Source organism: Microbacterium sp. MM2322 (genome assembly GCF_964186585.1).
Classification (GTDB): Bacteria; Actinomycetota; Actinomycetes; order Actinomycetales; family Microbacteriaceae; genus Microbacterium.
Genome location: NZ_OZ075067.1, coordinates 281,913 through 394,800 on the forward strand (window position 1 = coordinate 281,913; position 112,888 = coordinate 394,800).

Annotated in this window: 108 protein-coding genes, 2 tRNA genes and 9 pseudogenes (2 of these 119 only partly in view); 81 read left to right on the plus strand and 38 right to left on the minus strand. The window is 70.1% G+C overall.

Annotated elements, in window-relative coordinates; genetic code table 11:
- The 5 genes from ABQ271_RS01365 to ABQ271_RS01385 form a co-directional block, all read left to right on the plus strand.
- Positions 1-1,165, plus strand: the 3' portion of a protein-coding gene (locus ABQ271_RS01365; RefSeq protein ID WP_349309776.1) for a PH domain-containing protein. 614 nt of this gene lie to the left of the window's left edge; 1,165 of the gene's 1,779 nt are visible here — the last part of the coding sequence; its start codon lies off the left edge, out of view; it ends in the stop codon at positions 1,163-1,165.
- Positions 1,162-1,869 carry a DUF2520 domain-containing protein gene (locus ABQ271_RS01370; protein WP_349309777.1) on the plus strand — a complete coding sequence of 236 codons (708 nt, stop codon included), beginning with the start codon at positions 1,162-1,164 and terminating at the stop codon, positions 1,867-1,869. Before ABQ271_RS01365 ends, ABQ271_RS01370 begins: the two co-directional genes overlap by 4 nt.
- Complete coding sequence (locus ABQ271_RS01375) at positions 1,866-2,609, plus strand: SUMF1/EgtB/PvdO family nonheme iron enzyme (RefSeq protein ID WP_349309778.1); 744 nt, start codon at positions 1,866-1,868, stop codon at positions 2,607-2,609. The genes ABQ271_RS01370 and ABQ271_RS01375 overlap by 4 nt, the downstream gene beginning before the upstream one ends.
- A gap of 199 nt (positions 2,610-2,808) precedes the next feature.
- On the plus strand, positions 2,809-4,344 hold the full coding sequence (gene lysS, locus ABQ271_RS01380; RefSeq protein ID WP_349309779.1) for a lysine--tRNA ligase: 1,536 nt from the start codon (positions 2,809-2,811) through the stop codon (positions 4,342-4,344).
- 26 nt (positions 4,345-4,370) lie between these two features.
- Entirely contained in the window at positions 4,371-6,062 is a 1,692-nt protein-coding gene (locus ABQ271_RS01385) for a carboxypeptidase-like regulatory domain-containing protein (RefSeq protein ID WP_349309780.1), read from the plus strand.
- Between the two features lie 9 nt (positions 6,063-6,071).
- Here ABQ271_RS01385 and ABQ271_RS01390 read toward each other — a convergent pair whose 3' ends face one another.
- From ABQ271_RS01390 to ABQ271_RS01400, 3 genes are all read right to left on the minus strand, one after another.
- Positions 6,072-6,827 (minus strand): ABC transporter permease, encoded by a 756-nt coding sequence (locus tag ABQ271_RS01390; protein WP_349309781.1) that lies wholly within the window; start codon positions 6,825-6,827, stop codon positions 6,072-6,074.
- Positions 6,814-7,746 (minus strand): ATP-binding cassette domain-containing protein, encoded by a 933-nt coding sequence (locus tag ABQ271_RS01395; protein WP_349309782.1) that lies wholly within the window; start codon positions 7,744-7,746, stop codon positions 6,814-6,816. Before ABQ271_RS01395 ends, ABQ271_RS01390 begins: the two co-directional genes overlap by 14 nt.
- Positions 7,747-7,883: 137 nt before the next feature.
- Positions 7,884-8,555, minus strand: a complete 672-nt coding sequence (locus tag ABQ271_RS01400) for a response regulator transcription factor (protein ID WP_349309783.1) — start codon at positions 8,553-8,555, stop codon at positions 7,884-7,886.
- A 96-nt stretch (positions 8,556-8,651) separates the two neighbouring features.
- Here ABQ271_RS01400 and ABQ271_RS01405 point away from each other — a divergent pair, with 96 nt between their 5' ends.
- The 7 genes from ABQ271_RS01405 (at position 8,652) to ABQ271_RS01435 (ending at position 17,299) form a co-directional block, all read left to right on the plus strand.
- Positions 8,652-9,860, plus strand: a complete 1,209-nt coding sequence (locus tag ABQ271_RS01405) for a histidine kinase (protein ID WP_349309784.1) — start codon at positions 8,652-8,654, stop codon at positions 9,858-9,860.
- A 96-nt stretch (positions 9,861-9,956) separates the two neighbouring features.
- A complete protein-coding gene (locus ABQ271_RS01410; RefSeq protein ID WP_349309785.1) occupies positions 9,957-10,988 on the plus strand; it encodes a LacI family DNA-binding transcriptional regulator in 1,032 nt (343 codons plus the stop codon).
- A gap of 28 nt (positions 10,989-11,016) precedes the next feature.
- Positions 11,017-12,306: an extracellular solute-binding protein gene (locus ABQ271_RS01415; RefSeq protein ID WP_349309786.1), complete on the plus strand. Its 1,290-nt coding sequence runs from the start codon at positions 11,017-11,019 to the stop codon at positions 12,304-12,306.
- A gap of 1 nt (position 12,307) precedes the next feature.
- Positions 12,308-13,285 (plus strand): sugar ABC transporter permease, encoded by a 978-nt coding sequence (locus ABQ271_RS01420; protein WP_349309787.1) that lies wholly within the window; start codon positions 12,308-12,310, stop codon positions 13,283-13,285.
- On the plus strand, positions 13,282-14,121 hold the full coding sequence (locus tag ABQ271_RS01425) for a carbohydrate ABC transporter permease (protein ID WP_349309788.1): 840 nt from the start codon (positions 13,282-13,284) through the stop codon (positions 14,119-14,121). Before ABQ271_RS01420 ends, ABQ271_RS01425 begins: the two co-directional genes overlap by 4 nt.
- 2 nt (positions 14,122-14,123) lie before the next feature.
- On the plus strand, positions 14,124-15,191 hold the full coding sequence (locus ABQ271_RS01430) for a glycosidase (RefSeq protein ID WP_349309789.1): 1,068 nt from the start codon (positions 14,124-14,126) through the stop codon (positions 15,189-15,191).
- A 101-nt stretch (positions 15,192-15,292) separates the two neighbouring features.
- Positions 15,293-17,299, plus strand: coding sequence for a hypothetical protein (locus ABQ271_RS01435; RefSeq protein WP_349309790.1), 2,007 nt, complete (start codon positions 15,293-15,295; stop codon positions 17,297-17,299).
- A 36-nt stretch (positions 17,300-17,335) separates the two neighbouring features.
- Here ABQ271_RS01435 and ABQ271_RS01440 read toward each other — a convergent pair whose 3' ends face one another.
- Entirely contained in the window at positions 17,336-18,430 is a 1,095-nt protein-coding gene (locus ABQ271_RS01440; protein ID WP_349309791.1) for a DUF4192 family protein, read from the minus strand.
- A 131-nt stretch (positions 18,431-18,561) separates the two neighbouring features.
- On the opposite strand from ABQ271_RS01440, the gene ABQ271_RS01445 reads away from it, so the two are divergent.
- The 4 genes from ABQ271_RS01445 (at position 18,562) to ABQ271_RS01460 (ending at position 22,140) form a co-directional block, all read left to right on the plus strand.
- Positions 18,562-18,762 carry a hypothetical protein gene (locus tag ABQ271_RS01445; RefSeq protein WP_349309792.1) on the plus strand — a complete coding sequence of 67 codons (201 nt, stop codon included), beginning with the start codon at positions 18,562-18,564 and terminating at the stop codon, positions 18,760-18,762.
- 27 nt (positions 18,763-18,789) lie between these two features.
- Positions 18,790-20,259, plus strand: coding sequence for a cardiolipin synthase (cls, locus tag ABQ271_RS01450; RefSeq protein WP_349309793.1), 1,470 nt, complete (start codon positions 18,790-18,792; stop codon positions 20,257-20,259).
- Between the two features lie 69 nt (positions 20,260-20,328).
- On the plus strand, positions 20,329-21,021 hold the full coding sequence (locus ABQ271_RS01455) for a hypothetical protein (protein ID WP_349309794.1): 693 nt from the start codon (positions 20,329-20,331) through the stop codon (positions 21,019-21,021).
- Between the two features lie 189 nt (positions 21,022-21,210).
- Entirely contained in the window at positions 21,211-22,140 is a 930-nt protein-coding gene (locus ABQ271_RS01460; RefSeq protein WP_349309795.1) for a DUF559 domain-containing protein, read from the plus strand.
- A gap of 151 nt (positions 22,141-22,291) precedes the next feature.
- Here the strand turns inward: ABQ271_RS01460 and ABQ271_RS01465 are convergent, their stop codons facing one another.
- The 3 genes from ABQ271_RS01465 to ABQ271_RS01475 are packed head-to-tail and all read right to left on the minus strand — an operon-like array spanning position 22,292 to position 23,867.
- Positions 22,292-22,522 (minus strand): helix-turn-helix transcriptional regulator, encoded by a 231-nt coding sequence (locus tag ABQ271_RS01465; protein ID WP_036310673.1) that lies wholly within the window; start codon positions 22,520-22,522, stop codon positions 22,292-22,294.
- Complete coding sequence (locus tag ABQ271_RS01470; protein ID WP_349309796.1) at positions 22,519-23,103, minus strand: hypothetical protein; 585 nt, start codon at positions 23,101-23,103, stop codon at positions 22,519-22,521. Before ABQ271_RS01470 ends, ABQ271_RS01465 begins: the two co-directional genes overlap by 4 nt.
- Positions 23,103-23,867, minus strand: coding sequence for a hypothetical protein (locus ABQ271_RS01475; RefSeq protein WP_349309797.1), 765 nt, complete (start codon positions 23,865-23,867; stop codon positions 23,103-23,105). The genes ABQ271_RS01470 and ABQ271_RS01475 overlap by 1 nt, the downstream gene beginning before the upstream one ends.
- A gap of 225 nt (positions 23,868-24,092) precedes the next feature.
- On the opposite strand from ABQ271_RS01475, the gene ABQ271_RS01480 reads away from it, so the two are divergent.
- The gene (locus tag ABQ271_RS01480; RefSeq protein ID WP_349309798.1) at positions 24,093-26,618 is read left to right on the plus strand and encodes an ATP-dependent Clp protease ATP-binding subunit; all 2,526 of its coding nucleotides are present in this window, start codon (positions 24,093-24,095) and stop codon (positions 26,616-26,618) included.
- Between the two features lie 51 nt (positions 26,619-26,669).
- Here ABQ271_RS01480 and ABQ271_RS01485 read toward each other — a convergent pair whose 3' ends face one another.
- Positions 26,670-27,098, minus strand: coding sequence for a GNAT family N-acetyltransferase (locus ABQ271_RS01485; RefSeq protein ID WP_349309799.1), 429 nt, complete (start codon positions 27,096-27,098; stop codon positions 26,670-26,672).
- Between the two features lie 51 nt (positions 27,099-27,149).
- Between ABQ271_RS01485 and ABQ271_RS01490 the strand changes: the two genes are divergently transcribed.
- Entirely contained in the window at positions 27,150-27,644 is a 495-nt protein-coding gene (locus tag ABQ271_RS01490) for a GNAT family N-acetyltransferase (RefSeq protein ID WP_349309800.1), read from the plus strand.
- A gap of 160 nt (positions 27,645-27,804) precedes the next feature.
- Here ABQ271_RS01490 and ABQ271_RS01495 read toward each other — a convergent pair whose 3' ends face one another.
- Positions 27,805-29,349 carry an amino acid permease gene (locus ABQ271_RS01495; protein ID WP_349309801.1) on the minus strand — a complete coding sequence of 515 codons (1,545 nt, stop codon included), beginning with the start codon at positions 29,347-29,349 and terminating at the stop codon, positions 27,805-27,807.
- 190 nt (positions 29,350-29,539) lie between these two features.
- Here ABQ271_RS01495 and ABQ271_RS01500 point away from each other — a divergent pair, with 190 nt between their 5' ends.
- The 7 genes from ABQ271_RS01500 to ABQ271_RS01530 all read left to right on the plus strand — a co-directional run bounded on the left by ABQ271_RS01500 (position 29,540) and on the right by ABQ271_RS01530 (position 36,672).
- On the plus strand, positions 29,540-30,895 hold the full coding sequence (locus ABQ271_RS01500; protein ID WP_349309802.1) for a glutamine synthetase family protein: 1,356 nt from the start codon (positions 29,540-29,542) through the stop codon (positions 30,893-30,895).
- Positions 30,876-31,646: a gamma-glutamyl-gamma-aminobutyrate hydrolase family protein gene (locus ABQ271_RS01505; protein ID WP_349309803.1), complete on the plus strand. Its 771-nt coding sequence runs from the start codon at positions 30,876-30,878 to the stop codon at positions 31,644-31,646. Before ABQ271_RS01500 ends, ABQ271_RS01505 begins: the two co-directional genes overlap by 20 nt.
- Complete coding sequence (locus ABQ271_RS01510; protein WP_349309804.1) at positions 31,643-32,998, plus strand: aldehyde dehydrogenase family protein; 1,356 nt, start codon at positions 31,643-31,645, stop codon at positions 32,996-32,998. The genes ABQ271_RS01505 and ABQ271_RS01510 overlap by 4 nt, the downstream gene beginning before the upstream one ends.
- A gap of 15 nt (positions 32,999-33,013) precedes the next feature.
- On the plus strand, positions 33,014-33,787 hold the full coding sequence (locus tag ABQ271_RS01515; RefSeq protein ID WP_349309805.1) for a 3-oxoacyl-ACP reductase: 774 nt from the start codon (positions 33,014-33,016) through the stop codon (positions 33,785-33,787).
- Positions 33,784-34,497: a GntR family transcriptional regulator gene (locus ABQ271_RS01520; protein ID WP_349309806.1), complete on the plus strand. Its 714-nt coding sequence runs from the start codon at positions 33,784-33,786 to the stop codon at positions 34,495-34,497. The genes ABQ271_RS01515 and ABQ271_RS01520 overlap by 4 nt, the downstream gene beginning before the upstream one ends.
- 140 nt (positions 34,498-34,637) lie before the next feature.
- The gene (locus ABQ271_RS01525) at positions 34,638-34,880 is read left to right on the plus strand and encodes a hypothetical protein (protein ID WP_349309807.1); all 243 of its coding nucleotides are present in this window, start codon (positions 34,638-34,640) and stop codon (positions 34,878-34,880) included.
- A 280-nt stretch (positions 34,881-35,160) separates the two neighbouring features.
- The gene (locus ABQ271_RS01530; RefSeq protein WP_349309808.1) at positions 35,161-36,672 is read left to right on the plus strand and encodes a hypothetical protein; all 1,512 of its coding nucleotides are present in this window, start codon (positions 35,161-35,163) and stop codon (positions 36,670-36,672) included.
- A 435-nt stretch (positions 36,673-37,107) separates the two neighbouring features.
- On the opposite strand, the gene ABQ271_RS01535 is transcribed toward ABQ271_RS01530, so the two are convergent.
- On the minus strand, positions 37,108-37,989 hold the full coding sequence (locus ABQ271_RS01535) for a transglutaminase family protein (protein ID WP_349309809.1): 882 nt from the start codon (positions 37,987-37,989) through the stop codon (positions 37,108-37,110).
- Entirely contained in the window at positions 37,986-40,496 is a 2,511-nt protein-coding gene (locus tag ABQ271_RS01540) for a circularly permuted type 2 ATP-grasp protein (RefSeq protein ID WP_349309810.1), read from the minus strand. Before ABQ271_RS01540 ends, ABQ271_RS01535 begins: the two co-directional genes overlap by 4 nt.
- Before the next feature lie 87 nt (positions 40,497-40,583).
- Between ABQ271_RS01540 and ABQ271_RS01545 the strand changes: the two genes are divergently transcribed.
- The 3 genes from ABQ271_RS01545 (at position 40,584) to ABQ271_RS01555 (ending at position 42,567) form a co-directional block, all read left to right on the plus strand.
- Positions 40,584-41,096: an amino-acid N-acetyltransferase gene (locus ABQ271_RS01545; RefSeq protein WP_349309811.1), complete on the plus strand. Its 513-nt coding sequence runs from the start codon at positions 40,584-40,586 to the stop codon at positions 41,094-41,096.
- A 45-nt stretch (positions 41,097-41,141) separates the two neighbouring features.
- The gene (locus ABQ271_RS01550; RefSeq protein ID WP_349309812.1) at positions 41,142-41,867 is read left to right on the plus strand and encodes a hypothetical protein; all 726 of its coding nucleotides are present in this window, start codon (positions 41,142-41,144) and stop codon (positions 41,865-41,867) included.
- Between the two features lie 298 nt (positions 41,868-42,165).
- Positions 42,166-42,567: a dehydrogenase gene (locus ABQ271_RS01555; RefSeq protein ID WP_349309813.1), complete on the plus strand. Its 402-nt coding sequence runs from the start codon at positions 42,166-42,168 to the stop codon at positions 42,565-42,567.
- Positions 42,568-42,575: 8 nt separating this feature from the next.
- Here the strand turns inward: ABQ271_RS01555 and radA are convergent, their stop codons facing one another.
- Positions 42,576-43,934 carry a DNA repair protein RadA gene (gene radA / locus ABQ271_RS01560; protein WP_349309814.1) on the minus strand — a complete coding sequence of 453 codons (1,359 nt, stop codon included), beginning with the start codon at positions 43,932-43,934 and terminating at the stop codon, positions 42,576-42,578.
- A gap of 150 nt (positions 43,935-44,084) precedes the next feature.
- Between radA and ABQ271_RS01565 the strand changes: the two genes are divergently transcribed.
- Positions 44,085-44,777 (plus strand): alpha/beta hydrolase, encoded by a 693-nt coding sequence (locus tag ABQ271_RS01565; protein WP_349309815.1) that lies wholly within the window; start codon positions 44,085-44,087, stop codon positions 44,775-44,777.
- A 29-nt stretch (positions 44,778-44,806) separates the two neighbouring features.
- Complete coding sequence (locus tag ABQ271_RS01570; RefSeq protein ID WP_349309816.1) at positions 44,807-45,457, plus strand: TRIC cation channel family protein; 651 nt, start codon at positions 44,807-44,809, stop codon at positions 45,455-45,457.
- 10 nt (positions 45,458-45,467) lie between these two features.
- Here the strand turns inward: ABQ271_RS01570 and ABQ271_RS01575 are convergent, their stop codons facing one another.
- The 3 genes from ABQ271_RS01575 to ABQ271_RS01585 are packed head-to-tail and all read right to left on the minus strand — an operon-like array spanning position 45,468 to position 48,684.
- Complete coding sequence (locus ABQ271_RS01575; protein WP_349309817.1) at positions 45,468-46,421, minus strand: L-lactate dehydrogenase; 954 nt, start codon at positions 46,419-46,421, stop codon at positions 45,468-45,470.
- 53 nt (positions 46,422-46,474) lie between these two features.
- Positions 46,475-47,854 (minus strand): MFS transporter, encoded by a 1,380-nt coding sequence (locus ABQ271_RS01580; protein ID WP_349309818.1) that lies wholly within the window; start codon positions 47,852-47,854, stop codon positions 46,475-46,477.
- 59 nt (positions 47,855-47,913) lie between these two features.
- A complete protein-coding gene (locus ABQ271_RS01585) occupies positions 47,914-48,684 on the minus strand; it encodes a DUF429 domain-containing protein (protein WP_349309819.1) in 771 nt (256 codons plus the stop codon).
- A 144-nt stretch (positions 48,685-48,828) separates the two neighbouring features.
- Here ABQ271_RS01585 and ABQ271_RS01590 point away from each other — a divergent pair.
- Positions 48,829-48,919 (plus strand) — tRNA-Ser (locus ABQ271_RS01590).
- A gap of 47 nt (positions 48,920-48,966) precedes the next feature.
- Here ABQ271_RS01590 and ABQ271_RS01595 read toward each other — a convergent pair.
- Complete coding sequence (locus ABQ271_RS01595) at positions 48,967-49,347, minus strand: hypothetical protein (RefSeq protein WP_020097820.1); 381 nt, start codon at positions 49,345-49,347, stop codon at positions 48,967-48,969.
- Between the two features lie 151 nt (positions 49,348-49,498).
- Here ABQ271_RS01595 and ABQ271_RS01600 point away from each other — a divergent pair, with 151 nt between their 5' ends.
- The 4 genes from ABQ271_RS01600 to ABQ271_RS01615 all read left to right on the plus strand — a co-directional run bounded on the left by ABQ271_RS01600 (position 49,499) and on the right by ABQ271_RS01615 (position 56,167).
- Positions 49,499-50,857, plus strand: coding sequence for a 3' terminal RNA ribose 2'-O-methyltransferase Hen1 (locus tag ABQ271_RS01600; protein ID WP_349309820.1), 1,359 nt, complete (start codon positions 49,499-49,501; stop codon positions 50,855-50,857).
- The gene (locus tag ABQ271_RS01605) at positions 50,854-53,373 is read left to right on the plus strand and encodes a polynucleotide kinase-phosphatase (protein ID WP_349309821.1); all 2,520 of its coding nucleotides are present in this window, start codon (positions 50,854-50,856) and stop codon (positions 53,371-53,373) included. The genes ABQ271_RS01600 and ABQ271_RS01605 overlap by 4 nt, the downstream gene beginning before the upstream one ends.
- Before the next feature lie 166 nt (positions 53,374-53,539).
- Positions 53,540-55,828 carry a maltose alpha-D-glucosyltransferase gene (gene treS / locus ABQ271_RS01610; protein WP_349309822.1) on the plus strand — a complete coding sequence of 763 codons (2,289 nt, stop codon included), beginning with the start codon at positions 53,540-53,542 and terminating at the stop codon, positions 55,826-55,828.
- A 63-nt stretch (positions 55,829-55,891) separates the two neighbouring features.
- The gene (locus tag ABQ271_RS01615) at positions 55,892-56,167 is read left to right on the plus strand and encodes a DUF3072 domain-containing protein (RefSeq protein WP_349309823.1); all 276 of its coding nucleotides are present in this window, start codon (positions 55,892-55,894) and stop codon (positions 56,165-56,167) included.
- 25 nt (positions 56,168-56,192) lie between these two features.
- On the opposite strand, the gene ABQ271_RS01620 is transcribed toward ABQ271_RS01615, so the two are convergent.
- Entirely contained in the window at positions 56,193-57,437 is a 1,245-nt protein-coding gene (locus ABQ271_RS01620; protein WP_349309824.1) for a maltokinase N-terminal cap-like domain-containing protein, read from the minus strand.
- A 291-nt stretch (positions 57,438-57,728) separates the two neighbouring features.
- Here ABQ271_RS01620 and ABQ271_RS01625 point away from each other — a divergent pair, with 291 nt between their 5' ends.
- From ABQ271_RS01625 to ABQ271_RS01635, 3 genes and pseudogenes are all read left to right on the plus strand, one after another.
- Positions 57,729-58,019: a GNAT family N-acetyltransferase gene (locus ABQ271_RS01625; RefSeq protein ID WP_349309825.1), complete on the plus strand. Its 291-nt coding sequence runs from the start codon at positions 57,729-57,731 to the stop codon at positions 58,017-58,019.
- Between the two features lie 62 nt (positions 58,020-58,081).
- Positions 58,082-58,417, plus strand: coding sequence for a hypothetical protein (locus ABQ271_RS01630; RefSeq protein WP_349309826.1), 336 nt, complete (start codon positions 58,082-58,084; stop codon positions 58,415-58,417).
- A gap of 38 nt (positions 58,418-58,455) precedes the next feature.
- Positions 58,456-59,000 (plus strand): annotated as a pseudogene (locus tag ABQ271_RS01635) (dihydrofolate reductase family protein).
- Positions 59,001-59,042: 42 nt separating this feature from the next.
- On the opposite strand, the gene ABQ271_RS01640 reads toward ABQ271_RS01635, so the two are convergent.
- Positions 59,043-59,165 (minus strand): hypothetical protein, encoded by a 123-nt coding sequence (locus ABQ271_RS01640; protein WP_349309827.1) that lies wholly within the window; start codon positions 59,163-59,165, stop codon positions 59,043-59,045.
- On the minus strand, positions 59,141-59,539 hold the full coding sequence (locus ABQ271_RS01645) for a hypothetical protein (RefSeq protein ID WP_349309828.1): 399 nt from the start codon (positions 59,537-59,539) through the stop codon (positions 59,141-59,143). Before ABQ271_RS01645 ends, ABQ271_RS01640 begins: the two co-directional genes overlap by 25 nt.
- A gap of 337 nt (positions 59,540-59,876) precedes the next feature.
- Between ABQ271_RS01645 and ABQ271_RS01650 the strand changes: the two genes are divergently transcribed.
- Positions 59,877-60,365 carry a TraR/DksA family transcriptional regulator gene (locus ABQ271_RS01650; protein WP_349309829.1) on the plus strand — a complete coding sequence of 163 codons (489 nt, stop codon included), beginning with the start codon at positions 59,877-59,879 and terminating at the stop codon, positions 60,363-60,365.
- 86 nt (positions 60,366-60,451) lie between these two features.
- Here ABQ271_RS01650 and ABQ271_RS01655 read toward each other — a convergent pair whose 3' ends face one another.
- On the minus strand, positions 60,452-60,601 hold the full coding sequence (locus ABQ271_RS01655; protein ID WP_349309830.1) for a hypothetical protein: 150 nt from the start codon (positions 60,599-60,601) through the stop codon (positions 60,452-60,454).
- Positions 60,602-61,647: 1,046 nt separating this feature from the next.
- On the opposite strand from ABQ271_RS01655, the pseudogene ABQ271_RS01660 reads away from it, so the two are divergent.
- Positions 61,648-61,752: pseudogene (locus ABQ271_RS01660) on the plus strand (gfo/Idh/MocA family oxidoreductase); the annotation flags it as partial.
- Between the two features lie 112 nt (positions 61,753-61,864).
- On the plus strand, positions 61,865-62,071 hold the full coding sequence (locus tag ABQ271_RS01665; RefSeq protein WP_349310935.1) for a hypothetical protein: 207 nt from the start codon (positions 61,865-61,867) through the stop codon (positions 62,069-62,071).
- Positions 62,072-62,384: 313 nt separating this feature from the next.
- Here the strand turns inward: ABQ271_RS01665 and ABQ271_RS01670 are convergent, their stop codons facing one another.
- Entirely contained in the window at positions 62,385-63,185 is an 801-nt protein-coding gene (locus ABQ271_RS01670; protein ID WP_349309831.1) for a WecB/TagA/CpsF family glycosyltransferase, read from the minus strand.
- 1,559 nt (positions 63,186-64,744) lie between these two features.
- On the opposite strand from ABQ271_RS01670, the gene ABQ271_RS01675 reads away from it, so the two are divergent.
- Positions 64,745-65,650 carry a hypothetical protein gene (locus ABQ271_RS01675; protein ID WP_349309832.1) on the plus strand — a complete coding sequence of 302 codons (906 nt, stop codon included), beginning with the start codon at positions 64,745-64,747 and terminating at the stop codon, positions 65,648-65,650.
- Entirely contained in the window at positions 65,577-65,924 is a 348-nt protein-coding gene (locus tag ABQ271_RS01680) for a DUF4012 domain-containing protein (protein ID WP_349309833.1), read from the plus strand. The genes ABQ271_RS01675 and ABQ271_RS01680 overlap by 74 nt, the downstream gene beginning before the upstream one ends.
- An 853-nt stretch (positions 65,925-66,777) precedes the next feature.
- On the opposite strand, the gene ABQ271_RS01685 is transcribed toward ABQ271_RS01680, so the two are convergent.
- Positions 66,778-66,987, minus strand: a complete 210-nt coding sequence (locus tag ABQ271_RS01685; protein ID WP_349309834.1) for a helix-turn-helix transcriptional regulator — start codon at positions 66,985-66,987, stop codon at positions 66,778-66,780.
- Positions 66,988-67,298: 311 nt separating this feature from the next.
- Between ABQ271_RS01685 and ABQ271_RS01690 the strand changes: the two genes are divergently transcribed.
- Positions 67,299-67,517 (plus strand): hypothetical protein, encoded by a 219-nt coding sequence (locus tag ABQ271_RS01690; RefSeq protein ID WP_349309835.1) that lies wholly within the window; start codon positions 67,299-67,301, stop codon positions 67,515-67,517.
- A 307-nt stretch (positions 67,518-67,824) separates the two neighbouring features.
- Here ABQ271_RS01690 and ABQ271_RS01695 read toward each other — a convergent pair whose 3' ends face one another.
- Together ABQ271_RS01695 and ABQ271_RS01700 are read right to left on the minus strand one after the other, a co-directional pair.
- The gene (locus ABQ271_RS01695; RefSeq protein ID WP_349309836.1) at positions 67,825-67,968 is read right to left on the minus strand and encodes a hypothetical protein; all 144 of its coding nucleotides are present in this window, start codon (positions 67,966-67,968) and stop codon (positions 67,825-67,827) included.
- Between the two features lie 604 nt (positions 67,969-68,572).
- Complete coding sequence (locus ABQ271_RS01700) at positions 68,573-68,941, minus strand: hypothetical protein (protein WP_349309837.1); 369 nt, start codon at positions 68,939-68,941, stop codon at positions 68,573-68,575.
- A gap of 76 nt (positions 68,942-69,017) precedes the next feature.
- On the opposite strand from ABQ271_RS01700, the gene ABQ271_RS01705 reads away from it, so the two are divergent.
- On the plus strand, positions 69,018-69,362 hold the full coding sequence (locus ABQ271_RS01705) for a TRIC cation channel family protein (RefSeq protein WP_349309838.1): 345 nt from the start codon (positions 69,018-69,020) through the stop codon (positions 69,360-69,362).
- Between the two features lie 344 nt (positions 69,363-69,706).
- Here the strand turns inward: ABQ271_RS01705 and ABQ271_RS01710 are convergent, their stop codons facing one another.
- The 4 genes and pseudogenes from ABQ271_RS01710 to ABQ271_RS01725 all read right to left on the minus strand — a co-directional run bounded on the left by ABQ271_RS01710 (position 69,707) and on the right by ABQ271_RS01725 (position 72,417).
- A complete protein-coding gene (locus tag ABQ271_RS01710) occupies positions 69,707-70,342 on the minus strand; it encodes a hypothetical protein (protein WP_349309839.1) in 636 nt (211 codons plus the stop codon).
- Positions 70,339-70,518, minus strand: a complete 180-nt coding sequence (locus tag ABQ271_RS01715) for a lactate/malate family dehydrogenase (protein WP_349310923.1) — start codon at positions 70,516-70,518, stop codon at positions 70,339-70,341. Before ABQ271_RS01715 ends, ABQ271_RS01710 begins: the two co-directional genes overlap by 4 nt.
- Before the next feature lie 168 nt (positions 70,519-70,686).
- Positions 70,687-72,067: pseudogene (locus tag ABQ271_RS01720) on the minus strand (MFS transporter).
- Positions 72,068-72,126: 59 nt separating this feature from the next.
- Positions 72,127-72,417: a DUF429 domain-containing protein gene (locus tag ABQ271_RS01725; RefSeq protein WP_349309840.1), complete on the minus strand. Its 291-nt coding sequence runs from the start codon at positions 72,415-72,417 to the stop codon at positions 72,127-72,129.
- Between the two features lie 631 nt (positions 72,418-73,048).
- Between ABQ271_RS01725 and ABQ271_RS01730 the strand changes: the two genes are divergently transcribed.
- A tRNA-Ser gene (locus tag ABQ271_RS01730) sits at positions 73,049-73,136 on the plus strand.
- On the opposite strand, the gene ABQ271_RS01735 is transcribed toward ABQ271_RS01730, so the two are convergent.
- Complete coding sequence (locus tag ABQ271_RS01735; protein ID WP_349309841.1) at positions 73,115-73,498, minus strand: hypothetical protein; 384 nt, start codon at positions 73,496-73,498, stop codon at positions 73,115-73,117. The genes ABQ271_RS01730 and ABQ271_RS01735 overlap by 22 nt on opposite strands.
- Positions 73,499-73,782: 284 nt before the next feature.
- On the opposite strand from ABQ271_RS01735, the pseudogene ABQ271_RS01740 reads away from it, so the two are divergent.
- The 11 genes and pseudogenes from ABQ271_RS01740 to ABQ271_RS01790 all read left to right on the plus strand — a co-directional run bounded on the left by ABQ271_RS01740 (position 73,783) and on the right by ABQ271_RS01790 (position 80,401).
- Positions 73,783-74,321, plus strand: a pseudogene (locus tag ABQ271_RS01740) (hypothetical protein).
- Positions 74,236-75,075 carry a methyltransferase domain-containing protein gene (locus tag ABQ271_RS01745; RefSeq protein ID WP_349309842.1) on the plus strand — a complete coding sequence of 280 codons (840 nt, stop codon included), beginning with the start codon at positions 74,236-74,238 and terminating at the stop codon, positions 75,073-75,075. Before ABQ271_RS01740 ends, ABQ271_RS01745 begins: the two are co-directional and overlap by 86 nt.
- Before the next feature lie 102 nt (positions 75,076-75,177).
- A pseudogene (locus tag ABQ271_RS01750) lies at positions 75,178-75,477 on the plus strand (hypothetical protein); the annotation flags it as partial.
- Positions 75,478-75,902: 425 nt separating this feature from the next.
- Complete coding sequence (locus ABQ271_RS01755; RefSeq protein ID WP_349309843.1) at positions 75,903-76,199, plus strand: hypothetical protein; 297 nt, start codon at positions 75,903-75,905, stop codon at positions 76,197-76,199.
- A 60-nt stretch (positions 76,200-76,259) separates the two neighbouring features.
- Positions 76,260-76,394 (plus strand): hypothetical protein, encoded by a 135-nt coding sequence (locus ABQ271_RS01760; protein WP_349309844.1) that lies wholly within the window; start codon positions 76,260-76,262, stop codon positions 76,392-76,394.
- A 120-nt stretch (positions 76,395-76,514) separates the two neighbouring features.
- Positions 76,515-76,610, plus strand: a pseudogene (locus tag ABQ271_RS01765) (hypothetical protein); the annotation flags it as partial.
- A 58-nt stretch (positions 76,611-76,668) separates the two neighbouring features.
- Complete coding sequence (locus tag ABQ271_RS01770) at positions 76,669-77,181, plus strand: hypothetical protein (protein WP_349309845.1); 513 nt, start codon at positions 76,669-76,671, stop codon at positions 77,179-77,181.
- A gap of 118 nt (positions 77,182-77,299) precedes the next feature.
- A pseudogene (locus ABQ271_RS01775) lies at positions 77,300-77,368 on the plus strand (hypothetical protein); the annotation flags it as partial.
- A gap of 127 nt (positions 77,369-77,495) precedes the next feature.
- Complete coding sequence (locus tag ABQ271_RS01780) at positions 77,496-77,762, plus strand: hypothetical protein (RefSeq protein ID WP_349310924.1); 267 nt, start codon at positions 77,496-77,498, stop codon at positions 77,760-77,762.
- 10 nt (positions 77,763-77,772) lie between these two features.
- Positions 77,773-80,063: pseudogene (treS, locus tag ABQ271_RS01785) on the plus strand (maltose alpha-D-glucosyltransferase).
- 129 nt (positions 80,064-80,192) lie between these two features.
- Positions 80,193-80,401, plus strand: a pseudogene (locus tag ABQ271_RS01790) (DUF3072 domain-containing protein).
- Positions 80,402-80,426: 25 nt separating this feature from the next.
- On the opposite strand, the gene ABQ271_RS01795 reads toward ABQ271_RS01790, so the two are convergent.
- Complete coding sequence (locus ABQ271_RS01795) at positions 80,427-81,671, minus strand: maltokinase N-terminal cap-like domain-containing protein (RefSeq protein ID WP_349309824.1); 1,245 nt, start codon at positions 81,669-81,671, stop codon at positions 80,427-80,429.
- Positions 81,672-81,793: 122 nt separating this feature from the next.
- On the opposite strand from ABQ271_RS01795, the gene ABQ271_RS01800 reads away from it, so the two are divergent.
- The 3 genes from ABQ271_RS01800 (at position 81,794) to ABQ271_RS01810 (ending at position 83,234) form a co-directional block, all read left to right on the plus strand.
- On the plus strand, positions 81,794-82,252 hold the full coding sequence (locus ABQ271_RS01800; protein WP_349309846.1) for a GNAT family N-acetyltransferase: 459 nt from the start codon (positions 81,794-81,796) through the stop codon (positions 82,250-82,252).
- 62 nt (positions 82,253-82,314) lie between these two features.
- A complete protein-coding gene (locus ABQ271_RS01805; protein ID WP_349309826.1) occupies positions 82,315-82,650 on the plus strand; it encodes a hypothetical protein in 336 nt (111 codons plus the stop codon).
- 38 nt (positions 82,651-82,688) lie between these two features.
- Complete coding sequence (locus tag ABQ271_RS01810; RefSeq protein WP_349309847.1) at positions 82,689-83,234, plus strand: dihydrofolate reductase family protein; 546 nt, start codon at positions 82,689-82,691, stop codon at positions 83,232-83,234.
- Positions 83,235-83,276: 42 nt separating this feature from the next.
- Here ABQ271_RS01810 and ABQ271_RS01815 read toward each other — a convergent pair whose 3' ends face one another.
- Positions 83,277-83,774, minus strand: a complete 498-nt coding sequence (locus tag ABQ271_RS01815; protein ID WP_076708145.1) for a hypothetical protein — start codon at positions 83,772-83,774, stop codon at positions 83,277-83,279.
- A 338-nt stretch (positions 83,775-84,112) separates the two neighbouring features.
- On the opposite strand from ABQ271_RS01815, the gene ABQ271_RS01820 reads away from it, so the two are divergent.
- On the plus strand, positions 84,113-84,421 hold the full coding sequence (locus ABQ271_RS01820) for a TraR/DksA C4-type zinc finger protein (RefSeq protein ID WP_349309848.1): 309 nt from the start codon (positions 84,113-84,115) through the stop codon (positions 84,419-84,421).
- A 177-nt stretch (positions 84,422-84,598) separates the two neighbouring features.
- On the opposite strand, the gene ABQ271_RS01825 is transcribed toward ABQ271_RS01820, so the two are convergent.
- Positions 84,599-85,348 (minus strand): galactosyltransferase-related protein, encoded by a 750-nt coding sequence (locus tag ABQ271_RS01825; protein ID WP_349309849.1) that lies wholly within the window; start codon positions 85,346-85,348, stop codon positions 84,599-84,601.
- Positions 85,349-85,712: 364 nt separating this feature from the next.
- On the opposite strand from ABQ271_RS01825, the gene ABQ271_RS01830 reads away from it, so the two are divergent.
- On the plus strand, positions 85,713-86,780 hold the full coding sequence (locus ABQ271_RS01830; protein WP_349309850.1) for a Gfo/Idh/MocA family oxidoreductase: 1,068 nt from the start codon (positions 85,713-85,715) through the stop codon (positions 86,778-86,780).
- A 150-nt stretch (positions 86,781-86,930) separates the two neighbouring features.
- Here the strand turns inward: ABQ271_RS01830 and ABQ271_RS01835 are convergent, their stop codons facing one another.
- Complete coding sequence (locus ABQ271_RS01835; protein ID WP_349309851.1) at positions 86,931-87,743, minus strand: WecB/TagA/CpsF family glycosyltransferase; 813 nt, start codon at positions 87,741-87,743, stop codon at positions 86,931-86,933.
- Positions 87,744-88,358: 615 nt separating this feature from the next.
- Here ABQ271_RS01835 and ABQ271_RS01840 point away from each other — a divergent pair.
- Complete coding sequence (locus ABQ271_RS01840; protein WP_349309852.1) at positions 88,359-89,018, plus strand: LPXTG cell wall anchor domain-containing protein; 660 nt, start codon at positions 88,359-88,361, stop codon at positions 89,016-89,018.
- Complete coding sequence (locus ABQ271_RS01845; RefSeq protein WP_349309853.1) at positions 89,015-90,766, plus strand: DUF4012 domain-containing protein; 1,752 nt, start codon at positions 89,015-89,017, stop codon at positions 90,764-90,766. Before ABQ271_RS01840 ends, ABQ271_RS01845 begins: the two co-directional genes overlap by 4 nt.
- Positions 90,767-91,046: 280 nt before the next feature.
- On the opposite strand, the gene ABQ271_RS01850 is transcribed toward ABQ271_RS01845, so the two are convergent.
- The gene (locus tag ABQ271_RS01850) at positions 91,047-93,500 is read right to left on the minus strand and encodes a LuxR C-terminal-related transcriptional regulator (protein WP_349309854.1); all 2,454 of its coding nucleotides are present in this window, start codon (positions 93,498-93,500) and stop codon (positions 91,047-91,049) included.
- A 320-nt stretch (positions 93,501-93,820) separates the two neighbouring features.
- Here ABQ271_RS01850 and ABQ271_RS01855 point away from each other — a divergent pair, with 320 nt between their 5' ends.
- Together ABQ271_RS01855 and ABQ271_RS01860 are read left to right on the plus strand one after the other, a co-directional pair.
- Complete coding sequence (locus ABQ271_RS01855) at positions 93,821-94,123, plus strand: DUF1540 domain-containing protein (RefSeq protein ID WP_349309855.1); 303 nt, start codon at positions 93,821-93,823, stop codon at positions 94,121-94,123.
- A gap of 122 nt (positions 94,124-94,245) precedes the next feature.
- Entirely contained in the window at positions 94,246-95,067 is an 822-nt protein-coding gene (locus ABQ271_RS01860) for an isoprenylcysteine carboxylmethyltransferase family protein (RefSeq protein WP_349310925.1), read from the plus strand.
- On the opposite strand, the gene ABQ271_RS01865 is transcribed toward ABQ271_RS01860, so the two are convergent.
- Complete coding sequence (locus ABQ271_RS01865; RefSeq protein ID WP_349309856.1) at positions 95,028-95,843, minus strand: hypothetical protein; 816 nt, start codon at positions 95,841-95,843, stop codon at positions 95,028-95,030. The genes ABQ271_RS01860 and ABQ271_RS01865 overlap by 40 nt on opposite strands.
- Positions 95,843-96,214: a hypothetical protein gene (locus ABQ271_RS01870; RefSeq protein ID WP_349309857.1), complete on the minus strand. Its 372-nt coding sequence runs from the start codon at positions 96,212-96,214 to the stop codon at positions 95,843-95,845. The genes ABQ271_RS01865 and ABQ271_RS01870 overlap by 1 nt, the downstream gene beginning before the upstream one ends.
- A gap of 91 nt (positions 96,215-96,305) precedes the next feature.
- Here ABQ271_RS01870 and ABQ271_RS01875 point away from each other — a divergent pair, with 91 nt between their 5' ends.
- Positions 96,306-96,845, plus strand: a complete 540-nt coding sequence (locus ABQ271_RS01875) for a YaeQ family protein (RefSeq protein WP_349309858.1) — start codon at positions 96,306-96,308, stop codon at positions 96,843-96,845.
- A gap of 180 nt (positions 96,846-97,025) precedes the next feature.
- Positions 97,026-98,132, plus strand: coding sequence for an acyl-CoA desaturase (locus tag ABQ271_RS01880; protein ID WP_349310926.1), 1,107 nt, complete (start codon positions 97,026-97,028; stop codon positions 98,130-98,132).
- A gap of 3 nt (positions 98,133-98,135) precedes the next feature.
- Here ABQ271_RS01880 and ABQ271_RS01885 read toward each other — a convergent pair whose 3' ends face one another.
- Complete coding sequence (locus ABQ271_RS01885; protein WP_349309859.1) at positions 98,136-98,726, minus strand: nitroreductase family protein; 591 nt, start codon at positions 98,724-98,726, stop codon at positions 98,136-98,138.
- 57 nt (positions 98,727-98,783) lie between these two features.
- Here ABQ271_RS01885 and ABQ271_RS01890 point away from each other — a divergent pair, with 57 nt between their 5' ends.
- From ABQ271_RS01890 to ABQ271_RS01920, 7 genes are all read left to right on the plus strand, one after another.
- Entirely contained in the window at positions 98,784-99,179 is a 396-nt protein-coding gene (locus tag ABQ271_RS01890) for an SRPBCC family protein (protein ID WP_349309860.1), read from the plus strand.
- Between the two features lie 97 nt (positions 99,180-99,276).
- On the plus strand, positions 99,277-100,839 hold the full coding sequence (locus tag ABQ271_RS01895) for a carboxyl transferase domain-containing protein (protein ID WP_349309861.1): 1,563 nt from the start codon (positions 99,277-99,279) through the stop codon (positions 100,837-100,839).
- Positions 100,839-102,803, plus strand: coding sequence for an acetyl-CoA carboxylase biotin carboxylase subunit (locus ABQ271_RS01900; RefSeq protein ID WP_349309862.1), 1,965 nt, complete (start codon positions 100,839-100,841; stop codon positions 102,801-102,803). The genes ABQ271_RS01895 and ABQ271_RS01900 overlap by 1 nt, the downstream gene beginning before the upstream one ends.
- Positions 102,800-103,291, plus strand: coding sequence for a MaoC family dehydratase (locus ABQ271_RS01905; protein WP_349309863.1), 492 nt, complete (start codon positions 102,800-102,802; stop codon positions 103,289-103,291). Before ABQ271_RS01900 ends, ABQ271_RS01905 begins: the two co-directional genes overlap by 4 nt.
- The gene (locus ABQ271_RS01910; protein WP_349309864.1) at positions 103,288-104,076 is read left to right on the plus strand and encodes a CoA ester lyase; all 789 of its coding nucleotides are present in this window, start codon (positions 103,288-103,290) and stop codon (positions 104,074-104,076) included. The genes ABQ271_RS01905 and ABQ271_RS01910 overlap by 4 nt, the downstream gene beginning before the upstream one ends.
- On the plus strand, positions 104,076-104,651 hold the full coding sequence (locus tag ABQ271_RS01915) for a TetR/AcrR family transcriptional regulator (protein ID WP_349309865.1): 576 nt from the start codon (positions 104,076-104,078) through the stop codon (positions 104,649-104,651). Before ABQ271_RS01910 ends, ABQ271_RS01915 begins: the two co-directional genes overlap by 1 nt.
- Before the next feature lie 153 nt (positions 104,652-104,804).
- Positions 104,805-105,500, plus strand: coding sequence for an SDR family oxidoreductase (locus ABQ271_RS01920; RefSeq protein ID WP_349309866.1), 696 nt, complete (start codon positions 104,805-104,807; stop codon positions 105,498-105,500).
- Between the two features lie 399 nt (positions 105,501-105,899).
- On the opposite strand, the gene ABQ271_RS01925 is transcribed toward ABQ271_RS01920, so the two are convergent.
- Positions 105,900-107,069 (minus strand): ROK family protein, encoded by a 1,170-nt coding sequence (locus ABQ271_RS01925; protein WP_349309867.1) that lies wholly within the window; start codon positions 107,067-107,069, stop codon positions 105,900-105,902.
- Between the two features lie 94 nt (positions 107,070-107,163).
- Between ABQ271_RS01925 and xylA the strand changes: the two genes are divergently transcribed.
- The 6 genes from xylA to ABQ271_RS01955 form a co-directional block, all read left to right on the plus strand.
- Positions 107,164-108,351, plus strand: coding sequence for a xylose isomerase (xylA, locus tag ABQ271_RS01930; protein WP_349309868.1), 1,188 nt, complete (start codon positions 107,164-107,166; stop codon positions 108,349-108,351).
- 1 nt (position 108,352) lies between these two features.
- The gene (locus ABQ271_RS01935; RefSeq protein WP_349309869.1) at positions 108,353-109,753 is read left to right on the plus strand and encodes an FGGY family carbohydrate kinase; all 1,401 of its coding nucleotides are present in this window, start codon (positions 108,353-108,355) and stop codon (positions 109,751-109,753) included.
- Positions 109,750-110,451: a ThuA domain-containing protein gene (locus ABQ271_RS01940; RefSeq protein WP_349309870.1), complete on the plus strand. Its 702-nt coding sequence runs from the start codon at positions 109,750-109,752 to the stop codon at positions 110,449-110,451. The genes ABQ271_RS01935 and ABQ271_RS01940 overlap by 4 nt, the downstream gene beginning before the upstream one ends.
- Positions 110,430-111,527: a Gfo/Idh/MocA family oxidoreductase gene (locus ABQ271_RS01945; protein ID WP_349309871.1), complete on the plus strand. Its 1,098-nt coding sequence runs from the start codon at positions 110,430-110,432 to the stop codon at positions 111,525-111,527. Before ABQ271_RS01940 ends, ABQ271_RS01945 begins: the two co-directional genes overlap by 22 nt.
- A 205-nt stretch (positions 111,528-111,732) precedes the next feature.
- A complete protein-coding gene (locus tag ABQ271_RS01950; protein WP_349309872.1) occupies positions 111,733-112,716 on the plus strand; it encodes an ABC transporter permease subunit in 984 nt (327 codons plus the stop codon).
- An 18-nt stretch (positions 112,717-112,734) separates the two neighbouring features.
- On the plus strand, positions 112,735-112,888 hold the start of the coding sequence (locus ABQ271_RS01955) for a carbohydrate ABC transporter permease (protein ID WP_349309873.1). 779 nt of this gene lie beyond the right edge of the window; 154 of the gene's 933 nt are visible here — the first part of the coding sequence; the start codon lies at positions 112,735-112,737; its stop codon lies off the right edge, out of view.

Sequence of the window (112,888 nt, forward strand, 5' to 3'; positions counted from 1 at the left end):
CCGTCTCGCGTCCGGGCATCGGAAGAAGGATGCCGCGGTCCGTACCGCCCCGACCGGCGCCGCGCTGGCCCCGCGGATCAGCGCGGGCATCAACGAGATCATCGACGGCGTCGACGAGGACGAGGCAGAACCCGAATCGATCGTCCGCGTGCCGATGTCGCGACTCATCCTCGCCGGGCTGCTCTCGGGGTCGACGATCGCGTTCATCGTCGTCGTGATCGCGGTGATCGTCGGCCTGGTCATGCAGCCGATCTGGATCATCCCCGCGCTCGGTGCGTCCGTCCCGGCGGCCATCGGTTTCGGGGCGTACGCGATCCGCCAGTTCATCCGCACGGTCCGCTATTCGATCGCGCCGACGTCGGCGGGGGTCCGCGTCACCTTCGGGCTCCTGACCACCGTCACCGAGACGCTGCCGCCGGGTCGCGTCCACGCCGTCGACATCCGGCAGCCTCTCCTGTGGCGCTGGGGCGGCTGGTACCGCATCCGGGTGAACCGGCTCTCGGGGCGCTCCGCCAGCGACACGTCGTCGACCCAGATGGGCGACGTCCTCCCCATCGGCACGCTGGCCGACGTCGAGCGCGTGCTGCGACTGCTGCTGCCGTCGATCCCCATCGACGCCGCACTCCTCGACGCCGGTCTTCGCGGACCCCGCGACGACGACGGCTACACGACCTCCTCGCCCCGCGCGCGCGCCATCGACCCGCTCACGTGGCGTCGGAACGGCATCCGGGTCCTGCCGCAGGCGGTGCTCATGCGCACCGGACGCCTCTGGCCGAAGCTCACCATCCTTCCCCTCGCGCGGTTGCAGTCGGTGCGCGTCTCGCAGGGCCCCCTCGCCCGCACGCTCGGACTTGCGACCATCACGGGGCACACCGTGATGGGGCCCGTCACGGGAACCGTGGAATCGCTCGACCACGCGCAGGCGTACGAGCAGTGGAACGCGATCACGGCCGCGGCGGTGGCCGCTGCATCCGACGAGACGACGGAATCGACCGATGAGTCGACGGTCGCAGAGCCGACGGATGGCGCGTCCTTCGCAGAGCCGACGGATGCCGCGCCCGTCGCGCCGTCGCTGACGCCGCCGGTCGCTGCTCCACCGGCTCCGCCGGCTCCACCGGCTCCGCTGACGGTCGCGCCGCCGACGCCACCCGCGGAGCAGCCGTGACCCGTGAGGGTCGCCTCGGGGTCGGTGTGATCGGAGCGGGACGGGTCGGTCCGGTGGTCGCCGCCGCCCTGGCCGGCGCCGGGCATGCCTTGACCGGCATCACCCCGGGCTCCGACGATGACCGAGTCGAGGCGATCCTGCCCGGCCTCCCGCGGGTGAGCGCCGAAGAGGTGATCCGGCGGAGCGAACTCGTGGTCCTCGCGGTTCCGCACGACGAACTCCCCGGGCTCGTCGCGGGTCTCGCCGAACTCGGCGCCTGGCAGGTCGGACAGATCGTGATGCACACGGATGCCGCGCACGGCATACAGGTGCTCGCGCCCGCCGCGTCGCGCGGGGCGATCCCGGTCGCCATCCACCCGGCCATCGCTTTCACGGGGACCTCGACCGATCTGCGTGCGCTGAAAGACGCGTACGCCGCGGTCACCGCACCCGCTGCCGTGTTGCCGATCGCGCAGGCGCTCGCCGTCGAGATGGGCTGCGAGCCGATCGTCGTCGCCGACGCCGATCGGGCTGCCTACGGCGAGGCCATCTCGACGGCGACCACGTTCTCGGCGTCGATCGTGCAGCAGTCGGCCGACCTCCTCCGGAGCGCCGGCGTCGACGACCCCTCGCGGTACCTGTCGGCGCTCGTCCACACGACGATCGACCGCGCGCTCAGCGCAGCGGCTCCCTCCCTCGGCGACGGGCCGCCGGTCCTCCCGTGAGCGACGTCGAGCTGGCCCGCATCCCCGCGGGCAGCGTCGAGCTGCACGATGCGCGCCGCCGGACGCGCTGGACCGTCGCGCTCGAGCCGTTCGAGATCGGTGTCTACCCCGTCACGGGGGAGCAGGTGTCCGAGGTGTTGGGGGTCGCGGCATCCCACCCTCGCCGTCCCGCGGTCGAGGTGAGCTGGCAGCGTGCCGTGCGGTTCTGCAACGCGCTGTCGGAGTGGGAGGGCCTCGACCCGGCGTACGCGGTGGACGGCGAAGAGGTGCGCTGGCACGTCGACAGCGACGGGTTCCGGCTGCCGACCGAGGCGGAGTGGGAGTACGCCTGCCGCGCCGGCTCGACCGGCCCGCACTACGGCCCGCTCGCCGAGGTCGCGTGGACGGCGGGCGACGGTGTCACCTCGCCGCAGCCGGTCGGCGGCAAGCTCCCCAACCTCCACGGGCTGTTCGACACCCTCGGGAACGCGTGGGAGTGGTGCTGGGACTTCCTCGACACCGAGCGGTACGACGACTACCGCGTCTTCCGCGGCGGCGGCTTCGCCGACGACGCCTGGAGCGTCCGCGCCGGCACGCGCCGCGGCGGTGGCCCGCGCATGACGCACGACGACGTCGGGTTCCGTGTCGCGCGAGGAGGCTTCGACGCCGTGGATGCCGCGCAGGGCTGGTCGGCCGCGTTCGACGCCGAGCGGGCGGCGGGCGGCGACCCGCGGCCGCCGGGCTGGACGCCGCGCCGCTGAGCCGTTCGCGGGCGAGCCCGTCCGTCGCTGTTCGCGGATGCAATGGATCCTGCGCGGCGCGCCGATGACGGATGCCGGGCCGCGGGGTGTCGGCGACGATCCATTGCATCCGTGGCCACCGGCATCCACTCGCCGTGGCGGAATCACGCGGGAGCCCGTCGATAGACTGAAGGGTCGAATCCCCGAGGAGCCTCCGAACATGACCGACGCGTCTGCGCCCACGCCCGCCGAGACGACCGATGAGAACGGCCTCGCCGATGTGTTCGAGCAGAAGGCGGTGCGGCTCGCGAAGCGGGAACGGCTGCTGAGCGAACGGACGGATGCCGCGGGTGGCGCCTACCCGGTCTCGGTTCCCGTGAGCGACACGATCGCTGCCCTGCGCGAGCGGTTCGCATCGCTCGAGGCGGGCGACGAGACCGGCGAGACCGCGTCGGTCGCCGGCCGGATCGTCTTCAGCCGCAACACCGGCAAGCTCTGCTTCGCCGCGTTGCAGGCCGGCGACGGCAGCCGCATCCAGGCCATGGTGTCCCTCGCCGAGGTCGGCGAGGAGTCGCTGCAGGCGTGGAAGGAGCTCGTCGATCTCGGCGACCACGTGTCGGTGACGGGTCAGGTCATCTCGAGCCGCCGCGGCGAGCTGTCGATCATGGTCTCCGCGTGGACGATCGCCGCCAAGGCGCTGCTCCCGCTCCCGAACCTGCACACCGAGCTCAGCGAGGAGAGCCGCGTGCGGTCGCGGTTCCTCGACCTGATCGTCCGCGACACCGCTCGCGAGACCGTCGTCGCCCGCGCGAAGGTCAACGCGTCGCTTCGTCGCACCTTCGATGCGCACGGCTTCCTCGAGGTCGAGACCCCCATGCTCCAGGTGCAGCACGGCGGCGCGGCAGCACGCCCGTTCGTCACCCACTCGAACGCGTTCGACACCGAGCTGTACCTCCGCATCGCGCCCGAGCTCTTCCTCAAGCGCGCCGTCGTCGGCGGCATCGACCGGGTGTACGAAATCAACCGCAACTTCCGCAACGAGGGCGCCGATTCCACGCACAGCCCCGAGTTCGCGATGCTCGAGGCGTACCAGTCCTACAGCGACTACAACGGCATCGCCGACCTGACGCAGGAGCTCATCCAGAACGCGGCCGTCGCCGTCTCAGGGTCGACCACCGTGACGTGGGCCGACGGCACCGAGTACGACCTCGGTGGGCAGTGGGACCGCATCTCGATGTACGAATCGCTGTCGGATGCCGCCGGTCGCCGCATCACGCCCGAGACCACGTTCGAGGAGCTGCAGGCGTTCGCTGTCGAGGCGGGTGTCGAGGTGCCCGACAAGATCGCCACCCACGGCAAGTTCGTCGAGGAGCTCTGGGAGCACTTCGTGAAGGGCGGCCTCGAGCGCCCGACGTTCGTCATGGACTTCCCGCTCGACACTTCACCCCTCGTACGCGAGCACCGCACCATCCCGGGCGTCGTCGAGAAGTGGGACCTCTACGTCCGCGGCTTCGAGCTCGCGACCGGTTACTCCGAGCTCGTCGACCCCGTCATCCAGCGCGAGCGGTTCGTCGAGCAGGCGAAGCTCGCCGCGCGCGGCGACGACGAGGCGATGCGCGTCGACGAGGAGTTCCTGCGGGCGCTCGAGCACGGCATGCCGCCCACCGGCGGCATGGGCATGGGGATCGACCGCCTGCTGATGGCGATCACGGGCCTCGGCATCCGCGAGACGATCCTCTTCCCGCTCGTCAAGTAAGGCGTCTGACCCGCTAGTGTGCGGGTATGACGCTCTGGGGGGAGCCGGCGACGATGCAGCGCCGGGCACGACACGGTCGCGCGCACCGAATGATCGCTGCGATCGCGACGGCGATCGCGCTCACGCTCTCCGCCGGACAGGTGAGTGTCGCCGCCGACCAGTCGAGCGTGTCGGCTGCGGCGGCGCCGCGCATCGGCATCCCCCTCGTCCTGGGCACGGCGGCGGTCGGCGGGCAGGTGACGGTCGAGCACGGCATGGCGCCGCTCGCACCCCATGAGAGCGGCGGGGGTGTGCAGTATCCGCGTCCGATCGCGCAGTACAGCTACCAGTGGCTGGCCGACGGCAAGCCCATCGCGGGCGCCACCGAAGGCTCCCTCGACATCAGGTCGGCTCTGACCGGTAAGCAGCTCTCCTTCCGGGTGACCGCACGGATGCCGGAGGGTGGCCCCGTGGTGACCGCGACCTCCCTCAGAACCCCGCGGGTGACCAAGGCCGGGATCCTCGAGGTCGTGCGTCTTCCCATCAACCCCACATCGGGAAACTCGCGGTTCTCCGTGACGGCGAAGGGATGGCCGAGCGGCACCACGCTGAAAAGTCAGTGGGTCATCGACGAGCTTCCCGTCAAAGGCGCCACCGGCCGTCAGTTCGAGCTGCTCCCGCGGCCGCACACGACGATGAACCTCGGCGCCGTCGTGACGGCGACCCGTCCGGGGTACGAGACCCTCCTCCTGCACCTCACCTCTGGCGGCCGAGCCGGGCTATTCGGGTCGACACTCCAGAACGCCGGGGCGCCGCAGATCGTGAGTGCCGCCGGCGCGGGGACCCCGACCGGGCAGGCCGCGGGGATTCTCGAAGGGTTCGTCGCCCGCAGCGGCGGACAGCTCGTCGGGGCGAAGGTGACGGTATTCCGCACCGGACGTGGATCGGCGTACGCGACCCCGGTGGAAGTCACCAGCAGGGTGACCGATGCCGATGGCCACGTGCGCATCGCCGGCCTCACGCCCGGCAATTACTGTCTGAAGGTCGCCCCCGCACGCGGCTACGCGCAAGAGCCCCCGGATTGCAATTCCCCTTGGACTGACGCGACCGCGCGCGTGTACGCCGGTTCGGAGTCATCGTTCATGCTCCGGACCGAGAAGATCGGCGCGATCCGCGGCACGGTGACGGATTCCCGGGGGAAGAAGGTGCGCGGCGCGCGTGTGACGGCCTACTACGCCGAGCGAACGGTGCAGGGATTCGATCGCCTCCGTGCAGTCGCGACAGTCACGGCGGACAGCGGCGGGGCGTACCGCATCCCGAATCTGCCCGTCAGTAGCTACGTGCTGAAGATCAGCGGAACCTCGTCGACAGCTCACAAGGCGGACTGGTGGCGTTCGAAGGGCTCGGGCTTCGAGTTCGACTCGACCTGGGTGGAACCCGGGAAGACCATGACGCGCAATGCCGTCCTCGCCGCCTACGTGCCCGTCGGCACCCCGACCGTCTCGGGGCGCGCCCGGGTCGGTTCGTCGCTCACGGTGGCCCACCCGAAGACGAAGGGTGTCGTCTACAGCTACCGCTGGAAAGCCGACGGAAAATCCATCAGCGGCGCGACCTCGTCGAAGCTCACCGTGCGGAAGGGGCAGGCGGGCGCGCGCATCAGCGTTCAGATCGTCGCCACCGGATCCGGCTGGGCGAAGACCACGCGGGAGTCCGCGAAGACGGCGCGGGTCTCTCGCTGACCCGGATCCTCACTGGACGTCCGCCCGCTGATTGCGGACGAAGCCGACGGCGAGCGGCACGACCAGCCACAGCACCCCGGCCGTGAGAGCCGGCCCGATAGCCCCACCGCTACTGCCGGCATCCGCGATCGCGCTCAGGCGGAACCAGTTCCCGACACCGTGCGGAACGAGCGTCAGCAGGGGATCGATCACGAACCCCTGCACGAGGGAGAACACGATCGCGATCGCGACGCGCTGCGTGGCTGCGCCGTAGGCGATGCCCGAGACGGTGCCGACGGCGGCGCTCCACAGCAGGACCGCGATGGTCTCGGCATCCGCATTCCAGGTGATCGCAGCGCCGGAGACGAGAGCGAGGACGGCGGTGAAGACGACCGCGAGAAGGGCTGCGGCGAGCACGAGGGTGGCGCAGACGATGACAGCCGCCAGCACCTTCGCGAAGAACACGATGTGCCGCCGCGGCTCGAGTACGTAGGTGGTCAGCACGTCCCGTGACTGCCAGTCGGCGGCCATGATGAAGATCGCCAGGATCGGGATGAAGATGGTGACGGCCGATCCCATACCGAGGAGGGCGGCGCCGACACTGACCGTGGTCGCGTCGAGCAGGACCGCGATGAGCGCGACCCCGGCGCCGACGATCACCCAGAGCGAAGCCGTGAGCCCGAGCGCCCACCGGGTGCCGCGCGTCGTCCGGACGTTCCGGAGTTCGGCGCGGAGGCTCCGGGCGAAGCGCCCCGATGCCGTCGGTTCGGCGTCAACGAGGGTCAAGGACGTCACCTTCCACGTGGTACTGGCCGCGCGTGAGGCGACGGTACAGATCGCTGATCGACTCGCGATCCTCGGCGAGCTCATCGATGACGATGGCGTCCGCGATGCAGATCTGGCTGAGGGATCGAGGGTCGACGCCCACGGCGAACCGGCTGCCATCGGCATCGGTAGTGAAGGGGATGCCGCGGGAGGTGAGCGCTCGCCGCATCAGATCGGGGTCCACGGCGACCACCGTGGCGTTCCTGCCGCTGGTCAGCTCGTTCACGTCGCCGGAGTAGCGGATCGCGCCCTCGCTGAGGACGACGATCCGGTCGGCGAACGTCTGCAGCTCCTGGAGGAGGTGCGTCGATACGAGGACGGATCCACCCGTCGTGTGCGCGTGGTGGACCAGGGTCTCCCGCAGCCAGTCCGCCGTCTCGATGTCGAGGCCGTTCATGGGCTCATCGAGGATGAGGTGTCGGGGGCGGCCGAGGAGGGCCAGCGCCAGCGCGACACGCTGCTTCATCCCGAGCGAGAGGGCACCGAAGCGGCGACGCTCGGCGGTGGCGAGCCCGAGGGTCCCGGTGAGTTCGCGTGCCCGTTCGAGCGGAACGCCGGCGAGGATGGCGGCGCTCGCAAGCGTGTCGCGGACGCTGCGCCCCGGATGGTGCGCGCCCGGGTCGAGCAGCGCGCCGACCGTCCGCCCGGGCTGGGCGAGGTCGCGATATGGGACGCCGTCGAAAGTCGTCGAACCCGCGTCCGCGATCGTCAGCCCCAGCATCGATCGCATGGCCGTGGACTTGCCGGAGCCGTTCGGCCCGAGCAGCCCGGTGACCGTCCCGGCGGGGATGTCGAAGGAGACGTCATCGAGCACCCGCTTGCCGCCGTACGACTTGCTGACGCTGCGGACCCGGATGCCGGTGCCCAGACCGTGATCCATATGCAGCCCGTCCTTCCCTCAGGAGTGACGCTAGCGACGCGCTAAGACGGCGCGCGTGAGCCGAAAGGCACTGCCCTGCGACGCGGGGACGCAATCGAGTTGCGTCCCCAGACGCAATCGCGGGCCAGCGTGACGGGTCAGGGCGTCGAGGGGATGCGGATGATGCCCGCTCGCGCCGCGAAGAGGAGGACCTGCATCCGATCGCGCACGTCCCACTTGGTCATGATGCGCCGCAGGTGAGATTTGATCGTCGCCTCGGAGAGGAAGAGCTCCCGGCCGATCTCGGCGTTCGACATCCCCTTGGCGAGGAGGCGGAGGACGTCGATTTCGCGCGGCGTCAGCTGTTCCGCGGGGCTCAGCGTGACAGTCGCCTGACCGGCGGCCGACGTCGCGATGCGCCGCACGATGTCCTGCCCCGCGATCGAGGAGAGGACGAACCCGCCGTGGTGGGCGCTGCGGACGGCCGCCGTGATGTGCTCAGGCTCGGAATCCTTCACGAGGAAACCGACCGCCCCTTTACTCAGCGCGGTCGCCACGGTCTCGTCCGAGCTGTAGGTGGTGATGGCGATGGTGCGCGCCGACGGAAGCTCGGCTGAGAGCCGCTCGATGGCGCGGATGCCGTCGCCGCCCGGCATCCGGATGTCCATCAGCACCACGTCGGGCTTCAGATCCAGACTCAGCTCAACGGCGCTCGGGCCGTCGCTCGCCTCGCCGACCACGGTCATCCCGGTTTCCGCGTTCACGAACACCTCGAGCGCACGTCGCACGAGAGCCTCATCGTCAGCGATGAGGACGCGGATGGGAGGCATGCGATCAGCCTAGGTGTCGCCTCGTCCGTCCTGCGATGAGGCAGTTGCGTCTCGAGCAGGAGCGCGCAACGCAATGTTCCGCGTCATGATGAGGGGATGGAACCTAGGGGCGAGTCGGCGACCGCTCTCGTTATCTCACTGGAATCGGACGCCCGTCCCGGGTCTCGCACGGCGCTTCGCGACGTCTGGGATCACGTCCTCCCCCCGGTGCTCGCCCGCGCGTTCATCGTGCTGCTCCCGCTGGTCGCCGCGGTCGACGCGCTGTGGACGGGGTTCGCATCGGGGTCGCCGACACCGTGGCCGGTGTTCGCGACCCCCCTCCTGATGAACGGTGCGATCATCGCGATGGCCTGGCGACCCATCTGGGGCGCGAGCATCCTCATGCTCGCCGGGTTCGTCGCGATCGCCGCGGGGCACAGCGGTGAATATCTGACGGCCGTCGCGATGAGCATCGGGGTGGTCTTCTACTGCTGCAGCGCGGTGTTCTCGGTGGCGTACGGCGTCGCCGCGGTCGCCTGGGTGGCTGCGATCGCCACGATGCCGCCGGGCCTCGAGGTCGGTGGCGTGGTCGCCGTGTTCGTCATCGGCCTGCTGTCGGCGACTGTCGGGCGGGGCCTGCGTCGAGTCGTCAGCCGTAACGTCGCGCTCGCCTCCCAGGTCGACGCTCACGAAGCGCAACTCGATGCGGCACTCGTCGCTGAGCGCAACCGGATCGCGGACGAACTGCACGACGTCATCGCCCACGAGATCTCGATCACCGTCATGCACGCGCGGGTGCTGGAACGCACCGACGACCCCGAGACCCGGGCGAGCTCGCAGCGCGCCATCGTCGCGGCATCCGCTCAAGCGCTCACCGACACGCGGCGCGTGCTGCAGCTGATCCACGGCCGGTCGGGAACGGACGGTGTGACGGATGCCGCTGCCCCCGGCATCGGGCGTGAGCTGGACTCCCTGGCGAAGAAGCTCCGGGACCTCGGGCACGAGGTGCAGGTCGAGGTGACGGGCGAGGCCCCGCTCGCCGGCATCATCGACACGACCCTCACGCGTGCTGCCCGCGAAGCCGTCACGAACATCGTCAAGCACGGCGCTCCGGCGGTCACGGTGGACCTCTCGCTGGTCCTCACATCGCACACAGTGGTCCTCGTGGTCGCGAACGATCCGCACCGCCCGACGGCCGAGACGCGGCCGGGGCCGGCGTTCGGGCTCGCGCGGCTTCGCGAGCGGGTCGAGGTTCTCGGGGGCACGTTCGCGGCCGGACCCGACGGCGCGCGCTGGCGCGTTCGGGTCGAGCTGCCGACGCGCTGAGACGCCGTACGCCCGACTCCCCGGGCTCGTCAACCCCTTGCATTCCTCTCGTCTGAACCGGTTTAGTAGAGCCTGTTCGACACGAAGGAGTGAAGGATGCCCCCGCAGACCCGCCCCACCATCGCGGACGTCGCGCGCGCCGCCGGGGTCAGCAAGGGGCTCGTCTCGTTCGCGTTGAACGACCGGCCGGGGGTCGCACCGGACACCCGCGCGCGGATACTCGCCGCCGCGGCCGAACTCGGGTGGACCCCGAGCCTTAGCGCACGCTCGCTCAGCGTGGGACGCGCGTTCGCCTGCGGGCTGGTCATCGGCCGCAGCCCCGACGTCATCGCCGCCGACCCGTTCTTCCCGACCTTCATCGCCGGCCTCGAAGACGAGTTCTCCGTCACCGGGCAAGCCCTCGTCCTCGCCGTCGCGACCCCGGGTCGGAAGGAAGCCGAGACCTACCGCGCGCTCGCGACGGATCGACGTGTCGACGGCGTCATCCTCACCGACATCCGCGTCGACGACCCCCGCATCCCGCTCCTGCAGGAACTCGGCATTCCCGCCGTCACCCTCGGCGTCCCCGACGTCGCGTCACCGTTCGCCGCGGTCTCCGCCGACGACGGGGTCGGCATCCGCCTCGCCGTCGATCACCTCGCCGCCCTCGGCCACCGCCGCGTCGCCCATGTCGCAGGGCCCGACGCCATGTTGCACGCCCGCCGCCGCAGCGAGTCCTTCCAGGCCGCAGCGGATGCCGCGGGCCTTCGCTCCCGCATCGTCGAGACCGACTTCAGCGCGGCAGACGGCGCTCGTGCGACCGCCGCCCTGCTCGATGCGGCCGACTCTCCGACGGCGATCGTCTACTCGAACGACGGCATGGCCGTCGCGGGGATGGCGGTCGCGCAGCAGCGGGGCATCCGGGTGCCCGAGGACCTCTCGATCACGGGCTTCGACGACACCGAGATCGGCCGCTGGGTCCACCCCGCGCTCACCAGCGTCACCACTGACGCCCGCGGGTGGGGGCTCGTCGCCGCGCGAACGCTCCTCGGCGCGATCGCCGGCGAACCACCCGCGCGCATCGCGCTCGCAGATCCCACCCTCGCCGTCCGGGGATCGACGGCACCGCCACCCCTGGCCGCGGACTGACCGCGACCGCACCACGAAGGAGAGAGACATGCAACGACGCATCCTCATCACAGCAGCAGCCGCATCCGGCGTGCTCGCCCTCACCGCCTGCAGCGGCGGCGGGGGAGGGGGAGGTGGTGGCGACCTCGAGGGCCGGGGCGACATCACCATCTGGTACTCCAACAACGAAGCCGAGATCGGCTGGGGCAAGGCGATGGTCGAGGCGTGGAACGCCGACCACCCCGATGAGCAGGTGAAGGCGCAGGAGATTCCCGCGGGCGCATCGAGCGAAGAGGTCATCGGCGCGGCGATCACGGCGGGCAACGCTCCCTGCCTGGTCTTCAACACCTCTCCGGCAGCGGTTCCCGGCTTCCAGCGACAGGGCGGTCTCGTCGACCTGTCGACGTTCTCCGACGGCGACGACTACATCACCGGACGCAGCGGAGACCTCGCCGATCAGTACCGTTCCGACGACGGCGATTTCTACCAGCTGCCGTGGAAGTCGAACCCCGTGATGATCTTCTACAACAAGGACCTGTTCGCGAAGGCCGGGCTCGACCCCGAGAACCCGAAGCTGTCGACCTACGACGAGTTCCTCGAGACATCTCGCGCACTCAAGGAGGCGGGCGTCTCGGAGTACGCGATCAACCCGGCTCCGACGAGCGAGTTCTTCCAGCCCTGGTTCGACTTCTACCCGCTCTACGCCGCCCAGACCGGTGGCACGCAGCTGCTCGAAGACGGCAAGGCCACGTTCAACGATGACGACGGTAAGGCCGTCGCCGACTTCTGGCGGACCCTCTACGACGAGAACCTCGCCGGGAACGAGCAGTACCAGGGCGACGCTTTCGCCGACGGCTACGCCGCGATGGCGATCGTCGGTCCGTGGGCGATCAGCGTCTACGGCGACGCGATCGAATGGGGCGCGGTGCCGGTGCCGACGAAGGACGGCACGCCGGCGGGCGACACCTGGACCTTCAGCGACGCCAAGAACGTCGGCATGTTCACCGCCTGCGACAACAAGGCGACGGCCTGGGACGTCCTGAAGTTCGCGACGAGCGAGGAGCAGGACGGCGCCTGGCTCGAGGCGACGGGGCAGATGCCGCTGCGGCAGGACCTCACGGGCACCTACCCGGACTACTTCGCCGACAACCCCGCGTACGAGCAGTTCGGCGACCAGGCAGCGCGCACCGTCGAGGTCCCGAACGTGGTCGGCTCGGTGGAGATCTGGCAGGCGTTCCGCGACGGCTACTCGAAGTCGGTCATCTTCGGCGAGACGCCGGTGGACCAGTTCCTCTCCGACGCGTCGGCAGAGATCGACAAGCTGGCTTCGGCGGGTTGAGATGACCGCCGTCGTCCCCGGTCGCGCCGGTCCCGGCGCGACGCGTGATGCCTCCCCCGAGAAGGACGGGAAGGATGCCGCGCCTCGCCGCGGCATCCTGCACCGCCTCCTCGGCGCGCAGCCTCACGGGCTCCTCTTCTCGGCGCCCTACATCGTGTTCGTCCTGGTGGTCTTCGCGTACCCGGTCGTCTTCGCGGTGTGGATGTCGTTCCAGGACTACTTCTTCGCCGCTCCCGGTGCTGTCGTCGACCGGCCGTTCGTCGGGTTCGACAACTACGTCACCGCCCTCAGCGACCCCGAGGTCTGGCGCTCGTTCGGCAACGTCGGGATCTTCCTGATCATCAACGTGCCGCTGACGGTGGCGCTGTCCATCCTGTTGGCGACGGCGCTCGACCGGGTGACGAAGGCGCGGACCTTCTTCCGGGTGAGCTACTACGTGCCGTACGTCACGGCATCCGTCGCGGTCGTCGCGGTGTGGCTGTTCCTCTTCGCCCGCGGCGGGCTCGTGAACAATGTTCTCGGGCCGCTCGCCCCCGACCCGTCGTGGCTCGTCAACTCGTCGCTCGCCATGCCGGTGATCGCCGTCTTCGTGACCTGGAAGGGCCTCGGGTTCTACATCCTCCTGTATCTCGCGGCTCTCCAGAACGTGCCGCGCGAGCTCTACGAATCGGTATCGATGGACGGCGGCGGCAAGCTCCGTCAGTTCTTCGCGGTGACGGTGCCGAGCGTGCGGCCGGCGACGCTGCTCGTGGTGCTGCTCGCCACGATCACCGGAGCGAACCTCTTCACCGAGCCGTACCTGCTCACCGGCGGCGGCGGACCGAACGGCGCGTCGACCTCGCCCGTGCTGCTCATGTACCAGCGCGGCATCGAGCAGCAGAACCCGGATGTCGCGGCCGCGATCGGCGTCGTGCTCATCGTGTTCGTGCTCGCCATCGCTCTGCTGCAACGCAAGTTGGTCGGAGGGGAGGAGCGATGAAGCGCGCACTCGGTTCGAAGATCGCGATGTACGTCGGGCTGTCGATCGGCGCCCTCGCGTTCCTGTTCCCGTTCTTCTACATGGTGGTCGGCTCGCTGCAGACGAACGTCGATCCCAGTCCGGCGGGCGCGTTCCCGAATCCGGCGAACCTCACCCTCGACAACTACTCCGCCATCAACGGTCGCATCGATCTCCTCCAGGGGCTCGCGAACTCGGGGATCTTCACCGGCGGCGTCATCCTCGGCACCGTCGTGTTCGGAGTGCTCGCCGGGTACGCGCTCGCCGTGCTCCGCTGGCGCGGCCGCGGGGCGACGTTCGCCCTCGCGCTCCTCGTGCAGGTCGTGCCGTTCCAGCTGCTCATGATCCCGCTGTACGTCATGATCGCCCGCGATTACGGCCTCGCCGACAACTACCTCGGGATGATCCTGCCGTTCTTCATCAACTCGACCGCGGTGGTGATCTTCCGGCAGTACTTCCTGCAGCTGCCGAAGGAGCTCTTCGACGCCGCCCGCATCGACGGTGCGAACGAGTTCCGGCTGCTCTGGAGCGTCGCCCTGCCGCTCGTCCGCCCCGCCCTGCTGACGGTCGTGCTGTTGACCTTCATCGGGCCGTGGAACGAGTTCCTGTGGCCCTTCCTCATCACGAAGGATGCCGACATGCAGCCGCTCGCGGTGTCGCTGGCGAACTTCATCTCGAACATCGCGGCATCCACTGCGAACCCGTTCGGGGCGATGATGGCCGGCGCCGTCGTGCTCGCCGCCCCCGCGGTGGCGCTGTTCCTCGTGTTCCAGCGCTACTTCACCTCCAATGACATCGGATCCGGAGTGAAAGGATGACCATGCCCGCCGAAACCCACGTCCCCTACCGCCTCACCCGTATGGGGGTGGTGATGTCCCCCGCCGACGGCGATCCGAACGAAGCCGAGGGGGTGCTGAACCCCGGCTCCGGCCGCGGCCCCGACGGCGAGCTGTACCTGCTGCCGCGCCTCGTCGCCGACGGCAACGTGTCGCGGGTCGGGCTCGCCCGCGTCGTCATCGAGGACGGCATCCCCGTCGCCGTGGAGCGCGAGGGCATCGTGCTCGAGCCCGACCGCGGCTGGGAGCGCGGGGTCGGCAACTCCGGCGTCGAAGACCCGCGGATCACCTGGATCGAGACGCTCGGGCTGCACGTCATGACGTACGTGGCGTACGGGCCGCTCGGGCCCCGTACCGCCGTGGCGGTGTCGAGTGATCTGCGGGACTGGCGACGGCTCGGGCCGGCGCTCTTCCGGTACCAGGACGACCTCGACATGGACCTCAACCTGTTCCACAACAAGGACACCGTGTTCTTCCCCGAACCGGTCACCGCACCGGATGGGCGGGAGGCCCTCGCCGTGCTGCATCGTCCGATGTGGGACCTCGGCGAGACGAAGCCCGGCCAGGGCGTGCGCGTGCCGGCGGGCGTCGATGACGAGCGCCAGTCGATCTGGATCAGTTACATCCCGCTCGAGGACGTCCGCGAGGACCTCTCCTCGCTGACCCTGTGGGAGCAGCACCGGTTCGTCGCCGGGCCCGCGTTCCCGTTCGAGGAGCTCAAGATCGGCGGCGGTCCGCCACCTCGCCGCATCCCCGAGGGCTGGCTCGTCCTGCACCACGGGGTGACCGGAGTCCTCGAGAGCGCGTTCGCACAGCAGCAGAAGGTGAACTACGCCGCCGGGGCGATCATCCTCGACGCCGACGACCCGTCGAGGGTCGTCGCTCGCACTCCGGAGCCGCTCCTGGCCCCGGAGACAGACGACGAGCGCAGCGGCATCGTGCCCAACGTCGTCTTCCCGACCGCGATCGAAGAGGTCGACGGCCGCCTGTTCGTGTTCTACGGCATGGCCGACTCGAAGATCGGCGTCGCCCTGCTGGAACGCACCGACTGATCGCGTGCCGTTCTCCGGATGATGCGCGTGCCCCGGCCCGTTCGGGTCGCGCACGGTCGATTCATCCGGAGAACGGCACACCCACCGAAAGGATCACTCCCGTGAACACCTCCGCACACCGTCGTGCGGGAACCGTCGGGATCACGGCCCTCGCCGTGCTCGCTCTGACCTTCCCGCTCGGCGCGACTGCCGCCGCCGCGGCCCCGGCATCCACCGCCGTGACCAACCTCGCGCACCTCGACTTCCTGCTCGACGAGGCGACGCCCCCCGCAGACGTCGAGGGGCACAGCACCTACCGCCAGGACGAAGACCCGACCCTGACCCTGCCGTGGACCTACGCCGACGCGCGCGACGGCGGCACGTTCGAACGGGTCGGCGGCGGACCGCTCGACCCTGAGACCGGGTACTGGGGGCAGGGTGCGTACAACGCCGACGACATCACCCGCGCCGCGGTGGTCTACATCCGCCACTTTGAGCTGACCGGCGACGACGACAGCCGCAACAAGGCGTACGAGCTCCTGCGGTCTGTCGCCTACTTCCAGACGACAGACGGACCGGATGCCGGGAACGTCGTCCTCTGGATGCAGCCCGACGGCACGCTCAACCCCTCCGCGGAGCCGGTAGAACTCCCCGACCCCTCGGACAGCGGCCCGAGCTACTGGCTCGCGCGCACGCTGTGGGCTCTCGGCGAGGGGTATGCCGCGTTCAAGGACGAGGACCCGGAGTTCGCCGCCTTCCTCGACGACCGCCTCGACCTCTCGCTCGGTGCGCTCAACCGTCAGGTCCTCTCCACCTACGGGCAGTGGACGGTCTCCGACGGCAAGCGGGTCCCGACGTGGCTGATCACGAACGGGGCGGATGCCTCGGCTGAAGCCGCGCTCGGCCTCGCCGCGCGCGTCGAAGCCGGTCCCGACCGCGCCTCCGCAACCGCTCTGCGGAAGCTCGCGAGGGGCATCGCCGGAATGGCGGACGGCTCGACGCGGGAGTGGCCGTATAAGGCGGTGCTCCCGTGGGCGGAGTCGCCGGCGATCTGGCACGCATGGGGCTCGCAGATGCCGGCGGCGCTGGCCGCGGCATCCGTCGCCCTCGGCGACCGTTCGCTCGCTCGTCCCGCCGTCGCCGACGCGACCACGTTCACGACCACGCTGCTGACCGCCGGGGGACCCGACAACGGGTGGAACCCGAGCCCGGTCGACCGGGTGCAGATCGCCTACGGCGCGGACTCACGGGTGCAGTCGCTGCTGGGGGTCGCCGAGGCGACCGGGTCGGAAGGGTTCGAGGACCTCGCGGCGATGCAGGCCGCATGGTTCTTCGGTGCCAACCACGCCGGGCAGCGCATGTACGACCCTGCGACGGGAGTCACCTACGACGGCCTGCAGCCCGACGGGACCGTCAACCGCAACAGCGGCGCAGAGTCGACGATCCACGGTCTGCTCACCGCTCTCGCTCTTGACGCGAACCCCGGAGTGAAGCGGCAGGCCCTCTCGCTGACGGAGGTCGCCGATCGCGAGGGGCTGACATGGGCCGAGGCGGAGGATGCCGCGGCCACGACCGGCGAGGTCTCGACGCCGGAGTCGTGGACGGGGGAGTCCAGCTGGTCGGGTGACAAGCTGACGCTCTCACGTGGTGACACTGCCGTCTTCGACGTCGGTAGGGCCGACACCGATCGGTGGATCGAACCGGTCGTGTGGTCGGAAATCGGCGAGCGGACGTCGTCGACGTGGACCAGCGGGCGCTCGACGCTCGGCATGCTCCGGCTGACCGGGCCTGCGCAGGGCATCTCGCCGACGCCGGGTGCGATGCATCCGCACACCCTGTCGAAGGCGATGCCGGGGTCGCGCGATGAGATCCGGGTCGCCTCGACGCGCGGCGACCTGCAGCTCGACGGCATCCTCGTCCGCCCGTTCGTCTCCCGCCTCGTTCTCGAAGGCGACCGGGGAGCGCGGACCGAACTGGTGCATTCGGCCGCACGGTCGCCGCAGAAGGTGACCGTCGGGCCGGGGCGCATCGACGTGTACGACGAGCGCGGCCGCGAGGTGCGCGTGAAGAAGGACCGCTCGGGCGCACTCATCCTGCCCGCGGGTGGTTTCGCGATCGTGGAGCGCTGACGAGGCGACCGGGTCGCGGTGGATGCCGCGGCCCGGTCACCGTCGGAACGCCCAGTCGGGCAGGTGGGCGTGCGCGACGAACGACCGTACGATCTCCGCGAGGCCGTGCTCGGGCTCGATGCGGAGCGCCGCCGCCGCGTAACGGTCGGCGTGGGTCGACCGTCCCAGCGACCACGCGAGCCAGGCGGCGGTCGCGAGGGCCCCGGCCCGGTGGGCCTCGGGAATCTGCGCCGCGACGCACCGCACCAGCTCCAGCGCGGTGTCGAGTCGTCGCGGATCCGGCCGCTCGCTCTCTCCCCACATCACCGAGGCGAGGTCGGCGGGGTACTCCTCGCCCGCCTCCCAGCGGCGCTGCGCATCGAGCGCCGTGTCGCCGCCGGCGCGGTCGCTCGCCCATTGCACGATGCCGACGTCGCGCAGGGACGGGCGGGCGAGGCACCAGCCGAGCACTGCCGCCTGCATCGGGTCGAGGGCGGCGGCATCCCATTCGAGGCAGTCCTCGTAGAGTCCGGGCAGATCGTCGAGCGCGCAGCCGGCTTCGAGGGCGGCCGGATCGAGCGGGAGGGGTGAACCATCGACGGCGGGGATGCCGCACAGCACCGCCAGGGCGGCTTCGAGCGACAGGAGCGCCGTGCCGACGCTCGTCACGGCCGCCGGCTCCACGGCGGGGAGCGCCGCGCCGCCGTGCTGGTCGCCGTCGACGGGCGGCAGGTATCTTTCGAGCGCCGCGAGGGGGCGACCGCCCGACGGCACCCGGTCGTCGTAGTGCGAGCCCCATCCGGTGCCGGCCACCGTCAGCACGTCGACGATGTCGAGGCCGCACGCGCCCGCCGACCGTTCGAGTGCGTTCGCGAGCGCTGCTCCCGGCAGCTCCCGATGTGCGGATGCCGCGGTGTAGACGACAGCTGCGAAACCGTCGGCATCCGAGACGCGGCAGACCATGCCGACCACGGTCGCGGCGACGGAGTCGAGCGGCACGCCGGCAGGCGGGAGGTCGACGCGCAGGGCGCCGAGACTTCGTCCCCGCGTCATCGGTACGACGACGAGGCTCTCGGTCGGGGTGAAGCCGAGGAGGCGGGGGACAAGGGCGAGGAAGTGCGCGGAATCCGCGGCGGTGACGATCGTGGACATGGCCCCACGTTTGCGCCGCACTCGAGCGCTCGGCCCGGCAGTCGAGGCTTCTGGGGACAGCCCACGCGGAGGCCGCCCTGGTGCAGAACGCTCCGGTCTGCGGGAGGGCAGGGGGAGATTACGATGGGGGTATGGGTGACATCTGGGGTGCGATCGTGTGGGGACTGATTCCCACGATCGTGGTTGCCGGCCTGTTCGCCTTCGTGATCCGCAGCATCCTCCGCATGGACCGCACCGAGCGCAAGCTCTATGCCCGGGTCGAAGCCGAGGAACGGCTCAAGCGCGGTCTTCCCCCTCGCGACGAAACCGCCGGTCGATCCGCCAAACGATAGGCTGAGCCCACACTCTCTGGGGGCCTCGTGATCAGCATCAGCGTCGACTGGACGTGGACGTGGTGGATCGTCCTCATCCTGATGTTCGACATCTCGGTGCGCATCATCGCGGTGTTCATCATCCCGCGCAACCGTCGCCCGACGGCGGCGATGGCGTGGCTCCTCGCCATCTACTTCATCCCGGTCATCGGCATCCTGCTCTTCCTCCTCATCGGCAATCCGCGGCTGCCGCGCAAGCGTCGGAAGGAGCAGGAGTCGATCAACGACGCCTTCCGGCAGGCGAGCGAAGGGCTCGACTTCGGCACGCTGCGCCCCGATGCCCCTGATTGGTTCACGCAGCTCGTCGGGCTCAACCGCACGCTCGGCGCCCTCCCCATCGCCGGCGACAACGGCGCTCAGATCATCTCCGACTATCAGGGCAGCCTCGACACGATGGCGGCCGAGATCGACCGGGCCACCCGCTACGTGCACGTCGAGTTCTACATCCTGCAGTCCGACGGCGCGACGGACGAGTTCTTCTCTGCGCTCGAGCGTGCGACGGCGCGTGGCGTGATCGTCCGCGTTCTGCTCGATCACTGGGCGAACCGCTGGAAGCCGAACTACCGGGCGACGATCTCGCGCCTCGAGCGGATGGGCGCGCACTGGCGGCTCATGCTGCCCGTGCAGCCGCTGAAGGGCAAGTACCAGCGGCCCGACCTCCGCAACCACCGCAAACTCGTCGTCATCGACGGTGCCGTCGGTTTCATCGGCTCGCAGAACGTGACGGACCGCAGCTACAACCTGAAGGCGAATCTGCGCCGTGGCCTGCAGTGGGTGGACCTGATGGTGCGCGTCGACGGGCCGGTCGTGGCATCCCTGTCGGCCGTCTTCGTCTCGGACTGGTACGGCGAGACGGGCGAGGTGTTCGCCGTCGAATCCGATTTCTTGACGGATGCCGGGACCGGCGACCTCGACTGTCAGATCGTCCCGAGCGGCCCGGGCTTCGAATACGAGAACAACCTGAAGCTGTTCCTGAGTCTCATCTTCGGTGCGAAGAAGAAGATCGTCATGGTCAGCCCGTACTTCGTCCCAGACGAGGGACTGCTGCTCGCGATCCAGACCGCGTGCCATCGCGGCGTCGAGGTCGAGCTGTTCGTCTCCGAAGAGGGCGACCAGGCGATGGTCTACCACGCGCAGCGCAGCTACTACGAGCAGCTCCTTGCGACGGGGGTGAAGATCTGGATGTACAAGCGGCCCTACATCCTGCATTCGAAGTCGATGTCGATCGACGACGAGGTCGCCGTCGTCGGGTCGAGCAACATGGACATGCGCTCGTTCGGTCTCAACCTCGAGGTGACGATGCTCGTCCGCGGCAGCGAGTTCGTCGATCAGCTCCGCAACGTCGAAGACCAGTACCGCGGCATGTCCCGCGAACTGACGATCGAGGAATGGGACAAGCGCCCCATCCGCTCGGTCATCCTCGACAACCTCGCCCGGCTGACCTCCGCGCTGCAGTGAGACGCCCCGCAGACTGGTGACACTCAGAGAGTGGATGCCGCGGCATCCGCTGTCTGGAAGGGAAACCTCATGCGCACCCGACTCTTCGCCGCACTCGCCGGGTCGATTCTGGCGGCCGGTCTTCTCACGGCGTGTGCGACGCCTGCCGTGAGCGGGGCGTCGCCGGACCCGGGCGTCGCCGACGCCGCGCCGGCGTGGCAGGTCGGTGCGGGCTGGCTCGACGGCGGCAAAACGATTGCGCTCGTGACGTGGGGGAGTTCGTCGTGCGATCCCACGGTGGGGAAGGTGGCGGTCACGGACGGGATGCTGGTGGTGTCGCTGCGGGAGCCCGAGCCGGGTCCGTGCACCGACGACCTCGTGGCCCGGCCGCTCGAGATCGGGACGCCGCGAGGCGTCGAACCGGTCGACGGCGCGCGAGTTCGGGTGTCGCTCGGGGACGCGACCGCCGAGGTCGATCTCGACGCTTACGCGGGCGGGCCGATCGAGGAGTTCAGACCCTCCGCCGCGTGGGTCGGAGACCGCACGATCGCGCTCCGCACGTGGGGATCGTCGACGTGCCCGCCGGTCGTCGAGGACACGCGGTCGGAGTCACCGGCATCCGTCGTCGTCCGCTTCGCCGTCCCGGATGCCGATCAGATGTGCACTGCGGACATGGCACCACAGCTGACGATCGTGCAGCTCGATCCGGGCGCCGACGTGAACCGCGACGCGACGCTGAGCTTCGGCGTGCTGGACGCGGAGGGCGCAGTCCCGATCCGCTGACGGTTGTTCGGAGCGCGGGCGCCGCTCGTTCCAGGGACGCGAATTGCCGCTTCCGACGGTCCGTCACGTCAGTTCGCGTCCCCGGAGCGCGATGCGCGGCATCCTCTCCCCACGGATGCGCGCGTTCGACTCATCCCCAGTGTCGCCCGGCTGCGATGCTGCGCGCTCGCGGCGGTCGATCGTCGTCGCGTGCGATCACGACCACTGCCGATGTCGCTCGGACCCGTCTTCTCCGTGACGGCCGCGACGGATGCCGGAGTCTCGCCGCGCCGGCTGCGTTCGCGCGACCTCGACCGACCGTTCCGCGGGGTGCGTGTTCGCCCCGAAGCCGCATCGCCCGACGCCGCGTCCGCGCACGTTCGTCTTGCGCTGGCGTACGCCGCGCGGATGCCGGCCCCGCAGTTCTTCAGCCACCTCACCGCCGCGGCGCTCTGGGGTCTGCCCGTGCCCGCCGCGGCTCTCGACGGAACGTCACCCGACATCGGCGTCCTCGCCCCGGACCGCACGCCGCGCAGCCGGGGAGTCCGCGGCCACCGCCTCGTGCACCGCGCAACCGAGGTGCGCGTCCACCCGGATCTCGGCGTGCGGCTGCTGAGCCCGACGTGCACCTGGGCTGCGCTCGGGGCGGCGTTCCCCGACATCCGCGACCTCGTCGCCGTGGGTGATGCGATCGTCCGGGTGCCGATGTTCCGCGGCGATCCGCCCGCGCTCGCGACGGTGGACGAGCTCGCGGCGACTGTCCGCGCGGGGCGCCGGCAGGGGGCGAGTCGACTCCGTGAGGCGCTTCCGCTCGTGCGGGAACGGTCGGCATCCCGCCCCGAAACGTGGTGCCGCCTCGCGCTGATCGACGGCGGCCTGCCGGAGCCCGAGCTCAACTGGCACGTCGTCGTCGCTGGGCGCGCGATCGCCTGCGTCGACCTCGCCTACCCGCGCGAGCGCGTCGCCCTCGAGTACGAGGGCGGTCATCACGCGGTGGACGCGCGCCAGTGGTCGCGAGACATCGACCGCCACGAGGCGCTCGCCGCGGCCGGGTGGGTGGTCATCCGGGTCACCAAGGAGCACCTGTTCCGGGATGCCGAGGGCATCGTCGCGCGCGTGCGTCGGGCACTCGCGCGGTGATCCGTTCCGGGGACGCAAGATGTCGCTTGCGTGCACGCGAGGCGACACGACGCGTCCCCGGAGCGCGGGCGCCTGCCGTTCCAGGGACGCAACTTGCCGTTTCCGTCCGTGCGAGGCGACACATCGCGTCCCCGGAACCGAACGCCCCGGCTCAGTCCGCGCGCACCAGCAGCTCGCCGACCTCGCAGTCCAGGGCGCGGCAGATCGCGGACAGGGTCGAGTACCGGATCGCCCGGGCGCGATCGTTCTTGAGGATCGACAGGTTCACGACCGAGACACCGACGATCTCGGAGAGGCGCGTCAGCGTCATCCCCCGCGCCGCGAGCAGCTCATCGAGCCGACAGTGGATGCCGGTGAGCTCGTCCTCCTCGGCGGGACTCACACGAGCCCCTCGGTGTCGCGCTGCAGGCGCTCGGCGTGCGCGAACGCGCCCGCGAGGAGGGCGGCGGCGATCGCGGCGAGCAGCGGCGGCAGCAGGGGGAGCAGGTCGAGCATCGACAGGGTCTCGAACGGGATGCCGAGGGACTGCATCGCGTGCTGACGGCCCATGCCGTCGACGATCGGCCACGTGAACACGGCGGCCGTGATCGTCCCGGCGATGAGGGTGAGCGCTCGCGTTGCGCCGCCGGCGAAGACGCGTCCGCTGCGCACGGCCATCGCGACGCGCATCAGGGCCGCCGCGACGATGATCGTCGCCATCGTCGCGATGAGGACGGCAGCGATCATCCACGCCCGACCCCCGGCGCCGAGGTCCGGCGCCCGAACCGCGACGGAATCCACCGTCGCGGTCGCCGACAGCCCGAGTGACGCGGATGCCGCTTCCCCTCCGATCGTGACTGTGGGGCCGTCCGGGCTCAGGATCTCGGCGATCCGGAAGGCAGCGACGATCAGCGCGGTCAGCGCCGCGGCGACGCCGTAGACGACGAGGTCGAGGGCGCCGGAAGTGCGGGTCGCGGCGACCATCAGACGAGTCCCTTCACGTCGCGCTGCAGGCGCGAGCCGTGGCGCAGGACCGCCGCCAGCACCGCGAAAGCCAGGCCGACGGCGATAGGCCAGAACGGGAAGGAGATCTGCAGGGTCGCAGAGGGCAGCCAGGCGTCGAACACGTTGTCGATCCCGGGGAAGTCGCCTTCCCACCCGCCGCCCTTCGCGCCGAAGAGTTGCGTCGAGGCGATGCTGCCGGCGATGTCCCCCATAACCTGCGCCGCGACGCCACCCAGCGCGATGACCGCGCCGGTCGTGATCGCCATCTTCGCCACGACCGGAGTGAAGGCCGCCCCCGAGAGGAGGCGCGAACAGGTGACCGCGACGAAGAGGGCTACGAAGCCGGGGACGACCCAGGTGATCGCCTGGCTGAATGCCCACAGCACTCGTGCGGTGGCGTCGAGGCCCTCGACCGTCAGGGTCACCTCGGTGAAACCTCCCGACACTCGTCGAGCTGTGCCTACATCAAGGGCCACAGTGTCGGGCAGTTGCGGCCAGAACTCACGGATGGGCATCGTGATGGCGACGCCGGGGGCGAGGAGGGCGGTCAACAATGCGACCGCCGCTCCGACGACGGCCACTCCGGTCCAGATGATCGCGACGACGCGCGTGACGCGAACGAGAGTCGTCGGATCCTGTCCCGCCCACTGCTTCCTCGCCATCGCGAGGGCGAACGCGAGGATCGTCCCCACGATCAGCAGGACGACGAGAACCGCCCCGACGATCACCATCCACCGCGCCACGTCACACCAGCCCTTCAGTGTCGCGCTCGCTCGCTGTATCGGTTCCCGTGAACATCCCAACCCCCATAACGACATTCGTTGTTATCGACAAACGCTATGCCGGCGGATGCCGCGACCACAAGCCCCAGATCCGGTATGCCCACGGCGAACACGGGCATACCGGCATCCGCCCCTGGTTAGCCTCTACGTAAGACGCCGCCAGTGCGTCGAGTGGAGGTGGAGACGATGTTCGAGAGATTCACAGACCGTGCACGTCGTGTGGTGGTGCTCGCCCAAGAAGAGGCGAAGATGCTGAACCACAATTACATCGGCACGGAGCACATTCTCCTCGGCCTGATCCACGAGGGTGAAGGCGTCGCCGCCAAGGCCCTCGAGAGCCTCGGCATCTCGCTCGACGCCGTGCGCGAGCAGGTCCAGGACATCATCGGACAGGGGCAGCAGCAGCCGACGGGTCACATCCCGTTCACGCCGCGCGCCAAGAAGGTGCTCGAGCTGTCACTGCGCGAAGCGCTGCAGCTGGGCCACAACTACATCGGCACCGAGCACATCCTGCTCGGGCTCATCCGCGAGGGTGAGGGTGTCGCCGCGCAGGTGCTCGTCAAGCTCGGCGCCGACCTGAACAAGGTGCGCCAGCAGGTCATCCAGCTGCTCAGCGGCTACCAGGGCAAGGAGCCCGCGGGCGTCGCATCCGGCGCCGGCGAGCAGGCTCAGGCCACGGCCCAGGGTGGCTCTGCCGTCCTCGACCAGTTCGGCCGCAACCTGACGCAGGCCGCGCGCGACAACAAGCTCGACCCCGTCATCGGGCGCGAGAAGGAGATCGAGCGCGTGATGCAGATCCTCTCGCGCCGCTCCAAGAACAACCCGGTCCTCATCGGTGAGCCCGGCGTCGGCAAGACCGCCGTCGTCGAGGGTCTCGCTCAGGCGATCGTCAAGGGCGAGGTGCCCGAGACGCTCAAGGACAAGCAGGTCTACTCGCTCGACCTCGGCTCGCTGATCGCCGGGTCCCGCTACCGCGGTGACTTCGAAGAGCGCCTGAAGAAAGTCACCAAGGAGATCCGCACGCGCGGCGACATCATCGTCTTCATCGACGAGATCCACACCCTCGTGGGTGCGGGTGCCGCCGAGGGCGCGATCGACGCGGCCAGCATCCTGAAGCCGCTGCTCGCCCGAGGCGAACTGCAGACGATCGGTGCGACGACGCTCGACGAGTACCGGAAGCACTTCGAGAAGGATGCCGCGCTGGAGCGCCGCTTCCAGCCGATCCAGGTGGCGGAGCCGAGCCTGCCCCACGCGATCAACATCCTGAAGGGTCTGCGCGACCGCTACGAGGCGCACCACAAGGTGCAGATCACCGACGGCGCCATCGTGGCCGCGGCGAACCTCTCCGACCGGTACGTCTCCGACCGCTTCCTGCCCGACAAGGCCATCGACCTGATCGACGAGGCCGGCGCTCGCCTGCGTCTGTCGATCCTGTCCAGCCCGCCCGAGCTGCGTGAGTTCGACGAGAAGATCGCCAAGGTCCGCGAGGACAAGGAAGCCGCCAGCGAGGAGCAGGACTTCGAGAAGGCCGCATCCCTGCGTGACGAGGAGAAGTCGCTCCTGGCCGAGCGTCTCCGCCTCGAGAAGCAGTGGCGCTCAGGCGACGTCGCGACCCACGCGGTCGTCGACGAGGGCCTGATCGCCGAGGTCCTCGCCCAGGCCACCGGCATCCCGGTCTTCAAGCTCACGGAGGAGGAGACCAGCCGTCTCGTCTTCATGGAGAAGGCCCTGCACCAGCGCGTCATCGGTCAGGAGGAGGCCATCGCGGCTCTCTCCCGCACGATCCGCCGCCAGCGTGCGGGTCTCAAGGACCCGAACCGTCCGTCGGGCTCGTTCATCTTCGCCGGCCCAACGGGTGTCGGAAAGACCGAGCTGGCCAAGGCGCTCGCCGAGTTCCTCTTCGACGACGAGGGCGCGCTGATCTCCCTCGACATGTCGGAGTACGGCGAGAAGCACACGGTCTCGCGGCTCTTTGGTGCCCCTCCCGGGTTCGTCGGCTTCGAGGAGGGCGGCCAGCTCACCGAGAAGGTGCGCCGCAAGCCGTTCTCCGTGGTCCTCTTCGACGAGATCGAGAAGGCTCACCCCGACATCTTCAACTCGCTGCTGCAGATCCTCGAAGAGGGTCGACTGACCGATGGTCAGGGCCGCGTGGTCGACTTCAAGAACACCGTGATCATCATGACGACGAACCTCGGCTCGTCGGCGATCGCCGGTGGCCCGGTCGGCTTCCAGGTCGAGGGCAACTCGCAGACGACCTACGACCGGATGAAGGGCAAGGTCGACGAGGAGCTGAAGCGTCACTTCAAGCCCGAGTTCCTCAACCGCGTCGACGACGTCATCGTCTTCCCGCAGCTGAACAAGGCCGAACTGCGCCAGATCGTGACGCTCTTCACCAAGCGCCTCAGCGAGCGCCTGCTCGACCGTGACATGACGGTGGAGCTGTCGGATGCCGCCAAGGACCGCCTCATCGAGATCGGTTTCGACCCGACGCTGGGTGCCCGGCCGCTGCGCCGCGCCATGCAGCGCGAGATCGAGGACCAGCTCTCCGAGCGCATCCTCCGCGGCGAGCTGAACTCGGGCGACCACGTGAAGGTCGACCTCGAAAACAACAGCTTCGTCTTCGAGACGATGCGCCAGGAAGGCCGCGAGCCGGTCGGTGTCGGCGCCGCAGGTGAGATCACTGCGAGCCCGGACATCATCGCCGGGTCGTAAGCGACACGACGAACAGGGCCGGATGCCGAGAGGCATCCGGCCCTTCGTCGTTCAGGCGTGGCGCACCAAGAAGACGTCGACTTCGTCCTCGCTGTCGACGACGAAGCCGTGCCGCTCATAGAGGCGGCGGGCCGGGCTCTGCTGTAGGACGTTGATGCGCCAGGGGAGGGGCTGGTCCTCGGTCAGTATCGCGGTCAACACCTGCGTGCCGATGCCTTCGCCCTGCACGCGTTCGTCGAGGTAGAAGTGCTCGATCCAGGTGCCGTCCGCAGCGGGGCGGATGGCGATCGAACCGGCATCCGTTCCATCGACGACGATGACGCGGGTGAGCGCGGGGTCGAACGCGTCGAGGAACCGCTGCCGCACCCGCTCGGGGCTGAAGACACCGAGGCGCTCGAGGTCTGGGCGCATGACGACCGCGCGGAGCTCCGCGATCCAGGTGGCGTCGGCGGGCGTCGAGGGGCGGGTGGTCCAGCGCATCCGTCCATTCAACCGCGATGGCCCGGCCCGCGCACGGGTGAGGATGGAGGGGTGACCGTCGCCGCATCCCTCTTCGTCCGCGTGGCCCGATTCGAGCGAGACCGAGGTGCGGTCGCCGCGATGCTCGCGGACTACCACGCGCAGACCGAGGCCGAGAAGGCGGAGCACGGGCTCACCGAACCTGGTCCGCTGCCGGAGCGATACGCGGCCGAGGCCCGCGATCCCGCATCGGCGTTCGCCGGGGCCGAGGTCCTGCTCGTCGAGCGTGGCGCCGAGCTCATCGGGATGGCGGTGCTGCACCGCTCGGGGCCGGATGCCGAGCTCAAGCGGCTCTGGGTCGGGCCGTCGGGGCGACGCTCCGGTGCCGGGTCTGCGTTGCTGACGGATGCCGCATCCCGCGCCCGCGCCGTCGGGGCGACAGGGCTCCGATTGTCGGTGTGGGACTGGCGCACCGGCGCGCTCGCTCTCTACCGGCGTCAGGGCTTCGAGCCGGCTCCGTCGTGGGAGTTGCGCGAGCGGCTCGTCTGCTTGCGGCTGCCGCTCTGAGCCGAGTCAGGCGTAGCGCGTTGCAACGGATGCCGGGCGACACCCGGCATCCGGAGGCGGCTTATCGGCGTGTCGCCCGCGATCCATTGCATCCGCGCACGGCGACGCACGTGCGAACGGACCGGGTGCGCGTTCAGCTGCACCCGGCCCGTCCGGGCTTTCAGGGGCGCGGGTCGCCGAAGACCTGGCCCTCCATGGCGTCGTACCCCTCGCGCTGCGGGTCGCCGTGCAGGCCGCCGGAGAGCGCGTACTCCTCCTCGGGCGAGAGGATGAGGCGAGTGCGGCCGTACACCGCGAAGCCGATGAAGATCACGACGTACACGATGATGATCGCGATGATCGCGAGCAGGAATGCCTCGTTGAAGAGCAGGCCGACGAAGACGATCGCGGCGATGATCCCGGCCGAGTAGGCACCGAACAGGCCCCACGGGCTCTTGTATGGGCGGTTCGCGTTCGGGAACTTCTTGCGCAGGATGATGAACGACACCATCTGCAGGAAGTAGGCGACGACAGCGCCCCACACCGCGATGTTCAGCACGATGGCACCGGCCGGGCTGGTGTCGCCACCCGCGGCCTGGAGGATGACGAGGGCGATGAAGCCGAGGACGGCGCCGAACACGAGTGCGACCCAGGGGGTCTGCGCCTTGCCCGTGAGCGAGAGCCAGCGCGGGTAGTAGCCCGCGCGCGACAGCGAGTACATGTTGCGCCCGTAGGCGAACATGATGCCCATCAGTGAGGCGAACAGTCCGATGAGGGCGAGCAGCGACAGGATCGCGGCAGCCTGGTCGGGGAGGAACGCCTGGAAGCCCTCGAGCAGCGGCTCCGTCGAGGGGCCGGTCGCCTCCGCGCCGAGCACTCCGGTGTTCAGGAACAGCACGATGAGTCCCGTCACGATCAGCGTGCCGCGCGCCCACAGCCCTGCGCGCGGGATGTCGCGAGCCGGGTTGTGCGATTCCTCGGCCGCCAGCGGGAGTTCCTCGATGCCGAGGAAGAACCACATCGCGAAGGGGAGCGCGAGGAGGACGGCGCCGATGCCGTGCGGCAGGAATGTCGACGCTCCGAACGCCGCCGGGTCGGCGGGGATGTTCCAGAGCGAATCCCAGTTGAATGCGCCCCGGGCGAGCGCCATGACGCCGAAGACGACGATGATGCCGATCGAGATGATCGAGACGACGATCGCGAAGGCGAACGAGACGGCCGCACCGGCGGCGTTGAGGCCGATGAAGAGGGCGTAGAGGATGACCCACCACAGCCATGGCGGCAGGCTCACACCGGTGAGCAGGTTCAGTGCCTTGTCGGCGTACGAGCCCGAGAAGTAGACCACCACCGCCGTCGTCGCGACGTACTCGATCGTCTCGGCGAGGCCGGTCGCGAGTCCTCCCCACGGCCCCATCGCGGAACGCGAGAACGAGTACGCGCCGCCGGTGTGCGGCATGGCGGCGGCCATCTCGCCGATCGAGAAGGTGAGGCCGTAATACATGAGCACGAGCACCGCGAAGGCGATCAGCATGCCGCCGAAGCCGGCGAACTCGATGCCGAAGTTCCAGCCCGAGAAGTCGCCCGAGATGACGGCGGCGACGGCGAGGCCCCAGAGCCCCCAGACTCCGGCCGATCTCTTCAGAGTGCGTTTCTCGAAGTAGCCCTCCTCGGCGCGGGCGTAACGGACGCCGCCGGCGCCCTTCGAAGTGGTGCTCGGATTCGTCATGAGACCTCCTGGCTGGTCGGCGCGGAGCGCGCCGTCGGGTCGGCGCGCTGGCTCACGCCTTGCGGACGAGTGTGGCGTCTATTGGTATGCCATGTCTACCTTTGGCATGTAGCGTTCTCGTTACAGACCCACGACGACCACACGACGAACGCGCCGAATCCCGCTTCGGCGCACGACGGAAGGACGACCGATGCCCGGCAATCTGACGGTGAATGAGCTCGCCGATGCGATCGCAGCCGACGAGATCGACACGGTGATCGTCGCGTTCCCCGACGCCCAGGGACGCCTCGTCGGCAAGCGCGTGTCGGCCCGGTTCTGGCTCGACGAGGTCGCCGGCCACGGCGCCGAGGTCTGCGACTACCTCCTCTCGGTCGACGTCGACGTGAACACGATCGACGGGTACGCGATGTCGGGCTGGGACAAGGGCTACGGCGACCTCGTCCTCCGCCCCGACATGGCGACGCTCCGCCGCATCCCGTGGCAACCGGCCACCGCGCTCGTCATGGCCGAGCTCGACTACACGAGCGGCGACCCGGTCGCGCAGTCGCCCCGCGGCATCCTGAACGCGCAGCGTCAGCGTCTCGCCGACCGCGGCCTCGTCGCCTACTCGGGCACCGAGCTCGAGTTCATCGTCTTCGACGACTCGTTCCGGGATGCCTGGGCCAAGGGATACGTGGGACTGCAGGCATCCACCGACTACAACGTCGACTACAACCTGCTCGCCACCACCCGACTCGAGCCGTTGCTGCGCGACATCCGCCGCGGCATGGAGGGGGCCGGTCTCTACTGCGAGGGCGTCAAGGGCGAGTGCCACGACGGCCAGCAGGAGATCGCGTTCCGATTCGCGGAGGTCCTCGAGACCGCCGACCAGCACACGATCTACAAGAACGGGGCGAAGGAGATCGCCGACGCCCACGGCAAGTCGCTGACCTTCATGGCGAAGTTCGACCAGCGCGAGGGCAACAGCTGCCACATCCACCTCTCCGTCCGAAGCGACGACGGCACACCCGTCATGGCGGGCGACCGCGAGCACGGCTTCAGCCCCCTCATGGAGCACTGGATCGCCGGCATCCTCGCGACGCTGAAGGAGTTCACGCTGCTCTACGCGCCGACGATCAACTCGTACAAGCGCTTCGCGAAGGGCTCGTTCGCCCCGACCGGCATCGCGTGGGGCGTCGACAACCGCACGTGCGCGCTGCGTGTCGTCGGCCACGGACAGTCGCTCCGCGTCGAGAACCGTGTGCCCGGCGGCGACGTGAACCCCTACCTCGCGATCTCCGCGATCATCGCGGGCGGCCTCTACGGCGTCGAGAACGAGCTCGAGCTGCCGCCGCCGCTGACCGGCAACGCCTACGACTCCGACGTCGAGCACCTGCCGACGACCCTCCGCGAGGCGGCCGACCTCTTCGAGGCGTCCGAGATCGCCCGAGCGGCGTTCGGTGACGACGTCGTGGCCCACTACCTGCACCAGGCGCGCGTCGAGGTCCTCGCCTACGACGCCGCCGTGACCGACTGGGAGCGCATCCGTGGCTTCGAACGTCTCTGATCCCGCGGGCGCCCGCCGCCCCGTCATCGGACTCACCACCTACCTCGAGCGGGCGACGCAGGGCGTCTGGGACGTCCGCGCCAGCTTCCTCCCGCAGCAGTACTTCGACGCCGTGACCGCGTCGGGCGGCGTCGCCGTGCTCCTCCCGCCGCAGCCGTCGGCGCAGGCCGCCGCCGCCGTGGTGCTCGACGGGCTCGACGGGCTGATCCTCACCGGTGGGCTCGACGTGCAACCCGAGCTGTACGGGGCGGCGCGGCATCCGCTCACCGACCCCGCCCGCGCGGACCGCGACGAGTGGGAGCTCGCCCTCCTCGCGGGAGCGCGGGAGCGCGGCATCCCCGTCTTCGGCATCTGCCGCGGCCTGCAGCTGATCAACGTCGCCTCCGGCGGCACCCTGCACCAGCACCTCCCCGACACGCTCGGCACCGACCGCTACAAGATCGGCGGCGGGGTCTTCGCCGAGAACACCGTCGAGGTGGATGCCGAGACGACGCTCGCCGGCCTCATCGGCGCCGGCCCCTACCGCGTCCACAGCTACCACCACCAGGGCGTCGACCGCCTCGGCGACGGGCTCGTCGTGACCGCCCGCACCGACGACGGACTCGTGCAGGCGTTCGAGGCACCGGGGGACGACTACCTCGTCGCGGTGCAGTGGCACCCCGAGGAGAACTCCGCCGATCGGCGCCTGTTCCTAGGGCTCGTCGCCGCCGCCGACGCCTACGCCGTCTCTCACCGGGGGGTCTCGGCATGAGCGGCTTCACCGTCCTCAACCCCGCCACCGGCGCCGCCCTCCGTGACGTCGAGCTCGCCTCGATCGACCAGGCGGATGCCGCGATCGCCCGCGCCGTCCGTGCGCAGCGCACCTGGGCTGAGCTCGCTCCCGTCGCCCGGGCCGACGCGCTCCGCCGCTTCGCGCGCGTCGTCGAGGACCACGTCGAGGAGCTCGCCCAGCTCGAGGTCCTCGAGGCGGGGCATCCGATCTCGTCCGCGCGGTGGGAGGCCTCGCACGTCGCGCAGGTGCTCAACTACTACGCAGGTGCACCGGAACGCCTGATCGGACAGCAGATCCCCGTCGCCGGCGGGCTCGATGTCACGTACCACGACCCGTACGGCGTGGTCGGGATCATCGTGCCGTGGAACTTCCCCATGACGATCGCGGCGTGGGGCTTCGCGCCCGCGCTCGCCGCCGGCAACGCCGTCGTGCTGAAGCCCGCCGAGCTCACCCCGCTCACGGCGATGCGCCTCGGCGATCTCGCTCTCGAGGCGGGCCTGCCCGACGGCGTCTTCACCGTCATCCCCGGTGCCGGACCGGTCGTGGGTGAGCGGTTCGTGACGCATCCTGACGTCCGGAAGGTCGTGTTCACCGGGTCCACCCGGGTCGGCACCGAGGTCGCCGCCGGGTGCGCGCGCGAGCTGAAGCCCGTGACACTGGAGCTCGGCGGCAAGAGCGCCAACATCGTGTTCGACGATGCCGACCTCCAGGCCGCGGCCGCTGCCGTGCCGGGATCGGTGTTCGACAACGCGGGCCAGGACTGCTGCGCCCGCAGCCGACTGCTCGTGCAGCGCTCGGTGTTCGACCGGTTCCTCGAACTCGTCGAGCCCGCGGTCGCCGGCTGGCGGGTGGGCGACCCGAACGACGAGGCCACCGAGATGGGGCCGCTCATCTCGGCCGGCCAGCGCGACCGAGTCGCCTCGTACGTCGACGGGGCGAACGTCGCGTTCCGCGGATCTGCGCCCGAGGGCGAGGGATTCTGGTTCGCACCGACCGTCGTGCTCGCAGGCCGCGGCGACCGCATCGCGAAGGAAGAGGTCTTCGGACCCGTTGTCGCGGTGCTGCCGTTCGACGACGAGGCCGACGCGATCGCCCTCGCCAACGACACCGTCTACGGGCTCGCCGGATCGATCTGGACGCGCGACCTGGGCCGCGGCATCCGAGTGTCCCGCGGCGTGCAGAGCGGTGTGCTGTCGGTCAACTCGCACTCGTCGGTCCGCTACACGACCCCCTTCGGCGGCATGAAAGCCTCGGGACTCGGGCGTGAGCTCGGCCCCGACGCCGCCGAGCACTTCACCCAGACCAAGAACGTCTTCTACGCCACCTCCTGACCCGGAAGGACCCCCATGGACCTCACCCAGCGCCTCCGCGACCGCGTCGCCATCATCACCGGCGGTGCCAGCGGCATCGGTCTCGCGACCGCGCGCCGTTTCGCCGCCGAGGGAGCCCGCGTCGTCATCGCCGACCTCGACCCCGTGACCGGCCAGCAGGCCGCCGACGAGGTGGGCGGTGTCTTCCGCCAGGTGAACGTCGCAGACCAGGCATCCGTCGACGCGCTCTTCGACGGTGTCGCCGCCGACCTCGGCTCGGTCGACATCGCGTTCAACAACGCCGGCATCTCACCCGCCGACGACGACTCGATCGAGACGACCGAGCTGCCCGCGTGGGACAAGGTGCAGGACGTCAACCTGAAGAGCGTCTACCTCTGCTCGCGCGCCGCGCTCCGCCACATGGTGCCGGCGGGCAAGGGCTCGATCATCAACACGGCGTCGTTCGTCGCGCTCCTGGGCTCGGCCACGTCGCAGATCTCGTACACCGCCTCGAAGGGCGGCGTGCTCGCGATGACCCGCGAGCTCGGTGTGCAGTTCGCCCGGCAGGGCATCCGCGTCAACGCGCTCTGCCCGGGACCGGTGAACACGCCGCTGCTGCGCGAACTCTTCGCGGCTGACCCCGAGCGCGCGCAGCGCCGGCTCGTGCACGTGCCGATGGGTCGCTTCGCCGAGCCCGAAGAGCTGGCCGCGGCCGTCGCGTTCCTCGCCTCGGACGACGCCTCCTTCATCACCGCCAACGCGTTCGTGGTCGACGGCGGCATCACCAACGCCTACGTGACGCCGCTGTGACACCGGCCGCGTCGTCGCCAGATCTCGGCCGCACCGTCTACCGACCGGTGCGCGGCGGCAACGCGCTCGAAGACACCGTCGCGCGGCTGGTGCAGACCGTCCGGCTCGGCGTGGTCGCACCGGGGGAGTCCCTTCCCTCGGAGCGCGACCTCGCCGAGCGGTACGGCGTGAGCCGAGACACCGTGCGCCAGGCGATCGGCGAGCTCGCCGACGCCGGTTTCGTGGTGCGGCGACGCGGACGCTACGGCGGGACGTTCGTCGCCGAACCGCTCCCGGTGCACGCGGGTCCCGTCGACGCCGCCGAGCTCGAGGACATCCTCGGGCTGCGGCGCGTGCTCGAGGCGGGCGCCGCGCGCGCCGCGGCATCGAGGGAGTTGACGGATGCCGTCCGCACCCACCTCAACGACGCGCACCGCGCGACCGCGGGAGCCGCAGAGGGCGAGTACCGCCGGCTCGACTCGCTGCTGCACCTGGCGATCGCGGAGGCCAGCGGCATCCCGTCGCTGCTTCCCCTCGTCGTCGAGAACCGGGCTCGCATCAACGCCTGGCTCGACACGTTCCCGCTGCTGCCGCGCAACATCGAGCACTCCGACGCGCAGCACGACCGGATCGTCGCCGCGATCCTCGCCGGTAAACCCGATGCCGCCGAGGCCGCCGTGCTCGAGCACCTCGCCGGGTCGGAAGCGCTGCTGCGCGGCTTCCTCGGCTGAGGCCGCTGTCGACGGATGCAAGGGATGCCGGGCGACACGCGGCATCCGGGCGTGCATCGTCGGCGTGTTGCGCAGGATCCCTTGCATCCGCGAACGGGAGCGGGGTTCCGTTCCGGCGGCCACTCTGCTTCGCTGGCGACATGACCACACGTGTTGTTCTCTGGGTGACGGTGGCGGCGCTCGTGGTGGTCGCCGTCGTCCTCGCCCCGGTCGTGACGGTGACCGCCTTCGGAGACGGGCCGGACGGGTCCGTCGAGGTGATCAGTGTGCGGTCGCTGGTCGGCATCCCGACCGGCGTGCCGCTGTGGCTCGCGGTGTCGGCGGTGGTGCTCGTCGCCGGTCTGCTCGCCGGGGCGACGGCGCGTCGGCGGCGGATCGCGTGACAGATGCACGACCGGTGGTGCGGGTGTGGTCTCGAGGCAGTGTTCGGACGACATCAGCCCCGCGGGTCGTGCAGGTGTGCGGGCGGGCGGCGCGCCGACCGGTAGCAGAGGTCCCGGGCGAGCCGCCGCGGTGTGCGTGGTGTGCGCGGCGCGGAATGCAAGGGATGCCGGGCGACACGCGGCATCCGGGCGTGCATCGTCGGCGTGTTGCGTCGGATCCCTTGCATCCGTGAACGCGGCGAGTGGTGCCCGCGCGGCGAAGCTGATTTGCTGAGCGGTGATGATGCGGACCGGTCTGATGCAGCGGCGTGGCGCCGCGGAGGCAGCCGGGTGGGGCGCCGCTGCCGCCCTCGCGCTCATCGCGGTCGCAGCGGTCGCCTCGACCAGCTCGTGGCTGCTGTACCGCGACGGTGATTCCGTCGTCGTCGCCCTGATCGCGGACTCCCTGCGGCGAGGCGAGCCGCAGGACTGGGCGCTCTCGCCCGTGCTGTTCCTGCCGGAGACCGCGCTGTACGGAGCGCTGTCGTTGCTCGGGCTGGGCACGACGGGCACGCTCACCCTCAACGCCGTCGTCACCCTCCTCGTCGTGTACGGCGGGATCCGCCTCGTCGCCGGGCGGCATCGCCCCGGCGCGCGACCCGTGGCGGGCAGCGTGCTCGCCTTCGCCGGGTTCGTGGCGCTCATCCTCCTCGAAGGACCGGCGGGGATGCCGGGGTTCCATCTCGCGGCTCTGACCACCACGACGACGTATTACGCGGCCACGGTGGTCGGCACTCTCGCCGTGGTCGGGTTGTTCCGCCGGTTGCTCGAGGGCGCATCGACCGTCCGCACGGTGGCGTTGATCGCGATCGTCGTCGCGGTGTCGACGCTCACGAACCCACTCGTCGTGGTGTGGTGCGTCGTGCCGGTCGTCGGGGCCGTCGGCATCCTTCTGCTCGGCCGCCGGATCGCGCCGCGCCTCGCACTCGTCACCGTCCTCTGCGTCTCGGGCGCCGCGGCCGTCGGATACCTTCTGCGGGCGCCGTTCGCCGCGAACATCGTCGCGGCCGGTGGCAACTACCTGCGTCCGGATCAGGCGGATGCCGCGCTCGCCCACCTCGCCGGGGTCGTCGGGGCCACGGCGGGGCGGTGGAACGGCGTGCTCTGGCTGGCCGCGGTAACCGCTCTGTTCGTCGCCTGCCTGATCCTCGGGATGCGGGCCTGGCGGCGACACGACACGATCGTGACCGCCGTGTGCGCCGTCTCGGTGATGGCGCCGATCATCGCGACGGCGGTGGTGGTCGTCGCGGGCACGGATGCCGACCGCTACCTGCAGCCGTGGGTGTTCCTCCCGATCCTCGTACTGGCCGTCGCGCCGCCGGCCGTCTCGCTACCGCGTGCTGCCGGGGCGACGCTGGCCGGTGCGCTTGCGGTCGGAGGCGTCGCCGCGGTGCCCGTGGCCGTTGCCGCCGCCGGGCGCGGGGACGGTGATCTCGCATGCGTCACCCGATGGGTCGAGCGCTCCGGACGGACCGGGGCCGGACAGTTCTGGACCGTCCGTGCACCGAAGCTGGCGCTCGCCGACCCGGCGCAGCTCGTCCAGGTCGACTACACCCTGCGGCCGTACGACTGGCTCGTGAATCGGGCGGAGCATCGCGGGCCCGTGACCTTCCTGATCCAGGATGCCGCGACCGTCCCCTTCGAGCTCCCCGCCGGGGTATCGACCTTCGACGCCGACACCATCGCCTGCGGCAGGTACACGATCCTCGACTTCGGCACGCGGGTGCTGCCGCTGGGGGAGCCCCGCAACTGACCCGGCGTCGCCGGATGCAATGGATGCCGGGCGACACCCGGCATCCGCCCGCCCGTCACCGGCGTGTCGGCGCGGATCTCTTGCATCCGCGTACGCGCCTCGAAGGCCGCTGCACGCCGGGCCGGCTCGCCCGCGCGGCGCTGCACCGGCGCCGCTGATCATGTGACGAATGCACGATCGGTGGTGCGGGTGTGGCCTCGGGGCGGCTGCTGGGCCACATCAGCACCGCCGGTCGTGCAAGTGTCGAGGCAGGGGGTGTGAAACGTGTCGAGTGGCGTGTGATGGCGCCGGGTCCGCTGGCGACCTCGCCCGGGTCCGCCGTCACCCGTGCCCTGACCCGGCGTCGCCGGATGCAATGGATGCCGGGCGACACCCGGCATCCGCCTGCCCGTCACCGGCGTGTCGGCGCGGATCTCTTGCATCCGCGTACGCGCGCTAGTCGAGCGGTGCGACGTCGACCTGCACGCGCAGCGTCGAGGTCTTCGCCTCGGTGAAGATGATGCCGGTCACGGGTGAGACGTCGCCGTAGTCGCGGCCCCACGCGACGGTGACGTACCGGTCGTTCGCCCACTGGTTGTTCGTCGGGTCGATCGCGAGCCACTGATCGGTGCCCGGCAGCCACACCGCGAGCCATGCGTGCGAGGCATCCGCGCCGAACACGCGCTCCTTGCCCGGTGGCGGCTGCGTCGCGAGGTAGCCCGAGACGTACCGGGCTGCGACGCCGTGACCGCGCAGGCAGGCGAGGGCGACGTGGGCGAAGTCCTGGCAGACGCCCGCCCGCTTCGTCATCGCGTCGCCCACCGTGCTCGTCACGGTCGTCGCGGTCTTGTCGTAGTCGAAGTCGCGGAAGATCCGCTCCATCAGATCCGTCGCCGCTTCGCCGATCGGTCGACCGGGTGTGAGCGATTCGGCGCCGTAGGCGATGGCCGCCGCGTCGTGGACGGCGCGCGCGGACTCCAGCGCGTATTCGGTGGCCTCGACGGCACCGTCGATGTCGGGATGCCGCAGCGGCCGCGCGAGCTCCCACGGCTGCGCGAGCGCCTCGGCGTCGTACGCGGGAACGGTGACCGTCACCTCGCTGGAGGCTTCGATCGTCAGCGCCTCGTGCGGGTCGGTCACGTGGAAGAAGGTCGACGAGTTGCCGAACCAGTCCGTGCGGGGCGAGATGTCGCCGGGATGCGGGTCGACGGTCACCCCGGAGTCCGAGATCCGCTGCCACGGCAGCTCGCGCGGGCGCAGGTGGAACTGGCCAATGCTGTCCTGCACGGCGTCGCTGTAGGTGTACGCGGTGCGGTGCCACACCCGGTAGCGGGTCATGCGCGTGCACCCATCAGCTCGACGAGCGACAGTTCGGTCATCGACACGGCGGGCGGGCCGGCCTCGAAGTGCAGGTCGCCGATCGCATCCGACAGCTGCTCGAGCTGTGCCCGGACGCCCTCGAGGCTGTCGACGAGCCGCTCGCGACGACCGCCGACGACCGCGGTCATCTCGAGCACTTCGACCTCGGCGAGTTCGGTCTCGAGCTGGTCGAGCAGACGCTCGGCCCGCGAGGACCCCGTCGAGGCGGGCATCGCGGCCAGGTGTTCGCGCAGCGTCTGCAGCGAGAAGGCGAGCGAACGGGGGTTGCCGCGGTCGAGCAGGAGCAGCTCGGCGACGTCCGCGGCGCGCACCGTGCCGCGGTAGCGCCGGCGGTGCGTGACGACGCTCTCGGCCGACAGCAGCAGCGACTCGAGAACGTCGCGGTCGGTGCGGGGGCCTCGGCTGGCCGACAGCGCCGACGACAGCAGGGTCGTGAGCTGCAGCCCGCGCTCGAGGTAGCGGCCGGCCTCCATCATGTGCCAGCCGGGGTCGCGGATCATGTTGGCGGTGACGCCGTAGAGCGACAGCATCGAGGCGAGCATGCGCCCGGCGGACTCGGCTGTGCGGTGCGGTCGCGGTGCGCCCCGGAGGGCGAGCACGGCTCGCTCGATGTTCGCGAACACGCGCCAGGTGTCACCCGACAGCTGGTCGCGCACACCCTCCATGGCGTCGCGGAGGCGGGCGATCGAGTGCGCGGCGGAGCCGGGGCGGGCGGCATCCAGCAGCAACGATCGGAACTCCGACTCGGGCTCAGTCGCGCGCGTGCCGGCGAGCGTGTGGAGCGCGGCGAGGAGCACCCGCACGCTCTCTCCGGCACGGGTCGCCCGGTGCGCACCGGGCTGATCGAGCGCCGACTGCGTCGCGATCACGAGACGGAGCAGGTCCTCGGCGCGCTCGGCGTATCGGCCGGTCCAGAACAGGTCCGACAGCGCGCGCGGCGCGAGAGTCGGGTCGCTCCGTGTCGTGGGGAGGGATGCCACGTCGGCGATCCCCTGGTCGGCCTCGGACTCGTCCGCCTTCAGCACCCACACGTCCTTCGTGCGCGGCGCGGCGTCCGGCGCGCTCCGCACCGTGGCGAGACCGCCCACGAGCGGCCGGTACGTCGAACCGAAGCGGATCGCGAAGCCCCGCAGCGTGACGGGCAGAGCGGATGCCGCGCCCCCGGCATCCCACACCGGAACCTGCGAGAGGGGCAGCTGCTCGACGGCGGCGAACCGGTGCGGCTCGCGCTCGACGCGAGCGAGGAGGTCGGCATCGCCCAGGGACAGCCGACGGCGCGGATCGTCGATGAGGCGTACGTCGAGAGTGGGGTCGCCTGCGGTCAATCGGGGGAGCGCCTCGGCGCGGGCAGCGGGGTCGCCGAGCCACCACGCCGGCACCGACGGCAGGCGGAGCTGCTCGCCGAGAAGCCGCTCGCAGACCGCGGGGAGGTAGGGGAAGAGCGCGGGGTTCTCGAGCACGCCGGCGCCCAGACCGTTGACGACCCGCACCCGCCCGCGACGGACCGCTTCGGTCAGGCCGGCGACGCCGAGCCGCGATCCGGAGCGCAGTTCGAGGGGGTCGCACCACTCGGCATCCACTCGTCGGAGAATGACGTCCACGCGCTCGCGCGGGGTGCGCTGCGGCCACCCGGCGGGCTTCATCCAGACGGATCCGTCGCGGACGACGAGGTCGCTGCCCTGCACGAGGGGGAACCCGAGCGCGTTGGCGATGAACGCCTGGTCGAACGCCGTCTCGGACAGCGGTCCGGGGGAGAGGACGACGATGCGCGGTGCGCTCGCGCCCTCGGGCGCGGCGGCGATGAGCGCCGCACGGAGCGCGGCGAAGTACGGGTCCATGCGGTGCAGGGTGCCCTCGTCGAGGAGATCGGGCAGCACCTGCGCGATCACCCGGCGGTTCTCGGCGGCGTAGCCGAGCCCCGAAGGAGCCTGCACGCGGTCGGCGAGCACGTGCCATTCGCCGGCGCCGTCCCGCCCGAGGTCGGTCGCCGAGAGAAGCAGGTCGGGCGGCAGGTTCTCCTCGCCGGGACGCACCATCGCGCGCACGAATCCGGCGTGACCGAGGATGACGGCGGCCGGCACGATCCGCTCGCGCAGCACGACCTGCGGGCCGTACAGGTCGGCGAGCAGGGCGTTCAGCAGTTCGGCGCGCTGCGCGAGGCCGACGTCGATGCGGGCCCATCCCGCGGCATCCAGCACGAGGGGCATCGGGTCGAGCCGCCACGGCTGCAGGTCGTCTCCGGCGCGGGCGTACGAGACGCCGTCGTCGGCGAGGAAGCGCGAGATCTCCCCGTCGACGCGTTCGAGCTCGTCGTGCGTCAGGCCGAGGGCGAGCGAGGCGAGGCCCTGCCACGCCGGGCGGAGAGCGCCGTCGGGGTCGACGACCTCGTCGTAGCGCGGCGTCGTCGTCGCGAACGACAGCGTCGGTTGCGACACGGCCGCGGCATAGTCACGGAGCACACTCACGGGGTCACCTTCCTCCGTCCAGCGTAGGGGTAGGCGACGGGTCGATCCGCGCGGGGGAGCGGGTGCAGGGCGAATACAGTGGAACGCATGACGGGACCGGACGCCACCTACACCGTGCGCCCCGCGCGGACCTCCGACATCCCCCGCATCCAGGAACTCCTCGAGCCGTGGGTGCAGCGCCGCATCCTTCTCGGCAAGGAACGCGTCACCCTCTACGAAACCGTGCAGGAGTTCGTCGTCGCCGAAGCGGGCGATCGCCTCGTCGGATGCGGCGCGCTCCACGTCATGTGGGAGGACCTCGGCGAGATCCGCACCCTGATCGTCGCCGACGACTGGCTGCACCGCGGCGTCGGGGGCGCGGTCGTGGATCTCCTCGAGGAGAACGCGCGAGCGCTCGGGCTCAGCCGTCTGTTCTGCCTGACGTTCGAGGTGCCGTTCTTCTCCCGTCGCGGTTTCGCCGAGATCGGCGAGCAGGTCGTCGACCCCGATGTCTACTCGCAACTGCTGAGGAGCGCCGATGAGGGCGTCGCCGAATTCCTCGACCTCGCGCACGTGAAGCCCAACACCCTGGGCAACACCCGCATGCTCAAGCAGTTGTAGGCGCGCCGGGCGGGTGAGCGCGGGGGCCGCGCATACCCTGGACGCGTGAGCAGCCAGACCCCCCGCCGTCGGCCGTCGCCGGCCGTGTACCGCCGACGCCGGCTCGCCGTGCTGCTGCTCGCCCTCCTGATCGTCGGCGGCATCGTGGCCCTCGTCGTCTGGCAGCCCTGGCGGGCGATGACGGATGCCGCGTCGCAGCCCGCGGGCGGAGCGTCGGCATCCGCCACCCCTGCCCCGACCTCGTCGGCGGCGCCGTCCGCGTCGACGCCGACAGCGACGCCGAGCCCGCGGGTCACCTCCTCGGCCGACGGCGACACCGGCGCGCAAGGCGACGGCGACGGTGAGAGCGACGGTGGCACGGCCAGCGACGTCGCGCCCTGCACGACCGGCGACGTCACGGTGACGGCCACCACCGACAAGAGCTCGTACGGGACCGGTGAGCTGCCGAAGCTGTCCATCACGCTCGTCAACGACACTGACCTGCCGTGCCTCATCAACGTCGGGACGGCGGCGCAGACGTTCGAGATCACGAGTGGCAGCGACACCTGGTGGCGTTCGACCGACTGCCAGAGCGAGCCGAGCGACCAGATCGTGCAGCTCGACGCAGGAAAGACCGTGACGAGCGCGACGCCGATCGTCTGGGACCGCACGCGCTCCGCGGTCGACACGTGCGACGGTGACCGGCAGAAGGCGCTGCCCGGCTGGTACAACCTGGCGGTGACGATCGGCGGGATCGGCTCGGTCGAGCCGGCTTCTTTCACCCTGCGCTGACCGCAACCGGGACGCTCAGCCCATTCTGAGAACTTTCTCATCTGACACGACGCCTGCGGGGGTGTCCCGCGGGAACCCTCTGTGCGTACCCTGGGGTCAGCTCCCGGCGGCTCACCCCCGCTGTCCCCCCAGCGGAGTCTCGCCACCCCCCCAGATGCGAGACATCGGGTCTCCGGTCGCCGGTGAGTGATGGGCCCTCTCGACTTCTCCAGTCCCCAATGGGGAGTTCGAGGGGGCCCCCTTATGTTCTGGCGTCGGAGGGCGCGGCGAGGCGCGGCATCCCGCCTAGGCTGAGGGGATGGCTGGGAAGAAGCGCGAGAAGAAGCCGCTCGAGTTCCGCAACACCGCACTCGCCGATGCGCTTCAGACGCAGGACATGGCTGCGCTCGCGTTCGCGTTGCGACACGGTCCGACGGTCGTGCCGCTCCTGCGTCCGGGTGCGCGGGACGACCCTCGGGATTCCGGTGAGGTCTGGACCTACCGTGACCCCGCCACCGGCGATGTCGCCCTGCTGTTGTTCAGCGACGCGGCCAACAAGCCCGCCACCTTGCCGCCGGGCGTCGGACTGCAGTCGCCGGCCTGGCTGCGGGCTTTCCTCGGGACGCATGGAGAGGAGATCACCACGGTGTTCTTCGACATCGCCGGCCCCCACGCGATGCAGGCGTCTCCCGCGGACCTGATCGCTGCCCTCGAGGCCTGACCTCCGCCTCAGAAATCGGGGCGGTCGTCCGATGTCGGTGCGTGGTGACGTGCCCGCTGATTCAGGGCGTCGCGCAGCGTGCCGGCGCTCGCATCGATGACCGCCTTGTATCCGAGGCGCGCGGCTTCGGATCGCCGCTGTTCGTGCTGTGTGACCTTGCGGATCTCGCCGGAAAGGCTCAGCTCGCCGATCGCCGCGAACTTCGTGGGGTTGGGACGCTCGGTGGCCGCGCTGGCGATGGCGAGGGCGATGGCCAGGTCGGCGGCGGGCTCGGTGAGCCGCACCCCGCCGACGGTCGAGACGTAGACGTCCTGGTCGGAGAGTTTGATCCCCGCCCGCTTCTCGAGCACGGCGAGCACCATCGCGACGCGCGCGCTGTCGACACCGCTCACGATGCGGCGGGGGTTCGGCGCGGTGGTGTGAAGGGTGAGGGCCTGCACCTCGACGGGGAGCGCCCGCCGGCCTTCGAGGGCGACCGTCACGCACGTCCCGGGTTCGCTGGGGCGGGTGCTGAGGAAGAGGGTGCTGGGGTCGGGGACCTCGGCGATGCCGTCGCCGGCCATGTCGAAGCATCCGACCTCATCGGTCGCGCCGAACCGGTTCTTGAGTGCACGCACGAACCGCAGCGACGTCTGGCGGTCGCCCTCGAAGTGGCAGACGACGTCGACGAGGTGCTCGAGGATGCGGGGACCGGCGACCTGCCCGTCTTTCGTCACGTGACCGACGAGCACGACCGGCAGGTCTCGTTCCTTCGCGATGCGGATGAGGGTGGATGCCACCTCTCGAACCTGGCTCGGTTGACCCGCCGCGCCGTCGATGAGGCCCGAAGAGACCGTCTGCACCGAGTCGACGATCAGCAGGTCGGGGCGCACCTCGTCGACGTGGCCGAGCGTGGTGGCGAGGTCGGTCTCGCTCGCGAGGTACAGCTCGTCGTGCAGCGCGCCGGTGCGTTCGGCGCGCAGCCGAACCTGGCCGAGGGACTCCTCGGCGCTGACATACAGGACGCGTCGCCCTGAGCGCGCGCTCTGCGCGGCGACCTCGAGGAGCAGGGTCGACTTTCCGACCCCGGGCTCACCCGACAGCAGGATCGCCGCTCCCGGGACGATGCCGCCGCCGAGAACGCGGTCGAACTCGCCGACGCCGCTCGACCGTCGCGGGGTCTCCCGCGTGTCGATCTGCGTGATCGGTCGGGCGCTGCGGGTGGGAACGATGGGCGTGATGGATGCCGTGATCCCCGTAGCCGTGCCCGCCTCGACGACGGTGCCCCACTGCTGGCATTCGCCGCACCGCCCGACCCACTTCGCGGTCGTCCACCCGCACTCGGTGCAGCGGAAGGCCGCGGTGGGAGCGGGTCGTCGGGAAGCCATGAGTTCAGGCTAATCGCGGCATCCGACATCCTTCTCCGTCCTTCACATGGCTCTTGCGGCCGCAGATCGATATGCAATATATTGCGTATCAATCGCGTTACCCCCATCACTAAGCGGCTCGATCCGAGCCCGACGAGAAGGAAGAGATCCATGAACACTGCAGACATCACCAACGTCGTCCTCGTCCACGGCGCTTTCGCCGACGGTTCGGGATGGCGTCGCGTCTACGACCTGCTCACCGCCCGCGGATTCCGCGTCTCGATCGTGCAGAACCCGCTCACCTCACTCGAGGCGGACGTCGCGGCCACCACTCGGGTCCTCGATCAGCAGGACGGCCCGGCCATCCTCGTCGGCCACTCCTGGGGCGGCACGGTCATCACGCAAGCCGGCACCCACCCGAACGTGGCGGGTCTCGTCTACGTCTCGGCTCTGATCCCCGACGTGGGGGAGTCGAGCGGGCAGCAGTACGAGGGCTTCGCGGCAACCCCGGAATTCGTCATCGACGTCCGCGAGGACGGTTACGGCTACCTCGCTCGCGACCACTTCCGTGCCGGGTTCGCCGCCGACCTCGACGAAGCGGATGCCGCGTTCCTCGCGGACAGCCAGGTCCCCGTCAACATGTCCGTGTTCGGTGAGGCCGTCACCGCTGCGGCATGGCGCGACACACCGAGCTGGGCCGTCATCGCCACCGAGGACAAGGCGTTCGACCAGTCGATGCTGCAGCACATGGCCTCGCGGGTCGGTGCGCAGATCACGAACGTCCCCGGCAGCCACGCGCTCTTCATCTCGCAGGCGGAGACGGTAGCTCAGGTGATCGCCGACGCCGCCGCCTCCCAGCGCTGACGCCAAGCCCGCGCCGAGGAGGAACCGAGATGAGCGTCGTCCCGTTCGCCGTCCCGCTCTGGGTGGAACTGCTGGCCGCAGGGCTGGGCGGCCTGCAGGGCGCGCTCGTCGCGGCGGAGCACCGACACCAGCGCATCGATGTGCTGGGCGTGCTCGTCATCGGCCTCCTCGTCGCGCTCGGGGGAAGCCTGCTCCGCGACGTCGTGCTCAACGAGCCGCCCGTCGTGATCTGGCAGAACTGGTATCTCCTGGTCGCCGCGGCCGGAGCTGTCGTGGGGATGGCGGTGGCGTCCGTGATCGCGCGGGCTGTCTGGCCGCTCATCGTGCTCGACGCGATCGTGATGGGGATGTTCGGCGCCATCGGTGCGTCGAAGGCCCTGTCGCTCGGCGTCGGCCCGGTGGGCGCCGTCGTCGTCGGTGTCATCGGCGCGATCGGCGGTGGGATGCTGCGCGACGTCGCCCTGAACCTGCCGTTCTCGTTCCTGCAGGTCAGCACGCTCTATGCGGTCGCCGCAGCCTCGGGCGTCGCGGTGCTCGTCGTCCTGAACGCGTTCGCCGTCCCGACCCTCATCGCGGGCGTGATCTGCATTGCGGTCACGGTGACTGTCCGGGTCGTCGCGGTCGCGTTCCGGTGGACCTTTCCCGAACCGGGCTTGCTGCGACGACCGCGCGCGACCTGATCGGATCGGCTCAGCGCAGCGACGCGGCCACCGACTTCAAGGCGTCGGCGGAGCGGTGGAAGAGTGCGAGCTCGTCGGCCGAGAAGGACGTCTCGAGGATCGGTCGGGCGCCGCCGCTGCTGACGACGGAGGGCACCGAGAGGGCAACGCCGTCGACGCCCTGGAAGTCGCTCAGCACCGTGGATACCGGCATGACGGCGTGCTGGTCGCCGAGGATCGCCTCGACGATGCGGGCGCTCGACAGGCCGATGGCGTAGTTGGTCGCCCCCTTGCCCCGGATGACCGTGTACGCGGCATCCCGCACATCGACGGCGATGCGGTCGAGCTCATCGACGGTGAATTTCGGCTGTCCGTCGAGGGGCTGCCAGTCGAGGATCGGAACCGTGCCGATCGTCGCGCGCGACCAGTGCGGGAACTCGGTGTCGCCGTGCTCGCCGACGATGTAGGCGTGCACGCTCGAGGTCGACACTCCCGCGCGCTGCGCGAGCTTCCACCGCAGGCGCGAGGTGTCGAGCACGGTGCCCGACGCGAAGATCCGCTCCGGCGGAAGGCCGGTGACCTCTTGACCGATGACGGTGAGCACGTCGCACGGATTGGTGACGATGACGTAGACGGCGTTCGGTGCGACCTCGAGCAGTTCGGGCAGCATCCGTCGAAGGATGCCGGCGTTCACCCCGGCGAGCTCGGTGCGGGTCTGTCCCGGGTTCTGCTTCGCGCCGGCGGTGATCACGACGACGTGGGAGCCCGCGGCGACCGCGACGTCGGACCCGCCCGAGATGTCGCTCGACCCGGTGAACTGCGCGCCGTGGGCGAGGTCGAGGACCTCGGCTTCGACCTTCTCAGCGGCGATGTCGTAGAGGGCGACGTGCCGTGCCGACCCGCGGATCAGGGCGGCGTAGGCGACGCTCGATCCGACGGCGCCCGCCCCGACGACGGTGAGTTTCGAGTTCTCGATGACGCTCATACCGTCAGTGTGGCAGTCGATGGATGCCGCCGGTCCGCATCCAGCCGTGCAAATCAGATGGACTGCGCGTCGGCCGTGACGGGCCTGCGGATGCCGAGGAACGAGACCAGTGCGCCCGCGACCATCAGGACCGCCGTGACCAGCGCGGCGCGGTGGAACCCGTCGAGGTCGAGCGCGCCGCCGATGATGACCGCGAGGATCGCGATGACGACGAGTCCGGCGATGCGCGACACCGCGTTGTTCGTCGCCGACGCGATACCCGATCGCTCGCCGCCGATCGAGCCGAGGATCGTCGACGTCAAGGGCGACACCGTGACGCCGAGCCCCAGGCCGAACACGATCAGTCCCGGGAGGACCTGCGTCCAGTAGTCGAAGTCCTTCTGGACGGCCAGCAACATCAGGGCGCCCGCCGCCATGACGAGCGGACCGGCCGTCATGAACAGGCGAGGTCCGAACCTGTTGACCCACCCGCCGACCACCGAGCTCAGCGCGATGAGGGCCAGCGTCGTCGGCAGGCTCGAGAGCCCGGCGAGCGTCGCGCTCAGACCCGCGCCCTGCTGGAGGTAGACCCCGACGACGAACCCGTTGAGTGAGAGCGCGGCGTAGATGAAGAACGTTGCGAGATTGCCCGTCCAGAAGTTCCGGACGCGGAAGATGCCGAGCGGCAGGATCGGCGAGCGCACGGTGCGCTGACGCCAGAGGAACGCCGCGAACATGAGAATGCCGGCGACCAGCGGCATCCAGATCGCCGGATGCCCCCATCCGAGGTTGGGCTGTTCGATGAGCGCGAAGACCACCCCGCCGAGCCCGAGGGTGCAGAGCGCGGCGCTCACGAGGTCGATGTGCGCGTCGTCGCGCCGGTGGTCGATGTGGCCGAGGCGCGACAGGAGGTAGAAGGTCGCCGCGATCGGGAGGGTGTTGACGAGGAACGCGAACCGCCACGACAGCAGGTCGACGAACAGCCCGCCGATTAGGGGGCCGGCGAGGTTCGCCCCGGTCGTCCATGCCGTCCACTGACCGATCGCGCGTGCCTGCGCGGGGCCGGTCAGGAGCGAGGTGATGAGCGCCAGCGAGCTCGGCACGAGGAACGCGCCTGCGGCGCCCTGCAGTGCTCGGGCGATGATGAGGACCACCGGGTCGGGAGCGAGCCCCACGCCGATCGAGGCGATGCCGAAGCCGATCAGTCCGATGCGGAGGACGAGCACGCGCCCGAAGGCATCGCTCACCGACCCCGCGAAGAGGATGAGGGAACTCAGGGTGAGGAGGTAGGCATCCACCGCCCACTGCTGTGTCGACAGACCGCCGCCCAGCTCGTCGCGGATGGCAGGGAGTGCGACGTTGACCACGGTGCCGTCGAGGAACGCGACGGCCGACGCGAGCGCTGCGATCGCGACGATCAGCCCGAACCGGGGGGATGTCGTCGGAGCGCTCACAGGCTCACGTTACGCCCGGGGAGGAGATCAGCGGGGGCTCGAGCCGACGGGAACGGTCGTCATTCGGGCGGGGAAGCGACAGGTCGCGTCGGGTCGAGGCCGGCGAGGGGAGTGGAGGGGAGGGCGATCCAGCCTTCCCGGCGGGCGCGGTCGAGCGCGGCGGGCGGGACGGGGTGCGTTGCGCCCAGCGCGTGTGCGCGGGCGATGAGTGCGGCGACGACGGCGTCGAACGCGTCGTCAGAGGCTTGCATCAGCGCGCGCTGATTGGGGGTGACGGTGAGCCAGGGAGCTGCGGTGAGGAGGATCGCCGTCGCCGTCGAACGGGCCGCGGCATCCGTCTTGTATCCGGACACCGCGACACCCCAGAGGCGGAGGGATGCCGCGGGGTAGACCTCGACGAGTCGTCCCGTCGCGCCCGACCGGTCGACCACGTCACCGGCGGCGGCGAACCCTGCGAGCAGGTCGGCGCACCGCATCGCGGTGAGTCCCAGGCGATCGGTCGAGACGCTGAGGGGGAGGCGCCCCGTGATCCGGTGGGTGGCTCGGTCGGTCTCGCGGTAGGCGAGCAGGCGACGTCCCTCGATGCCGCGGAGGTCCGGGGCGGGTGCCTCGCCCCGCGCGTTCGCCGCGATGTAGGCGACGAAGTCGTCGGGCCAGCCGAACGCGCAGTCGACGCCGACGTGCGTCGACCCGGCGGCGAACCCGACGATGTCGTCATCCGTGTTGTCGAGGCGGAGCGTCGTGAGTTCGGCGCCCCCACCGCGCCAGTCGACGACGGCGACCGCCGTACGCGCCGGCTGCGCCGCGAGGTCAACTCCGGTGGTGATCACACCGCGACGCTACCCGTCCGCCGGTGCGTCGAGACGTCGCAGATGGTCGCCGAACCGGGCGGAACACGACCATCTGCGACGCTTCGGCGAGGCAGGACGAGGCTCGGTTCGCGGCATCCGTTCTGGTGTCGTAAGCTGGACGACGGTGACGTGTCCGAGCGGCCGAAGGTGCAACTCTCGAAAAGTTGTGTAGGGTAACCCCCTACCGTGGGTTCAAATCCCACCGTCACCGCCATGAAAACCCCTGCTGATGCGGGGGTTTTCTGTTTCTCTCGGCGGACGTCAGCCCTCCAGCAGCGACACGCTCTGGACGGTGGCGATCCGATCGACCAGGTCGCCTGCCGCGCGATCGATCGCGGCGGCCGACCAGGAGATGACGAGCGCCGCGACGAGAAGGGCACCCGCAGTGGCGGCCCAATCGACGCCGCGGCGGATCGTCAGGACGACGAAGGCGAGCGCGCTGAGGATCGCGACGGTCTGGCCCGCGACCTGGGCGAAGGCCATGCGCACGGCGGACTCCTCCGTCAGCGGGCCCCAGCTGTTGAAGACGAGCATCAGCGCGAGCGGGACGACCACCACGCCGGCGACGAGCACGGTCCACCGGGTCGGTCGGTAGCGACGGCGTGCGACGGGACGGGCCTCGGACGCGGTGACGGCGGTCATAGCCCCGACCCTAGCGGCGTGCTCCCGGCCGGGACCAGGGCGAGCCGACGCGAACGGCATCCATCCGCGCACGGTCAGCGCACATCGCGTCGGGTCGAGACCAGGCACGCCGCCCTAGAGTGAGTCGGATGCCACGACGGGGGAGGCGACGATGCTCGCGACGGTGACCTATGCGCCGACGGACGGTCAGGATGCGACGGCGCTCGGCTTCCTCATGTACAAGCATCCGGCCAAGGTGCAGACGTTCTCGGCGCCGGTCGGTGACATCCACGTGTTCTACCCCGAGGCAACGCCCGACCGCTGCACCGTCGCGGTGATGCTCGAGGTCGACCCGATCGCGCTCGTCCGCAACAAGCGGTTCCGAGGGGATGCCGGGGCTCTCGGTCACTACGTCAACGACCGCCCGTACGTCGCGTCGAGCATGCTCGCCGTCGCGATCGGCACGGTCTTCCGTACCGCGATGACCGGGCGGAGCGACTCGTACCCCGAGCTGGCGGCATCCGCTCTGCCGCTGCGCATCGAGATCCCCGTCGTTTCGGCACGGGGCGGGGGCGACGACCTCGTCCGGCGGATGTTCGAGCCGTGCGGCTGGCAGGTCGAGGAACACCGCATCGCGCTCGACGACGAGCACCCCGAGTGGGGAGACTCGCGCTACAGCTCGGTCGTGTTGACCGGTGAGGTGCGTCTGGCCGAGGCGCTCCGCCAGCTGTACGTCCTTCTGCCGGTGCTCGACGACGCCAAGCACTACTGGGTCGGTGACGACGAGATCGGCAAGCTCGAGCGCGCCGGCGAGGGCTGGCTCGCGGATCACCCGGAGCGCGACCTCATCACCCGCCGCTACCTCCTGCACCAGCGCGCTCTGCTCGAGACAGCCGACGCGGCACTCGAGGAACGCCCGACGCCGCTCAGCCAGCACCGGGCCGACGCGGTCCTCGCCGCGCTCGCCGACGTCGGCGCGCACCGCGTCGTCGACATGGGCTGCGGGCCGGGCGCCCTGCTCGCGCGCCTCGTGAAGGATCGCTCGTTCACCAAGATCGTCGGCGTCGATGTGTCGGCCCGGTCGCTCGAGCAGGCGGCACGGATGCTGCGGCTCGCCGAGGCATCCGACGCCGAACGCGAACGCATCGACCTTCTTCACGGCTCGGTCGTCTACCGCGACGAGCGCCTGTGCGGGTTCGACGCGATGGTGCTCATGGAGGTCATCGAACACGTCGACCCGTCGCGACTCGGTGCGCTCGAAGACGCCGTCTTCGCGTCGGCCTCGCCCGGGTCCGTCGTCGTCACGACGCCCAACGCGGAGTACAACGCGCTCTACCCCGATCTGCCGGCGGGCACGTTCCGCCACGACGACCACCGCTTCGAGTGGACGCGCGACGAGTTCCGCGCGTGGGCCGAGGGGGTCGCCGGCCGGCACGGTTACGCGGTCGAGTTCCGTCCCGTCGGTGACGCGGATGCCGACCTCGGCGCGCCCACCCAACTCGCCCTGTTCCGGAAGGAGGTCGCGGCATGACCGTCCTCGACATCCCCGCCCTGTCGCTCGTCGTCCTCGTCGGGGCATCCGGTTCGGGCAAGTCCACGTTCGCGCGGGAGCACTTCGGCGCCTACGAAACGCTCTCAAGCGACGCGTTCCGGGGGCTCGTCTCGAATGACGAGTCCAACCAGTCCGCCACCGCGGCCGCGTTCGACGCGCTGCAGTACGTGGCGGGTAAGCGTCTCGACGCGGGACTGCTCACCGTCGTCGACGCGACGAGCGTGCAGCCCGAGGCCCGACGCGCGCTCGTCGAACTCGCGAAGGCGCACGACGTGCTGCCGGTCGCGATCGTGTTCGACGTGCCCGAATCCGTGTCCGTCGAGCGGAACGCGGTGCGCACCGACCGTCGCATTCCCGCCCACGTCGTGAAGCGGCAGAACGACCAGCTCCGCCGCGGGCTGCGCCACCTCGGACGCGAGGGTTTCCGCAAGGTACACGTCCTCCGCACGCCCGATGAGGTCGCGGACGCGACGATCGAACGCACGCGTCTGCTCACCGACCGCACCGACGAGCGCGGACCGTTCGACGTGATCGGCGACGTGCACGGATGCCGCAGCGAACTCGAGGCACTGCTCGGACGCCTCGGCTACGAGCTCGAGCGCGACGAGCAGGGCCGGGCGATCGACGCGCGGCATCCCGAACAGCGTCGTGTCGTGTTCCTCGGCGACCTCATCGACCGCGGGCCCGACGTCGTCGGGGTGCTGCGCCTCGCGATGGGGATGGTCGCCTCGGGCAGCGCGCTCGCCGTGCCGGGCAACCATGAGGCGAAGCTCGTCCGCGCCCTGCGCGGCGCGAAGGTGACCGTCTCGCACGGCCTCGAGGAGACGCTCGCTCAGCTGTCGGGTGAGAGCGAGGAGTTCCGCGAGCAGGTCGAGGCGTTCTGCCACGACCTCGTGTCGCACCTGATCCTCGACGAGGGGCGCCTCGTCGTCGCCCACGCGGGGCTGAAGGAGCAGTACCACGGCCGCGCGTCCGGGCGCGTGCGCGCGTTCGCCCTCTACGGCGAGACGACGGGGGAGACCGACGAGTACGGCCTTCCGGTGCGGCATCCGTGGGCCCAGGACTACCGCGGCACGGCGGTCGTGCTCTACGGACACACACCGGTCCCGACCGTCGAATGGGTCAACAACACCGCGTGCCTCGACACCGGGTGCGTGTTCGGCGGAGCGCTCTCGGCGATGCGCTACCCGGAGCGCGAGGTCGTCTCGGTGCCGGCCGAGCAGGTCTGGTACGACCCGATCCGCCCGCTCGTCCCCGCTGCGCCGACGCGCGCTCCGGGGGTCCTCGACCTCGCCGACGTGCAGGGCAAGCTCACCGTGCAGACGAGCCTGCACGGCCGGGTCGGCATTCAGGAGGAGCAGTCCGCGGGCGGCCTCGAGACGATCAGCCGCTGGGCGACCGACCCGCGCTGGCTGATCCACCTGCCGCCCACCATGTCGCCGCCGAACACCTCGGCGCGCGAGGGCTACCTCGAGCACCCCGACGAGGCGTTCGCGACCTACCGCGGAAACGGCGTGACCGACCTCATCGCCGAGGAGAAGCACATGGGCTCTCGCGCCCTCGTGCTCGTGTCGCGCGACCCGGCACGGTTCACCGCGCCCGAGGGATGGCGGGGCTCGATCCACACGCGGACGGGTCGCCCCTTCTTCGCCTCCGACGTCGAAGCCGACATGCTCGCTCGCCTCGACGAGGCGCTCGAGCGGGCCGGCGTCTGGGAGGAGCTCGGCGCGTCGTGGGTGCTCCTCGACGCCGAGATCCTGCCCTGGTCGCTCAAGGCCGGCGCGCTCGTCCGCGACCTGTACGCGTCGGTCGCGACCGCGGCGGAGACCGCGACGGATGCCGCCGCTGCGGTGCTCGCTCGGGCCGCGGCATCCGGGATCGACGTCAGTGCCCTCGCGGCGCGGACGCAGGCACGCGCCGAGGGCGCGCGGGGGTTCCGCGCTGCGTATCGCCGCTACGTCGGCGGCGACGACGAGGTTCGGGTGGCGCCGTTCCAGGTGCTCGCCGCAGGGGATGCCACGTTCGAGACCCGCGATCACGGCTGGCACCTGGGGGTCGCCGACCGCCTGGTCGACGCCGCACCCGACCTCGTGGCGCCGACGCGGCGACGGCGCGTGGACCTCGGTGACGAGGCATCCGTCGCGGACGCCGTCTCGTGGTGGGAGGAACTCACCGCGGCGGGCGGCGAGGGGATGGTCGTCAAGCCGTTCGCCAACCTCACGCGCACCGAGAAGGGACTCGTGCAGCCGGGCATCAAGGTGCGCGGGCGCGAGTACCTGCGGATCATCTACGGCCCGGACTACACCGACCCCGCGAACCTCGCGCGCCTCCGCGACCGCAACGTCGGCCACAAGCGCTCGCTCGCGGCGCGCGAGTACGGCCTCGGGATCGAGTCGCTCCACCGCTTCACCGCCGGAGAACCGCTCTGGCGCGTGCACGAGGCGGTGTTCGGCGTCCTCGCCCTGGAGTCCGACCCGATCGACCCGCGCCTGTAACCCCCTGCACGACGTCGACCCGACGCGATCTGCGGCCATTCCGGAGCGGAAGTCGCACATCGCGTCGGGTCGATGCTCACTGGGGCCATGCGGCATCCCATAACGCTTCGAGAATCTCGGCACCACCCCTTCCTGCCGACCGCTCCGACTTCGTAGCGTGGACTCCATGGCGCGTGACGACGATCGACCCGAAGATCTCTACACCGGACCCATCGACCTCGCGGCGCTCGCTGCCGCCGAGGACGGGGACCTCGAGATGCCCGAGATCAGCTACGACGAGCAGCGCTATCCCGCGCGGCCCCGTCGGCTCCGCCCGAAGGACAACCTGCGCGGCAGCAGCGTGCGCCGCATCCGTACCGACCCGCGCACGGCGAACGGCACGAACCCGTCGTACGTCGAGTGGTTGGTCCGGCAGTCGATGCTGAAGGATGCCGATGTGCTGGCGCGCCAGCTGTCGGGACAGCCGACGATGTGGCGGAACGCCTACGCCCGCCCCGACGCCCGCCGCGCGATCGCGACGAGTGACGTGTGGTTCACCGCGTACCCCATCTCGCTGATCACGCGGCCGGGGCAGTCGTTCCTCTCCGCCCTCGGCGACGACGAGCTGTGGTCGGTGTTCGAGCGGATCGGCATCACTGCGGTCCACACCGGTCCGGTCAAGCGCGCCGGCGGCATCGAAGGCTGGGGCGAGACCCCCAGCGTCGACGGTCACTTCGACCGCATCAGCACCGCCATCGATCCCGCCTTCGGCACGGAGGACGAGTTCCGCGCGCTCTGCGACGTCGCCGAATCGCATGGCGGCAGCATCATCGACGACATCGTGCCCGGCCACACCGGCAAGGGCGCCGACTTCCGCCTCGCTGAGATGGGCTTCAAGGACTACCCCGGGATCTACCACATGGTCGCGATCCCGCCCGAGGACTGGCACCTGCTGCCGGACGTCCCCGAGGGGTACGACAGCGTCAACCTCGACCCGGCCACCGAGCACACGCTCGCCGAGCACGGCTACATCATCGGCGCCCTGCAGCGCGTCATCTTCTACACGCCGGGCGTGAAGGAGACGAACTGGTCGGCGACGGCTCCCGCGATCGGTCCCGACGGGATCACGCGCCGCTGGGTCTACCTGCATTACTTCAAGCAGGGTCAGCCCTCCATCAACTGGCTGGACCCGACCTTCGCCGGTATGCGCCTCGTCATCGGCGACGCGCTGCACTCGCTCGGCGAGCTCGGCACGAGCGCGCTGCGCCTCGACGCCAACGGATTCCTCGGCGTCGAGAAGAGCGCCGAGGGTCTGCCGGCGTGGTCGGAGGGGCATCCGCTCTCGCACGCCGCGAACCACATCATCGCGGGCATGGTCCGCAAGGTCGGCGGGTTCACGTTCCAGGAGCTGAACCTCACGATGGAGGACATCCGCGACACGGGCGCCGTCGGCGCCGACCTGTCGTACGACTTCATCGGACGCCCGGGGTACCACCACGCTTTGGCGACGGGGCAGACGGAGTTCCTGCGCCTCGCGCTCACGTCGTCGCTCGCGCTCGGCGTCGCGCCGGTGCAGCTCGTCCACGGCATGCAGAACCACGACGAGCTCACCTACGAGCTCGTCCACTGGGCGACGCGGCACGCCGACGAGGAGTACGGCTTCCGCGGCGACACGATCACGGGCGGCGAGCTCGCCGAGATCGTCCGTGCGGAGTTGACCGAGAAGCTGGTGGATGCCGGTGATTACAACCGCGTCTTCACGCAGAACGGCATCGCCTGCACGGCGACGTCGCTCATCGCGGCGACGCGCGGCATCCCGACCCTCGATGAGATCACCGAGGACGAGATCCCCGCCATCCGCGACGCTCACCTGCTGCTCTGCGCCTACAACGCCTGGCAGCCGGGCGTCTTCGCCCTGTCGGGCTGGGACCTCGTCGGCATGCTGACTCTTCCGGGCGACGAGGTCGCCGACCTCATCCGCGTCGGCGACACCCGCTGGATCGAGCGCGGCGCGCACGACCTGCTCGACGCCGATCCCGGTGCGACGCGCTCGACGTCGGGCATGCCGCGCGGTCGTGCGCTCTACGGGCCGCTCCCGGCACAGCTCGACGACCCCGATTCGTTCGCGTCGCGGCTGTCGGCCATTCTCGACCTGCGTCGCCAGTCGGGCATCGCGACGGCGACGGCCGTCGACATCCCCGAGGTCGCCCACGCCGGCATGCTCGTGCTCGTCCACCGTCTCGACGACGGGGTGGCGGAGGCGGACGCCCCCGTGCAGGTGACGGTGCTCAACTTCTCGTCCGAGGCGATCGAGGGCACGGTGCGGTCCGAGCACCTCACGCCGCAGAGCGACGTGCTCGATGCCGCGAGCGACGAGGTCATCGGCCGCGTCGACGACCTGCAGAGCTTCTCGGTGTCGCTCCCCGGGTACGGTGCGCGGTTCCTCGTCCTGCAGCCGCAGGTCGACGAGGACTGACCCGATCGGATGCCGGGCGCAAGCCCCCCTCGCGATGTCGGGGGAGGTGCGTACCGTCGCCTCATGACCGATCAGAGCAGCTTCCCCGAGAACGACTCCGTCGACCCCACCGACGCTGATGCGCCAGAGATGCTCGGCGGACCGAGCGGCGACACCGCGGTGAAAGACCCCGAGGAATGGGTCACCGGCGACGAGCCGATGACCGGCGCGCAGCGCAGCTACCTCGACACCCTGGCTCGCGAAGCGGGGGAGGAGATCCCCGCCACCTTGACGAAGGCCGAAGCCTCCGAGCACATCGACCGCCTGCAGCAGGCGACCGGGCGCGGCGCGACCAGCTGACCGCGCCGACGCTGCGTTCGCCCGATCAGGCGAGCGCGGCGTCGATGCCGGCGAGCGGCACGGGCAGCCAGTCGGGGCGGTTGCGCGCTTCGTAGATGGATTCGTAGACGGCCTTGTCGAGCACGAGGGCGCGGAGGAGTGCCGGGTCGAGCTCGATCGCCCCGGGGGCTGTTGCGTATGCCGACAGGAAGGCCTCGCGGCAGGATGCTGCCCAGGCCGCGGCATCCGGTCCCGCGCCGACCGCGCCCGCGTAGTCGAACGACCGCAGCATGCCGGCCACGTCGCGCGGCGGAAGGTCGGGGATCGCACGCTCCGCCATCGGTCGGAGCGGCTCGCCCTCGAAGTCCACGATGCGCCACCCGCCGTGGGGCACCGCGAGGACCTGTCCGAGGTGCAGGTCGCCGTGGATCCGCTGCATCCGGGGCCATGGACGTTCGAGCGCCTCGGCGTACACGGCGTCGATGGCGGCGAGGCGGTCGGCGACGGCGGGAACCTCGGCGGATGCGATCGCCAGGCGGCGACGCCAGGCCCGGCCGACGGCGGCGAGCTGGTCGGGGGAGGCATCCACCGATTCGAGGGCGTCGCTGAGCGCGCCGTGGACGCCCGCGACGGCGACGCCGAGATCGCGGGCGGCGTCGGTGAAGTCGCGTCCCTCGCGCGCCGCGTCGAGCGCGATCGCCCATCCGTCGCGGACGCCGGGGAGGAACTCCTGCGCGAAGCCGAGCGTGCCCCGCGCCGTGCCCGATTCGCGGCCGACATCGGGCCACTCGGCATCCGCGCTGCCGTAGAACTGGGGCACGTAGGGCGAGCCGGCGTCGCTCAGCACGCGCTGCACCGTGACGTCGGGGTTCTCGCCGTGGTGCAGCGTGCGGAACAGCTTGAGGATGATCGCGGGCGACCCGTCGACGTCGTAGACGATGGACGTGTTCGACTGCTCGCCGGTGAGCACCCGCGAACCCGTCACTCGGCTCGTATCGACACCCATCTCCGCGAGGAGTCCGATGGTGAAGGCGGGATGCCGGGTCGCATCCGTGAGGGAACGCCCGTCGTCGGTCGTGGTGACGACCTCCTCGGCAGGCGGCTCGCTCACCTCGGTGAGGGGCACGTTGTACAGCGTCGGCAGAGCACCGGCGTCGTCCATTAGCAGGTAGGTGGTCGCGCCACCGGGTGCCGGTCGCGCATCGAGCACGCGGAACCGTGGATCGTGACTCTTGCCCGCATACCAGCGTTGCTGCGCCACCCAGGCGCTGAGGTCCTCGTCGAATCGCACACGATCACCATGACCCGCCGACACCGGATCTAGGAAGGGGTGGACGACGATTCCCCGGGAAGGTAGGGCGATCGTGTCCTTCCCGCATCGGTCGCCGTCCTGAGGCCGCGTAGCGTGGACCGGTGACCATCGGCATCCATCTGTCCCCGCTCGCTGAGATCCCGGCGACGACCCTCTACCGCATCCTGTGGCTGCGCGTGAGCGTGTTCGTCGTCGAGCAGGAGGCCGCGTACCCCGAGCTCGACGGGCGCGACATCGAGCCCGGCGCGTTGATCGCGTGGGCGGAGGAGGATGGCGAGGTCCTCGGGACGTTGCGCCTGCTTCGACGAGGGCGAGGAATGGCGGATCGGTCGGGTCGTCACGAGCGCGGCAGCCCGAGGCCGGGGTGTCGGCGCGGACCTCATGCGGCGGGCGATCCACGACGCCGCCGCGCGGGACGCGTCGCGACCGTTCGTCCTCGATGCGCAGGAGCACCTCGCCGACTGGTACGGCCGCTTCGGCTTCGTCTCCGCAGGACCGTCGTACATCGAAGACCGGATCCCGCACGTCCCGATGGCGCGCCCCGCAGAAGCCGAAGTGTAAGAGACGGATGCCGGGTGCGCGACCCCCATCTGTCTGGGCCAGCGGGGATGCACCATCGATCGATGCTCGAGCTCCATTACGGCGACGGATACGTCGTCACGACCGACGCGATCGCCGACGCGGTGATGCGGTACGCGAAGACGCTCGCAGAGCACGAGGGGGCCGACCTCGTCGCAGTCCCCATCCTCACTCCTGAGGGCCCGGCGATCTCGTCGATGCTCATCGGTCCCAGCAGTCAGCTCTTCACGGTGCCGCACCCCGGCGACGCGGACGGCTTGGAGGACGAGTCTGCGCTCATGGATCTCCTCAGCCGGAACGACCGTCTGGTCCACCCGCCGGCGTCGGTGAGCGAGTACCCGTACGAGGAGGACGACCCCTGGTTCGAGGAGTCGTTCTGACACTGTCGGCGTCCGTGACCCCGGCGTAGTGTCGCGCTATGCGACCCCTCCGCTACTCGATCAACGTCACGCTCGACGGATGCGTCGACCACCGCGCCGGCATCCCCGACGCGCAGACTCACGAGCACGCCGCGCAGCAGATCGCCCGCGCCGACGCGCTCCTGCTCGGTCGCACCGTCTACCGCATGATGGAGGATGCCTGGCGACCCCCGGCATCCGATGCGATGCCGGAGTGGACGCAGCCGTTCGCCCGGACGATCGATGCGGCAAAGAAGTACGTGGTGTCGTCGACGCTCGGTTCGGTCGACTGGAACGCGGAGCTCGTCTCGGGCGGTCTGCGCACCGAAGTCGAGCGGCTGAAGGCGATGCCGGGGGAGGGGCTCTACACCGGCGGGGTCGCACTCGCGACGACGCTGGCCGGGTGGGGCTGATCGACGAATACACCTTCGTCATCCATCCGCGCGTTGTCGGACACGGTCCGAGGCTGTTCGACGGCTTGCCGGAACCGCTCGACCTGGAGCTCGTCGACCGCCTCGCCTTCGACTCGGGCATCGTCGCCGAGACCTACGCGCCGAGGCGGTGAAGGAGCCGGATTTCTCCCGCGCGCTGTAGCGGCGACATCCGCTCAGATGTAGTCGCGTGCCGAGACGACCGCGATGGGCTCGTGGCGGATCTCCTCGCCGGTGAGGACGACGGCGCAGTTCACCCCGACGGGCCTGGACTTCAGCTCGTCGATCCGCTGCTGCACGGTGGTCGGGGAGTTGCCGGGTCGATGAGGAGGACGACCACCGACACCTCGGCACCGCGTGCTCGCTGCCGTGCGGTGTGGATGCCGCCCGCCCATCGGTGCGCACTGCGCTGCGCGTGGTCGTCGAGGTCATGGGCGACCTGCACGACGATGACGATATGGCGCTGGTTGCGATGGTGACGCGCAACGTGCGTCTCAGCCTGGTGCAGGATCTCCTTCACGCCGCGAGCGGTGGCGACGTCGCGACCGTCCACGCCGACGACCAGCACCCTGGCTCCGGCGCTGCGATCGCACGATGGCAGCGATGCGAGCGCAGGGATGCGGTCGCCGACCACCTCCGCAGTCACAACCGCCTGCCCCTCGAAACTGTGCACAGCCCCTCCCTCGTGAACCTCACACCATAGCCGCTTTACAGGAATCGGCAAGCTCTACTTTTTTTCCTCTGATTTGCCCTTTTTCTTTTCGCGGCTATGGTGAGGCCATGGCAATCGACCAGCGACTCGGCGCCCTGCGCGCTGCCCCTCGGGGGCGGCGCGGCGTTCGTCGGAGCCTCGTTGGGGAGTTCCGCGTCACCCTTTCGCCGCCGGGGCTGCGAAGCGGATCTCGACGCGCCATGGCATTCGATGGGGGACCTCACTCACGTGAGTCGTCCCATCTTCGAAGCCAACGCGTCGCATCTGCGGCGCGTTTCTTTTTTGCAAGGAGAGTGACATGACCACCGATTCACCCGTCGTTATCGATACAGGACCCTTCCGCGCCCTCTTGGAGGAGAGCCTGACCGAGCGACTCGCCATCATCGAAGAGCTGACGCCGCGAGCGCTGCCGTCGATCGACCCGATGGCCTACCAGACGCTCGCCGCCAACCGCCGCGCAGTGGAGGAGATCACCCGCGCGCTCAACCGCATCGACGCAGGAACCTACGGACACTGCTCGCAGTGCAGTGGCTGGATCGCCCCGGCACGCCTCGAGGCCGTACCCCACGCGGCGACGTGCATCGAGTGCTCCGCGCAGCGGCGTGAGGGGGGCGACCACGATGACCCCGTCACCGACCTTCCTGGCTTCTGTCCGGCGCTGGGTCCGCCGCACCGTCTTCGCCGTTCGCACACCGTCGGACGCCGCCCCACGCAAGGGCGGCCCGGGAAAGGAATTCGATCGCGTGCAGGGCGTCTGGTCCGCGTGGCGGTGAGCCGCGAGGTCTAGACGCCACCCTCCGCCGGAGCACGGCGCCACCCGTCGGCATACCGGATCACGCCGCCGCCGCGCTCGAAGGCATCCAACCAGCCCGGTCATCGGCCACTCACCCCAGCGCTCATGGAAGAGGCGCCGTTGCGGAGGATGTCGTCGAGGTGCTGCCACGGCGGCGACGAGGTATGGTGGTACTGGTGGGTACGCCGTGGCGCCGCCGGTCCACACCCGGGGACTCCCTGGGCGCGCATGCGGAAGGCGAAGTCCGTGTCCTCGCCGCCGTACCCCTCGTACGCCTCGTCGAAACCGCCCGATCCGCCGCCACGTCTCGGGCGTCAGCGCGAACGACAGCGACCAGAACAACGCATACTCCTCGATGCCGCTACCCGTTCCGCATCGAGGTCGTAGCGCCCGACCCGCGTCGACGGGGGGCTCCGCGACATCGTCGAGCGCGTCGCCCGTGACGGACTCGGACTCTTCTCGATCATCGACGACGACGCGACGCCTCTTTCTCCGCATCCGTTCTCTGCGGGCAGCGTCTGGAGGAACGGTGCGGGCGCGACGACCTGTTCCCGCGCGTCGCGGAGCGCATCGACGGGGTGGGTGCCCTCGGCGGCGAGCCCGACGTCGCCGCCTACCTCGGCGGTTGGGGCCGCGGGCGGTGGCTCGTCGGACGCCCGAGCCGAGCTCGGCTCCGGCATCCGTATGAGCTGTGGTGTTCTGCCCGCGCCCAGGTCTGGTTCCATAGCGGAGGAAGACACCGGCCGTCCTGCCTGGGGAGGGATGCACAACGGCGACGAGTGGGATCGTCGACGGAACCGTGTCATGGGCCGCATCTCTTGCTCGGGATGCATGCGACTGGGGAAGAGCATGGGACAGTGGGGACAGTCGTCGCACGCGCGACGGGCAGAGGGCGAATCTTCGCGCCCATCCGATCCCGGGCTCGGCTCCGAATCACGCGTGGATGTGCGCGGTCTCGTGCCGAGTGGCGCGTCTCGTATCCTCACGCGCGGAAGGGTGCCCGAACGCCCGACGCCGCCCGACACGAAATGGGCGACGATCGTCGCGGCGTCTGGGGGTGCTCTTCGGAGCATGACGTACATGGGGAATCTGGGAAAGCAGTGAAGAGACGACTGAACGTCGCAGTGATCGCGCGGGGTATCGGGCCCCAATCTCGCGCGCAGCCTGCGCGCGAGCCGCGAATGGAACTGTCCGCCATCTGCGACCTCGACATCGATCGTGCGAGGCGCGTCGCCGACGCGGTGGGCGGGGCTCCGGTGACGGCGACCTCGATTCCGTGCTGGCCGATCCGCTCATCGATGCGATAGCGATCGCGAGGCCCGCACGGACGCACCACTCGATCACGATCGGCCGCGATCGACGCTGGAAAGATGTCCTCGTCGAGAAGCCGCTCGCTGACACTCAGGAGCACGGCAGCGAGATGGTGCGACGCATGGACACGACCTCGTTCTCATGGCTGACCACAGCACTGATCCACGCCGGCGGTGCTCAAGGTGCGCGAACTGATCGCGGCGGGCGAACTCGGCGACATCCTCTTCATGGACAGTGTCCGCATCAATTTCGGTCTCGTCCAGCCCGATGTCGACGTCTTCTGGGACCTCGCTCCCCACGACCTGTCGATCATGGACCTTCATCCTGCCGGATCGGCTTCAGGGCGGCATCCGTTCTGCGCACGGGTCGGACCCGTTGAACCGGGTTAAGTCCTGCATCGGCCACCTGACCATGCCGCTTCACGGCGGTGCGATGGCTCATGTCACCGTCAACTGGCTGAGCCCCACCCGGACTCAGCCGCATGGTCATCGGCGGCACGCGTCAGACGCTGAATAGGACGATCGGACCCGCAGGAGCGGCTCAGTCTCTACGACCGCGGCGTGGACGTCTCGTCCATCTCACGGGCGACTGCGCAGGACCGGCGCGCGACCAACATCTCCTCCCGCCTCGGCGACACTCGAGCTCCCCGCTCGAGGACCGGCAAGACGCTCGCCGGAGTCGTGGCCGAGTTCGCTGGTGCCATCAGCGAGAACCGGGCTTCCGCACGAGTGGCACCTCCGGACTGCGGGTGTTGTCGATCCTGGATGCCGCTGCGGGCAGCCTGGGCGCATTCGGCGCCCCGTATCCGCTTTCGCAGTCGCGTCCCGCGGCGGGCGTCGCGGCGTGAGCCGCCCCGACGCCGTCGGCGAGCCGGTGCGTTCCCGCTAGATCGACGTGGTGGGACGGGGCCGAACGCGCAGACGGCGCCGGACGCGATCCACCAGGCGGGCACGGACGGGACAGGGGAGGTCCGGCCGCGCCGCGTGCGGGTAACGGTTCATGCTTCTTGATGACCCGAAGATCGGCGACGGCCAGATAGGCCGGGGGTCCCTCGACGAGGTACCGCTTCGCCAATACCGGGGCTCCAGCATGAGCCGCCACATCTTCACGATCGCGTGCGCGCCACCCTCGTGGTGCGCGCGAGACTCGACCTGCCAGGAAGTCGACCACCGCGTCGAACGCGAGCAGGACGCGCGCGCCCGTCGCTTCGCCGTAGGCGTCGATCCAGTCCTCTTGCAGGGGTTTCCCCATGAAGACGATCACGAGGTCCGCATCCGTGTGACTGATCTTCTCCGCAATCGCGGCAGACGCGGCAGACGACGCGACCTCGGCACGGTTCGGCGTCCAGTGACCGATCAGCGAGACACCCGGCCATGCGCGACGACTCTGCGGTGGAGGGACTCTCGCGTCGCCGGTGAGCCGCCCACGACCGCGACGCGCCAGCGTTGCTGTCGCGCGTCGCAGGATGTCGCCGATCAGATCGTTGCCCGCAGGCGCGGCCAATCGGCCCCTGTCAACCGTCGGACCTGCGAGGCGGTCGGCGCGCCGTCGATCAGATTGAGATACCGGATGCCGTCGGCCCGCGCCGACGACATCGCTCGCCGCATGATGCACGTGATCGAGGTTCACCCCGAGGTGACGGCCAGTGGCGCGCGGCTGTGGTCGTGGACGGTGTCCGCGATCGCGTCGCACGCGCCCCGCGCGTCGGTGAGGATGGACCTTTGTTCCCGCGATGCGGATCGTGGGAGGGCCGGCCGACGACGGCGCGGAAATGGTCGCAGTCGGCGCCATTGCACGCATGGCCATCAGCGGGCTCCCCTCGCCCGAACCGCACCACGACCATGCGCACGCGTCATTCGTTCGTTCCCCATGAACGTCCTGTCCCCAGATGTTGTCGCAGGCCCCAACCTGCCCCCCAGTGTGCGGATCCGATCCGCGGTCCCCCCGCTTCCGGCGTCCATCCCCCCGATGCCACCCGGCGCGCCGACCCCTCGGCGTTCCTTCGTTCCTCCCCCAGCCGCCAGGTGGCTCGCCGCGCGCACAGTCCCCTTCGACGCATGGAGTTTGGCTCTTCGTACGAGGTCGGTTCCGGGAACGAAGACGTCGGAGCCCGGGCAGCATGGATACGGCCCCCCGCGCGCCCCCAATTCTTCTGCTGCCGCCGTGTGCCGTGTCAGCTCCCCAGAGCCTTCACAGCGGCGATACCCGAACGTTACTCGCCCGCACGATGTCCACCAATAGGGGGACAAACCTAATCTCCTGTCCCCCAAATGGGGCACGTTGCGGGGTTGGTTAGGGGATCCTGATCGGAATACGGGAGGACGGTCGAGGCGATCGCGGGTAGCGTTCGGCGTAGTTCGAGCGCGGGTTCATCCGATCGCGCCGACTTCGACGGCCGTTTGGGAGGCTGACATGTGGGGATTACGCGGCGTGCCACGATCGTGGTCGCAGTCATCGCGGGGGCGGGACTACGTCGGCGTTGCCGCCGACGGATCGTACGTACCGAAGCGGCCGACCGGCTCGGGAATCGACGGGTCGACGGCGCAGTCGCTGTGCATCGGCCAGGCTCCGACCATCGATTATTCGATCGTCCGGGTGGGCGGGGGTCTGCGGCCGAAGCGCGCCGGGCAGACGCTCGGGCGGAACTCGTCTTCTCGGGCGACGGGAAGCAACTGGTCGTTCCGCTCGCGACCGCGAGCGACGGGACCGGTGAGGGGTCCGTCCTCTGGCCGGGCGTGACCGTCGACAGTGCGGGAACCGTCACCGCCCTTCCGGGGTGGGTTCGCTCTGGCGACGAGGGCAGCCTCGCGACGACGCCGCCGCATGGACGACGGATGACATCACCGCGCAGCTCCGCGTCGGAGACGAGCGTCTCGATGTGCCGCTCGCCTATCCGGGCTACTCCGATGAGTGCGCCACGCCCGCGGGCGTCGCGTCCAGTCAGACGCCCGGCGGGCTGGCGATGACGGCGGGCAGATGCCGGTGGTCGCCGCCGTGGGTGGCACTGCGGCCGTCGTCGCAGGTGTGCTCCTGGTCGCGCGCCGCCGTCGGCGTGTCGAGTCGTGAGGGCGCGCGGACGACTGATCCTGTTCGCCGGAGCTGTGCTCCTGGTCGGTAGTGCGGCGGCTGTGGTCCACGTGGGGCGGACGGCGATCGATCTGCAGCATGCGATCGAAGCGGCCGCGTCCACGCCGAGCTGCGGTGAAGGATGTCGCTGCGGGGACATCACCGGTGCGGAGAAGGCCGCGTCGCTGCTCTCTGCCGAGATCGGACCGGCGATCCCGACGGATGATCCGGTGTGGGGGGCGGCGGAGGCGGTTCCCGGCATCGGTGCGAATCTGTCGCAGCGCGTCGGGCGGCGGTGGCGATGGAACGCGTGGGCGAGAACGTTGCGCCGCCTGCTCGCCACCGCCCGGAAACTCGCCGACGCTGACGCTCCCGCGGCGATCGGCGTTCTTCGCGAGGCGGCACCCGACCTGGCAGCGCAGTGGCGGCCACGCGCGACGACATCGCCGACGATCTTGCGGGGATCGAACCGCTCCGCCCTCATCCCGCAACTGTCGGACGGTGTCGCCAAGATGGTCGACGCGATCGACCGACTGAAGCCCCTCACCGAGGGTGCGGACCAGTTGGCCGGCGTCCTGCCCGCGTTCCTGGGGGCAAACGGCGGACCGCCGCATCCTGGTCATGCTCCAGAACCCCGCCGAAACTCCGGACCGGGGGCGGCATCACGGGAACCTTCCTCGAGCTCGACGCCCGCGACGGTCGTGTCTCTGCTCGTGGCTCAACGCGATTCGTCTCAGTTCACGTCCGCCGCCGAGCCGCTCGTTCCGGTGCCGAGGGAGACCCGCGCCCTCGGCGACGGCATTCGGGCGGTACGTGCAGAACACGTCGATGACCGCCGACTTCACCGTGACCGCGCAGCTCGCCTCAGCATGGTGGACCCGGAGCGGGATGTCGGCGCCTGACGCCGTCGTCTCAGTGGACCCCATCGTCCTCGCGGCAGTCCTCGGTGTGATCGGACCCGTCGAGACGTGCGCGGGGGCGCTCGACCAGAAGAACGTCGTCGACCGTCTGCTGGTCGAGCCCTATCGCACGCTCGATCAGGATGCGCAGGGGCGCTGGTTCGCGGATGCCGCCGCCGCGGTCTTCACCGCGGTCACCGAGCGGGCGCGGCCCGTCGCGATGATCCCGCCCTCGCGGGCGCCGTCGACGAGGACGCATCTCCGTGTGGAACCGTGATCCCGACGAGCAGTCAGTATTGGCGCGGACCCCGTTCGCAGGTCCTCTCGCTCGCGAGGACGCAGCCGGCCCGGACGCCTTCGCGGCGTACTTCAATGACGCGACCGCGGGAAGCCGACCCGTACCTCTCGGTCGGACTGGGGATCCGGTCGGGCGTGTGCCGGGCTCGACGAGCTCCGCGAGGAACAGAGGTCGAGGTCGATCTCGGCAGCGCTCTCACGCGAGCCGAGGGTCGGACCTTGCCGATCAGTGTCACCGGCGGGGGCGCCTACGGCATTCCCGCCGGCCACATCGCTCCCGTGGTGACGGGCGCCGCGCCTCCGGGGTGGTTCGTGGGGGGCGTCGAGATCGACGGGCAGCCGGTGGCGGCGGCGAATGCTCGAGTCGGCGACCGCCCCTCGGTCACTCACCGTGTGGACCCTGCCGCCAGGCGAATCGCACTCGGTGGCCTTCTGTTTTTGTCGCCGGCCCGAACGTCGAGTCGGGGAACCGATCGCCGTCTCTTCTCCACACTCCGCTGCTCGAATCCGTCGACGTGCGGTCGGGCGCGATCGCCTGCCGAGCCTCGTAATGACGGATATTTGAGGCGGCTATGTGAAGATCGGCCGTCATCCCTGTTGTGGGGAAGGCCTTTCCGTTAGCATGAGAGCGCCATCCCCCAAGGATTCCCCCGCCGTTCCCCAAGCGGTGTCGACGCGCACTGTCCCCAAACTCTGCGCGTCTGCGGTGCATCCGGATGGTTACGCGGACCCTCTCTCGCCGCAGTCCCCACTGATCGGGCCCAGAGAGGGGTCCGCTCTCTTTCTTCTTCTGAGGACGACGTATCACCGCAGGTGTAGTGCCTTTGCGACGCTCAGTGCCCGAGCGTTCCCGTCTCGTCCGGTCCCACGATCGCCTGCAGCTTCGCGATCAGATCGGTGCGTGATGTTGCCCCGAGCCGACGGCGGATGCGTGCGATGTGATGTTCTGCGGTTCGCGGCGAGATGAAGATGGCCTCGCCGATCTCGGCGTAGGTCATCCCGCTCAGCACGAGGCCGGCCACCTCCCTCTTGCGCGCACTCAACACGCCGCCCTCGCCCAGAGGGGATGTGCCGTCCGCGACTGTCGCAGGCGTGACGTTCGGGTGGAGCTGTCGCGCGAACGCGGCGAGTCTGAGCCTGGCGCGACGATCTCGAGCGCGTCTCCGAGAGAGCGCGGGCGGCCAGGTGAGCACCCTCCCACGAGTACCCCAACGATCCGAGGTGAGTGGTCCGCCCGCTCCACGCGGTTGATATCGCTGTCGTCCACTCGTGCGCGGAACCACTCCGCCGTCGCGGCGGCCATCACCGCCGCGACTCGTGAATCACGGGCCGCGCCGGTCAAGGCACGGCTCGCGTGCGGCAGCGCGTGGGCATCGCCGGAGGTGAGCGCGCGCTGATACTTCGACCACAGCAACGGAACCCTCCAGAGGGGAGGGTCGCCCAGACCGTGCAGGATGCCCCGCAACGCGTCGATGGCGGGATCCACCCGCTCGGCATCGTCGAACAGGGCGGACGTCTCGATGAAATCGCGCAGGGGATGCAGGAGGTAGAGATCCGGTTCTACGTGGCGTAGGTCGTCGCGCACTCGCTCCCACACGGCCTGCAGTTCTTCGTGCGTTCCGTAACGTCGGGACGTGGGCGAGCATCACCGCGTCGCGGATCAACACCTCGCGTCCACTTCAGTGGCAGGGGGGATGCGTCTACGTCCGCCAGTCGCGCTGCCGCCTCCTCGGGGTTCTGCCGGTGCACCGCGATCCACGCGGACCACAGCAGGAGAACGGGACCGCGCCCACGGTCGCCTTGCTCCTCCATCAGGGCGTCGCTCACGACGTTGGCCGCCGTGTCGATCTCGCCCAGGTCTAGTGCGGTGATGGCGGCGATCACCGCGGGGGCAGCTCGAGGAATAGGACCGGCCTCGCCGGAGTCCCGTACATCTCGCTCGCGCGGATGAGGTCGTCGAACGCGCCGCGCACGGGTGACGCGAGAGAAGACGCAAGACCGCGCAGCATGGTGGTGTGGGCCACGCGGACCGTCGTGGGGAGGCCGCCCGTGTCGATGTCGGGCGAGCGGAGAAGATCGCGAAGGGAGGTGGCGTCGCCCGTTCCGAGCGCCGCGATGGCGGCGGGCGCCGGGCGCCAGCACGATGTCTTCGCTGTGATGTGCGCGGTAAGCCGCAGAGCTCGCCCGCAGGAATCCGCGCGCGCTCCAGGCTGACCCGAGGATGCGAACCGCCTCGTCGCGCTCGTCGCCCTGGGCGTCTGCGGCGACGGCGTCGACGAGGGATGCGGCTTCGTCGATGTCGCCGCGGGCCCAGGCCAGCCGGGCTTTGCGGATCGCGATCGTCGTCGGGTCGCCACCGGCCGCGAGCGCCGCGTCGTACAGCTCCATCGCACGTTCGTTGTCGTAGGAGACGGCCTCATCTGCGTGCGTCTGCAGTGCGCGGGCGAGGCGGGGTCGTGATGGCGTCCGAGAGCGGAGACGACCTCTGCGTCGAGGGGACCCGCGGCGTGCTGTCGAGCAGGTCGATCATCTCGAGGACCGGCGTCGTGCGTCGAACGGTGTGCGCGACGATGGGGATCTGTGTGTCCGCCGCGCAGCATCAGTCCCTCGGCGTGTCCGGTCGCCAGGTCATCGGCCCCGGCAGCCACGGATGCGGGGGAGGTCGTCTCCGGCGAGGCTAGCCCGGCGGATGGCCGCCGATGTGTTCGGGTCGAGTGTGTCGAGACGGAGGCCTATCACCTCGCCCACGGCTCGGATCGCCCGCTCGTGCGAGGGGTCGCGACAGAATCCCTCGCCGTGAGCGGCGATGACCTCTTTCACCAGCCACGTCACCGATGCGGTGATCTCCACGATCCCCGCGACGCACCCGGGGTCGATCGAGCGTCCAGCTCGTTGCAGTGCGCGCGCGATGTCGTCGGCGTCGACTTGCCCGAGAGCAAGCGGCGGGCGTGACTGCTCTCGATGCGCCGGATGAGGCCGGCGAGGAGGGGGTTCCATGGGCCCTGCAGGCGAGGACAGCCACGCGCTCTTCATCTCGGCGCTGACGCCAAGCCCGCGCCGAGGAGGAACCGAGATGAGCGTCGTCCCGTTCGCCGTCCCGCTCTGGGTGGAACTGCTGGCCGCAGGGCTGGGCGGCCTGCAGGGCGCGCTCGTCGCGGCGGAGCACCGACACCAGCGCATCGATGTGCTGGGCGTGCTCGTCATCGGCCTCCTCGTCGCGCTCGGGGGAAGCCTGCTCCGCGACGTCGTGCTCAACGAGCCGCCCGTCGTGATCTGGCAGCAACCGGTATCTCCTGGTCGCCGCGGCCGGAGCTGTCGTGGGGATGGCGGTGGCGTCCGTGATCGCGCGGGCTGTCTGGCCGCTCATCGTGCTCGACGCGATCGTGAAGATGGAATGTTCGTGCCATCGGTGTGTTGAAGGCCTGTTGCTTGGTGTTTGCCTGGTGGGTGCTGTTGTTGTTGGTGTCATTGGTGTGATTGGTGGTGGGATGCTGCGTGATGTTGCCCTGAACCTGCCGTTCTCGTTCCTGCAGGTTAGTACGTGGATGTGGTTGCTGCAGCCTTGGGCAGCGGTGGTGCTCGCTGCCCTGCAACGCGTTCGCCGTCCCGACCCTCATCGCGGGCGTGATCTGCATTGCGGTCACGGTGACTGTCCGGGTCGTCGCGGTCGCGTTCCGGTGGACCTTTCCCGAACCGGGCTTGCTGCGACGACCGCGCGCGACCTGATCGGATCGGCTCAGCGCAGCGACGCGGCCACCGACTTCAAGGCGTCGGCGGAGCGGTGGAAGAGTGCGAGCTCGTCGGCCGAGAAGGACGTCTCGAGGATCGGTCGGGCGCCGCCGCTGTGGACGACGGGAGGGCACCGAGAGGGCAACGCCGTCGACGCCCTGGAAGTCGCTCAGCACCGGCGGATACCGGCATGACGGCGTGCTGGTCGCCGAGGATCGCCTCGACGATGCGGGCGCTCGACAGGCCGATGGCGTAGTTGGTCGCCCCCTTGCCCGGGATGACCGTGTACGCGGCATCCCGCACATCGACGGCGATGCGGTCGAGCTCATCGACGGTGAATTTCGGCTGTCCGTCGAGGGGCTGCCAGTCGAGGATCGGAACCGTGCCGATCGTCGCGCGCGACCAGTGCGGGACTCGGTGTCGCCGTGCTCGCCGACGATGTAGGCGTGCACGCTCGAGGTCGACACTCCCGCGCTGCGCGAGCTTCCACCGCAGGCGCGAGGTGTCGAGCACGGTGCCCGACGCGAAGATCCGCTCCGGCGGAAGGCCGGTGACCTCTTGACCGATGACGGTGAGCACGTCGCACGGATTGGTGACGATGACGTAGACGCAATTTTTCGGTGCGACCTCGAGCAGTTCGGGCAGCATCCGTCGAAGGATGGCGTTCACCCCGGCGAGCTCGGTGCGGGTCTGCCCGGGTTCTGCTTCGCGCCGGCGGTGATCACGACGACGTGGGAGCCCGCGGCGACCGCGACGTCGGACCCGCCCGAGATGTCGCTTGACCCGGTGAACTGCGCGCCGTGGGCGAGGTCGAGGACCTCGGCTTCGACCTTCTCAGCGGCGATCTCGTAGAGGGCGACGTGCCGTGCCGACCCGCGGGATCAGGGCGGCGTAGGCGACGCTCGATCCGACGGCGCCCGCCCCGACGACGGTGAGTTTCGAGTTCTCGATGACGCTGGTGCCGTCAGTGTGGCAGTCGATGGATGCCGCCGGTCCGCATCCAGCCGTGCAAATCAGATGGACTGCGCGTCGGCCGTGACGGGCCTGCGGATGCCGAGGAACGAGACCAGTGCGCCCGCGACCATCAGGACCGCCGTGACCAGCGCGGCGCGGTGGAAACCGTCGAGGTCGAGCGCGCCGCCGATGATGACCGCGAGGATCGCGATGACGACGAGTCCGGCGATGCGCGACACCGCGTTGTTCGTCGCCGACGCGATACCCGATCGCTCGCCGCCGATCGAGCCGAGGATCGTCGACGTCAAGGGCGACACCGTGACGCCGAGCCCCAGGCCGAACACGATCAGTCCCGGGAGGACCTGCGTCCAGTAGTCGAAGTCCTTCTGGACGGCCAGCAACATCAGGGCGCCCGCCGCCATGACGAGCGGACCGGCCGTCATGAACAGGCGAGGTCCGAACCTGTTGACCCACCCGCCGACCACCGAGCTCAGCGCGATGAGGGCCAGCGTCGTCGGCAGGCTCGAGAGCCCGGCGAGCGTCGCGCTCAGACCCGCGCCCTGCTGGAGGTAGACCCCGACGACGAACCCGTTGAGTGAGAGCGCGGCGTAGATGAAGAACGTTGCGAGATTGCCCGTCCAGAAGTTCCGGACGCGGAGGATGCCGAGCGGCAGGATCGGCGAGCGCACGGTGCGCTGACGCCAGAGGAACGCCGCGAACATGAGAATGCCGGCGACCAGCGGCATCCAGATCGCCGGATGCCCCCATCCGAGGTTGGGCTGTTCGATGAGCGCGAAGACCACCCCGCCGAGCCCGAGGGTGCAGAGCGCGGCGCTCACGAGGTCGATGTGCGCGTCGTCGCGCCGGTGGTCGATGTGGCCGAGGCGCGGACAGGAGGTAGAAGGTCGCCGCGATCGGGAGGGTGTTGACGAGGAACGCGAACCGCCACGACAGCAGGTCGACGAACAGCCCGCCGATTAGGGGGCCGGCGAGGTTCGCCCCGGTCGTCCATGCCGTCCACTGACCGATCGCGCGTGCCTGCGCGGGGCCGGTCAGGAGCGAGGTGATGAGCGCCAGCGAGCTCGGCACGAGGAACGCGCCTGCGGCGCCCTGCAGTGCTCGGGCGATGATGAGGACCACCGGGTCGGGAGCGAGCCCCACGCCGATCGAGGCGATGCCGAAGCCGATCAGTCCGATGCGGAGGACGAGCACGCGCCCGAAGGCATCGCTCACCGACCCCGCGAAGAGGATGAGGGAACTCAGGGTGAGGAGGTAGGCATCCACCGCCCACTGCTGTGTCGACAGACCGCCGCCCAGCTCGTCGCGGATGGCAGGGAGTGCGACGTTGACCACGGTGCCGTCGAGGAACGCGACGGCCGACGCGAGCGCTGCGATCGCGACGATCAGCCCGAACCGGGGGGATGTCGTCGGAGCGCTCACAGGCTCACGTTACGCCCGGGGAGGAGATCAGCGGGGGCTCGAGCCGACGGGAACGGTCGTCATTCGGGCGGGGAAGCGACAGGTCGCGTCGGGTCGAGGCCGGCGAGGGGAGTGGAGGGGAGGGCGATCCAGCCTTCCCGGCGGGCGCGGTCAAGCGCGGCGGGCGGGACGGGGTGCGTTGCGCCCAGCGCGTGTGCGCGGGCGATGAGTGCGGCGACGACGGCGTCGAACGCGTCGTCAGAGGCTTGCATCAGCGCGCGCTGATTGGGGGTGACGGTGAGCCAGGGAGCTGCGGTGAGGAGGATCGCCGTCGCCGTCGAACGGGCCGGATCCGTCTTGTATCCGGACACCGCGACACCCCAGTAGCGAGGGATGCCGCGGGGTAGACCTCGACGAGTCGTCCCGTCGCGCCCGACCGGTCGACCACGTCACCGGCGGCGGCGAACCCGGGAAGCAGGTCGGCGCACCGCATCGCGGTGAGTCCCAGGCGATCGGTCGAGACGGGGCCCGAGGGGGAGGCGCCCCGTGATCCGGTGGGTGGCTCGGTCGGTCTCGCGGTAGGCGAGCAGGCGACGTCCCTCGATGCCGCGGAGGTCCGGGGCGGGTGCCTCGCCCCTGCGCGTTCGCCGCGATGTAGGCGACGAAGTCGCCGTCGGGCCAGCCGAACGCGCAGTCGACGCCGACGTGCGTCGACCCGGCGGCGAACCCGACGATGTCGTCATCCGTGTTGTCGAGGCGGAGCGTCGTGAGTTCGGCGCCCCCACCGCGCCAGTCCACGACGGCGACCGCCGTACGCGCCGGCTGCGCCGCGAGGCTGCAACTCCGGTGGTGATCACACCGCGACGCTACCCGTCCGCCGGTGCGTCGAGACGTCGCAGATGGTCGCCGAACCGGGCGGCAACACGACCATCTGCGACGCTTCGGCGAGGCAGGACGAGGCTCGGTTCGCGGCATCCGTTCTGGTGTCGTAAGCTGGACGACGGTGACGTGTCCGAGCGGCCGAAGTCAACTCTCGAAAAGTTGTGTAGGGTAACCCCTACCGTGGGTTCAAATCCCACCGTCACCGCCATGAAAACCCCTGCTGATGTGGGGTTTTCTGTTTCTCTCGGTGGACGTCAGCCCTCCAGCAGCGACACGCTCTGGACGGTGGCGATCCGATCGACCAGGTCGGCCTGCCGCGCGATCGATCGCGGCGGCCGACCAGGAGATGACGAGCGCCGCGACGAGAAGGGCACCCGCAGTGGCGGCCCAATCGACGCCGCGGCGGATCGTCAGGACGACGAAGGCGAGCGCGCTGAGGATCGCGACGGGGCCGCCCGCGACCTGGGCGAAGGCCATGCGCACGGCGGACTCCTCCGTCAGCGGGCCCCAGCTGTTGAAGACGGACAGAATCAGCGCGAGCGGGACGACCACCACGCCGGCGACGAACACGGTCCACCGGGTCGGTCGGTAGCGACGGCGTGCGACGGGGACGGGCCTCGGACGCGGTGACGGCGGTCATAGCCCCGACCCTAGCGGCGTGCTCCCGGCCGGGACCAGGGCGAGCCGACGCGAACGGCATCCATCCGCGCACGGTCAGCGCACATCGCGTCGGGTCGAGACCAGGCACGCCGCCCTAGAGTGAGTCGGATGCCACGACGGGGGAGGCGACGATGCTCGCGACGGTGACCTATGCGCCGACGGACGGTCAGGATGCGACGGCGCTCGGCTTCCTCATGTACAAGCATCCGGCCAAGGTGCAGACGTTCTCGGCGCCGGTCGGTGACATCCACGTGTTCTACCCCGAGGCAACGCCCGACCGCTGCACCGTCGCGGTGATGCTCGAGGTCGACCCGATCGCGCTCGTCCGCAACAAGCGGTTCCGAGGGGATGCCGGGGCTCTCGGTCACTACGTCAACGACCGCCCGTACGTCGCGTCGAGCATGCTCGCCGTCGCGATCGGCACGGTCTTCCGTACCGCGATGACCGGGCGGAGCGACTCGTACCCCGAGCTGGCGGCATCCGCTCTGCCGCTGCGCATCGAGATCCCCGTCGTTTCGGCACGGGGCGGGGCGACGACCTGTCCGGCGGACGAGCCGTGCGGCTGGCAGGTCAAGGACACCGCATCGCGCTCGACGACGAGCACCCCGAGTGGTCAGACTCGCGCTACAGCTCGGTCGTGTTGACCGGTGAGGTGCGTCTGGCCGAGGCGCTCCGCCAGCTGTACGTCCTTCTGCTCGCCCCTCGACGACGCCAAGCACTACTGGGTCGGTGACGACGAGATCGGCAAGCTCGAGCGCGCCGGCGAGGGCTGGCTCGCGGATCACCCGGAGCGCGACCTCATCACCCGCCGCTACCTCCTGCACCAGCGCGCTCTGCTCGAGACAGCCGACGCGGCACTCGAGGAACGCCCGACGCCGCTCAGCCAGCACCGGGCCGACGCGGTCCTCGCCGCGCTCGCCGACGTCGGCGTTCACTGCGTCGTCGACATGGGCTGCGGGCCGGGCGCCCTGCTCGCGCGCCTCGTGAAGGATCGCTCGTTCACCAAGATCGTCGGCGTCGATGTGGTCGGCCCGGTCGCTCGAGCAGGCGGCAACTGGACGCCTGGTCCCCGCCCAGGCATCCGACGCCGAACGCGAACGCATCGACCTTCTTCACGGCTCGTCGTCTACCGCGACGAGCGCCTGTGCGGGTTCGACGCGATGGTGCTCATGGAGGTCATCGAACACGTCGACCCGTCGCGACTCGGTGCGCTCCGGGATGCTGTCTTCGCGTCGGCCTCTCCGGTCCGTCGTCGTCACGACGCCCAACGCGGAGTACAACGCGCTCTACCCCGATCTGCCGGCGGGCACGTTCCGCCACGACGACCACCGCTTCGAGTGGACGCGCGACGAGTTCCGCGCGTGGGCCGAGGGGGTCGCCGGCCGGCACGGTTACGCGGTCGAGTTCCGTCCCGTCGGGCGACGCGGGATGCCGACCTCGGCGCGCCCACCCAACTCGCCCTGTTCCGGAAGGAGGTCGCGGCATGACCGTCCTCGACATCCCCGCCCTGTCGCTCGTCGTCCTCGTCGGGGCATCCGGTCTCGGGCAAGTCCACGTTCGCGCGGGAGCACTTCGGCGCCTACGAAACGCTCTCAAGCGACGCGTTCCGGGGGCTCGTCTCCAACCACGAGTCCAACCAGTCCGCCACCGCGGCCACGTTCGACGCGCTGCAGTACGTGGCGGGTAAGCGTCTCGACGCGGGACTGCTCACCGTGACCGTCGTCGACGCGACGAGCGTGCAGCCCGAGGCCCGACGCGCGCGCTCGTCGAACTCGCGAAGGCGCACGCCGACGTGCTGCCGGTCGCGATCGTGTTCGACGTGCCCGAATCCGCGTCCGTCGAGCGGAACGCGGTGCGCACCGACCGTCGCATTCCCGCCCACGTCGTGAAGCGGCAGAACGACCAGCTCCGCCGCGGGCTGCGCCACCTCGGACGCGAGGGTTTCCGCAAGGTACACGTCCTCCGCACGCCCGATGAGGTCGCGGACGCGACGATCGAACGCACGCGTCTGCTCACCGACCGCACCGACGAGCGCGGACCGTTCGACGTGATCGGCGACGTGACGATGCCGCAGCGAACTCGAGGCACTGCTCGGACGCCTCGGCTACGAGCTCCAGCGCGACGAGCAGGGCCGGGCCGACGACGCGCGGCATCCCGAACAGCGTCGTGTCGTGTTCCTCGGCGACCTCATCGACCGCGGGCCCGACGTCGTCGGGGTGCTGCGCCTCGCGATGGGGATGGTCGCCCTGGCAGTTTTTTTGCCGTGCCGGCAACCATGAGGCGAAGCTCGTCCGCGCCCTGCGCGGCGCGCAAGGTGACCGTCTCGCACGGCCTCGAGGAGACGCTCGCTCAGCTGTCGGGTGAGAGCGAGGAGTTCCGCGAGCAGGTCGAGGCGTTCTGCCACGACCTCGTGTCGCACCTGATCCTCGATGAGGGGCGCCTCGTCGTCGCCCACGCGGGGCTGAAGGAGCAGTACCACGGCCGCGCGTCCGGGCGTGGGCGTGCAGTCCGTCTTCTACGGCGAGACCACGGGGGAGACCGACGAGTACGGCCTTCCGTGTGTCATCTGTGGGCCGAGGACTACCGCGGCACGGCGGTCGTGCTCTGCTGACACACACCGGTCCCGACCGTCGAATGGGTCAACAACACCGCGTGCCTCGACACCGGGTGCGTGTTCGGCGGAGCGCTCTCGGTGATGCGCTACCCGGAGCGCGAGGTCGTCTCGGTGCCGGCCGAGCAGGTCTGGGACGACCCGATCCGCCCGCTCGTCCCCGCCGCGCCGATGCGCGCTCCGGGGGCTCCTTGACCTCGCCGACGTGCAGGGCAAGCTCACCGTGCAGACGAGCCTGCACGGCCGGGTCGGCATTCAGGAGGAGCAGTCCGCGGGCGGCCTCGAGACGATCAGCCGCTGGGCGACCGACCCGCGCTGGCTGATCCACCTGCCGCCCACGCTGGTGCCGCGAACACCTCGGCGCGCGAGGGCTACCTCGATCCCGGTGACGAGGCGTTCGCGACCTACCGCGGAAACGGCGTGACCGACCTCATCGCCGAGGAGAAGCACATGGGCTCTCGCGCCCTCGGTGCTCGTTCCGCGCTACCTGGCACGGTTCACCGCGCCCGAGGGATGGCGGGGGTCGATCCACACGCGGACGGGTCGCCCCTTCTTCGCCTCCGACGTCGAAGCCGACATGCTCGCTCGCCTCGACGAGGCGCTCGAAGCGGGCCGGCGTCTGGGAGGAGCTCGGCGCGTCGTGGGTGCTCCTCGACGCCGAGATCCTGCCCTGGTGCTCAAGGCCGGCGCGCTCGTCAGTGACCTTGACGTGTTGGTCGCGACCGCGGCGGAGACCGCGACGGATGCCGCCGCTGCGGTGCTCGCTCGGGCCGCGGCATCCGGGATCGACGTCAGTGCCCTCGCGGCGCGGGACGCAGGCACGCGCCGAGGGCGCGCGGGGGTTCCGCGCTGCGTATCGCCGCTACGTCGGCGGCGACGACGAGGTTCGGTGGCGCCGTTCCAGGTGCTCGCCGCAGGGGATGCCACGTTCGAGACCCGCGATCACGGCTGGCACCTGGGGGTCGCCGACCGCCTGGTCTAACGCCGCACCCGACCTTGGTGGCGCCGACGCGGCGACGGCGCGTGGACCTCGGTGACGAGGCATCCGTCGCGGACCGTCTCGTGGCGGGCAGGAACTCACCGCGGCGGGCGGCGAGGGGATGGTCGTCAAGCCGTTCGCCAACCTCACGCGCACCGAGAAGGGACTCGTGCAGCCGGGCATCAAGGTGCGCGGGCGCGAGTACCTGCGGATCATCTACGGCCCGGACTACACCGACCCCGCGAACCTCGGCGCCTCCGCGACCGCAACGTCGGCCACAAGCGCTCCTCGCTCGCGGCGCGCGAGACGGCCTCGGTATCGAGTCGCTCCACCGCTTCACCGCCGGAGAACCGCTCTGGCGCGTGCACGAGGCGGTGTTCGGCGTCCTCGCCCTGGAGTCCGACCCGATCGACCCGCGCGCGCGCTATCACCCTGCACGACGTCGACCCGACGCGATCTGCGGCCATTCCGGAGCGGAAGTGGCACATCGCGTCGGGTCGATGCTCACTGGGGCCATGCGGCATCCCATAACGCTTCGAGAATCTCGGCACCACCCCTTCCTGCCGACCGCTCCGACTTCGTAGCGTGGACTCCATGGCGCGTGACGACGATCGACCCGAAGATCTCTAACACCGGACCCATCGACCTCGCGGCGCTCGCTGCCGCCGAGGACGGGGACCTCGAGATGCCCGAGATCAGCTACGACGAGCAGCGCTATCCCGCGCGGCCCCGTCGGCTCCGCCCGAAGACAACCTGCGCGGCAGCAGCGTGCGCCGCATCCGTACCGACCCGCGCACGGCGAACGGCACGAACCCGTCGTACGTCGAGTGGTTGGTCCGGCAGTCGATGCTGAAGGATGCCGATGTGCTGGCGCGCCCGCTGTCGGGACAGCCGACGATGCGCGGCGGAACGCCTACGCCCGCCCCGACGCCCGCCGCGGATCGCGACGAGTGACGTGTGGTTCACCGCGTACCCCATCTCGCTGATCACGCGGCCGGGGCAGTCGTTCCTCTTTGACCCTCGGCGACGACGAGCTGTGGTCGGTGTTCGAGCGGATCGGCATCACTGCGGTCCACACCGGTCCGGTCAAGCGCGCCGGCGGCATCGAAGGCTGGGGCGAGACCCCCAGCGTCGACGGTCACTTCGACCGCATCAGCACCGCCATCGATCCCGCCTTCGGCACGGAGGACGAGTTCCGCGCGCTCTGCGACACGTCGCCGAATCGCATGGCGGCAGCATCATCGACGACATCGTGCCCGGCCACACCGGCAAGGGCGCCGACTTCCGCCTCGCTGAGATGGGCTTCAAGGACTACCCCGGGACTACCGACATGGTCGCGATCCCGCCCGAGGACTGGCACCTGCTGCCGGACGTCCCCGAGGGGTACGACAGCGTCAACCTCGACCCGGCCACCGAGCACACGCTCGCCGAGCACGGCTACATCATCGGCGCCCTGCAGCGCGTCATCTTCTACACGCCGGGCGTGAAGGAGACGAACTGGTCGGCGACGGCTCCCGCGATCGGTCCCGACGGGATCACGCGCCGCTGCTGGTCTACCTGCATTACTTCAAGCAGGGTCAGCCCTCCATCAACTGGCTGGACCCGACCTTCGCCGGTATGCGCCTCGTCATCGGCGACGCGCTGCACTCGCTCGGCGAGCTTAGCACGAGCGCGCTGCGCCTCGACGCCAACGGATTCCTCGGCGTCGAGAAGAGCGCCGAGGGTCTGCCGGCGTGGTCGGAGGGGCATCCGCTCTCGCACGCCGCGAACCACATCATCGCGGGCATGGTCCGCAAGGTCGGCGGGTTCACGTTCCAGGAGCTGAACCTCACGATGGAGGACATCCGCTACATGGGCGCCGTCGGCGCCGACCTGTCGTACCACTTCATCGGACGCCCGGGGTACCACCACGCTTTGGCGACGGGGCAGACGGAGTTCCTGCGCCTCGCGTCGACGTCGTCGCTCGCGCTCGGCGTCGCGCCGGCGCAAGCCTGCTCACGGCATGCAGAACCACGACGAGCTCACCTACGAGCTCGTCCACTGGGCGACGCGGCACGCCGACGAGGAGTACGGCTTCCGCGGCGACACGATCACGGGCGGCGAGCTCGCCGAGATCGTCCGTGCGGAGTTGACCGAGAAGCTGGTGGATGCCGGTGATTACAACCTGGGTCTTCACGCAGAACGGCATCGCCTGCACGGCGACGTCGCTCATCGCGGCGACGCGCGGCATCCCGACCCTCGATGAGATCACCGAGGACGAGATCCCCGCCATCCGCGACGCTCACCTGCTGCTCTGCGCCACAACGCCTGAGCCGGGCGTCTTCGCCCGTCGGGCTGGGACCGCCGGCATGCTGACTCTTCCGGGCGACGAGGTCGCCGACCTCATCCGCGTCGGCGACACCCGCTGGATCGAGCGCGGCGCGCACGACCTGCTCGACGCCGATCCCGGTGCGACGCGCTCGACGTCGGGCATGCCGCGCGGTCGGCGCTCGCCGGGCCGGCTCCCGGCACAGCTCGACGACCCCGATTCGTTCGCGTCGCGGCTGTCGGCCATTCTCGACCTGCGTCGCCAGTCGGGCATCGCGACGGCGACGGCCGTCGACATCCCCGAGGTCGCCCACGCCGGCATGCTCGTGCTCGTCCACCGTCTCGACGACGGGGTGGCGGAGGCGGACGCCCCCGTGCAGGTGACGGTGCTCAACTTCTCGTCCGAGGCGATCGAGGGCACGGTGCGGTCCGAGCACCTCACGCCGCAGAGCGACGTGCTCGATGCCGCGAGCGACGAGGTCATCGGCCGCGTCGACGACCTGCAGAGCTTCTCGGTGTCGCTCCCCGGGTACGGTGCGCGGTTCCTCGTCCTGCAGCCGCAGGTCGACGAGGACTGACCCGATCGGATGCCGGGCGCAAGCCCCCCTCGCGATGTCGGGGGAGGTGCGTACCGTCGCCTCATGACCGATCAGAGCAGCTTCCCCGAGAACGACTCCGTCGACCCCACCGACGCTGATGCGCCAGAGATGCTCGGCGGACCGAGCGGCGACACCGCGGTGAAAGACCCCGAGGAATGGGTCACCGGCGACGAGCCGATGACCGGCGCGCAGCGCAGCTACCTCGACACCCTGGCTCGCGAAGCGGGGAGGAGATCCCCGCCACCTTGACGAAGGCCGAAGCCTCCGAGCACATCGACCGCCTGCAGCAGGCGACCGGGCGCGGCGCGACCAGCTGACCGCGCCGACGCTGCGTTCGCCCGATCAGGCGAGCGCGGCGTCGATGCCGGCGAGCGGCACGGGCAGCCAGTCGGGGCGGTTGCGCGCTTCGTAGATGGATTCGTAGACGGCCTTGTCGAGCACGAGGGCGCGGAGGAGTGCCGGGTCGAGCTCGATCGCCCCGGGGGCTGTTGCGTATGCCGACAGGAAGGCCTCGCGGCAGGATGCTGCCCAGGCCGCGGCATCCGGTCCCGCGCCGACCGCGCCCGCGTAGTCGAACGACCGCAGCATGCCGGCCACGTCGCGCGGCGGAAGGTCGGGGATCGCACGCTCCGCCATCGGTCGGAGCGGCTCGCCCTCGAAGTCCACGATGCGCCACCCGCCGTGGGGCACCGCGAGGACCTGTCCGAGGTGCAGGTCGCCGTGGATCCGCTGCATCCGGGGCCATGGACGTTCGAGCGCCTCGGCGTACACGGCGTCGATGGCGGCGAGGCGGTCGGCGACGGCGGGAACCTCGGCGGATGCGATCGCCAGGCGGCGACGCCAGGCCCGGCCGACGGCGGCGAGCTGGTCGGGGGAGGCATCCACCGATTCGAGGGCGTCGCTGAGCGCGCCGTGGACGCCCGCGACGGCGACGCCGAGATCGCGGGCGGCGTCGGTGAAGTCGCGTCCCTCGCGCGCCGCGTCGAGCGCGATCGCCCATCCGTCGCGGACGCCGGGGAGGAACTCCTGCGCGAAGCCGAGCGTGCCCCGCGCCGTGCCCGATTCGCGGCCGACATCGGGCCACTCGGCATCCGCGCTGCCGTAGAACTGGGGCACGTAGGGCGAGCCGGCGTCGCTCAGCACGCGCTGCACCGTGACGTCGGGGTTCTCGCCGTGGTGCAGCGTGCGGAACAGCTTGAGGATGATCGCGGGCGACCCGTCGACGTCGTAGACGATGGACGTGTTCGACTGCTCGCCGGTGAGCACCCGCGAACCCGTCACTCGGCTCGTATCGACACCCATCTCCGCGAGGAGTCCGATGGTGAAGGCGGGATGCCGGGTCGCATCCGTGAGGGAACGCCCGTCGTCGGTCGTGGTGACGACCTCCTCGGCAGGCGGCTCGCTCACCTCGGTGAGGGGCACGTTGTACAGCGTCGGCAGAGCACCGGCGTCGTCCATTAGCAGGTAGGTGGTCGCGCCACCGGGTGCCGGTCGCGCATCGAGCACGCGGAACCGTGGATCGTGACTCTTGCCCGCATACCAGCGTTGCTGCGCCACCCAGGCGCTGAGGTCCTCGTCGAATCGCACACGATCACCATGACCCGCCGACACCGGATCTAGGAAGGGGTGGACGACGATTCCCCGGGAAGGTAGGGCGATCGTGTCCTTCCCGCATCGGTCGCCGTCCTGAGGCCGCGTAGCGTGGACCGGTGACCATCGGCATCCATCTGTCCCCGCTCGCTGAGATCCCGGCGACGACCCTCTACCGCATCCTGTGGCTGCGCGTGAGCGTGTTCGTCGTCGAGCAGGAGGCCGCGTACCCCGAGCTCGACGGGCGCGACATCGAGCCCGGCGCGTTGATCGCGTGGGCGGAGGAGGATGGCGAGGTCCTCGGGACGTTGCGCCTGCTCGACGAGGGCGAGGAATGGCGGATCGGTCGGGTCGTCACGAGCGCGGCAGCCCGAGGCCGGGGTGTCGGCGCGGACCTCATGCGGCGGGCGATCCACGACGCCGCCGCGCGGGACGCGTCGCGACCGTTCGTCCTCGATGCGCAGGAGCACCTCGCCGACTGGTACGGCCGCTTCGGCTTCGTCTCCGCAGGACCGTCGTACATCGAAGACCGGATCCCGCACGTCCCGATGGCGCGCCCCGCAGAAGCCGAAGTGTAAGAGACGGATGCCGGGTGCGCGACCCCCATCTGTCTGGGCCAGCGGGGATGCACCATCGATCGATGCTCGAGCTCCATTACGGCGACGGATACGTCGTCACGACCGACGCGATCGCCGACGCGGTGATGCGGTACGCGAAGACGCTCGCAGAGCACGAGGGGGCCGACCTCGTCGCAGTCCCCATCCTCACTCCTGAGGGCCCGGCGATCTCGTCGATGCTCATCGGTCCCAGCAGTCAGCTCTTCACGGTGCCGCACCCCGGCGACGCGGACGGCTTGGAGGACGAGTCTGCGCTCATGGATCTCCTCAGCCGGAACGACCGTCTGGTCCACCCGCCGGCGTCGGTGAGCGAGTACCCGTACGAGGAGGACGACCCCTGGTTCGAGGAGTCGTTCTGACACTGTCGGCGTCCGTGACCCCGGCGTAGTGTCGCGCTATGCGACCCCTCCGCTACTCGATCAACGTCACGCTCGACGGATGCGTCGACCACCGCGCCGGCATCCCCGACGCGCAGACTCACGAGCACGCCGCGCAGCAGATCGCCCGCGCCGACGCGCTCCTGCTCGGTCGCACCGTCTACCGCATGATGGAGGATGCCTGGCGACCCCCGGCATCCGATGCGATGCCGGAGTGGACGCAGCCGTTCGCCCGGACGATCGATGCGGCAAAGAAGTACGTGGTGTCGTCGACGCTCGGTTCGGTCGACTGGAACGCGGAGCTCGTCTCGGGCGATCTGCGCACCGAAGTCGAGCGGCTGAAGGCGATGCCGGGGGAGGGGCTCTACACCGGCGGGGTCGCACTCGCGACGACGCTGGCCGGGTGGGGGCTGATCGACGAATACACCTTCGTCATCCATCCGCGCGTTGTCGGACACGGTCCGAGGCTGTTCGACGGCTTGCCGGAACCGCTCGACCTGGAGCTCGTCGACCGCCTCGCCTTCGACTCGGGCATCGTCGCCGAGACCTACGCGCCGAGGCGGTGAAGGAGCCGGATTTCTCCCGCGCGCTGTAGCGGCGACATCCGCTCAGATGTAGTCGCGTGCCGAGACGACCGCGATGGGCTCGTGGCGGATCTCCTCGCCGGTGAGGACGACGGCGCAGTTCACCCCGACGGGCCTGGACTTCAGCTCGTCGATCCGCTGCTGCACGGTGGTCGGGGGAGTTGCCGGGTCGATGAGGAGGAGGACCACCGACACCTCGGCACCGCGTGCTCGCTGCCGTGCGGTGTGGATGCCGCCCGCCCATCGGTGCGCACTGCGCTGCGCGTGGTCGTCGAGGTCATGGGCGACCTGCACGACGATGACGATATGGCGCTGGTTGCGATGGTGACGCGCAACGTGCGTCTCAGCCTGGTGCAGGATCTCCTTCACGCCGCGAGCGGTGGCGACGTCGCGACCGTCCACGCCGACGACCAGCACCCTGGCTCCGGCGCTGCGATCGCACGATGGCAGCGATGCGAGCGCAGGGATGCGGTCGCCGACCACCTCCGCAGTCACAACCGCCTGCCCCTCGAAACTGTGCACAGCCCCTCCCTCGTGAACCTCACACCATAGCCGCTTTACAGGAATCGGCAAGCTCTACTTTTTTTCCTCTGATTTGCCCTTTTTCTTTTCGCGGCTATGGTGAGGCCATGGCAATCGACCAGCGACTCGGCGCCCTGCGCGCTGCCCCTCGGGGGCGGCGCGGCGTTCGTCGGAGCCTCGTTGGGGAGTTCCGCGTCACCCTTTCGCCGCCGGGGGCTGCGAAGCGGATCTCGACGCGCCATGGCATTCGATGGGGGACCTCACTCACGTGAGTCGTCCCATCTTCGAAGCCAACGCGTCGCATCTGCGGCGCGTTTCTTTTTTGCAAGGAGAGTGACATGACCACCGATTCACCCGTCGTTATCGATACAGGACCCTTCCGCGCCCTCTTGGAGGAGAGCCTGACCGAGCGACTCGCCATCATCGAAGAGCTGACGCCGCGAGCGCTGCCGTCGATCGACCCGATGGCCTACCAGACGCTCGCCGCCAACCGCCGCGCAGTGGAGGAGATCACCCGCGCGCTCAACCGCATCGACGCAGGAACCTACGGACACTGCTCGCAGTGCAGTGGCTGGATCGCCCCGGCACGCCTCGAGGCCGTACCCCACGCGGCGACGTGCATCGAGTGCTCCCGCGCAGCGGCGTGAGGGGGGCGACCACGATGACCCCGTCACCGACCTTCCTGGCTTCTGTCCGGCGCTGGGTCCGCCGCACCGTCTTCGCCGTTCGCACACCGTCGGACGCCGCCCCACGCAAGGGCGGCCCGGGAAAGGAATTCGATCGCGTGCAGGGCGTCTGGTCCGCGTGGCGGTGAGCCGCGAGGTCTAGACGCCACCCTCCGCCGGAGCACGGCGCCACCCGTCGGCATACCGGATCACGCCGCCGCCGCGCTCGAAGGCATCCAACCACCCGGTCATCGGCCACTCACCCCAGCGCTCATGGAAGAGAGCGCCGTTGCGGAGGATGTCGTCGAGGTGCTGCCACGGCGGCGACGAGGTCTGGTGGTACTGGTGGTACGCATGGGCGCCGCCGGTCCACACCAGGGGGACTCCCTGGGCGCGCATGCGGAAGGCGAAGTCCGTGTCCTCGCCGCCGTACCCCTCGTACGCCTCGTCGAAACCGCCGATCCGCCGCCACGTCTCGGGCGTCAGCGCGAACGACAGCGACCAGAACAACGCATACTCCTCGGATGCCGCTACCCGTTCCGCATCGAGGTCGTGCGCCCGACCCGCGTCGACGGGGGGCTCCGCGACATCGTCGAGCGCGTCGCCCGTGACGGACTCGGACTCTTCTCGATCATCGACGACGACGCGACGCCTCTTCTCCGCATCCGTTCTCTGCGGGCGGCGTCCCGGGAGGAACGGTGCGGGCGCGACGACCTGTTCCCGCGCGTCGCGGAGCGCGTCGACGGGGTGAGTGCCCTCGGCGGCGAGCCCGACGTCGCCGCCTACCTCGGCGGTTGGGGCTGAGGCGGCGGCTCGTCGGACGCCCGAGCCGACTGCGGCTCCGGCATCCGTATGAGCTGTGGTGTTGTGCCCGCGCCCCAGGTCTGGTTCCATAGCCGAGGAAGACACCGGCCGTGCCTGCCTGGGGAGGCATGCACAACGGCGACGAGTGGGATCGTCGACGGAACCGGTCTATGGCCCGCATCTCTTGCTCGGGATGCGTGCGACTGGGGAAGAGCATGGGGACAGTGGGGACAGTCGTCGCACGCGCGACGGGCAGAGGGCGAATCTTCGCGCCCATCCGATCCGGGCTCGGCTCCGAATCACGCGTGGATGTGCGCGGTCTCGTGCCGAGTGGCGCGTCTGCGTATCCTCACGCGCGCGAAGGGTGCCCGAACGCCCGACGCCGCCCGACACGGAATGGGCGACGATCGTCGCGGCGTCTGGGGGTGCTCTTCGGAGCATGACGTACATGGGGAATCTGGGGAAAGCAGTGAAGAGACGACTGAACGTCGCAGTGATCGGCGCGGGGTATTGGGGCCCCAATCTCGCGCGCAGCCTGCGCGCGAGCCGCGAATGGAATCTGTCCGCCATCTGCGACCTCGACATCGATCGTGCGAGGCGCGTCGCCGACGCGGTGGGCGGGGCTCCGGTGACGGCGGACCTCGATTCCGTGCTGGCCGATCCGCTCATCGATGCGATAGCGATCGCGACCCCCGCACGGACGCACCACTCGATCACGATGGCCGCGATCGACGCTGGAAAGCATGTCCTCGTCGAGAAGCCGCTCGCTGACACTCAGGAGCACGGCAGCGAGATGGTGCGACGAGCATCCGAACGCGGCCTCGTTCTCATGGCTGACCACACCCACTGCTACACGCCGGCCGTGCTCAAGGTGCGCGAACTGATCGCGGCGGGCGAACTCGGCGACATCCTCTTCATCGACAGTGTCCGCATCAATTTCGGTCTCGTCCAGCCCGATGTCGACGTCTTCTGGGACCTCGCTCCCCACGACCTGTCGATCATGGACTTCATCCTGCCCGGTGGGCTTCAGGCGGCATCCGTCTCAGCGCACGGGTCGGACCCGTTGAACACGGGTAAGTCCTGCATCGGCCACCTGACCATGCCGCTTCACGGCGGTGCGATGGCTCATGTCACCGTCAACTGGCTGAGCCCCACCCGGACTCGCCGCATGGTCATCGGCGGCACGCGTCAGACGCTGGTGTGGGACGATCTCAACCCGCAGCAGCGGCTCAGTCTCTACGACCGCGGCGTGGACGTCTCGTCCATCTCACGGGCGACTGCGCAGGACCGGCGCGCGACCAACATCTCCTCCCGCCTCGGCGACACTCGAGCTCCCGCGCTCGAGGACCGGCAAGCGCTCGCCGGAGTCGTGGCCGAGTTCGCTGGTGCCATCAGCGAGAACCGGGCTTCCCGCACGAGTGGCACCTCCGGACTGCGGGTGTTGTCGATCCTGGATGCCGCTGCGGGCAGCCTGGCCGCATTCGGCGCCCCGTATCCGCTTTCGCAGTCGCGTCCCGCGGCGGGCGTCGCGGCGTGAGCCGCCCCGACGCCGTCGGCGAGCCGGTGCGTTCCCGCTAGATCGACGTGGTGGGGCGGGGCCCGACGCGCAGACGGCGCCGGACCGATCCACCAGGCGGGCACGGACGGACGGGGGGAGGTCCGGCCGTGCCCGCGTGCGGGTGACGGTTCATGCTTCTTGATGACCCGAAGATCGGCGGACGGCCAGATAGGCCGGGGGTCCCTCGACGAGGTACCGCTTCGCCAATCTCCGGGGCTCCAGCATGAGCCGCCACATCTTCACGAATCGCGTGCGCGCCACCCATCGTGGTGCGCGCGAGACTCGACCTGCCAGGAAGTCGACCACCGCGTCGAACGCGAGCAGGACGCGCGCGCCCGTCGCTTCGCCGTAGGCGTCGATCCAGTCCTCTTGCAGGGGTTTCCCCATGCAGACGATCACGAGGTCCGCATCCGTGTGACTGATCTTCTCCGCAATCGCGGCAGACGCGGCAGACGACGCGACCTCGGCACGGTTCGGCGTCCAGTGACCGATCAGCGAGACACCCGGCCACTGCGCGACGACTCTGCGGTGGAGGGACTCTCGCGTCGCCGGTGAGCCGCCCACGACCGCGACGCGCCAGCGTTCGCTGTTCGCGCGTCGCAGGATGTCGCCGATCAGATCGTTGCCCGACAGGCGCGGCCAATCGGCCCCTGTCAACCGTCGGACCTGCGAGGCGATCGGCGCGCCGTCGATCAGATTGAGATGCCGGATGCCGTGGCCCGCGCCGACGACATGGCTCGCCGCATGATGCACGTGATCGAGGTTCACCGAGGTGACGGCCAGTGGCGCGCGGCTGTGGTCGTGGACGGTGTCCGCGATCGCGTCGCACGCGCCCCGCGCGTCGGTGAGATGGACCTTTGTTCCCGCGATGCGGATCGTGGGAGGGCCGGCCGACGACGGCGCGGAAATGGTCGCAGTCGGCGCCATTGCACGCGTGGCCATCAGCGGGCTCCCCTCGCCCGAACCGCACCACGACCATGCGCACGCGTCATTCGTTCGTTCCCCATGAACGTCCTGTCCCCCAGATGTTGTCGCAGGCCCCAACCTGCCCCCCAGTGTGCGGATCCGATCCGCGGTCCCCCCGTTCCCGGCATCCATCCCCCCGATGCCACCCGGCGCGCCGACCCCTCGGCGTTCCTTCGTTCCTCCCCCAGCCGCCAGGTGGCTCACCACGCGCACAGTCCCCTTCGACGCGTGGAGTTTGGGCTCTTCGTACGAGGTCGTTCCGGGAACGAAGACGTACGAAGAGCCCGGGCAGACATGGATGCGGCCCCCAAGCGCGCCCCCAATTCTTCTGCTGCCGCCGTGTGCCGTGTCAGCTCCCCAAAGCCTTCACAGCGGCGATACCCGAACGTTACTCGCCCGCGCGATGTCCACCAATAGGGGGACAAACCTAATCTCCTGTCCCCCAAATGGGGGACACGTTGCGGGGTTGGTTAGGGGATCCTGATCGGAATACGGGAGGACGGTCGAGGCGATCGCGGGTAGCGTTGCGGCGTAGTTCGAGCGCGGGTTCATCCGATCGCGCCGACTCGACGGCCGTTTGGGGAGGCTGACATGTGGGGGATTATTTGGCGTGCCACGATCGTGGTCGCAGTCATCGCGGGGGCGGGATCTACGTCGGCGTTCGCCGCCGACGGATCGTACGTACCGAAGCCGCCGACCGGCTCGGGAATCGACGGGTCGACGGCGCAGTCGCTGTGCATCGGCCAGGCTCCGACCATCGATTATTCGATCGTCCGGGTGGGCGGGGGGTCTGCGGCCGAAGCGCGCCGGGCAGACGCTCGGGCGGAACTCGTCTTCTCGGGCGACGGGAAGCAACTGGTCGTTCCGCTCGCGACCGCGAGCGACGGTACCGGTGAGGGGTCCGTCCTCTGGCCGGGCGTGACCGTCGACAGTGCGGGAACCGTCACCGCCCTTCCGGGGTGGGTTCGCTCTGGCGACGAGTGGCAGCCTCGTGACGACGCCGCCGCATGGACGACGGATGACATCACCGCGCAGCTCCGCGTCGGAGACGAGCGTCTCGATGTGCCGCTCGCCTATCCGGGCTACTCCGATGAGTGCGCCACGCCCGCGGGCGTCGCGTCCAGTCAGACGCCCGGCGGGCTGGCGATGACGGGCGGGCAGATGCCGGTGGTCGCCGCCGTGGGTGGCACTGCGGCCGTCGTCGCAGGTGTGCTCCTGGTCGCGCGCCGCCGTCGGCGTGTCGAGTCGTGAGGGCGCGCGGACGACTGATCCTGTTCGCCGGAGCTGTGCTCCTGGTCGGTAGTGCGGCGGCTGTGGTCCACGTGGGGCGGACGGCGATCGATCTGCAGCATGCGATCGAAGCGGCCGGCGTCCACGCCGAGGCTGCGGTGAAGGATGTCGCTGCGGGGGACATCACCGGTGCGGAGAAGGCCGCGTCGCTGCTCTCTGCCGAGATCGGACCGGCGATCCCGACGGATGATCCGGTGTGGGGGGCGGCGGAGGCGGTTCCCGGCATCGGTGCGAATCTGTCCGCAGCGCGTCGGGCGGCGGTGGCGATGGAACGCGTGGGCGAGAACGTTGCGCCGCCTCTGCTCGCCACCGCCCGGAAACTCGCCGACGCTGACGCTCCCGCGGCGATCGGCGTTCTTCGCGAGGCGGCACCCGACCTGGAGCGCGTGGCGGCCACGCGCGACGACATCGCCGACGATCTTGCGGGGATCGACCGCTCCGCCCTCATCCCGCAACTGTCGGACGGTGTCGCCAAGATCGTCGACGCGATCGACCGACTGAAGCCCCTCACCGAGGGTGCGGACCAGTTGGCCGGCGTCCTGCCCGCGTTCCTGGGGGCAGACGGCGACCGCCGCATCCTGGTCATGCTCCAGAACCCCGCCGAACTCCGAACCGGGGGCGGCATCACGGGAACCTTCCTCGAGCTCGACGCCCGCGACGGTCGTGTCTCGCTCGTGGCTCAACGCGATTCGTCTCAGTTCACGTCCGCCGCCGAGCCGCTCGTTCCGGTGCCGGAGGGGGAGACCCGCGCCCTCGGCGACGGCATCGGGCGGTACGTGCAGAACACGTCGATGACCGCCGACTTCACCGTGACCGCGCAGCTCGCCTCAGCATGGTGGACCCGGAGCGGGATGTCGGCGCCTGACGCCGTCGTCTCAGTGGACCCCATCGTCCTCGCGGCAGTCCTCGGTGTGATCGGACCCGTCGAGACGTCGGCGGGGGCGCTCGACCAGAAGAACGTCGTCGACCGTCTGCTGGTCGAGCCCTATCGCACGCTCGATCAGGATGCGCAGGGGCGCTGGTTCGCGGATGCCGCCGCCGCGGTCTTCACCGCGGTCACCGAGCGGGCGCGGCCCGTCGCGATGATCCCCGCCCTCGCGGGCGCCGTCGACGAGGGACGCATCTCCGTGTGGAGCCGTGATCCCGACGAGCAGTCGGTGTTGGCGCGGACCCCGTTCGCAGGTCCTCTCGCTCGCCAGGACGCAGCCGGCCCGGACGCCTTCGCGGCGTACTTCAATGACGCGACCGGCGGGAAGCTGACCCCGTACCTCTCGGTCGGACTGGGGATCCGGTCGGGCGTGTGCCGGGCTGACGAGCTCCGCGAGGTAGAGGTCGAGGTCGATCTCGGCAGCGCTCTCACGCGAGCCGAGGGTCGGACCTTGCCGATCAGTGTCACCGGCGGGGGCGCCTACGGCATTCCCGCCGGCCACATCGCTCCCGTGGTGACGGTGGTCGCGCCTCCGGGGTGGTTCGTGGGGGGCGTCGAGATCGACGGGCAGCCGGTGGCGGCGGCGAATGCTCGAGTCGGCGACCGCCCCTCGGTCACTCACCGTGTGGACCTGCCGCCAGGCGAATCGCACTCGGTGGCCTTCCGCTTCGTCGCCGGCCCGAACGTCGAGTCGGGGAACCGATCGCCGTCTCTTCTCCACACTCCGCTGCTCGAATCCGTCGACGTGCGGTCGGGCGCGATCGCCTGCCGAGCCTCGTAATGACGGATATTTGAGGCGGCTATGTGAAGATCGGCCGTCATCCCTGTTGTGGGGAAGGCCTTTCCGTTAGCATGAGAGCGCCATCCCCCAAGGATTCCCCCGCCGTTCCCCAAGCGGTGTCGACGCGCACTGTCCCCAAACTCTGCGCGTCTGCGGTGCATCCGGATGGTTACGCGGACCCTCTCTCGCCGCAGTCCCCACTGATCGGGCCCAGAGAGGGTCCGCTCTCTTTCTTCTTCTGAGGACGACGTATCACCGAGGTGTAGCGCCTTCGCGACGCTCAGTGCCCGAGCGTTCCCGTCTCGTCCGGTCCCACGATCGCCTGCAGCTTCGCGATCAGATCGGTGCGTGATGTTGCCCCGAGCCGACGGCGGATGCGTGCGATGTGATGTTCTGCGGTTCGCGGCGAGATGAAGATGGCCTCGCCGATCTCGGCGTAGGTCATCCCGCTCAGCACGAGGCCGGCCACCTCCCTCTCGCGCGCACTCAACACGCCGCCCTCGCCCAGAGGGGATGTGCCGTCCGCGACTGTCGCAGGCGTGACGTTCGGGTGGAGCTGTCGCGCGAACGCGGCGAGTCTCGAGCTGGCGCGACGATCTCGAGCGCGTTCCGAGAGAGCGACGGCCAGGCGAGCACCCTCCCACGAGTACCCCAACGATCCGAGGCGAGCGGCCGCCCGCTCCACGCGGTCGATATCGCTGTCGTCCACTCGTGCGCGCGACCACTCCGCCGTCGCGGCGGCCATCACCGCCGCGACTCGTGAATCACGGGCCGCGCCGGTCAAGGCACGGCTCGCGTGCGGCAGCGCGTGGGCATCGCCGGAGGTGAGCGCGCGCTGATACTTCGACCACAGCAACGGAACCCTCCAGAGGGGAGGGTCGCCCAGACCGTGCAGGATGCCCCGCAACGCGTCGATGGCGGGATCCACCCGCTCGGCATCGTCGAACAGGGCGGACGTCTCGATGAAATCGCGCAGGGGATGCAGGAGGTAGAGATCCGGTTCTACGTGGCGTAGGTCGTCGCGCACTCGCTCCCACACGGCCTGCAGTTCTTCGTGCGTTCCGTAACGTCGGACGTGGGCGAGCATCACCGCGTCGCGGATCAACACCTCGCGTCCACTCAGTGGCAGGGGGGATGCGTCTACGTCCGCCAGTCGCGCTGCCGCCTCCTCGGGGTTCTGCCGGTGCACCGCGATCCACGCGGACCACAGCAGGAGACGGGACCGCGCCCACGGTCCGCTGTGCTCCTCCATCAGGGCGTCGCTCACGACGTTGGCCGCCGTGTCGATCTCGCCCAGGTTGAGTGCGGTGATGGCGGCGATCACCGCGGGGAGCTCAGGAATAGGACCGGCCTCGCCGGAGTCCCCGTACATCTCGCTCGCGCGGATGAGGTCGTCGAACGCGCCGCGCACGGGTGACGCGAGAGAAGACGCAAGACCGCGCAGCATGGTGGTGTGGGCCACGCGGACCGTCGTGGGGAGGCCGCCCGTGTCGATGTCGGGCGAGCGGAGAAGATCGCGAAGGGAGGTGGCGTCGCCCGTTCCGAACGCCGCGATGGCGGCGTGGGCGCGCAGCACGATGTCTTCGCCGTGATGTGCGCGGTAAGCCGCAGAGCTCGCCCGCAGGAATCCGCGCGCGCTCCAGGCTGACCCGAGGATGCGAACCGCCTCGTCGCGCTCGTCGCCCTGGGCGTCTGCGGCGACGGCGTCGACGAGGGATGCGGCTTCGTCGATGTCGCCGCGGGCCCAGGCCAGCCGGGCTTTGCGGATCGCGATCGTCGTCGGGTCGCCACCGGCCGCGAGCGCCGCGTCGTACAGCTCCATCGCACGTTCGTTGTCGTAGGAGACGGCCTCATCTGCGTGCGTCTGCAGTGCGCGGGCGAGGCGGGGGTCGTGATGGCGTCCGAGAGCGGAGACGACCTCTGCGTCGAGGGGGACCCGCGGCGTGCTGTCGAGCAGGTCGATCATCTCGAGGACCGGCGTCGTGCGTCGAACGGTGTGCGCGACGATGGGGATCGTGTGTCCGCCGCGCAGCATCAGTCCCTCGGCGTGTCCGGTCGCCAGGTCATCGGCCCCGGCAGCCACGGATGCGGGGAGGTCGTCTCCGGCGAGGCTAGCCCGGCGGATGGCCGCCGATGTGTTCGGGTCGAGTGTGTCGAGACGGAGGGCGATCACCTCGCCCACGGCTCGGATCGCCCGCTCGTGCGAGGGGTCGCGACAGAATCCCTCGCCGTGAGCGGCGATGACCTCTTTCACCAGCCACGTCACCGATGCGGTGATCTCCACGATCCCCGCGACGCACCCGGGGTCGATCGAGCGTCCAGCTCGTTGCAGTGCGCGCGCGATGTCGTCGGCGTCGACTTGCCCGAGAGCAAGCGGCGGGCGTGACTGCTCGATGCGCCGGATGAGGCCGGCGAGGAGGGGGTTCCATGGGCCCGGCCTGCAGGCGAGGACCAGCCCGGCCGTCGGGTCGTCCAAGTGCGCGTCGAGGGCCCGGATCTCCGCGTCCGAGAGGAGATGGCCGTCGTCCACGAAAGTGGTCTGCTGCTGGATGGCGGGTGCACGACGGGCGATCTCTGCAAGCAAGGGCGACTTCTCGGATCCCGCGGGGCCGACGAGGACGAGTCGCAGCGGGACGTTCTCGTCCTGAATCGCCTCCTCGACGTGAGTGAACGCGAGCTGCGGCCAGAGAAGGAGGCTGGGAGACGTGCCGATGAGATGCGCTGCACGCGTCATCGATCCCCCTCAGTCAGTCATCGTCGATCAGCGTCCTCTATCCACGCGAGCCACACGAGGTTCGGGTTCGTGTGGCCATCCACCCGCGTCGGGATGGTCGGAATCTACCACTCTGCGGGGACACGCGGTCCGTTGGGGTGGAAGAGACGTCACACATGTGATACCGCACACGACTCGCGGAGCCGCTCCGGCCCGCGCTCAGGAAAGGCTCACCTAACCAGGTTTCGAGGACTGACCTGGGGGAAATGTTCCAACTAAGGCTGTCCAATCACGGGGGGTGCGGGCTTACCCTCGGGCTACGACCACTGAAGGAGCCCTCCATGAGCATGACTCTCGACGATCTGCCCCGCGTGTCCGAGTGCAGCGCCCTCGGCTGCTCTTACAACGACCACTCGCACTGCCACGCGGCCGCGGTCACCATCGGCGGCACGCCCGGTGATGCGGAGTGCGCAACGTTCATTCCCCTCGGCTCGAAGGGCGGCCTTGACAAGGTCGTCAGCCACGTCGGCGCCTGTCAGCGCTCGGAGTGCGTCTTCAACTCGTCGCTGGAGTGCACGGCGTCCGCTGTCCGCGTCGGCCCCGGCGCGGAGTCGGCCGACTGCCTGACCTACCAGGCCGCCTGACCCCGGCGGTGGCGCGCGCGTACTTCGCGCTCCAAGCCGTTGCCGGCGCACTCTGGTGGTTCGCCGTCTTCACTGTCCCCGTCGTCCGTGAGGCGACGCTCGGAACGCTCGACCCGGTCGCCATGGCGATCCTCGACATCCCGCTGTTCGTCGTGGCCTCGGCGATCGCCGCGACCGGTCGTCGGTTCGCGGTGTTCGTCGTCACGATCTGGACGCTCCTCGTCACCGTGATGCTTGCGCTGTTCGCCGCGGTCACCTCGGAAGCGGGCTGGGGTGCCGTGCTCATGGCGGCGGCGTCGGCGGCATCCGTTCTCGCGGGAATCGTGATGCTGCGCGGATCCGTCCCGACTCACTGGTTGATGGTCGGGCCGTTCCGCATCCGTCCTGCCGCAGCGGGGCAGCCCGTTCGGCGCCACGTCGGTGCGACGGCGTTGCAGATCGTCGTGTTCTGGGGTGTGGCGCTCGGCATCGTCCCCGCCGTCATCGTCTGGTTCGAGACGAGGTGGATGCTGCATGTGCCGGCGCCCGCGGGCGCGCGGATCGCGGGCGCCGTGCTCTTCGCCGCTGCGAGCGTGGTGGGCCTCTGGTCGGCGGCGGTCATGTCGACGGCGGGGGACGGTACGCCGCTCCCGATCGCGACGGCACGGCGGCTGGTGATTCGCGGTCCGTACCGCTTCGTCCGCAACCCGATGGCTCTCGCCGGGATCTCGCAGGGGGTCGCGGTCGGTCTGATGCTGTCGTCGTGGCTCGTCGTGGTCTATGCCGTCTGCGGATCGGTGGTCTGGGACACGGCGATTCGTCCGCACGAGGAGCGGGACCTCGAGGACCGCTTCGGTGCGGAGTTCCGACGGTACCGCGCGCAGGTTCGCTGCTGGATGCCGCGCCTGACGCCCGCTGCCCTCGATCAGTCGGCGGCTTCGCCCGCGGGTGCCTCTGCGGAGTAGACCTCGACGACACCGTCGCCGAGGACGAACTGAAGGCGCGTGCCGATGGGGAACCTCTCGCGGAGCGCGGTCGGCGTCGACGTCGACACGATCAAGCTCGAGGCCGGGGCGAAGGGCTCTGCTGCGCAGCTCGTGTACCAGGCACCGGACCAGCCGTCCTCCGGAGACGCGCTCCACGCCTCATCGGGGAGGATCTGCAGGCAGCGGGCCCTCCCGTTGTCGCCCGTGTCGTAGTGGGCGACGATCGGAGTCACGCCTGCGAGCGCGGCGAAGATCTGGGCGTCCTCGGGAGGGGCGCTGAGAACCTCGGGCCATGCGCGGTCACGATCGACGGCGAGGGTGGTGACGTGGGTGGTCTCGATGCCGGAGGGACTCGTCGCTTCGGCCGCTGTCGAGCGGGTGCTCACCGCCGCGGTGACGCCGACCGCGAGGGTCGCGACCATGGCAAGCGACCCTGCCCACACCAGCCCCGCCAACACGCGACGCCGACGCATCTGAGGCTCCCCGTCGGCGCGCGTGGCGCGCAGGTCGGCGGCGACGGTCGCGGGCAGCGTGGGTGCGGGCGGGGGCGGCATCGGCGGCGAGGCAGGACCTTCTGCCGGCTTCGGCTGGGTCCCGGGCACGGCGGCGATGACCCCCGGGCGTCCTCGCTCGGTGCGCGCCCGCGCTTCGAGTTCGTCCAGGCGGCGGCGCGCGGCGGGATCATCGAGGCCCTCGCCCGGACCGTATGCCCTCGCTTGCAGCGCGCGAAGCTCGTCGTCGAGGGCGTCGTCCATCAGAGGCCGAGCGTCTCAGGGGATACTGACCCGACCTCGGCTTCGACCTCGGCAAGGGACTTCGTCTGCAGGAAGGTGCAGAGCACGGACACCATCGCGAGCTCGCCTGAGAGCTCCAGCGTGCGACCGGCGTTCATCTTCAGATCGCTCTCGCGTGCTTCGAACGTGATGCCCCAGTGGATCGAGCCCAGGGGTTCGGGCTGGATATAGGTCAGGGTCATCGAGTCGAGCAGGTTGAGGGCGATGAGACCGGTGTCGAGTCCGTCCCCGCCGTCCTGCGGGATGACCTTCACCCGCTCGCTGATGGAGTACCCCAGTCCGGCGAACTCCTCGAGCCACTGCTCGAGCATCTCCTTGCTGTGGAACGGCATGAGCAGATCTCCCCTGAAATGGATGCCGGATGGGATGCCCCCATTATCACCCGTGTGTCCGCGTGATGGCGTCCCCGCTTAGGCTCAACGGATGGCCATCGGATCCACGATGCACTCGTTCACCGTGCACCTCGCCGACGTCGATCGCGGCGTGTACGACGAACTGTCGCTCCGCCTTGCCCGGCACCCTTCGGAGACGGCGACGAATGTGCTCCTCCGAGTACTCGCGTACGCCCTCGAGTACGAGGAGGGGATCGCCTTCAGCGAGGGCATCTCCGCCACCGACGAGCCTGCGGTCCACGTTCGCGACGCGACGGGGCGGCTGATCGCGTGGATCGAGGTCGGCGCTCCGGATGCCGCGCGTCTCCACGCCGGCAGCAAGGCCGCCGAGCGGGTGGCCGTGTATACCCAGCGGGAGCCGAACCGGCTGGCGCAGGCGTGGGCGGGAAAGACCATCCACCGCGCGGCCGATATCCCCGTCTACAGCTTCGATCGCGACTTCCTGGAGGATGCGGCATCCGCTCTCGAGCGACGCAACACCGTCACCGTGTCGGTCACCGAGCGCCATCTCTACCTCGATGTGAACGGTCGGTCGACCTCGTCGCCGATCGAGGAGCAGCGCGTCGGCTGACGCGGACGGGCCGGCGAAAGCTAGCACCGACCCTGGGCGCCCCCTGGCAGTCCCGTGGGTATCGACGATGCATGCCGCGGCGGCGATGTGCTTCCCCGTAGCCTGGCCCTCAGTGATCGACATCCGTTGGTGACTCACCCTTCCGCCGCAGCGGATTCCCGATCCCGAGTAGGTGCCCCCATCGCTTCATCCGTCGCCGAGTCGCGTCTCGGTCCCGTCCGTCAGACGTATGCCGGAACAGATCAGTTCCCCCCGATGGCGAAGGCGTTCACCGACGTCTCGCGCATCGTGCGAGAGACCGGGCTGCTGCAGCGCGCGCCGATCTTCTACCTGATGGTCGGCATCGCGCTCACGCTCGCCTTCGGCGGTGCGGTGACCGGGTTCATCTTGCTCGGCGACAGCTGGTTCCAGCTGCTCATCGCCGGCGCCCTCGGCCTGATCTTCACGCAGGTCGCCTTCCTCGCCCACGAAGCCGCGCACCGTCAGGTGCTCAGCTCGGGTCCCGCGAACGACCGTCTTGCGCGCATCCTCGCCGCCGGCATCGTCGGCATCAGCTACGCCTGGTGGACCGGCAAGCACACGCGCCACCACGCGAACCCGAACCGCGTCGGCAAGGACCCCGACATCGAAATCGACACGATCTCGTTCATCGAGACCGATGCGGCTTCGGCCCGGGGCCTGCGTCGCGCGATCACCAAGCGTCAGGGCTGGCTGTTCTTCCCGCTCCTCACCCTCGAGGGCGTGAACCTCCACTTCCTCGGCCTGAAGTACCTGGTCACCGAGAAGGACGTCAAGGCGCGCTGGCTCGAGATCGCGATGATCATCGTCCGTCTCGCCGTCGTGATCGTGCCCGTCTTCCTGCTCCTGCCCCTCGGCATGGCATTCGCGTTCATGGGTGTGCAGTTCGCCGTCTTCGGCCTCTACATGGGTGCGTCGTTCGCGCCGAACCACAAGGGGATGCCGGTCATCGCCCCCGACGCGAAGCTCGACTTCTTCAGCAAGCAGGTCCGCACCTCGCGCAATATCCGCGGCGGATGGTGGGCGACCTGGCTCATGGGCGGCCTCAACTACCAGGTGGAGCACCACCTCTTCCCGAACATGCCCCGACCGCACCTCTCGAAGGCGCGCGAGATCGTCCGGGAGCACTGCGCGACGCTGAACGTCCCCTACACGGAGACCAGCCTCATCCGCTCGTACGCCATCGTCATCGACTACCTCAACCGGGTGGGCCTCGCGGCTCGTGACCCGTTCGACTGCCCGATGACGTCGGAGTTCCGTCGAGGCTGAGCCTCAGACGGACGAATCCTCGGCAGGAAGAGCGCCGAGGAAGGGCTCGGGATCGAGCACCTTCCTCGGCGCTTCGTCGATCCGGGCGCGGAGGTCTGCGTCGACGCTGCCGACGTAGAGCCAGCCCATGAGAAGTTCGGTGTCGGCGAGACCGTGGAGGGCGCGCACCTCGGGGGAGTTCACGACGAGCCCGGTGCGCCACATGACGCCCCAGCCGGCCCGCCAGAGGGCCAATTCGAGCAGATGCGCAGCGCCCGCCGCGGTCGCATGCTGCTCCCATACCGGAACGGCGGGGTGGTTCTTCGGGCTCGCGACGACCGCGATCAGGAGGTCGGCCCGGAACGGCTTGGCATTGGTCTCGCCCGGATCCCGCTCGACACCGGCTGCCGCGTCGAGGGCAGCGCCCAGACGCGCGCGGTCGTCGCCGCGGAGCGTCAGGAGGCGCCACGGGCGGAGCGCCTTGTGGTCGGCCACCGGCGTCACGGCGGAGAGCAGTTCGCGGAGCTCGTCGTCGGAGGGAGACCCCGGTCCGACCTTCGCGAGCGAACGCCGCATCGCCATCGCCTGGAGGACCGGGTCGGAGAATGTCGCCATCCCTCCATCCTCGCGGTTTCCACGACAGGTGTCGCCGGAGCGCGATAGCCTCCGGGCATGACCTGGCCCGCTCGGCACCTCTCCCGCTCGATCGCGCGTCCCCCTCGGGACGTGATCGCCTTCGCCGGCGACCCCGCGAACCTGCCTCGCTGGGCGGCGGGGCTGAGCAGCGGCATCCGGAACGACGGGGGAAGGTGGCTGGCGGACTCGCCCCTCGGTGACATCGAGGTGGCGTTCGTCGGTCCGATCGAGGCGGGGGTGCTCGACCACGACGTGCGGCTTCCCGACGGCACCGTCGTTCACAACCCCCTGCGCATCCTCCGCAACGACGGCGGGAGCGAGGTCGTCTTCACGCTCTATCGCCGCGACGGGGTGACTGACGCGGAGTTCGACGAGGATGCCGCGGCCATCGAGAGCGACCTCGAGGCGCTCGAGGCGGTCATGACAGGCTGACCGAGCGGGTCTTCCCGCGCGGGGGCGGCGGTGTTATCGTTCGACTGAGTTATCAATCGATAACTCAACGCGCACTCTTCCGGAGGTGGCGTCGACGATGACAGCCCCCACGACGTATCCCGACCTGATCGCCGAGCTCGAGCGCCATCGCGCCGAGGCCGCGCGCGGCGGACCCGAACGGGCGCGCGAGCGCCACACCGCCCGCGGCAAGCTCCTCGCGCGGGACCGCATCGACACGCTCCTCGACGTCGGCAGCCCCTTCCTCGAGGTGGGCGCGCTCGCGGGGCTCGACCTGTACGACGACGAGTGCCCCTCGGGCGGCGTGGTCGCGGGTGTCGGGCTGATCCACGGCCGGCACGTGATGGTCGTCGCCAACGACGCGACCGTGAAGGGCGGCACGTACTACCCGATCACGGTCAAGAAGCACCTCCGCGCGCAGGAGATCGCCGCCGAGAACCGCCTGCCGTGCGTCTACCTCGTCGACTCCGGCGGCGCGTTCCTACCCATGCAGGACGAGGTGTTCCCCGACCGCGACCACTTCGGGCGCATCTTCTACAACCAGGCACGGATGTCGCGGGCCGGCATCCCGCAGATCGCCGCCGTCCTCGGGTCGTCGACCGCCGGCGGGGCCTACGTTCCGGCGATGAGCGACGAAACGGTCATCGTCCGAAATCAGGGCACGATCTTCCTCGGCGGACCGCCGCTCGTGAAGGCGGCGACCGGCGAGGTCGTCTCGGCCGAGGATCTCGGCGGCGGCGACCTGCACACGAAGGTCTCCGGCGTCACCGACCACCTCGCCGAGAGCGACGAGCACGCGCTGCAGATCGTCCGCGACATCGTCGCGACCCTCCCCGCCCCCGCGCCGCTGCGCGAACAGCCCGAGCCGGTGACGGCGCCGGTCGCTGATCCGGCGACCCTGGTCGACGTCGTGCCGGTCGAACTCACCAGCCCGTACGACGCCCGCGAGATCGTCCACCGCCTCATCGACGGCGGCAGCTGGCACGAGTTCAAGCGCGAGTACGGCGAGACCCTCGTGACCGGCTTCGCACGTCTGCACGGTCATCGCGTCGGCATCCTCGCGAACAACGGCGTGCTGTTCGGCGAGTCCGCCCTGAAGGGCGCGCACTTCATCGAGCTGTGCGACCAGCGCGGCATCCCGCTCGTGTTCCTGCAGAACATCGCGGGCTTCATGGTCGGCCGCGAGTACGAGTCGGCCGGCATCGCGAAGCACGGCGCCAAGATGGTCAACGCCGTCGCGTGCGCGTCGGTCCCGAAGCTCACCGTCGTCGTCGGCGGCTCGTTCGGCGCCGGCACCTATTCGATGTGCGGCCGCGCCTACTCGCCGCGTTTCCTATGGCTCTGGCCCGGCGCGCGGGTGTCGGTCATGGGCGGTCCGCAGGCGGCATCCGTTCTCTCCACCGTCCGCCGCGAGCAGATCGAGGCGCGCGGCGGGGAGTGGTCGGCGGAGGACGAGGCGGCGTTCCAGGCGCCGATCCGTGCGCAGTACGAGGAGCAGGGGAGCCCGTACTACTCGACGGCCCGCCTGTGGGACGACGGCATCCTGGCCCCCGCCGAGACCCGCGACGCGCTCGGTCTCGCCCTCGACGTCTGCCTGCGGGCCCCCTTCGACGCGCCGGGCTACGGCGTCTTCCGGATGTGATGCGCATGTTCTCCACCGTCCTCGTGGCCAACCGCGGCGAGATCGCGTGCCGCGTCATCCGCACCCTGCGGGAGCTCGGGATCCGCTCGGTCGCCGTCTACAGCGACGCGGATGCCGGTGCCCGCCACGTCGCGCTCGCCGATGAGGCCGTGCGGCTCGGGCCAGCGCCCGCCGCGCAGAGCTACCTGAACATCGACGCGGTGATCGCCGCGGCCCGCGCCACCCGGGTGGAGGCGATCCACCCGGGGTACGGGTTCCTCTCCGAGAACACCGCGTTCGCCGCGGCGTGCGACGAGGCGGGCATCGTCTTCATCGGACCCTCCGCCGACGCGATCCGCACGATGGGCGACAAGATCGCGGCGAAGCACGCCGTCGAGGCGCGCGGCGTGCCTACCGTGCCGGGCGTCGCACGCGCCGGCATGACCGATGACGAGCTGATCGCGGCGGCCCCCGAGGTGGGCTATCCGCTGCTCATCAAGCCGTCCGCGGGCGGCGGCGGCAAGGGCATGCACGTGGTGACGGATGCCGGGGGTCTCCCGGCGGCGCTCGCCGCTGCGCGACGCGAGGCGGGCGCGAGCTTCGGAGACGACACCCTGTTCCTCGAGCGCTACGTCGACACCCCTCGGCACATCGAGGTGCAGGTACTCGCCGACGCGCACGGGAACGTGGTGCACCTCGGCGAGCGGGAGTGCTCGCTGCAGCGCCGCCATCAGAAGGTCATCGAGGAGGCGCCGTCGCCGCTTCTCGACGAGACGACCCGTGCCCGCATCGGGCAGGCGGCGTGCGAGACGGCGCGGAGCGTCGACTACCGCGGCGCGGGGACCGTGGAGTTCATCGTCGCCGCGGACAACCCCGACGAGTTCTTCTTCATGGAGATGAACACGCGTCTGCAAGTCGAGCACCCGGTCACCGAGGAGGTCACCGGCATCGACCTGGTCGCGGCGCAGCTGCGGATCGCGGCGGGGGAGGCGCTCGGGTTCGGTCAGGACGACGTGGTGCTCACCGGGCACAGCATCGAGGCGCGGGTCTACGCCGAGGATCCGGCCGCCAGCTTCCTTCCGACGGGCGGGCGCGTGGTGCGCGTCGTGCACCCGGTGGGCCCCGGCATCCGGGTCGACAGCGCCCTCGCCGACGGGCTCGACGTCTCGGTCGACTACGACCCCATGCTCGCGAAGATCATCGCGACGGGCGCGACCCGCGACGAGGCCCGGCGCCGGCTCGTCGCTGCCCTCGGCGAGACGGCCGTGCTCGGCTTCGAGACGAACGTGCCGTTCCTGCGAGCGCTGCTCGAGGTGCCGGCGGTCGTCGCCGGTGAGCTCGACACGGGACTCATCGGGCGGGAGCTCGACGGTCTCGTCGCCTCGGACGATCCCGCCGACGTGCTCACCGAGGCGGCGCTGCTGATGGATGCCGCGGTCCCGCGCGCCGGCGGTCCGTGGCGGCGCGCGGACGGCTGGCGCCTGGGCTCGCCCGCACCGCGACGGTACCGGCTCGCGTCCGGCGGCGAGGAGCGGATCGTGGAGCTGGTCGGCGACGGGGTGATCGTCGACGGCGCGGCGGTCGCGGCATCCGTCCATCCCATCGGCGACCGGGTCGTCGTGCGGATCGGGGATCGGAGCGTCCCGCTCGTCGCGGCGGTCGACGGCGACGTCGTCTGGCTCTCGGCGGGCGGACGCGCGCACGAGGTGCGGCGCGTGCGGCTCGACCATCGCCGCGACGCCGATGCGTCGGCCGTGCCCGAACTCGTCTCGCCCATGCCCGGGGTGGTCGTGATGACCTCGGTCGCCGATGGGGCAGAGGTCGCCGCCGGCGATGCGGTGGTGCTCGTCGAAGCGATGAAGATGGAACATGTGGTGAGAGCGGAGGTCGCGGGCACCGTGGCGTTGCGCGTCGCGACCGGCGACAGCGTCGGCCGCGGGCAGACCTTGGCCGTCGTGACCCCGACCCCGGAGGAGGACGCATGAGCGAGGAGACCCCGCGGCGCATCGTGCAGCGCGGACTGTACTTCGACGAGCTCGAGGAGGGCGCCGTCTACGTCCACAGCCCCGGCCGCACCGTGACCGAGGCCGACAACGTGCTGTTTACGACCCTCACCATGAACACGCAGTCGCTGCACCTGGATGCCGCGTGGTCGGAGCAGACCGAGTTCGGCGACCGGCTGGTCAACAGCATGTTCACCCTCTCGACCCTCGTCGGGCTGTCGGTCCCGCAGCTCACGCAGGGGACGATCGTCGCGAACCTCGGGTTCTCGGAGGTGAGCTTCCCGGCGCCCGTCCGCCACGGCGACACGCTCTACGCCGAGACCGTCGTCGCCTCGAAGCGGGAGTCGCGCTCGCGGCCGGGCCAGGGCGTCGTCGAGTTCGTGCACACGATGCGCAACCAGCACGACCAGGTCGTCGCGACCGCGCGTCGATCGACCCTGATGCGGATGTCGCCGGGGACGCCCGCATGAGCCTCGGTCCTGCGCTGCTGTTCTGTCCCGCCGACCGGCCCGAACGGTACGCGAAAGCGCTCGCCGCCGCCGATGCCGTGATCCTCGACCTCGAGGACGCCGTCGCGCCGGCCGATAAAGCCGGCGCCCGCGAGGCGCTCGTGGCGGCGGACGTCGACGCCGCGCGCGTGATCGTGCGCGTCAACCCTTCCTCGACCCCCGAGCTGGCGCACGACCTCGACGCGCTGCGCGGCACCCCGTTCCGGCGGCTGATGCTCGCGAAGGCCGAGGAGACCGCCGAGGTCGACGCGCTCGACGGGTACCGCGTCATCGCCCTGTGCGAGACGCCGCGCGGGGTCGAGAACGCGGGCGCGCTCGCGCGGCATCCGCTCGTCGACGGACTCATGTGGGGGGCTGAAGACCTCGTCGCGGGGATCGGCGGGCGCTCCAGCCGCACGGGCGACGGCCGGTACCGCGACGTCGCGTGGTACGCCCGTTCGCGCGTGCTGATCGCAGCGGCCGCCGCCGGGATCGATGGCATCGACGCGGTCCACCTCGACATCGCCGACACGGCGGGGCTCGAGGACGAGGCGCGGGATGCCGCGGCATCGGGGTTCGCGGCGACCGCCTGCATCCACCCGTCCCAGGTCGAGGTCATCCGGCGTGCCTACGCGGCGACGCCCGAGGAGGTCGAGTGGGCAGAGGCCGTGCTCGACGAGGCGACGCGCCAGCCCGGGGTGTTCCGGTTCCGCGGTCGGATGATCGACGAGCCGGTGCTGCGGCAGGCGCGGCGGGCGTTGCCCTGATGACCACCTGGCGGGCGACGCAGAAGGCGAACCGGCGCGCGGAGCTGATGGCGTCCGCTGCGCGCCTGTTCGCCGAACGCGGTTTCGCGGCGGTGTCGACCGGAGATCTCGGCGACGCCGTGGGCATGAGCGGTCCGGCGCTCTACCGTCACTTCGCGAGCAAGGAGGCGCTCCTCTGCGACCTGCTCCTCGACGCGAGCGAGCGACTGCTCGAGGGAGGACGAGCGCTCACCGCTGCGGGCGGCGAGCCACGCGAGGTCTTCGACGCGCTCATCGCGTTCCACCTCGACTTCGCCACGAGCGACGCGGACGTCATCCGGGTGCAGGACCGCGAACTCGCCAACCTGCCTCGCGAGGTGAACCAGCAGGTGCGGCGGTTGCAGCGCGAGTACGTGCAGGAGTGGGACCGACCGTTCGCCGAGCTGCGCCCCGACCTCGGCGACGCCGAGCGCGAGACCCGGCTGCTCGCCGCGTTCGGCCTGCTGAACTCGACTCCGCACTCGGCCGCGCCCAGCGGTGAGCGGGCCGGCGGCATCCTCGCCGGGATGGCCCGGCGCGCCCTGCTCGACGACTGACGCGGCGTCGCTTCGCGGGGGTGTCGGTGACGCTTCGCGGGGGTGTCGGTGACGCTTCGCGAGGAGATGTCGGTTTCCGAGGAGGTTTACGGCCGGATCGGTCCTCGGGACGCCGCATCTCCTCGCGAACCTCCACGATGACAGGATGAGGGGATGCCGCACACCATCGTCCTCACCGGTGCCGGATCGGGCATCGGACAGCTCCTCGCCGAGCGTCTGACCGAGCGCGGAGACCGGCTCGTCCTCGTTGCGCGCGACGCCGCCCGGGCCGCCGACCTGACCGCCGCGCACCCGGGCGCCGGCGCGATCATCGCCGACCTCGTGCAGCCCCAATCGCTCGCGGCGGCGGTCGCGGCATCCGATCTCCCCGAGGGGATCGACGCGATCGTGCACGCGGCGGGCATCGTCGACCTGGGGCACGTCGCCGACCTCACAGTGCAGTCGTGGGAGGACCAGCTCGCCGTCAACCTCGTCGCGCCCGCCGAACTCACGCGACTGCTGCTGCCGCGGGTGCGCGCCGCGCGGGGACAGGTGCTGTTCGTCAACTCCGGCGCGGGACTCGCCGCCCACCCGCAGTGGGCTGCGTACGCCGCGTCGAAGCACGGACTCAAGGCGCTCGCCGACGCGCTCCGCGGCGAAGAGGCGGAGCACGGCGTGCGCGTCACGACCGTCTACCCCGGCCGGACGGCCACGCCCATGCAGGCGCAGGTCCACGCGCACGAGGGGGCGTCGTATGACCCGGATGCCTGGATCCAACCGGCATCCGTCGTCACCGCCGTCCTCACGGCCCTCGACCTGCCGCGCGACGCCGTCATCACCGACCTGTCGGTCAAGCCCGGCCCGCGCTGATCGTGATCCGGAGGCGCGGGTCTCCGGCATCTCCTTTGCCACTTACGGGCCCGGCTCGGCAGAGTACCGCGCCGTTCTCCGGATAGATCCCGCGACGGCAGCCGTCACGCGTTCTCGACGCGCGTTCATCCGGAGAACGGGACCGGATGCCGGACAGCCTCTTCGGTTCGGCGCTCCGTCTCTACGAACGAGGAGCTGGCGCCGCGCCCCGCCCGTTCTCCGGATGGATCGCCCCGGCAGCCCGCTGCGGGCGGCATTTCCCGTCTCCATCCGGAGAACGGCTCGCGGATGTACCGACTGCAGGTTCAGCGCCGCGTCCGGGGACGGATGAGGCGCCTCAGCGGCCTCTGAACCTGCACTCGGCACACGCGACGGCACCCGCGAGCGGCCGCGGACCGCTCAGACGGGCTGCGGGTTCGACAGCACGCGCTCGAAGATTGCCTCGGCGGCGCCGATGAGCAGCCGGTGCTCGGCGAGGCCGGCCGGGAGGATCTGCAGGTGCTCACCGCAGGGTGGCATCGCCTGCGCACGCACGGCGTCCTCCAGCGCAGCGACGTCGAGCTCGGCGAGCACAGACAAGAACCCGCCGAGAACGATGACCGACGGATTCAGGACGTTGACCGCGTTCGCCAGCGCAGTGGCGAGGATGCGGCGCTGCCGCTCGACCTCTCCCGTGACCGACGGGGTGTCGATCTGCGCCGCGAGCGCCTCGCCGAGTTCGCGGTCGTCGCCGCGGCCCAGCCCCACGACCGACAGCAGCCGGGCCCGGCTGACCTCGTCCTCGAGCACTCCGTCGCGGGCTCGTCGATCGGCCAGGGTGGCGATGCCGGGGCGGTTCTGCCCGAACTCCCCGGCGTAGCCGCCGGCGCCGGCCACCGGCATCCCGTTCACGATGATCCCGCCGCCGATGCCGCTCGCGCCGCCGTTGAGGTAGACCGCGTGGTCGATGCCGCGCGCCGCGCCGAAGAGGTGCTCGGCGATGGTGCCGAGGGTCGCATCGTTGCCGACGACGACGGGGATGCCGGTGGCCGCCGCAACGAGGTCGCGAAGCGGCGCGTCGACCCAGCCGAGGTGGGGCGCGTCGCGGACGAGTCCGTCCTCGATGCGGACGAGACCGGGCACGGCGAGGCCGATGCCGAGGATGCGGGCATGGGCGAGCTCCGCCGTGCGCCAGGCGGCGATCTGCTCGGCGACGAGCTCGGCGGTCCGCTCGGGGGTGAGCAGCGTGTCTTGCGGCAGGACGACGACGGCGCGGATGTCGCGGTCGAGGCCGACGGCGGCGATCTCGAGCGCATCGACCTCGGGGTTGACGGCGATGGCGACGACGGCGGGGTCCACCGCGACGACGGGGGAGGGGCGGCCGACCCGGCGCGACGGATCGGGGGCGCGTTCGGCGACGAGCCCGAAGGAGACGAGCGTCCCGACGAGGTCGGCGACGGTCGAGCGGTTGAGTCCGGTCGATTCGGTGAGAGCCGCGCGCGACTGCGGGCCCTCGCGGTGCACGATGCCGAGGATGCTGCCCAGGTTCGCGCGCCGCACGGATTCGACGGTTCGCCCCTGCTCGGTCACGGACCCACATTAGCCACGAATCGGGGTTTGTCGTCGAGGCGCGCCTGGTATACGTTGCTGGTAACAACAATTGTCCGGCTCGCGAAGGAGCGTCATGGTCACCCCCACCCCCGCAGACAAGTTCAGCTTCGGTCTGTGGACCGTCGGCTACAACGGCACCGACCCGTTCGGCGGCCCGACCCGCCACCCGCTCGACGTCGTCCACGCCGTCGAGAAGCTCGCCGAGCTCGGCGCCTACGGCCTCACCTTCCACGACGACGACCTGTTCGCCTTCGGTTCGAGCGACGCCGAGCGCCAGCGCGGGATCGACCGCCTGAAGGGCGCCCTCGACGCCACCGGGATGATCATCCCGATGGTCACGACCAACCTCTTCAGCGCGCCCGTCTTCAAGGACGGCGGCTTCACCGCGAACGACCGCGACGTCCGCCGCTTCGCGCTCCGCAAGGTCTTCCGCCAGCTCGACCTCGGTGCCGAACTCGGCGCGAAGACCTTCGTCATGTGGGGCGGTCGCGAAGGCGCCGAGTACGACTCCGCCAAGGACGTCCGCCAGGCGCTCGAGCGCTACCGCGAGGCTGTCAACCTGCTCGGCGACTACGTCACCGACAAGGGCTACGACATCCGCTTCGCGATCGAGCCGAAGCCGAACGAGCCGCGCGGCGACATCCTGCTCCCGACCCTCGGCCACGCGATCGCGTTCATCGACTCGCTCGAGCGCTCCGAGCTGTTCGGCGTGAACCCCGAGGTCGGTCACGAGCAGATGGCGGGCCTGAACTTCACGGCCGGCATCGCCCAGGCGCTGTACCACGGCAAGCTCTTCCACATCGACCTCAACGGCCAGCGCGGCATCAAGTACGACCAGGACCTCGTCTTCGGTCACGGCGACCTGCACAACGCCTTCTCGCTCGTCGACCTGCTCGAGAACGGCGGCCCCGGCGGGGTGCCGGCCTACGACGGCCCGCGACACTTCGACTACAAGCCGAGCCGCACCGAGGACGAGACCGGCGTCTGGGAGTCGGCCGCCGCCAACATGCGCACCTACCTCCTCCTCAAGGAGCGCGCACAGGCGTTCCGCGCCGACCCCGAGGTGCAGGACGCGCTCGCCGCCGCCAAGGTCGACGACCTGTCGACCCCGACCCTGAACCCGGGCGAGAGCTACGACGACTTCCTCGCCGACCGCTCGGCGTACGAGGACTTCGACCCGAGCGTCTACCTCGGCGGCAAGGGCGCCGGCTTCGTCCGCCTGCAGCAGCTGGCGACCGAGCACCTGCTGGGCGCGCGCTGACGTGACCCTCGTGATGGGCGTCGACTCGTCGACGCAATCCTGCAAGGTCGTCATCGTCGACGTCACGACCGGAGCGATCGTCCGCTCCGGTCGTGCGTCGCACCCCGACGGCACCTCGGTCGATCCGGAGGCGTGGTGGACCGCACTGCAGACGGCGATCGCGGATGCCGGTGGCATCGACGACGTGGCAGCCTGGTCGATCGGGGGCCAGCAGCACGGCATGGTCGCGCTCGACGCCTCGGGCGCGGTGGTGCGCGACGCGCTGCTGTGGAACGACACGCGATCGGGGGCTGCGGCATCCGCTCTCACGGCGGAGTTCGGGGCGGAGGTGCTCGCGGAGCGCACGGGTCTCGTCCCGGTCGCATCGTTCACGATCACCAAGCTCCGGTGGCTGCGGGAGGCCGAGCCCGACAACGCCGCCCGCGTCGCGGCGGTGGCGCTGCCGCACGACTGGCTGACGTGGCGACTGCGCGGCTTCGGACCGCAGAACCCGGCGCTCGATGAGCTCGTCACCGACCGCTCCGACGCCTCCGGCACGGGCTACTGGAATCCCGAGTCCGGCGAGTACGACCGCGAGCTGCTCATGGCTGCGCTCGGTCACGATGCGGTGCTGCCACGCGTGCTCGGACCGCTCGAATGGGTGACGGATACCGACGGTCGCCGCGTCGGCCCCGGTGCGGGCGACAACGCGGGCGCAGCACTCGGCGTGGGGGCGACGGCAGGGGACGTCGTCGTGTCCATCGGCACGTCGGGGACGGTCTTCGCCGTTAGCGACACCCGCACGATCGATCCGACCGGCACCGCGGCGGGCTTCGCCGACGCGACGGGACGGTTCCTGCCGCTCGTCGCGACTCTGAACGCGGCGCGGGTGCTCGACGCGACCGCGCGCCTGCTCGGCGTCGACCACGACGGACTCACCGAGCTCGCTGCCGCGGCCGAGCCCGGCGCCGGCGGTGTGGTGCTCGTGCCCTGGTTCGAGGGTGAGCGCACCCCGAACCTGCCGACGGCTCGAGCCTCGATCGACGGCTTATCGCTCGTGAATACGACGCGCGAGAACCTCGCGCGCGCGGCGATCGAAGGCATGCTCGCCGGCCTCGCGACGGGTCTCGATGCGATCCGCGGTCTCGGGGTCACGGCAGAGCGGGTGCTCCTCGTCGGCGGCGCAGCACGGAATCCCGCGGTCGCGGCCGTCGCGGCGCAGGTCTTCGACGTGCCGGTGGCCGTCCCGGCTCCGGGTGAGTACGTCGCGCAGGGAGCGGCGCGCCAGGCGGCGGCGGTGCTCGCCGGCGCGTGGCCGGAGTGGGCCGTCGCGATGGATCGGGAGGCGGCATCCGACCCCCGTCCGGACGTCCGCGAGCGCTACGACGCGGTCGCTGCCCGGCGAGCGGCGGAGACGCGATGAGTTTTCGCCGCGTGCTGATCGTCCGCGGCGGGTGGGACGGGCACCATCCGGTCGCGGCGACCGACATGTTCGTCCCGTTCCTCGAAGAGAACGGTTTCGAGGTCGCGGTGGAGGAGTCGAACGAGGTCTACGCCGACGCCGAGCGGATGTCGGGGGTCGACCTGATCCTGCAGGCGGTGACGATGTCGTCGATCTCGGACGACGCACTCCGCGGGCTCCGCGCCGCAGTCGAGGCGGGCGCCGGTCTTGCGGGCTGGCACGGCGGCATCGCCGACTCGTATCGCGGCAGTTCGGACTACCTGCAGCTCGTCGGCGGCCAGTTCGCGACGCATCCCGGACGGCACCCCGACGACCGGCCCGGTGACGAGAGCGACAACTACCTCGACTACACGGTCGAGATCACCGACCTCGGTCGGCGTCACGAGATCACGGCGGGGGTCGAGGACTTCGTCCTGCACACCGAGCAGTACTGGGTGCTCCACGACGACCTGATCGACGTGCTCGCGACCACGACGCATCCGACCCGGGAGTACCACCCCTGGCATCGCCCGATCGTGAGTCCCGCGGTCTGGACACGGCTCTGGGGCGCCGGCCGTGTCTTCGTCGCGACGCCGGGCCACACGCCCGAGGTCCTCGCCGATCCGAACGTCCGCACCATCGTCGAAAGGGGCCTCCTGTGGGCAGCCCGCACACCGTAGGCATCGTCGGACTCGGCGTCATCTCGGCCCAGTACCTCGACCTGTTCGCGCGCAGCCCGTCGATCCGCGTCGCGGCGGTCGCCGATCTGCGCCCCGACCGCACCGCTGAGGTGGCCGGGGCCGTCCCCGGCGCTCGGGCACTCACGGTCGACGAGCTGATGGCCGACCCCGAGGTGCAGACCGTCCTGAACCTCACCGTCCCCGCCGCCCACGCCGAGATCGCGCATGCGGCGATCGCCGCCGGCAAATCGGTGCACGGCGAGAAGCCGCTGGCCCTCAGCGTCGCCGAAGGAAGAGCGGTGCTGGATGCCGCGGCCGCCGCCGGCGTGCAGGTGACCGCAGCGCCCGACACGGTGCTCGGCACCGGCATCCAGACGGCCCGGCGTCTCGTCGATGACGGCGCGATCGGCCGTCCCGTCGCCGCGAGCGCGACCTGGGTGTCGCCGGGCCATGAGCTGTGGCATCCGGCCCCGGGGTTCTACTACGCGCCCGGCGGAGGGCCGCTGTTCGACATGGGGCCGTACTACGTGACGAGCCTCATCCACCTGCTGGGTCCCGTCGTCGCCGTCACGGGCGCCGCGCGACGCGCGCGCGCCGAGCGGACCATCGCGACCGGACCGCGGGCGGGGGAGCGGATCCGGGTCGAGGTCGACACCCACCTCAGCGGCCTGCTGGAGCACGCGAGCGGTGCCGTGTCGACCATCGTCACGAGCTTCGACGCCGTCGCGACCGCGGCGCCGCCCATCGAGGTCCACGGCGAGAGCGGGTCTATCGCCGTGCCCGATCCGAACATGTTCGACGGCGAGGTGCGCCTCGCGGAGCTCGGCGCGGACGGCTGGCGGTCGGTTCCGGCGTCGGCAGGCTACGAAGGTTCCGGCCGCGGCATCGCCGTCATCGACGCGGCGATGGGCGGCGGCAGGGCCAGCGGCGCTCTCGCACTGCACGTGCTCGACGTGATGGAGAGCCTGCTGCGTTCCTCGGCGGAAGGGCGCCGTATCGAGATCGGCTCGACCGTCGAACGCCCGCCACTCGTTCCGCTCACCCCGGCCGCGGAGTGGACCCGCTTCGGCGGCTGACCTCCCCTCTCGACTGCGCCGACAACGCCGCCCCCGCTACCCGCCGGGGCGGCGTTGTCGCGTGGCCGGAACGTGATGTTTGACGCGTCCGGGTTCGCGGGTTATCTTCATTCGAAGCGGTTCGATAGTTGCTCGACGCAACATATCGGTCACGAAGGAGTGAGATGACCCGGCACATGTTCGAGCGCCCGAAGCGGCGCGTCCGATGACGCAGCAGGCGATCGTCACCGAGGCCGCGGCCGCGACGATCGAAGAGAAGACCCCGCACCGCACCGAGCGACCGGTGTCGAAGAACCGGCGCTCGTTCCGGATGTTCCTCTGCATCGTGCCGTTCCTGGTGCTCGTCTTCCTCTTCTCCTACTTCCCCCTCTACGGGTGGATCTACGCGCTCTTCGACTACCGTCCGGCTCTCGGCCTCGCCGGCAGCGACTTCGTGGGGCTGCAGTGGTTCCAGCTGCTGGTCAGCTCGCCGACCCAGGTCGCCCAGGTCGGTCAGGTCGTCGTCAACACCCTCGCGATCAGCTTCCTCGGCATCGCGACCTCGGTTCTGCCGCTCGCCTTCGCGATCTTCCTCAACGAGATCCGCGCTCCCTGGTTCCGCAATGCCGTCCAGACCTTGACGACCCTGCCGAACTTCATCTCGTGGGTGCTCGTCTACATGATCGCCTTCTCGCTCTTCTCGAGCTCGGGGCTCGTCAACGGGGTCCTGTCGGATGCCGGACTCATCACCACGCCCGTGAAGTTCCTCGACACCGACCAGAACGTCTGGCTGACGATGACCCTCTGGTCGGTCTGGAAGGGACTCGGCTGGGGCGCGATCATCTACCTCGCCGCCATCGCCGGCATCGACCAGTCGCTCTACGAGTCGGCCGAGATCGACGGCGCGGGGCGCTTTCAGAAGATGTGGTACATCACGGTGCCGCAGCTCATGCCGACCTACCTCGTGCTCCTGCTGCTGTCGATCGCGAACCTGCTCAACAACGGCATGGAGCAGTACTTCGTCTTCCAGAACGCCTTCAACAAGGAGCACATCCAAGTGCTCGATCTGTACGTCTACAACATCGGCATGACGGGCAACAACCTGTCGATGGCGACGGCGATCGGCATGTTGAAGAGCCTCATCTCCGTGATCCTGCTGTTCACCGTCAACGGGATCGCCAAGCGCGTCCGCGGCGAATCCATCGTCTGAGTCAGGAGCCCCCGTCTCATGGTCACCACGACTCCCACCCGCCGCGCCGTGCGCCGCGACGCCGACGTCTCGGGCCGCGCGGTCTTCGCGATCGTCAACTACTCGGTGTTCCTCGCGCTCGCCTTCGTCTGCGCGTACCCGTTCTACTACCTGATCATCAACTCGATCAGTT

What these genes read in the sequence shown, in the direction of transcription:
- lysS (WP_349309779.1), top strand. Translation starts at nt 2,809, where the DNA reads ATGACCGACGCGTCTGCGCCCACGCCCGCCGAGACGACCGATGAGAAC.
- ABQ271_RS01385 (WP_349309780.1), top strand. Translation starts at nt 4,371, where the DNA reads ATGACGCTCTGGGGGGAGCCGGCGACGATGCAGCGCCGGGCACGACAC.
- ABQ271_RS01395 (WP_349309782.1), bottom strand. Translation starts at nt 7,746, where the DNA reads ATGGATCACGGTCTGGGCACCGGCATCCGGGTCCGCAGCGTCAGCAAG.
- ABQ271_RS01400 (WP_349309783.1), bottom strand. Translation starts at nt 8,555, where the DNA reads ATGCCTCCCATCCGCGTCCTCATCGCTGACGATGAGGCTCTCGTGCGA.
- ABQ271_RS01405 (WP_349309784.1), top strand. Translation starts at nt 8,652, where the DNA reads ATGGAACCTAGGGGCGAGTCGGCGACCGCTCTCGTTATCTCACTGGAA.
- ABQ271_RS01410 (WP_349309785.1), top strand. Translation starts at nt 9,957, where the DNA reads ATGCCCCCGCAGACCCGCCCCACCATCGCGGACGTCGCGCGCGCCGCC.
- ABQ271_RS01415 (WP_349309786.1), top strand. Translation starts at nt 11,017, where the DNA reads ATGCAACGACGCATCCTCATCACAGCAGCAGCCGCATCCGGCGTGCTC.
- ABQ271_RS01420 (WP_349309787.1), top strand. Translation starts at nt 12,308, where the DNA reads ATGACCGCCGTCGTCCCCGGTCGCGCCGGTCCCGGCGCGACGCGTGAT.
- ABQ271_RS01425 (WP_349309788.1), top strand. Translation starts at nt 13,282, where the DNA reads ATGAAGCGCGCACTCGGTTCGAAGATCGCGATGTACGTCGGGCTGTCG.
- ABQ271_RS01430 (WP_349309789.1), top strand. Translation starts at nt 14,124, where the DNA reads ATGCCCGCCGAAACCCACGTCCCCTACCGCCTCACCCGTATGGGGGTG.
- ABQ271_RS01440 (WP_349309791.1), bottom strand. Translation starts at nt 18,430, where the DNA reads ATGTCCACGATCGTCACCGCCGCGGATTCCGCGCACTTCCTCGCCCTT.
- ABQ271_RS01445 (WP_349309792.1), top strand. Translation starts at nt 18,562, where the DNA reads ATGGGTGACATCTGGGGTGCGATCGTGTGGGGACTGATTCCCACGATC.
- ABQ271_RS01455 (WP_349309794.1), top strand. Translation starts at nt 20,329, where the DNA reads ATGCGCACCCGACTCTTCGCCGCACTCGCCGGGTCGATTCTGGCGGCC.
- ABQ271_RS01470 (WP_349309796.1), bottom strand. Translation starts at nt 23,103, where the DNA reads ATGGTCGCCGCGACCCGCACTTCCGGCGCCCTCGACCTCGTCGTCTAC.
- ABQ271_RS01480 (WP_349309798.1), top strand. Translation starts at nt 24,093, where the DNA reads ATGTTCGAGAGATTCACAGACCGTGCACGTCGTGTGGTGGTGCTCGCC.
- ABQ271_RS01485 (WP_349309799.1), bottom strand. Translation starts at nt 27,098, where the DNA reads ATGCGCTGGACCACCCGCCCCTCGACGCCCGCCGACGCCACCTGGATC.
- ABQ271_RS01495 (WP_349309801.1), bottom strand. Translation starts at nt 29,349, where the DNA reads ATGACGAATCCGAGCACCACTTCGAAGGGCGCCGGCGGCGTCCGTTAC.
- ABQ271_RS01500 (WP_349309802.1), top strand. Translation starts at nt 29,540, where the DNA reads ATGCCCGGCAATCTGACGGTGAATGAGCTCGCCGATGCGATCGCAGCC.
- ABQ271_RS01510 (WP_349309804.1), top strand. Translation starts at nt 31,643, where the DNA reads ATGAGCGGCTTCACCGTCCTCAACCCCGCCACCGGCGCCGCCCTCCGT.
- ABQ271_RS01515 (WP_349309805.1), top strand. Translation starts at nt 33,014, where the DNA reads ATGGACCTCACCCAGCGCCTCCGCGACCGCGTCGCCATCATCACCGGC.
- ABQ271_RS01525 (WP_349309807.1), top strand. Translation starts at nt 34,638, where the DNA reads ATGACCACACGTGTTGTTCTCTGGGTGACGGTGGCGGCGCTCGTGGTG.
- ABQ271_RS01530 (WP_349309808.1), top strand. Translation starts at nt 35,161, where the DNA reads ATGATGCGGACCGGTCTGATGCAGCGGCGTGGCGCCGCGGAGGCAGCC.
- ABQ271_RS01535 (WP_349309809.1), bottom strand. Translation starts at nt 37,989, where the DNA reads ATGACCCGCTACCGGGTGTGGCACCGCACCGCGTACACCTACAGCGAC.
- ABQ271_RS01545 (WP_349309811.1), top strand. Translation starts at nt 40,584, where the DNA reads ATGACGGGACCGGACGCCACCTACACCGTGCGCCCCGCGCGGACCTCC.
- ABQ271_RS01555 (WP_349309813.1), top strand. Translation starts at nt 42,166, where the DNA reads ATGGCTGGGAAGAAGCGCGAGAAGAAGCCGCTCGAGTTCCGCAACACC.
- radA (WP_349309814.1), bottom strand. Translation starts at nt 43,934, where the DNA reads ATGGCTTCCCGACGACCCGCTCCCACCGCGGCCTTCCGCTGCACCGAG.
- ABQ271_RS01565 (WP_349309815.1), top strand. Translation starts at nt 44,085, where the DNA reads ATGAACACTGCAGACATCACCAACGTCGTCCTCGTCCACGGCGCTTTC.
- ABQ271_RS01570 (WP_349309816.1), top strand. Translation starts at nt 44,807, where the DNA reads ATGAGCGTCGTCCCGTTCGCCGTCCCGCTCTGGGTGGAACTGCTGGCC.
- ABQ271_RS01575 (WP_349309817.1), bottom strand. Translation starts at nt 46,421, where the DNA reads ATGAGCGTCATCGAGAACTCGAAACTCACCGTCGTCGGGGCGGGCGCC.
- ABQ271_RS01595 (WP_020097820.1), bottom strand. Translation starts at nt 49,347, where the DNA reads ATGACCGCCGTCACCGCGTCCGAGGCCCGTCCCGTCGCACGCCGTCGC.
- ABQ271_RS01600 (WP_349309820.1), top strand. Translation starts at nt 49,499, where the DNA reads ATGCTCGCGACGGTGACCTATGCGCCGACGGACGGTCAGGATGCGACG.
- ABQ271_RS01605 (WP_349309821.1), top strand. Translation starts at nt 50,854, where the DNA reads ATGACCGTCCTCGACATCCCCGCCCTGTCGCTCGTCGTCCTCGTCGGG.
- treS (WP_349309822.1), top strand. Translation starts at nt 53,540, where the DNA reads ATGGCGCGTGACGACGATCGACCCGAAGATCTCTACACCGGACCCATC.
- ABQ271_RS01615 (WP_349309823.1), top strand. Translation starts at nt 55,892, where the DNA reads ATGACCGATCAGAGCAGCTTCCCCGAGAACGACTCCGTCGACCCCACC.
- ABQ271_RS01625 (WP_349309825.1), top strand. Translation starts at nt 57,729, where the DNA reads ATGGCGAGGTCCTCGGGACGTTGCGCCTGCTTCGACGAGGGCGAGGAA.
- ABQ271_RS01630 (WP_349309826.1), top strand. Translation starts at nt 58,082, where the DNA reads ATGCTCGAGCTCCATTACGGCGACGGATACGTCGTCACGACCGACGCG.
- ABQ271_RS01650 (WP_349309829.1), top strand. Translation starts at nt 59,877, where the DNA reads ATGACCACCGATTCACCCGTCGTTATCGATACAGGACCCTTCCGCGCC.
- ABQ271_RS01655 (WP_349309830.1), bottom strand. Translation starts at nt 60,601, where the DNA reads ATGCGCGCCCAGGGAGTCCCCGGGTGTGGACCGGCGGCGCCACGGCGT.
- ABQ271_RS01680 (WP_349309833.1), top strand. Translation starts at nt 65,577, where the DNA reads ATGACCGCCGACTTCACCGTGACCGCGCAGCTCGCCTCAGCATGGTGG.
- ABQ271_RS01700 (WP_349309837.1), bottom strand. Translation starts at nt 68,941, where the DNA reads ATGGAACCCCCTCCTCGCCGGCCTCATCCGGCGCATCGAGAGCAGTCA.
- ABQ271_RS01705 (WP_349309838.1), top strand. Translation starts at nt 69,018, where the DNA reads ATGAGCGTCGTCCCGTTCGCCGTCCCGCTCTGGGTGGAACTGCTGGCC.
- ABQ271_RS01805 (WP_349309826.1), top strand. Translation starts at nt 82,315, where the DNA reads ATGCTCGAGCTCCATTACGGCGACGGATACGTCGTCACGACCGACGCG.
- ABQ271_RS01810 (WP_349309847.1), top strand. Translation starts at nt 82,689, where the DNA reads ATGCGACCCCTCCGCTACTCGATCAACGTCACGCTCGACGGATGCGTC.
- ABQ271_RS01820 (WP_349309848.1), top strand. Translation starts at nt 84,113, where the DNA reads ATGACCACCGATTCACCCGTCGTTATCGATACAGGACCCTTCCGCGCC.
- ABQ271_RS01835 (WP_349309851.1), bottom strand. Translation starts at nt 87,743, where the DNA reads ATGGCCACGCGTGCAATGGCGCCGACTGCGACCATTTCCGCGCCGTCG.
- ABQ271_RS01840 (WP_349309852.1), top strand. Translation starts at nt 88,359, where the DNA reads ATGTGGGGGATTATTTGGCGTGCCACGATCGTGGTCGCAGTCATCGCG.
- ABQ271_RS01850 (WP_349309854.1), bottom strand. Translation starts at nt 93,500, where the DNA reads ATGACGCGTGCAGCGCATCTCATCGGCACGTCTCCCAGCCTCCTTCTC.
- ABQ271_RS01855 (WP_349309855.1), top strand. Translation starts at nt 93,821, where the DNA reads ATGAGCATGACTCTCGACGATCTGCCCCGCGTGTCCGAGTGCAGCGCC.
- ABQ271_RS01860 (WP_349310925.1), top strand. Translation starts at nt 94,246, where the DNA reads ATGGCGATCCTCGACATCCCGCTGTTCGTCGTGGCCTCGGCGATCGCC.
- ABQ271_RS01865 (WP_349309856.1), bottom strand. Translation starts at nt 95,843, where the DNA reads ATGGACGACGCCCTCGACGACGAGCTTCGCGCGCTGCAAGCGAGGGCA.
- ABQ271_RS01870 (WP_349309857.1), bottom strand. Translation starts at nt 96,214, where the DNA reads ATGCCGTTCCACAGCAAGGAGATGCTCGAGCAGTGGCTCGAGGAGTTC.
- ABQ271_RS01875 (WP_349309858.1), top strand. Translation starts at nt 96,306, where the DNA reads ATGGCCATCGGATCCACGATGCACTCGTTCACCGTGCACCTCGCCGAC.
- ABQ271_RS01885 (WP_349309859.1), bottom strand. Translation starts at nt 98,726, where the DNA reads ATGGCGACATTCTCCGACCCGGTCCTCCAGGCGATGGCGATGCGGCGT.
- ABQ271_RS01890 (WP_349309860.1), top strand. Translation starts at nt 98,784, where the DNA reads ATGACCTGGCCCGCTCGGCACCTCTCCCGCTCGATCGCGCGTCCCCCT.
- ABQ271_RS01895 (WP_349309861.1), top strand. Translation starts at nt 99,277, where the DNA reads ATGACAGCCCCCACGACGTATCCCGACCTGATCGCCGAGCTCGAGCGC.
- ABQ271_RS01900 (WP_349309862.1), top strand. Translation starts at nt 100,839, where the DNA reads ATGCGCATGTTCTCCACCGTCCTCGTGGCCAACCGCGGCGAGATCGCG.
- ABQ271_RS01905 (WP_349309863.1), top strand. Translation starts at nt 102,800, where the DNA reads ATGAGCGAGGAGACCCCGCGGCGCATCGTGCAGCGCGGACTGTACTTC.
- ABQ271_RS01910 (WP_349309864.1), top strand. Translation starts at nt 103,288, where the DNA reads ATGAGCCTCGGTCCTGCGCTGCTGTTCTGTCCCGCCGACCGGCCCGAA.
- ABQ271_RS01915 (WP_349309865.1), top strand. Translation starts at nt 104,076, where the DNA reads ATGACCACCTGGCGGGCGACGCAGAAGGCGAACCGGCGCGCGGAGCTG.
- ABQ271_RS01920 (WP_349309866.1), top strand. Translation starts at nt 104,805, where the DNA reads ATGCCGCACACCATCGTCCTCACCGGTGCCGGATCGGGCATCGGACAG.
- xylA (WP_349309868.1), top strand. Translation starts at nt 107,164, where the DNA reads ATGGTCACCCCCACCCCCGCAGACAAGTTCAGCTTCGGTCTGTGGACC.
- ABQ271_RS01940 (WP_349309870.1), top strand. Translation starts at nt 109,750, where the DNA reads ATGAGTTTTCGCCGCGTGCTGATCGTCCGCGGCGGGTGGGACGGGCAC.
- ABQ271_RS01950 (WP_349309872.1), top strand. Translation starts at nt 111,733, where the DNA reads ATGACGCAGCAGGCGATCGTCACCGAGGCCGCGGCCGCGACGATCGAA.